The organism is Bacteroides sp. MSB163 (genome assembly GCF_036416795.1).
GTDB lineage: Bacteria > Bacteroidota > Bacteroidia > Bacteroidales > Bacteroidaceae > Bacteroides > Bacteroides maternus.
In genome coordinates this window covers 3,505,754-3,621,096 of sequence record NZ_CP143867.1, presented here as the reverse complement: position 1 = coordinate 3,621,096, position 115,343 = coordinate 3,505,754, and the positions used below count along the sequence as shown (strand labels likewise).

At 42.6% G+C, this 115,343-nt stretch carries 111 protein-coding genes, 1 tRNA gene and 1 pseudogene (2 of these 113 running past the window's edge); 59 read left to right on the top strand and 54 right to left on the bottom strand.

What is annotated here, in order from left to right; all coding sequences use genetic code 11:
- The 6 genes from VYM24_RS13405 to VYM24_RS13380 all read right to left on the bottom strand — a co-directional run.
- On the bottom strand, positions 1 to 12 hold the start of the coding sequence (locus VYM24_RS13405; RefSeq protein WP_195209899.1) for a FimB/Mfa2 family fimbrial subunit. 795 nt of this gene lie to the left of the window's left edge; the window shows 12 of its 807 coding nt (coding positions 1-12); its start codon is at positions 10 to 12; its stop codon lies off the left edge, out of view.
- 121 nt (positions 13 to 133) lie between these two features.
- Positions 134 to 1,267, bottom strand: coding sequence for a fimbrial protein (locus tag VYM24_RS13400; protein ID WP_330940241.1), 1,134 nt, complete (start codon positions 1,265 to 1,267; stop codon positions 134 to 136).
- A 39-nt stretch (positions 1,268 to 1,306) separates the two neighbouring features.
- Positions 1,307 to 2,824, bottom strand: a complete 1,518-nt coding sequence (locus tag VYM24_RS13395) for a DUF3868 domain-containing protein (RefSeq protein WP_289123844.1) — start codon at positions 2,822 to 2,824, stop codon at positions 1,307 to 1,309.
- A 75-nt stretch (positions 2,825 to 2,899) separates the two neighbouring features.
- Entirely contained in the window at positions 2,900 to 3,475 is a 576-nt protein-coding gene (locus VYM24_RS13390; protein ID WP_330940240.1) for a DUF3575 domain-containing protein, read from the bottom strand.
- Between the two features lie 19 nt (positions 3,476 to 3,494).
- Positions 3,495 to 3,857, bottom strand: coding sequence for a hypothetical protein (locus VYM24_RS13385; protein WP_330940239.1), 363 nt, complete (start codon positions 3,855 to 3,857; stop codon positions 3,495 to 3,497).
- Between the two features lie 440 nt (positions 3,858 to 4,297).
- Positions 4,298 to 5,257 (bottom strand): tyrosine-type recombinase/integrase, encoded by a 960-nt coding sequence (locus VYM24_RS13380; protein ID WP_330940238.1) that lies wholly within the window; start codon positions 5,255 to 5,257, stop codon positions 4,298 to 4,300.
- 380 nt (positions 5,258 to 5,637) lie between these two features.
- Between VYM24_RS13380 and VYM24_RS13375 the strand changes: the two genes are divergently transcribed.
- The 10 genes from VYM24_RS13375 (at position 5,638) to VYM24_RS13330 (ending at position 18,654) form a co-directional block, all read left to right on the top strand.
- Positions 5,638 to 6,090, top strand: a complete 453-nt coding sequence (locus VYM24_RS13375; protein ID WP_330940237.1) for a hypothetical protein — start codon at positions 5,638 to 5,640, stop codon at positions 6,088 to 6,090.
- 291 nt (positions 6,091 to 6,381) lie between these two features.
- The gene (locus VYM24_RS13370) at positions 6,382 to 7,905 is read left to right on the top strand and encodes a class I SAM-dependent DNA methyltransferase (RefSeq protein WP_330940236.1); all 1,524 of its coding nucleotides are present in this window, start codon (positions 6,382 to 6,384) and stop codon (positions 7,903 to 7,905) included.
- Positions 7,906 to 7,950: 45 nt separating this feature from the next.
- Complete coding sequence (xerA, locus tag VYM24_RS13365) at positions 7,951 to 8,943, top strand: site-specific tyrosine recombinase/integron integrase (protein ID WP_299089508.1); 993 nt, start codon at positions 7,951 to 7,953, stop codon at positions 8,941 to 8,943.
- A 53-nt stretch (positions 8,944 to 8,996) separates the two neighbouring features.
- Complete coding sequence (locus VYM24_RS13360) at positions 8,997 to 9,656, top strand: restriction endonuclease subunit S (RefSeq protein ID WP_320976719.1); 660 nt, start codon at positions 8,997 to 8,999, stop codon at positions 9,654 to 9,656.
- A gap of 5 nt (positions 9,657 to 9,661) precedes the next feature.
- Positions 9,662 to 11,053, top strand: a complete 1,392-nt coding sequence (gene rhuM / locus VYM24_RS13355; RefSeq protein WP_320976718.1) for a RhuM family protein — start codon at positions 9,662 to 9,664, stop codon at positions 11,051 to 11,053.
- Positions 11,054 to 11,085: 32 nt separating this feature from the next.
- Entirely contained in the window at positions 11,086 to 12,246 is a 1,161-nt protein-coding gene (locus tag VYM24_RS13350; RefSeq protein WP_330940235.1) for a restriction endonuclease subunit S, read from the top strand.
- A gap of 14 nt (positions 12,247 to 12,260) precedes the next feature.
- Positions 12,261 to 12,818 (top strand): restriction endonuclease subunit S, encoded by a 558-nt coding sequence (locus VYM24_RS13345; protein ID WP_330940234.1) that lies wholly within the window; start codon positions 12,261 to 12,263, stop codon positions 12,816 to 12,818.
- A 4-nt stretch (positions 12,819 to 12,822) separates the two neighbouring features.
- The gene (locus VYM24_RS13340) at positions 12,823 to 13,449 is read left to right on the top strand and encodes an abortive infection family protein (RefSeq protein WP_007665953.1); all 627 of its coding nucleotides are present in this window, start codon (positions 12,823 to 12,825) and stop codon (positions 13,447 to 13,449) included.
- A gap of 4 nt (positions 13,450 to 13,453) precedes the next feature.
- Entirely contained in the window at positions 13,454 to 15,523 is a 2,070-nt protein-coding gene (locus VYM24_RS13335; RefSeq protein WP_330940233.1) for a DUF262 and DUF1524 domain-containing protein, read from the top strand.
- Between the two features lie 2 nt (positions 15,524 to 15,525).
- Positions 15,526 to 18,654 (top strand): type I restriction endonuclease subunit R, encoded by a 3,129-nt coding sequence (locus tag VYM24_RS13330; protein ID WP_330940232.1) that lies wholly within the window; start codon positions 15,526 to 15,528, stop codon positions 18,652 to 18,654.
- A gap of 246 nt (positions 18,655 to 18,900) precedes the next feature.
- Here VYM24_RS13330 and VYM24_RS13325 read toward each other — a convergent pair whose 3' ends face one another.
- From VYM24_RS13325 to VYM24_RS13300, 6 genes are all read right to left on the bottom strand, one after another.
- Entirely contained in the window at positions 18,901 to 20,259 is a 1,359-nt protein-coding gene (locus VYM24_RS13325) for a transposase (protein WP_330940231.1), read from the bottom strand.
- 224 nt (positions 20,260 to 20,483) lie between these two features.
- A complete protein-coding gene (locus tag VYM24_RS13320) occupies positions 20,484 to 22,241 on the bottom strand; it encodes an SWIM zinc finger family protein (protein WP_299089767.1) in 1,758 nt (585 codons plus the stop codon).
- A 48-nt stretch (positions 22,242 to 22,289) separates the two neighbouring features.
- Positions 22,290 to 23,159 carry a hypothetical protein gene (locus tag VYM24_RS13315; protein ID WP_299089769.1) on the bottom strand — a complete coding sequence of 290 codons (870 nt, stop codon included), beginning with the start codon at positions 23,157 to 23,159 and terminating at the stop codon, positions 22,290 to 22,292.
- Positions 23,156 to 26,818, bottom strand: coding sequence for an ATP-binding protein (locus tag VYM24_RS13310; RefSeq protein WP_299089771.1), 3,663 nt, complete (start codon positions 26,816 to 26,818; stop codon positions 23,156 to 23,158). Before VYM24_RS13310 ends, VYM24_RS13315 begins: the two co-directional genes overlap by 4 nt.
- Positions 26,802 to 27,353 (bottom strand): condensin complex protein MksE, encoded by a 552-nt coding sequence (locus VYM24_RS13305; RefSeq protein ID WP_007665964.1) that lies wholly within the window; start codon positions 27,351 to 27,353, stop codon positions 26,802 to 26,804. Before VYM24_RS13305 ends, VYM24_RS13310 begins: the two co-directional genes overlap by 17 nt.
- Before the next feature lie 12 nt (positions 27,354 to 27,365).
- Positions 27,366 to 28,562: a hypothetical protein gene (locus tag VYM24_RS13300; protein ID WP_299089774.1), complete on the bottom strand. Its 1,197-nt coding sequence runs from the start codon at positions 28,560 to 28,562 to the stop codon at positions 27,366 to 27,368.
- 198 nt (positions 28,563 to 28,760) lie between these two features.
- Here VYM24_RS13300 and VYM24_RS13295 point away from each other — a divergent pair, with 198 nt between their 5' ends.
- Together VYM24_RS13295 and VYM24_RS13290 are read left to right on the top strand one after the other, a co-directional pair.
- Positions 28,761 to 29,453, top strand: coding sequence for a COG1361 family protein (locus VYM24_RS13295; RefSeq protein WP_330940230.1), 693 nt, complete (start codon positions 28,761 to 28,763; stop codon positions 29,451 to 29,453).
- A 27-nt stretch (positions 29,454 to 29,480) separates the two neighbouring features.
- On the top strand, positions 29,481 to 29,660 hold the full coding sequence (locus VYM24_RS13290) for a hypothetical protein (RefSeq protein WP_007665972.1): 180 nt from the start codon (positions 29,481 to 29,483) through the stop codon (positions 29,658 to 29,660).
- On the opposite strand, the gene VYM24_RS13285 is transcribed toward VYM24_RS13290, so the two are convergent.
- From VYM24_RS13285 to VYM24_RS13275, 3 genes are all read right to left on the bottom strand, one after another.
- Positions 29,653 to 30,510 carry an MBL fold metallo-hydrolase gene (locus VYM24_RS13285; RefSeq protein ID WP_138292022.1) on the bottom strand — a complete coding sequence of 286 codons (858 nt, stop codon included), beginning with the start codon at positions 30,508 to 30,510 and terminating at the stop codon, positions 29,653 to 29,655. The two genes, VYM24_RS13290 and VYM24_RS13285, sit on opposite strands and share 8 nt — an antisense overlap.
- A gap of 39 nt (positions 30,511 to 30,549) precedes the next feature.
- Positions 30,550 to 32,154, bottom strand: coding sequence for a sensor histidine kinase (locus VYM24_RS13280; protein ID WP_195209865.1), 1,605 nt, complete (start codon positions 32,152 to 32,154; stop codon positions 30,550 to 30,552).
- A 206-nt stretch (positions 32,155 to 32,360) separates the two neighbouring features.
- Complete coding sequence (locus VYM24_RS13275; protein ID WP_195209900.1) at positions 32,361 to 33,806, bottom strand: DEAD/DEAH box helicase; 1,446 nt, start codon at positions 33,804 to 33,806, stop codon at positions 32,361 to 32,363.
- Positions 33,807 to 33,879: 73 nt separating this feature from the next.
- Here VYM24_RS13275 and VYM24_RS13270 point away from each other — a divergent pair, with 73 nt between their 5' ends.
- From VYM24_RS13270 to VYM24_RS13250, 5 genes are all read left to right on the top strand, one after another.
- The gene (locus VYM24_RS13270) at positions 33,880 to 34,821 is read left to right on the top strand and encodes a VOC family protein (protein WP_330940229.1); all 942 of its coding nucleotides are present in this window, start codon (positions 33,880 to 33,882) and stop codon (positions 34,819 to 34,821) included.
- 229 nt (positions 34,822 to 35,050) lie between these two features.
- The gene (locus tag VYM24_RS13265) at positions 35,051 to 36,385 is read left to right on the top strand and encodes a sensor histidine kinase (RefSeq protein WP_299089783.1); all 1,335 of its coding nucleotides are present in this window, start codon (positions 35,051 to 35,053) and stop codon (positions 36,383 to 36,385) included.
- Between the two features lie 19 nt (positions 36,386 to 36,404).
- Entirely contained in the window at positions 36,405 to 36,821 is a 417-nt protein-coding gene (locus tag VYM24_RS13260) for a DUF3788 family protein (protein WP_330940228.1), read from the top strand.
- A gap of 62 nt (positions 36,822 to 36,883) precedes the next feature.
- Positions 36,884 to 38,509 (top strand): RluA family pseudouridine synthase, encoded by a 1,626-nt coding sequence (locus tag VYM24_RS13255; RefSeq protein WP_299089788.1) that lies wholly within the window; start codon positions 36,884 to 36,886, stop codon positions 38,507 to 38,509.
- Positions 38,510 to 39,604: 1,095 nt separating this feature from the next.
- On the top strand, positions 39,605 to 40,903 hold the full coding sequence (locus tag VYM24_RS13250; RefSeq protein WP_299089790.1) for a rhamnogalacturonidase: 1,299 nt from the start codon (positions 39,605 to 39,607) through the stop codon (positions 40,901 to 40,903).
- Between the two features lie 177 nt (positions 40,904 to 41,080).
- On the opposite strand, the gene nfo is transcribed toward VYM24_RS13250, so the two are convergent.
- Positions 41,081 to 41,917 carry a deoxyribonuclease IV gene (nfo, locus tag VYM24_RS13245; RefSeq protein WP_330940227.1) on the bottom strand — a complete coding sequence of 279 codons (837 nt, stop codon included), beginning with the start codon at positions 41,915 to 41,917 and terminating at the stop codon, positions 41,081 to 41,083.
- A gap of 69 nt (positions 41,918 to 41,986) precedes the next feature.
- Complete coding sequence (locus VYM24_RS13240) at positions 41,987 to 42,289, bottom strand: GNAT family N-acetyltransferase (RefSeq protein WP_330940226.1); 303 nt, start codon at positions 42,287 to 42,289, stop codon at positions 41,987 to 41,989.
- A gap of 101 nt (positions 42,290 to 42,390) precedes the next feature.
- Between VYM24_RS13240 and VYM24_RS13235 the strand changes: the two genes are divergently transcribed.
- Both VYM24_RS13235 and VYM24_RS13230 read left to right on the top strand, forming a co-directional pair.
- Positions 42,391 to 42,834, top strand: coding sequence for an HD domain-containing protein (locus VYM24_RS13235; RefSeq protein ID WP_009128806.1), 444 nt, complete (start codon positions 42,391 to 42,393; stop codon positions 42,832 to 42,834).
- Between the two features lie 43 nt (positions 42,835 to 42,877).
- Complete coding sequence (locus VYM24_RS13230) at positions 42,878 to 44,053, top strand: MFS transporter (RefSeq protein WP_330940225.1); 1,176 nt, start codon at positions 42,878 to 42,880, stop codon at positions 44,051 to 44,053.
- Here the strand turns inward: VYM24_RS13230 and VYM24_RS13225 are convergent.
- The 3 genes from VYM24_RS13225 to VYM24_RS13215 all read right to left on the bottom strand — a co-directional run bounded on the left by VYM24_RS13225 (position 44,043) and on the right by VYM24_RS13215 (position 46,417).
- Positions 44,043 to 44,360, bottom strand: a complete 318-nt coding sequence (locus VYM24_RS13225; RefSeq protein WP_330940224.1) for an MGMT family protein — start codon at positions 44,358 to 44,360, stop codon at positions 44,043 to 44,045. The two genes, VYM24_RS13230 and VYM24_RS13225, sit on opposite strands and share 11 nt — an antisense overlap.
- Positions 44,361 to 44,369: 9 nt before the next feature.
- Positions 44,370 to 46,130 carry an AAA family ATPase gene (locus tag VYM24_RS13220; protein WP_330940223.1) on the bottom strand — a complete coding sequence of 587 codons (1,761 nt, stop codon included), beginning with the start codon at positions 46,128 to 46,130 and terminating at the stop codon, positions 44,370 to 44,372.
- A gap of 98 nt (positions 46,131 to 46,228) precedes the next feature.
- Complete coding sequence (locus VYM24_RS13215) at positions 46,229 to 46,417, bottom strand: hypothetical protein (RefSeq protein ID WP_138292009.1); 189 nt, start codon at positions 46,415 to 46,417, stop codon at positions 46,229 to 46,231.
- 167 nt (positions 46,418 to 46,584) lie between these two features.
- Here VYM24_RS13215 and VYM24_RS13210 point away from each other — a divergent pair, with 167 nt between their 5' ends.
- Positions 46,585 to 47,277, top strand: coding sequence for a hypothetical protein (locus VYM24_RS13210; RefSeq protein WP_230372577.1), 693 nt, complete (start codon positions 46,585 to 46,587; stop codon positions 47,275 to 47,277).
- A 427-nt stretch (positions 47,278 to 47,704) separates the two neighbouring features.
- Here VYM24_RS13210 and VYM24_RS13205 read toward each other — a convergent pair whose 3' ends face one another.
- Together VYM24_RS13205 and VYM24_RS13200 are read right to left on the bottom strand one after the other, a co-directional pair.
- On the bottom strand, positions 47,705 to 49,375 hold the full coding sequence (locus VYM24_RS13205; protein ID WP_330940222.1) for a leucine-rich repeat domain-containing protein: 1,671 nt from the start codon (positions 49,373 to 49,375) through the stop codon (positions 47,705 to 47,707).
- Positions 49,376 to 49,382: 7 nt separating this feature from the next.
- Positions 49,383 to 49,595 carry a hypothetical protein gene (locus VYM24_RS13200; protein WP_299089810.1) on the bottom strand — a complete coding sequence of 71 codons (213 nt, stop codon included), beginning with the start codon at positions 49,593 to 49,595 and terminating at the stop codon, positions 49,383 to 49,385.
- Positions 49,596 to 49,885: 290 nt separating this feature from the next.
- On the opposite strand from VYM24_RS13200, the gene VYM24_RS13195 reads away from it, so the two are divergent.
- The 5 genes from VYM24_RS13195 (at position 49,886) to VYM24_RS13175 (ending at position 52,619) form a co-directional block, all read left to right on the top strand.
- The gene (locus tag VYM24_RS13195) at positions 49,886 to 50,338 is read left to right on the top strand and encodes a GNAT family N-acetyltransferase (RefSeq protein ID WP_138292005.1); all 453 of its coding nucleotides are present in this window, start codon (positions 49,886 to 49,888) and stop codon (positions 50,336 to 50,338) included.
- Between the two features lie 33 nt (positions 50,339 to 50,371).
- Positions 50,372 to 51,118, top strand: coding sequence for a GNAT family N-acetyltransferase (locus VYM24_RS13190; protein ID WP_195209873.1), 747 nt, complete (start codon positions 50,372 to 50,374; stop codon positions 51,116 to 51,118).
- Positions 51,119 to 51,156: 38 nt separating this feature from the next.
- Positions 51,157 to 51,429 (top strand): zinc ribbon domain-containing protein, encoded by a 273-nt coding sequence (locus VYM24_RS13185; protein ID WP_007666010.1) that lies wholly within the window; start codon positions 51,157 to 51,159, stop codon positions 51,427 to 51,429.
- A gap of 136 nt (positions 51,430 to 51,565) precedes the next feature.
- A complete protein-coding gene (locus tag VYM24_RS13180) occupies positions 51,566 to 52,288 on the top strand; it encodes a GrpB family protein (protein ID WP_288529676.1) in 723 nt (240 codons plus the stop codon).
- A 16-nt stretch (positions 52,289 to 52,304) separates the two neighbouring features.
- The gene (locus tag VYM24_RS13175; RefSeq protein ID WP_288529678.1) at positions 52,305 to 52,619 is read left to right on the top strand and encodes a nitrous oxide-stimulated promoter family protein; all 315 of its coding nucleotides are present in this window, start codon (positions 52,305 to 52,307) and stop codon (positions 52,617 to 52,619) included.
- Positions 52,620 to 52,802: 183 nt separating this feature from the next.
- Here VYM24_RS13175 and VYM24_RS13170 read toward each other — a convergent pair whose 3' ends face one another.
- Together VYM24_RS13170 and VYM24_RS13165 are read right to left on the bottom strand one after the other, a co-directional pair.
- Positions 52,803 to 53,267 carry a MaoC family dehydratase gene (locus tag VYM24_RS13170; RefSeq protein ID WP_007666016.1) on the bottom strand — a complete coding sequence of 155 codons (465 nt, stop codon included), beginning with the start codon at positions 53,265 to 53,267 and terminating at the stop codon, positions 52,803 to 52,805.
- A 26-nt stretch (positions 53,268 to 53,293) separates the two neighbouring features.
- On the bottom strand, positions 53,294 to 54,064 hold the full coding sequence (locus tag VYM24_RS13165; protein WP_288243044.1) for an SDR family oxidoreductase: 771 nt from the start codon (positions 54,062 to 54,064) through the stop codon (positions 53,294 to 53,296).
- Between the two features lie 191 nt (positions 54,065 to 54,255).
- Between VYM24_RS13165 and VYM24_RS13160 the strand changes: the two genes are divergently transcribed.
- The 6 genes and pseudogenes from VYM24_RS13160 (at position 54,256) to VYM24_RS13135 (ending at position 58,396) form a co-directional block, all read left to right on the top strand.
- Positions 54,256 to 55,113, top strand: a complete 858-nt coding sequence (locus VYM24_RS13160) for an ion transporter (RefSeq protein WP_299089829.1) — start codon at positions 54,256 to 54,258, stop codon at positions 55,111 to 55,113.
- Positions 55,114 to 55,168: 55 nt separating this feature from the next.
- Entirely contained in the window at positions 55,169 to 55,594 is a 426-nt protein-coding gene (locus VYM24_RS13155; RefSeq protein WP_138291999.1) for a secondary thiamine-phosphate synthase enzyme YjbQ, read from the top strand.
- A 9-nt stretch (positions 55,595 to 55,603) separates the two neighbouring features.
- Positions 55,604 to 55,756, top strand: a pseudogene (locus tag VYM24_RS13150) (GNAT family N-acetyltransferase); the annotation flags it as partial.
- A gap of 10 nt (positions 55,757 to 55,766) precedes the next feature.
- Positions 55,767 to 56,492: an SDR family NAD(P)-dependent oxidoreductase gene (locus VYM24_RS13145; RefSeq protein ID WP_130069768.1), complete on the top strand. Its 726-nt coding sequence runs from the start codon at positions 55,767 to 55,769 to the stop codon at positions 56,490 to 56,492.
- Between the two features lie 83 nt (positions 56,493 to 56,575).
- A complete protein-coding gene (locus VYM24_RS13140) occupies positions 56,576 to 57,556 on the top strand; it encodes a lytic transglycosylase domain-containing protein (protein ID WP_007666030.1) in 981 nt (326 codons plus the stop codon).
- Positions 57,557 to 57,727: 171 nt separating this feature from the next.
- The gene (locus tag VYM24_RS13135) at positions 57,728 to 58,396 is read left to right on the top strand and encodes an MgtC/SapB family protein (RefSeq protein WP_330940221.1); all 669 of its coding nucleotides are present in this window, start codon (positions 57,728 to 57,730) and stop codon (positions 58,394 to 58,396) included.
- Between the two features lie 5 nt (positions 58,397 to 58,401).
- Here the strand turns inward: VYM24_RS13135 and VYM24_RS13130 are convergent, their stop codons facing one another.
- From VYM24_RS13130 to VYM24_RS13120, 3 genes are all read right to left on the bottom strand, one after another.
- A complete protein-coding gene (locus VYM24_RS13130; protein ID WP_299089841.1) occupies positions 58,402 to 59,172 on the bottom strand; it encodes a TIGR03915 family putative DNA repair protein in 771 nt (256 codons plus the stop codon).
- 14 nt (positions 59,173 to 59,186) lie between these two features.
- The gene (locus tag VYM24_RS13125; RefSeq protein ID WP_330940220.1) at positions 59,187 to 60,452 is read right to left on the bottom strand and encodes a putative DNA modification/repair radical SAM protein; all 1,266 of its coding nucleotides are present in this window, start codon (positions 60,450 to 60,452) and stop codon (positions 59,187 to 59,189) included.
- Positions 60,453 to 60,621: 169 nt separating this feature from the next.
- Positions 60,622 to 60,795: a histone H1 gene (locus VYM24_RS13120; protein ID WP_007213067.1), complete on the bottom strand. Its 174-nt coding sequence runs from the start codon at positions 60,793 to 60,795 to the stop codon at positions 60,622 to 60,624.
- Positions 60,796 to 60,950: 155 nt separating this feature from the next.
- Between VYM24_RS13120 and VYM24_RS13115 the strand changes: the two genes are divergently transcribed.
- From VYM24_RS13115 to VYM24_RS13090, 6 genes are all read left to right on the top strand, one after another.
- Positions 60,951 to 61,592: an AlbA family DNA-binding domain-containing protein gene (locus tag VYM24_RS13115; protein ID WP_291553937.1), complete on the top strand. Its 642-nt coding sequence runs from the start codon at positions 60,951 to 60,953 to the stop codon at positions 61,590 to 61,592.
- A gap of 285 nt (positions 61,593 to 61,877) precedes the next feature.
- Positions 61,878 to 63,269: an alanine/glycine:cation symporter family protein gene (locus tag VYM24_RS13110; protein WP_330940219.1), complete on the top strand. Its 1,392-nt coding sequence runs from the start codon at positions 61,878 to 61,880 to the stop codon at positions 63,267 to 63,269.
- Between the two features lie 122 nt (positions 63,270 to 63,391).
- Positions 63,392 to 64,018: a hypothetical protein gene (locus VYM24_RS13105; RefSeq protein ID WP_291553939.1), complete on the top strand. Its 627-nt coding sequence runs from the start codon at positions 63,392 to 63,394 to the stop codon at positions 64,016 to 64,018.
- Between the two features lie 448 nt (positions 64,019 to 64,466).
- Entirely contained in the window at positions 64,467 to 66,560 is a 2,094-nt protein-coding gene (locus VYM24_RS13100; protein WP_299089844.1) for a KamA family radical SAM protein, read from the top strand.
- 108 nt (positions 66,561 to 66,668) lie between these two features.
- A complete protein-coding gene (locus VYM24_RS13095; protein ID WP_291553942.1) occupies positions 66,669 to 67,244 on the top strand; it encodes a uracil-DNA glycosylase family protein in 576 nt (191 codons plus the stop codon).
- Between the two features lie 75 nt (positions 67,245 to 67,319).
- Positions 67,320 to 67,392 (top strand) — tRNA-Trp (locus VYM24_RS13090).
- Positions 67,393 to 67,471: 79 nt separating this feature from the next.
- On the opposite strand, the gene VYM24_RS13085 is transcribed toward VYM24_RS13090, so the two are convergent.
- The 4 genes from VYM24_RS13085 to VYM24_RS13070 form a co-directional block, all read right to left on the bottom strand.
- Positions 67,472 to 68,920: a calcineurin-like phosphoesterase family protein gene (locus VYM24_RS13085; RefSeq protein ID WP_330940218.1), complete on the bottom strand. Its 1,449-nt coding sequence runs from the start codon at positions 68,918 to 68,920 to the stop codon at positions 67,472 to 67,474.
- A gap of 102 nt (positions 68,921 to 69,022) precedes the next feature.
- The gene (locus VYM24_RS13080) at positions 69,023 to 69,568 is read right to left on the bottom strand and encodes a 7-carboxy-7-deazaguanine synthase QueE (RefSeq protein WP_299089847.1); all 546 of its coding nucleotides are present in this window, start codon (positions 69,566 to 69,568) and stop codon (positions 69,023 to 69,025) included.
- A gap of 30 nt (positions 69,569 to 69,598) precedes the next feature.
- Positions 69,599 to 69,931 (bottom strand): 6-carboxytetrahydropterin synthase QueD, encoded by a 333-nt coding sequence (gene queD, locus VYM24_RS13075; RefSeq protein ID WP_007213057.1) that lies wholly within the window; start codon positions 69,929 to 69,931, stop codon positions 69,599 to 69,601.
- 115 nt (positions 69,932 to 70,046) lie between these two features.
- Complete coding sequence (locus tag VYM24_RS13070) at positions 70,047 to 70,904, bottom strand: phosphodiester glycosidase family protein (RefSeq protein WP_299089852.1); 858 nt, start codon at positions 70,902 to 70,904, stop codon at positions 70,047 to 70,049.
- Between the two features lie 109 nt (positions 70,905 to 71,013).
- Between VYM24_RS13070 and VYM24_RS13065 the strand changes: the two genes are divergently transcribed.
- On the top strand, positions 71,014 to 71,373 hold the full coding sequence (locus tag VYM24_RS13065) for a YbaN family protein (protein WP_007666073.1): 360 nt from the start codon (positions 71,014 to 71,016) through the stop codon (positions 71,371 to 71,373).
- A gap of 4 nt (positions 71,374 to 71,377) precedes the next feature.
- Here the strand turns inward: VYM24_RS13065 and VYM24_RS13060 are convergent, their stop codons facing one another.
- The 13 genes from VYM24_RS13060 to VYM24_RS13000 all read right to left on the bottom strand — a co-directional run bounded on the left by VYM24_RS13060 (position 71,378) and on the right by VYM24_RS13000 (position 79,842).
- Positions 71,378 to 71,962 (bottom strand): 5'-methylthioadenosine/S-adenosylhomocysteine nucleosidase family protein, encoded by a 585-nt coding sequence (locus VYM24_RS13060; protein WP_115502430.1) that lies wholly within the window; start codon positions 71,960 to 71,962, stop codon positions 71,378 to 71,380.
- Positions 71,963 to 72,012: 50 nt separating this feature from the next.
- Positions 72,013 to 72,606 carry a hypothetical protein gene (locus VYM24_RS13055; RefSeq protein WP_330940217.1) on the bottom strand — a complete coding sequence of 198 codons (594 nt, stop codon included), beginning with the start codon at positions 72,604 to 72,606 and terminating at the stop codon, positions 72,013 to 72,015.
- Complete coding sequence (locus tag VYM24_RS13050; protein WP_330940216.1) at positions 72,596 to 73,066, bottom strand: RNA polymerase sigma factor; 471 nt, start codon at positions 73,064 to 73,066, stop codon at positions 72,596 to 72,598. Before VYM24_RS13050 ends, VYM24_RS13055 begins: the two co-directional genes overlap by 11 nt.
- Positions 73,067 to 73,909 carry an alpha/beta fold hydrolase gene (locus VYM24_RS13045; RefSeq protein WP_291553958.1) on the bottom strand — a complete coding sequence of 281 codons (843 nt, stop codon included), beginning with the start codon at positions 73,907 to 73,909 and terminating at the stop codon, positions 73,067 to 73,069.
- 96 nt (positions 73,910 to 74,005) lie between these two features.
- Positions 74,006 to 74,500, bottom strand: a complete 495-nt coding sequence (locus tag VYM24_RS13040; RefSeq protein WP_291553961.1) for a GNAT family N-acetyltransferase — start codon at positions 74,498 to 74,500, stop codon at positions 74,006 to 74,008.
- A 142-nt stretch (positions 74,501 to 74,642) separates the two neighbouring features.
- Positions 74,643 to 75,488: a bifunctional helix-turn-helix domain-containing protein/methylated-DNA--[protein]-cysteine S-methyltransferase gene (locus VYM24_RS13035; RefSeq protein WP_330940215.1), complete on the bottom strand. Its 846-nt coding sequence runs from the start codon at positions 75,486 to 75,488 to the stop codon at positions 74,643 to 74,645.
- Positions 75,485 to 76,012, bottom strand: a complete 528-nt coding sequence (locus VYM24_RS13030; protein ID WP_291553965.1) for a methylated-DNA--[protein]-cysteine S-methyltransferase — start codon at positions 76,010 to 76,012, stop codon at positions 75,485 to 75,487. Before VYM24_RS13030 ends, VYM24_RS13035 begins: the two co-directional genes overlap by 4 nt.
- Before the next feature lie 359 nt (positions 76,013 to 76,371).
- On the bottom strand, positions 76,372 to 76,656 hold the full coding sequence (locus VYM24_RS13025; protein ID WP_291553967.1) for a winged helix-turn-helix domain-containing protein: 285 nt from the start codon (positions 76,654 to 76,656) through the stop codon (positions 76,372 to 76,374).
- 1 nt (position 76,657) lies between these two features.
- Complete coding sequence (locus VYM24_RS13020; protein ID WP_291553970.1) at positions 76,658 to 77,431, bottom strand: hypothetical protein; 774 nt, start codon at positions 77,429 to 77,431, stop codon at positions 76,658 to 76,660.
- On the bottom strand, positions 77,428 to 78,015 hold the full coding sequence (locus VYM24_RS13015; protein ID WP_330940214.1) for a hypothetical protein: 588 nt from the start codon (positions 78,013 to 78,015) through the stop codon (positions 77,428 to 77,430). The genes VYM24_RS13020 and VYM24_RS13015 overlap by 4 nt, the downstream gene beginning before the upstream one ends.
- Positions 78,016 to 78,188: 173 nt before the next feature.
- Positions 78,189 to 78,806, bottom strand: a complete 618-nt coding sequence (locus VYM24_RS13010) for a hypothetical protein (RefSeq protein WP_299089863.1) — start codon at positions 78,804 to 78,806, stop codon at positions 78,189 to 78,191.
- 20 nt (positions 78,807 to 78,826) lie between these two features.
- Positions 78,827 to 79,429, bottom strand: a complete 603-nt coding sequence (locus tag VYM24_RS13005) for a hypothetical protein (protein ID WP_330940213.1) — start codon at positions 79,427 to 79,429, stop codon at positions 78,827 to 78,829.
- Positions 79,430 to 79,458: 29 nt separating this feature from the next.
- Positions 79,459 to 79,842, bottom strand: a complete 384-nt coding sequence (locus VYM24_RS13000) for a DUF2141 domain-containing protein (RefSeq protein ID WP_330940212.1) — start codon at positions 79,840 to 79,842, stop codon at positions 79,459 to 79,461.
- Between the two features lie 720 nt (positions 79,843 to 80,562).
- On the opposite strand from VYM24_RS13000, the gene VYM24_RS12995 reads away from it, so the two are divergent.
- The 6 genes from VYM24_RS12995 to VYM24_RS12970 all read left to right on the top strand — a co-directional run bounded on the left by VYM24_RS12995 (position 80,563) and on the right by VYM24_RS12970 (position 84,710).
- Positions 80,563 to 80,856, top strand: coding sequence for a hypothetical protein (locus tag VYM24_RS12995; protein ID WP_291553986.1), 294 nt, complete (start codon positions 80,563 to 80,565; stop codon positions 80,854 to 80,856).
- An 8-nt stretch (positions 80,857 to 80,864) separates the two neighbouring features.
- Positions 80,865 to 81,155 (top strand): cell division protein ZapA, encoded by a 291-nt coding sequence (locus tag VYM24_RS12990; RefSeq protein WP_115502437.1) that lies wholly within the window; start codon positions 80,865 to 80,867, stop codon positions 81,153 to 81,155.
- A 139-nt stretch (positions 81,156 to 81,294) separates the two neighbouring features.
- The gene (gene rny, locus VYM24_RS12985) at positions 81,295 to 82,830 is read left to right on the top strand and encodes a ribonuclease Y (protein ID WP_294608181.1); all 1,536 of its coding nucleotides are present in this window, start codon (positions 81,295 to 81,297) and stop codon (positions 82,828 to 82,830) included.
- 132 nt (positions 82,831 to 82,962) lie between these two features.
- Entirely contained in the window at positions 82,963 to 83,724 is a 762-nt protein-coding gene (locus VYM24_RS12980; RefSeq protein ID WP_291553990.1) for a copper homeostasis protein CutC, read from the top strand.
- 15 nt (positions 83,725 to 83,739) lie between these two features.
- Positions 83,740 to 84,312, top strand: coding sequence for a hypothetical protein (locus VYM24_RS12975; protein ID WP_330940211.1), 573 nt, complete (start codon positions 83,740 to 83,742; stop codon positions 84,310 to 84,312).
- Positions 84,270 to 84,710, top strand: a complete 441-nt coding sequence (locus VYM24_RS12970) for a hypothetical protein (RefSeq protein ID WP_330940210.1) — start codon at positions 84,270 to 84,272, stop codon at positions 84,708 to 84,710. The genes VYM24_RS12975 and VYM24_RS12970 overlap by 43 nt, the downstream gene beginning before the upstream one ends.
- Positions 84,711 to 84,737: 27 nt before the next feature.
- On the opposite strand, the gene VYM24_RS12965 is transcribed toward VYM24_RS12970, so the two are convergent.
- From VYM24_RS12965 to VYM24_RS12950, 4 genes are all read right to left on the bottom strand, one after another.
- On the bottom strand, positions 84,738 to 87,401 hold the full coding sequence (locus tag VYM24_RS12965; protein ID WP_330940209.1) for a transglutaminase-like domain-containing protein: 2,664 nt from the start codon (positions 87,399 to 87,401) through the stop codon (positions 84,738 to 84,740).
- Positions 87,402 to 87,454: 53 nt separating this feature from the next.
- Entirely contained in the window at positions 87,455 to 87,868 is a 414-nt protein-coding gene (locus VYM24_RS12960) for a DUF2141 domain-containing protein (RefSeq protein ID WP_118295064.1), read from the bottom strand.
- 83 nt (positions 87,869 to 87,951) lie between these two features.
- A complete protein-coding gene (locus tag VYM24_RS12955) occupies positions 87,952 to 89,892 on the bottom strand; it encodes a TonB-dependent receptor plug domain-containing protein (RefSeq protein ID WP_330940208.1) in 1,941 nt (646 codons plus the stop codon).
- 149 nt (positions 89,893 to 90,041) lie between these two features.
- Entirely contained in the window at positions 90,042 to 90,986 is a 945-nt protein-coding gene (locus VYM24_RS12950; protein WP_299089882.1) for a LytTR family DNA-binding domain-containing protein, read from the bottom strand.
- Between the two features lie 286 nt (positions 90,987 to 91,272).
- Here VYM24_RS12950 and VYM24_RS12945 point away from each other — a divergent pair, with 286 nt between their 5' ends.
- Both VYM24_RS12945 and VYM24_RS12940 read left to right on the top strand, forming a co-directional pair.
- Positions 91,273 to 91,413 carry a hypothetical protein gene (locus VYM24_RS12945; protein ID WP_167549111.1) on the top strand — a complete coding sequence of 47 codons (141 nt, stop codon included), beginning with the start codon at positions 91,273 to 91,275 and terminating at the stop codon, positions 91,411 to 91,413.
- 141 nt (positions 91,414 to 91,554) lie between these two features.
- A complete protein-coding gene (locus VYM24_RS12940; protein ID WP_330941218.1) occupies positions 91,555 to 93,216 on the top strand; it encodes an IS1182 family transposase in 1,662 nt (553 codons plus the stop codon).
- 76 nt (positions 93,217 to 93,292) lie between these two features.
- Here the strand turns inward: VYM24_RS12940 and VYM24_RS12935 are convergent, their stop codons facing one another.
- The 3 genes from VYM24_RS12935 to dinB form a co-directional block, all read right to left on the bottom strand.
- Complete coding sequence (locus VYM24_RS12935) at positions 93,293 to 93,667, bottom strand: YccF domain-containing protein (protein ID WP_299089884.1); 375 nt, start codon at positions 93,665 to 93,667, stop codon at positions 93,293 to 93,295.
- Between the two features lie 42 nt (positions 93,668 to 93,709).
- Positions 93,710 to 95,638, bottom strand: a complete 1,929-nt coding sequence (locus VYM24_RS12930) for a heparinase II/III family protein (protein ID WP_330940207.1) — start codon at positions 95,636 to 95,638, stop codon at positions 93,710 to 93,712.
- A 130-nt stretch (positions 95,639 to 95,768) separates the two neighbouring features.
- Complete coding sequence (dinB, locus tag VYM24_RS12925) at positions 95,769 to 96,863, bottom strand: DNA polymerase IV (RefSeq protein WP_425286663.1); 1,095 nt, start codon at positions 96,861 to 96,863, stop codon at positions 95,769 to 95,771.
- 45 nt (positions 96,864 to 96,908) lie between these two features.
- On the opposite strand from dinB, the gene VYM24_RS12920 reads away from it, so the two are divergent.
- Positions 96,909 to 98,777, top strand: a complete 1,869-nt coding sequence (locus VYM24_RS12920; protein ID WP_195209888.1) for a recombinase family protein — start codon at positions 96,909 to 96,911, stop codon at positions 98,775 to 98,777.
- Between the two features lie 64 nt (positions 98,778 to 98,841).
- Entirely contained in the window at positions 98,842 to 99,213 is a 372-nt protein-coding gene (locus tag VYM24_RS12915; RefSeq protein WP_138298706.1) for a hypothetical protein, read from the top strand.
- A 47-nt stretch (positions 99,214 to 99,260) separates the two neighbouring features.
- On the opposite strand, the gene VYM24_RS12910 is transcribed toward VYM24_RS12915, so the two are convergent.
- Positions 99,261 to 99,917: a recombinase family protein gene (locus VYM24_RS12910; RefSeq protein ID WP_138298707.1), complete on the bottom strand. Its 657-nt coding sequence runs from the start codon at positions 99,915 to 99,917 to the stop codon at positions 99,261 to 99,263.
- 326 nt (positions 99,918 to 100,243) lie between these two features.
- Here VYM24_RS12910 and VYM24_RS12905 point away from each other — a divergent pair, with 326 nt between their 5' ends.
- Positions 100,244 to 100,996 carry a hypothetical protein gene (locus VYM24_RS12905; RefSeq protein WP_138298708.1) on the top strand — a complete coding sequence of 251 codons (753 nt, stop codon included), beginning with the start codon at positions 100,244 to 100,246 and terminating at the stop codon, positions 100,994 to 100,996.
- Between the two features lie 350 nt (positions 100,997 to 101,346).
- On the opposite strand, the gene VYM24_RS25410 is transcribed toward VYM24_RS12905, so the two are convergent.
- Positions 101,347 to 101,568, bottom strand: coding sequence for a helix-turn-helix domain-containing protein (locus VYM24_RS25410; protein WP_138298709.1), 222 nt, complete (start codon positions 101,566 to 101,568; stop codon positions 101,347 to 101,349).
- Positions 101,569 to 101,660: 92 nt separating this feature from the next.
- On the opposite strand from VYM24_RS25410, the gene VYM24_RS12900 reads away from it, so the two are divergent.
- Positions 101,661 to 101,966, top strand: a complete 306-nt coding sequence (locus VYM24_RS12900) for a hypothetical protein (protein ID WP_138298710.1) — start codon at positions 101,661 to 101,663, stop codon at positions 101,964 to 101,966.
- Between the two features lie 5 nt (positions 101,967 to 101,971).
- Positions 101,972 to 102,466, top strand: a complete 495-nt coding sequence (locus tag VYM24_RS12895) for a zinc ribbon domain-containing protein (protein WP_138298711.1) — start codon at positions 101,972 to 101,974, stop codon at positions 102,464 to 102,466.
- A 335-nt stretch (positions 102,467 to 102,801) separates the two neighbouring features.
- On the opposite strand, the gene VYM24_RS12890 is transcribed toward VYM24_RS12895, so the two are convergent.
- The gene (locus tag VYM24_RS12890; RefSeq protein WP_022209564.1) at positions 102,802 to 103,131 is read right to left on the bottom strand and encodes a PAS domain-containing protein; all 330 of its coding nucleotides are present in this window, start codon (positions 103,129 to 103,131) and stop codon (positions 102,802 to 102,804) included.
- 267 nt (positions 103,132 to 103,398) lie between these two features.
- On the opposite strand from VYM24_RS12890, the gene VYM24_RS12885 reads away from it, so the two are divergent.
- From VYM24_RS12885 to VYM24_RS12850, 8 genes are all read left to right on the top strand, one after another.
- Complete coding sequence (locus VYM24_RS12885; RefSeq protein WP_330940205.1) at positions 103,399 to 104,994, top strand: DUF6377 domain-containing protein; 1,596 nt, start codon at positions 103,399 to 103,401, stop codon at positions 104,992 to 104,994.
- A gap of 203 nt (positions 104,995 to 105,197) precedes the next feature.
- Positions 105,198 to 108,212 (top strand): SusC/RagA family TonB-linked outer membrane protein, encoded by a 3,015-nt coding sequence (locus tag VYM24_RS12880; RefSeq protein ID WP_299089891.1) that lies wholly within the window; start codon positions 105,198 to 105,200, stop codon positions 108,210 to 108,212.
- Positions 108,213 to 108,240: 28 nt separating this feature from the next.
- Complete coding sequence (locus VYM24_RS12875; RefSeq protein ID WP_330940204.1) at positions 108,241 to 109,971, top strand: RagB/SusD family nutrient uptake outer membrane protein; 1,731 nt, start codon at positions 108,241 to 108,243, stop codon at positions 109,969 to 109,971.
- A gap of 172 nt (positions 109,972 to 110,143) precedes the next feature.
- Complete coding sequence (locus VYM24_RS12870; protein WP_330940203.1) at positions 110,144 to 111,385, top strand: DUF5116 domain-containing protein; 1,242 nt, start codon at positions 110,144 to 110,146, stop codon at positions 111,383 to 111,385.
- Between the two features lie 18 nt (positions 111,386 to 111,403).
- The gene (locus tag VYM24_RS12865; RefSeq protein ID WP_330940202.1) at positions 111,404 to 112,804 is read left to right on the top strand and encodes an alpha-galactosidase; all 1,401 of its coding nucleotides are present in this window, start codon (positions 111,404 to 111,406) and stop codon (positions 112,802 to 112,804) included.
- 263 nt (positions 112,805 to 113,067) lie between these two features.
- Positions 113,068 to 113,274 (top strand): CBM35 domain-containing protein, encoded by a 207-nt coding sequence (locus tag VYM24_RS12860; protein ID WP_330940201.1) that lies wholly within the window; start codon positions 113,068 to 113,070, stop codon positions 113,272 to 113,274.
- A gap of 27 nt (positions 113,275 to 113,301) precedes the next feature.
- Entirely contained in the window at positions 113,302 to 113,493 is a 192-nt protein-coding gene (locus VYM24_RS12855) for a carbohydrate-binding protein (RefSeq protein ID WP_330940200.1), read from the top strand.
- Positions 113,490 to 115,343 carry the 5' portion of a glycoside hydrolase family 97 protein gene (locus VYM24_RS12850; protein WP_330940199.1) on the top strand. It continues 174 nt past the right edge of the window, so 1,854 of the gene's 2,028 nt are visible here — the first part of the coding sequence; the start codon lies at positions 113,490 to 113,492; its stop codon lies off the right edge, out of view. The genes VYM24_RS12855 and VYM24_RS12850 overlap by 4 nt, the downstream gene beginning before the upstream one ends.

Here is a 115,343-nt window from a genome sequence, read left to right as displayed (position 1 = left end):
ACAACCTTCCATATCCTCACGCACGCACGAGGTACAGCAGAGGAGAAAAAGAAGGAACAGAAAGACAGGGGAGATTCCGGATACTCGCATAGCTGCTACGGATTGGTTTATAATGTCAGTCTCGTATAAATTATCACTCGAAAGTTACATTTTGACTGATGGTGAGTGCCCAATCAGCAACAGTGACCGTGAGTTGCAGGGTGGCGGGGTCTATATCCGTGTTATCGTCGGGGGCGCCTTCACCCTTGATGACAGCGGTAAGCACGTAACGGGTATTAGCAGCTATACTGCCTTTGTCCGTACCCGCTCCTCCTGAAATGGTGGTGTTCGCCTGTTTCTTGTTAATAGTAATAGGATAATAACGGGCTATGGGAGCACTGGTAGAACCGCTCCCATCCGCATCAAACAATCCTTTAATGATAAGTTTAGTCGGCTTACTTGAGTCAACATTCGGAAATGTGTAGAAGTAGTACGGGGTAGTAAGCTCTGCATTGGCTGTATGGCCGGTCACCGCCTCGTACAGGTATTGGGTAACGACTGCACCCTCATGTCCCCCGTTAATGGGGGCACCGCCTGTCTTGTCCGCATTGACGGAACTGTCGACATTCTTCAGGTAAATCGCATCCACCTTGAACGTCGCGTCCTTGAACCGTCCCACCGGATCGAAAGCCGTCTTGACGCTGCTGATAGATACCCTCGCCACAAGACGGGACAGGGCTATGTTCGCCTCGGTTTCCGTTCCCGCCGTGAAATCCTTTCCGGTGGTACTTCCCAGCATCGGGAGGTTGTTGGCCTTTTGCGTATCCGTTGCCGCACCGGCTCCCGCAGCCTTGGTGGTTTCCGAAAGTAGCATCAGCTTGGCTTTGAAACCGGCAAGGTTGGTAACTCCCGCAAAAAGTCCTGTAGAGGCATTGGCCACCACGTAAATGGTCTGTCCGTTGCCGGGTTCGCAAAGCATCGTAATCTTCTTGCCGGTACCACCTGTTGCAGCCTTGATGTCATCGCCCGTGAATTCCCGCAGGGCATTGACAGGGTTGCCCGATGCTCCGGTGAATACAGCCACCGTCAGGCGGTTGATCTGGGATTCATCCGTGGTAGGCAAAGTCCCCGTAGCGCGGCTGTCAGCAGGGGTACCCACCAAGGTCAGTTCAAGTTTCGCAGTCTTTTCCTTCGGCTGAATTACATTCTCGTTTTCATCGCTGCCGCATGCGGACAGTGAAAGGGTGGCCGTTGCCAGCATCGCCCATAGGTAGTTACTCGTTTTCATATATTATACCGTTTATGGTTATTTTGTATTACCCATCTCTTAATTCTCTGCTTTTAATTTCTCCAACGCCTTAACCGCCTGTTCCACACCGGCCGCGGCGGCCATCGTAAGATATATCTCCGCCTTGTCACGGTTGCCTTCGAGCAGGCAGAGGATGCCCATATTGTTATAAGCTATCGGAAGGGTGGCGAAACGTTCCAGATACCCGCGCGCCCTAGACAGTTCCTTTTTACTCAAGGCAACCGCAGCGGCATTGATGTTGGCTTCCGGACTGTCCGGGAAAAGTCGGGCAGCAAGGTCAAGGACGTCATTGTATTCGGTGGAACCTGCCGGATAACTGCCGGCTATGGCAAAAAACTCATTCAGGCGCAGGGCGCGCTGATTTCCACTGCGCAGCAGCTGGAGGCTTTCGGCAGCATCCAGAGGCTTACGCGTGTATTCTATCCGGTAGTCCACGCGCATCACCGCCGGGAATATCTTCTCCGAGAGATACCTGTAAGGCTTGCCATCAGCAAGAGACATCAGCATACGTTCGCGACCTTTGGCGATCTCCACATTATCAATAAGGTCGAGGGTGGCATCTTTCAGCATCATATCGCTTCCCCGAACCAGGCTGGTAATCGAGTCCCAGTCTTCAGGAATCCAGTCCACTTCCAGCAGGGCTTTGCCCGACAGACGGTTTTCACGCAGGTATTCCTTCAGTTTAAGAGCACGTATCAGGGCGTTGGTCTCGTTCTTCTTCAGGTTACCCACGGGCGCGCCATAGCCCGTTACGCGGACTTTAGCCAGTTCCGTGCCCGTTTCCTGACGTACATCACGAAGAGCGTCACGAAGACGGTAGTAAATCTCGAAATTCTGCTTTTCCTCGGAGAGTTCGCCAAGTTGCTTACCATCTTCCCGGTCTTCCTCCCGTTCAAAGTACGGGATAGACCCTGTGATGCAGTGCAGCGTGTCCTTGTCCGGTGCGGGCCGGATGAAATTCACCAATGAAAGGAAACCGGCGTCGGTATCCGCATCCCACGGGGAGGTCCTCTGTTTCGGCAGGCGGAGGCCGTCCGCTATCTTATCCTCGTAAATATCCCCTTTCCGCCCGTGGCAGGCACATTCCTGAGAGCGAAGCAGGAGGACGGCCTGTTCCATCCACGGCTCGTAAGGGATAGAAACCTTATAGGTAAACGCGCGGGAGACCGCAGCGTCGTCACGGATTACAACTACCGGAATGGGCGACGTACGCGCCTTGCCGTTACGTTTGCCCGCGGACAATGCCTGTGTACGCTGATACACTTTCTGTTTCTCCGCACCGTTGATGAGGACGGAGGGAAGTTCCTGTTCGTATTCACCGCTTTTAAGCACGGGAGTCACGGTCAGGGATTCGTCAGAAGGCATTTGCAGGCTTTCGAAGTCTACGGAAAGTTCCACGTTCAGGTGTCCGTCAGCCAGCGAGAAATGCTGTCCGGTGACAAACAGTTCTCCCCGGTAGAACTCCTGCCCGGGGCAGAAGCTGCATATGGCGGACAGAAGTGCCAATGTAAGAGGAATACGGATTAAGTTTTTCATGCTCTATGTTCAATTACAAATTACTAATTATAAACCGCTTTCAATTTTCATCTTCCAGTTCTCAATTCCCAACTCTCAATTTATCAGGTATACCAGCGATACCGAGGCACGGGTCGGAGCCATGAAGTTTTTATGACCGCCACCGGTCTGCTCGCCGCAATGTAGGCAGCGGTAACGTTCATAGCTTGAGTGCAAGAATCCGACACCGAGGCTTGTCTCAATGCTCCAACGGGGTGAAAGGATGAAGTGGTAGCCGTATGATACGCCAAGCCCCAGAAAGTCACCCTCGTATCTTGAAGAGCGGATGCCCTTGAAGAGTCCAAGCGGGAGTTTCAGGCCGCCTACGTTATATACCCCGTACATCAGGTGCGCGCCGAAGAAGTGGCCGCCGAAGGGCTGGCACATCCAGTAACGAAGTTCAGGCTGTACGAACCAGTGTTTCCAGCGCTTGTCACCACCCGCCGGAAAAGGGTTGTAGTGAAAACCCGCTTCCAGCGTGAACCGCTCGGAGAGTTTGACCTCCACGGAAAGGTTGGGCGAGGAAAGCGCTCCGGTCAGCAGGTCGCTCTTCACGGCAAGGGTCTGGGAACGCAGGTCTGCAAGGCAGGACAGCAGCAGGAACAAGGGCAGTATGTAAGCGATGCTTTTCAAAGGATTCTCCGGATTACGTTTACAACTCAAACAGCTTGATTCCCTTTAGATATTCACGCGTGATATAGTTTACTATGCCGAGTTTCTGCGCGGCTTTACCGTAGCGCATGTGGAACTCTTCAGTAGTGGGATGGTTGCAGTTCAAATGCTCGCCAGTGGCTTCGAGGATGTCGAGAAGGGAGACATCGGAGGATTCACGCGCGGGACTGTACGACCGTATATTACGGGGTTCTCCCCGGTCGGACAATTTGATAAGTCCGGCTCTTAGAAGCTTCGACAGCAGGACATCCAGGTCTTGATCCGTAAGCCGGCAGGCGTCCGTACGGGCTGTGTCGCCTCCCGCATAGATGTCGTTGAGTACTGCAATGGCAGCTTGTGTCATGGGTGTTATCATGATATTTGTTGGGTTTTATCTATCATATACACCGGCATTACCTTGTAGGTAACGGATACACACAGATACGATAAGAAACAAGGCTCATAAAAGTCTTATACATACAAGAATTTATACGTACATACAGTTCATGGCGTACAATATCCTTTTCCCGTCTTCGAATTTAGGAAACGGGTAAGGGAATTTATATACGGATTTACACGGGTAGGTCGAGAAAACCCCTTTCCATCCCGTATGCTGAAAAAGAAACTTGTAGAACCTGTAGTATTTGTTTCCTAATATAAATCGTCGGTTAATTAATCCATGTAAACAGGCAAATAAAACATCTTTCTCTTGGGAGTTAGAAATATATTATCTACTTTTGCGCCATAATCACATCTCCGTTACCTACAAGGTAATTTATTCACATTACACTACATATCAACGAATTACCACTCATACACCGTATTAGATCGCCCCTTAAATATGTAATTCATTATAACCTTATTCGCCCGATCCATCCGGCTATTTCCGAACCCTTTCATATATCCTTCAGTGGTGGTTACGGAAGCGTGTCCCAACCCTTCGGAAATGACCTCGATGGGAATGTGGCAATACCTGCCTACCGTAGCCCATGTATGCCGTGCACTGTACGAACTCACCTTACACTGTACCTTTTTCCACAGGGCAAGCGCACGCAGTCTGCTGTTAAGCAGGCGCAATATCCGTTGGTAATCCCTGTAAGCGGCCATCCCCTCCAGGTTCCCGTCCAGGAAACAAAGCAGGTAGGGCGAAGTGTCGTCCCGGTTCCGGTAGCGTTCCAGCAATTGCATGGCACGGCCGTCCACACGGGCGGATAGCGGCATACCCGTCTTCCGGCGGCGCAAGGTCAGATAGCCATCCTTCAGATCGGACTTCCGCAAGTGGGCAAGATCCACAAAGGGCATGCCGTGGAAACGGAACATCAGTTCCAGGCACGCGCGTGCCCATGCCATGCCGGGGGAAGTGATGTCAGGATCCCTTTCCACCAGTAACTTCTGCATATCGTCCCGTTCCAGCACACGCCGGTGGTCCGCCTTGCGCCCGGTGAACACGTCACGGAACTGGTGGGGGATGAAAGCCGCCAGTTTACGGGCTACCACCCGGTTATAAACTGCCTGGAGCATACGCATATAGGTGGAGACGGTATTCCACGCCAGCCCCTTCCCGCCCTTATGGAGCAGGTAACCCTCATACGCCTTCAGCCACAAGGGCGTGATGCCGGACACGGGCAGCCCCTCGCCACCGAAAGCCATCACCGACCGCAGCACGCTGCCGCATACATGAGCGGTGCCGTACTGCCCGTTCATTTCAAGTTCAGTGACCACCGAACTCATAAATTTGTTTAAATAGACTGTTTTCATATTCATTCATTTTTTCGCACGTTGTCGCACGCGCATATACTACGTCACAAACAGGAGTCAAAGACAAATGTTTCGTTACAATACTATCTTTAACCACTGCATTCCTATTTTGCCTGAGATGTTAATTTGACAGATATTTGCACCAAAGGTCAGAGGCGGGTGCTTTGACCCGTAGAGGAACCATCCGTTCCTCTACGGGCAAGGCACCCTTCCTCGTAGAGAAACGACCCGCAGGTCGTAGAGCAACATCGACATATCGTAATCATGGGATTTTCCATCGTTTGCCGGAGTAACACATCTGCCTTCTTCCACTGCTCCGAGGGACGATCCCCGCCACAGGGACACAAACGTATGGAAATATTTTTCACTTCAAAACAATATACAAAATGATTACAGTTACCATTCAGATGAAGCCCTATCTCGCGGCTTACCTGCAAAGCGCATACGCGCACTGCACAGTGGAAGGTGCCATCCGTTTCACCAAAAATCAGAACCTTTACAGTTGCCTGCTACAGCTCACCACTCCCCGCCCAAAGGGTGTGTCGTGGCGGGACCGGGGGAATGTCACCCTCTCTCTGCCCTGCCCCAGCGTGGGGAAAGACCCAAGGACTTATAATTATCTGGGAGAGGAGGCCGTGAAGATTCTGGAACAGGAAATCAACTATGAAATGAGAATGGATTATTACCGCTTCCTGCGCAGGAACAAGTTTAAAAACGGGATGATGTTCACAAGGGGCACAGAGCTGTATCTGGAAGAGCACGGGATGACGGAACTTATACCGGAAGAAACGCTGCTGAAAAGCTATTTCCAATGGGTGAAGAAGGTGGAAAGAAAATAGAGCAGCAAGCCTTTGTTGTATAATACAGAATATGACAGATGCGAACATATTAAAAACATCTCCGAAAAGAAAAAATTCATTGCTGTGTTAGATCATAGGTTAAAGAAAAAAGGAGGAGAACAGAGTATTACATAGTGAGGATGCAATAAGATAAACTATATCTATTGAAAACAGATAAATTCTTTTTCTTCCTTCATATAGTAAATTCTTTTTCTTAACTTTGTAGCATTATGTACACAAGTAAGTTGTACAGAATAAATCTATCATAATAAAAAAGGAAACACATTAATTATGGCTAAAACTAATACAGCAGAAATAGGATTTGAGAAAGATATTTGGAAAGCGGCTGATTTATTAAGAGGTAATATGGATGCTTCAGAATATAAATCTGTAGTCTTAGGGCTTATCTTCCTCAAATATATATCTGATAGATTTGAAGCAAAATATCAAGCGCTCATTGATGAGGGAGATGGTTTTGAAGAAGATAAAGATGAATACACTTCAGAAAATATATTCTTTGTACCCCAAGAGGCACGTTGGTCTATGATTGCAAAAGCGGCTCATGCACCTGAGATTGGCACTGTAATTGATAATGCAATGCGATTAATTGAAAAAGAAAACACTCGCCTAAAAGGCATTCTTCCTAAAAATTTCGCACGGCCAGAGTTAGACAAACGTCGTTTAGGAGACGTCGTTGATTTATTCACCAACATTCAAATGAGGGAACATGGAGACACAAAGGACATACTCGGACGCGCTTATGAATACTGTCTTTCTAAATTTGCCGAAGCAGAAGGAAAACTTGCAGGTGAGTTTTACACGCCAGCTTGCATTGTTCGCACTTTGGTAGAAGTTCTTCAACCTTATAGTGGACGTGTTTATGACCCTGCCTGTGGTTCTGGTGGCATGTTCGTTCAATCAGCAAAGTTTATTGAACGCCATCAAGGTAACATCAACAATATTTCTGTATTTGGTCAAGACAGCAATCCTACTACATGGAAAATGGCTCAGATGAATTTAGCCATCCGCGGTATAGAAGCAGACCTTGGCAAATTTAATGCCGATACTTTCTTTGATGACCAACACCCAACTCTAAAAGCTGATTATATTTTAGCAAATCCACCATTCAACTTAAGCGATTGGGGAGTAGATAAACTACAAGACGATGTACGTTGGAAATTTGGCATTCCGCCAGCAGGTAATGCTAACTTTGCATGGCTACAACACATGATACATCATCTCTCTCCCAAAGGACGTATAGGTATGGTGCTTGCTAATGGTTCTCTGTCTTCACAGAGTGGAGGTGAAGGAAAAATTCGTGAGAATATTATAAAAGCCGATCTCGTAGAGGGCATTGTCGCATTACCTTCACAGCTTTTTTATACGACAGGAATTCCTGTTTCTTTATGGTTCTTAAATAGGGCTAAGAAACAAACAGGAAAAATCCTATTTGTAGATGCCCGTAACATGGGAACAATGGTTACGCGCAAACTTCGCGAACTTTCTGATTCAGAAGAAGGAGAAAAAGGAGATATTCAAAAAATAGCCGATACATTTCATGCCTTTAATGAGGGAACATTAGATAATGAGAAGGGGTTTTGTGCCATTGCCACACTTGAAGATGTAGTAAAACAGGATTATATCCTTACTCCGGGACGATATGTCGGAATTGCAGAAGTAGAAGATGACGGTGAACCTTTCCAAGAAAAAATGGAGCGGCTCACCTCTGAGTTATCTGACTTGTTTGCCCAATCTCATGACTTGGAAGAAGAAATTCGAAAACAATTAGGCAGTATAGGATTTACAATTAAATAAATAGTACTATATTTCTTCAATTATTTAATCTAATAATTGAAGAGTATGAAAGAGAAATTAATTCAAGAGATCAGCAATGCAATGACAGATGTTTTAAGTATAGAACAATTGGTTCAATTAAATGGTGTTCTGCTTCAAATAGTAAGTAAATATACCATTATGAAAGATGGTGAAAAGATGCACGAAGACACTGCAACCAACGACCGACTACTTGAAATCTTTTTGTCGGCTAAACAAGTTGAAGGATGCACAACTCCCACAATTAAATATTACAGTTCTACAATTAAACAACTCTTAAAAAAGATGCCAAAAAAGGTAGTAGATTACTCTACAGAAGATATCCGCGCCTATTTAGCAGTATTTCAGCGCAAGAATAAGTCAAGTAAAGTAACAATTGACAATATTCGACGTATCTTCTCCTCATTTTTTGCTTGGCTTGAAGAAGAAGATTATATTATCAAAAGTCCGATTCGTAGAATTCATAAAGTAAAAACCGGTACACAAGTCAAGGAAATATTGACCGATGAGAATATTGAACACCTTCGTGACAATTGCATTAAAATCCGTGATCTCGCTATGATTGATCTTTTAGCATCTACCGGTATGCGTGTTGGTGAATTAGTAAAGTTAGACCGTGAAGATATCAACTTCAATGAACGCGAATGTATTGTTTTTGGCAAGGGAAATAAAGAGCGAATAGTGTATTTTAATGCACGAGCCAAAATACATTTACAACAGTACCTTAGTACCAGAAAAGACCGGAACAAGGCACTATTTGTTTCTTTAGCCAAACCACACAACCGTCTACAGATATCAGGAGTTGAAACTCGATTACGCAAAATTGGGCGTCAAGCCAAGATTGTCCGTGTACATCCACACAAATTTCGACGTACATTAGCTACAATGGCAATTGACAAAGGAATGCCGGTAGAACAAGTGCAAAAATTACTCGGACACGTAAAAATAGATACAACTATGCATTATGCAATGGTTAGCCAAAATAATGTAAAACTATCACATCGCAAATATATCAATTAATGAATGTAAATCATATTACATATTATAGCAGGTGTCATTTACCACATAAAAACATGCCGATAAATGATAATTTAGAGCAGCAGGCACAGGCCTGGCTCAATGAACTACTTGACAGATATACAGATAGTACAACTGTATTAATTCACGAAATTGCAGAAATTAACCCTAAGCGAAATTTAAGTAAAGGTACATCTGCAAAGTGCATTGAAATGGCAAATATTCCAACTACAGGCAGTTTTCCTAATGGATGGATAGAAAAAGAATACAATGGTGGTATGAAGTTCTGTAATGGAGACACTTTGATAGCTCGGATTACTCCTTGCCTTGAAAATGGAAAGACTGCTTTCATCAATTTCCTTGATAAGAATGAAATCGCATATGGATCCACAGAGTATATAGTGATCTCAGCTAAAAGCAATTATTCTTCAGCATTCTTCTATTTTTTAGCTCGTAATCATGATTTTGTAGACTATGCTGTTAAAAATATGAACGGAAGTAGTGGACGTCAAAGGGTTTCAGGAGATACAATCGGCAAATACAGAATTCCTGTCATTCCACGTGAAAAGCTTGAATCATTCACTAACCATGCTGAAATTGCATTAAAAACAATTAAAAACAATTCCCTTCAAAATATGCGATTATCAATGATTCGTGACGTATTATTGCCAAAACTCATGTCTGGTGAATTAAAAGTTAATGATTTAAATAGTTAACACATATGGAAGAGAATAAGATACCTGAAATGCAACCCCAACTTGAGCTAATAAAAAAGTACAATCAAGATGGAAAGGAATATTGGACTTCGCGTGATTTATGTGGAGCTATGGGTTATACGACCTATTACAGATTTACTTCTGTAGTAAAAAAAGCTATCGCGATTGCTCAAGCAAAAGGAATGGATATAAACGACCATTTTCACCTTACTGTAGAAATGGTTAAACTTGGTTCCGGAGCATACAGAAATGTAGAAAATTTCCATTTGTCAAGAATGGCTTGTCTTATCATTGCTGAAAATGCAGACTCCAAGAAAGCATTAGTACAACAAGCGCGTATCTTTTTCAAAAATCAGACAAGTTTATTTGAGCTAACCTCCAATAATCTATCTTCCAATATCTTATTCTATAAAACAAGTCAGGGAGAAGTAAAAATAGAAGTGATATTCAATAATGAAACCTTCTGGATGTCTCAAAAGCGAATGGCTGCTCTTTTTGGCGTAGATGTAAAGACAATCAATTATCATTTAGGGCAAATATACGAGTCTGGAGAATTGCAAGAAGAAGCAACTATCCGAAAAATTCAGATAGTTCAGCAAGAAGGAGAAAGAGAAGTTGAACGTTCTCCTATGTTCTATAATCTTGATGCAATCATTGCTGTAGGGTACCGGGTAAATAGTTACCAAGCCACTCAATTCAGAATTTGGGCTACCGGAGTTCTAAAGGAATTTATCGTAAAAGGCTTTGCTATGGATGACGAACGCTTAAAACAAGGCCGCCATTTCGGAAAAGATTATTTCGATGATTTACTGCAACGTATCCGTGAAATCCGCACTTCCGAACGCAGGTATTACCAGAAAATAACAGATGTATATGCTGAATGTAGTGCAGATTACGATGCTAAATCAGAAATAACCAAACTGTTTTTCAAAATGGTACAAAATATGATGCATTGGGCAGTAACCCACCATACAGCAGCAGAATTAATCTACAATCGTGCTGATGCTGAAATGCCCCACATGGGGTTGACTACGTGGAAGAAAGCCCCTGATGGAAGAATACAAAAGTCAGATACAATAGTTGCCAAAAACTATCTGTCAGACAAAGAGGTATCACAGTTAGAACGTCTATCATCCGCTTTCCTTGATTTTGCAGAGTTAAGAGCAGAGCAACAGCTCATCACGACCATGTATGATTGGAAAAACAAATTAAGCAATTTCCTGGCAATAAGCGACTATGAGGTTCTAAAACATTCCGGCACAATATCTAATGAGGAAGCACAAACGAAAGCTTTCTGTGAATATGAGAAATTTAAACTCATACAAGATCGTGAATATTTGTCAGATTTTGACAAAGAACTAAAACGTCTAAAAGATAAAGGACTTTTTAATGACTAAAATTAATAATTTGAACCGCTAAATTCTCATTTATGGAAGAGATAAAAATAAAAAAGTTGGGAGATATCTTAAATTTTAGACGTGGGCATGATTTACCCAAATCTATAATGCAAGATGGTACGATACCTGTTGCTGGTTCTAATGGGATAATAGGGTATCACAACGAGGAAACTTCAATTCATCCTTGTATTACTATAGGTAGAAGTGGAAATGTGGGAACCCCATATATCTACGATAGATGTTGGGCTCATAATACAGTTTTATATGTAGATGACTTTAAAGGCAATGACCCTGAATACCTTTATTATCTTCTAAAAACGTTACCATTATCTTCATTTGGAGGAGGAAGTGCAGTTCCTACATTAAATCGGAACCATATACACCCAATCGAAATCAAATGTTTTGAAAATATTAAAACGCAAAGACAAATAGTTTCGTTACTCAAATCTCTCGACTCTAAAATCGAGCTTAATCGCCGGATAAATGATAATTTAGAGCAGCAGGCACAGGCGCTATTCAAGTCTTGGTTTGTGGATTTCGAGCCGTTCAAGGGCGGTAAATTCGTTGAATCAGAGCGTGGAATGATTCCCGATGGATGGCGTGTTGACCGTCTTGATTCTGTTTGTGATGTAATTGGAGGAGGAACACCATCAAAAGTGAATCTTGAGTATTATTGTAAAAATGGTATTGCTTGGATTACACCTAAAGACCTATCAAATACTCAGGCTAAGTTTACTTCTCATGGAGAAATCGATATTACAAAAATCGGTTACTCAAATAGTAGTGCAAAAATGATTCCTAAAGGAAGTGTCCTTTTCTCCTCAAGGGCTCCAATTGGCTATATCTCAATTGCCTCAAATGAACTTTGTACAAATCAAGGATTCAAGTCATTAGTACCACGAATTGCAGGCACTGGGTATTTATATCTTTATCTAAAAGAAAACACGGTTGTCATTGAAGCTCAAGCTACAGGATCAACATTCAAGGAAGCAAGTGGCAGCTTAATGAAGGCGCAACCTATTGTGATACCCAATAGTACAGCATTATTGTCTGAATTTGAGTCTATTGTCAGACCAGTGTTTGATTATCAAGAATCACTTGAATTTGAAAACCAGAATCTTGCAGCGTTAAGAAACTCGTTGTTGCCGCAACTGATGTCTGGAGAGTTAAAAGTAAATGAAATGAACCGCTAAATTCTCATTTATTTATGGAAGAGATAAAAACATATACATTAGAGGAACTAACAAAAGGTAGAGGTAATTATGGAATAGCAGCATCAGCTGTACCATATAATCCTTCTTTACGCACTTATTTGAGAATAACTGACATTAATGATGATGGAACACTTAATAAGTCTAGCATGATGTCTGTTGATGAGAAAAATGTAGATGCCTTTCTTTTAAAGCCTAATGATATTGTATTTGCAAGAACAGGGAATAGTATAGGGCGCTCCTATTTTTATGACGGTTCTGATGGTGAACTCGTATATGCAGGATTCCTTATAAAATTCTCTTTAGATGAAACAAAAGTAAATCCTCGTATTTTGAAGTATTACACCCATTCAAAGTTGTATTATGATTGGGTTCATTCTTTTGATACAGGTGGAACGCGAGGAAATATCAATGCTAAGACTTATGGAGCAATGCCGATTATGTTACCTTCACGAGGTGTTCAAGATAAAATCGTTAATATTCTTAAATCTCTTGATGACAAAATCGAGCTTAACCGCCGTATAAATGATAATTTAATCAAATCAGTAGCATAATACAATGCATTGGATTCGAGAACATATAAATAAAATTCCAAGCTTTAGCAGCTTTGAGAGCCATATTGCAACGATCGAAGTAAGTGTTGATTCGAATCCAGCACTATGTATTGAAACATGTAAAAGTTTAATCGAAGGTATCTGTAAAACCATTCTGACTAATCAAGATATCAACTATACTGAATATGATAAATTTAATACAACAGTAAAAAGAACAATTGAATGTTTAATAACTCAAGATGAACCTTATAAAGAAGAATTAATCGAGCTTGGGAGAAGGATAGCTTCAGTTTCTCAAAAACTGGCAGAAATTAGGAATAATTCTGGTTTTGCCTCGCACGGGCAAGATATTAAACATATCCCAATAAATTCTACTCTGTCACTTCTAGCATATAAAATAACAGACGTTATTGGAGGTTATATTATGCATTACTATATAAATTACGCATCAAAAAGAGACTCTCGTATTCATTACGAAGATTGCCAATCATTCAACGAGTTATTTGATGATGAAAATCCATTAGAATTGGGGGGAGTTCTTCTATCTGCTTCTGAAGCATTATACAAGCAAGATTATCAAGCATATAAAGAAATATATTTTAGTTTTTTAGATAACCTGGAAAAAAAATAATATTATGGATATTTCAAAAGGAAGTATATACGAATTATTAAATGGTAAATATCAATTTGTAGTACCAGTCTATCAGAGAAAATATAGTTGGCTAAAAGATGTACAGTGCGACAGATTATGGAAAGATATCGTCAATATGGAAAAACAGTCAAAGCGACACCATTTTGTCGGTTCTATTGTTACGATATCCGATGTAAATGTCCCGATGGGAATACACAGATACCAAATAATTGATGGGCAACAACGAGTCACTACATTAACAATTCTAATGATAGCCTTACGTGATCATTTAAGAGAGGCATCAAGTGAAGAAGTTGATGAAGATACTCTCACTTATTATCTTTTAAAAAATGATCATCAAAAAGGTTATGACCGTTACAAACTTCTTCTGAATGACAATGATCGTGAAGTACTTATTAAACTTATAGATGTATGTCCGATTAATGAAGATACGCAGTCTAATATCCTCAATAATTACATTTACTTCAAAGAGAAAATTGCAGGAAATGAACTAACGCCAGCTCAAATATACAATTCTATCGCAAAGCTTCAAATTGTGAATATTACATTGAAACGCGAAGAAGGTGACGATCCACAACTTATCTTTGAAAGTCTAAACTCAACAGGTATGGATTTATCAGAATCAGACCTCATACGTAACTATATCCTTATGGGTATGACTAACGATGAACAGAAAGATATATATGTAAATTATTGGCAGCCTATGGAAAATGCTTTCCCCATTGAAAAGCGTTCCGAATTAATGGATAAGTTCTTTCGTGATTATCTTACCATGAAATTAGCCTCTATTCCAAATAAAGAGCAAGTGTATGACAGTTTCAAATCTTATTGCATCAACACTGGCGTATCCAATAATACCAAAGAACTGGCAGAAGATTTATTTTTTTATGCACAATGTTATAATGAAATTTCTGCAAATACTTGTTCTGACCCAGAGTTACATGCTATCTTCATAGACATCCGCATAGTAAAAATGGAAGTTGCATATCCACTACTTCTTAAAGTGTATGGCGATTATAAGAATAATGTTATATCAAAAGCTGATTTTATTGCTATTCTGAGATTAACAGAGTCCTATGTTGTCCGACGTGCTGTTTGCGAAATACCAACAAGCTCATTGAATAAAACATTTGCTACAATGCGTAACAATATTAAAATCGATGATTATTTAAACTCAATTAAAGTTGCATTCCTTTCTTTGGAAACTTACAAACGTTTTCCAACCGATGAAGAATTTAAACGGAAACTCCAAATAAAAGATATATATACAATGAGAAGCATCAATTATATTCTTGTCAAACTGGAGAACTACAACAACAAAGAACCTATATCATTCACTGGATTCACCATTGAACACATAATGCCACAGAATGACAATCTAAAACCGGACTGGGTTAGTGCTTTAGGTGAAAATTGGAAAGAAGACCATAAGACTTACCTGCATCGCCTTGGAAATCTTACTCTCACTAAATATAATTCAGAAATGGGAGACCGCCCCTTCTCTGAAAAACTTTTAGTTCTAAAACAAAGTGCGACTCATACCTTAAATAAGTATGTAGTTGAACAAAATATTTGGAATATTGATACTATTGAAGAACGTACCAAACAACTTTGCGATTATTCTATTGATATATGGAAGTTTCCCGCAGTTTCACAGGAAATCATCTCTACTTATCTCAAACAATCAGAAGAGCCTACAACGAAATACAGTATAGATAACTATGATTTTTCTAATGTTTTCGTCAAGATGCTTTATACAAAACTTGATGAAGCCATCATGGCCTTAAATCCAAGTATAAAACGAGAGTTCAAGAAGTTATATATAGCATATAAATATAGAACGAATTTTGTCGACATCATTATCCAAAAAACAAGATTAAGATTAACTATAAATATGGATTTTGATGGAGTGAATGACCCATGTGGTATTTGCAGAAATGTTACAGACATAGGTCGTTGGGGAAATGGAGATGTCGAAATAAGCTTTGACTCTCTCAGTCTATTAAATCAAACTATAGATATCATAAAGCAATCACTGAATAAACAAATATAACTATGTCATTTACAGAAGATAACTACGAAAAAGCACTAATTACTCTTTATAAGAATTTAGGTTATCAATATCTATATGGTCCTGACATTGCGAGAGACTATTATACTGCTTTTTATGAAGAGCAATTAGTTAATAGCTTAGCAAAGATTAATCATACAAAGTCTCACTCTGCCATTGATGAAGCCATAATTAAATTAAAGAATATTGAGACTGGTAGTTTGGTGCAAAAGAACGAGCTTTTCATGGATTATCTTCAACACGGAATCGAGATATCTTATCACGACGGAGTTAAACAACATAACGATATAATTTATCTGATTGACTTCAACAATGTCTACCGTAATGACTTCCAAGTAATCAACCAGTGGACTTTCGTTGAGCATTCAGAGAAACGTGCTGATATTATTATTTTCGTTAATGGTCTACCGCTCACTATTATTGAATTGAAATCTCCGTCACGAGAGGAAACCGATGCTTCTGAGGCCTATCGCCAATTGCGCAATTACATGAAAGAAATACCCTCACTATTCATTTATAATGTTTTCTGCATTATGAGTGACATGGCATGTTCAAAAGCTGGCACAATCACAAGCAAAGAAGATCGTTATATGGAATGGAAAACCAAAGATGGAATATATAAAAGTGAAGAATTCATTGACTATGACGTATTTTTTGAAGGTATATTTATCAAAGAACGCTTCATTGATATTATCAAGAACTTCATTTGCTTCTCAAAAGATGAGTTAGGGGCTGCAAAGATACTGGCAGGCTATCATCAATATTTTGCTGTAAAAAAAGCTATTGAACGTACCCAAAAAGCCATACAAGGAAATGGAAAAATCGGTGTATTCTGGCATACGCAAGGTAGTGGAAAATCACTGTCAATGGTATTCTATGCCCACCTTTTACAGGAAGAACTGTTCCAACCTACCATTATAGTAATTACCGACCGCAATGATTTGGATGACCAACTTTATACTCAGTTCTCCAAATGCCGACAATTTCTTCGTCAAACGCCTGTACAAGCCAAAAGCCGGGAGGATTTAAAATCACTTTTATCCGGTCGCGAAGCTAATGGCATTATCTTTACTACAATGCAGAAATTTGAAGAATCGGAAGAAGCTCTCTCACTACGCAGAAATATCGTAGTCATGACTGACGAAGCCCATCGTAGTCAATATGGCTTTGAGGAAAAAGTAGATGAAAAGACTGGTAAGATTTCAATCGGAACAGCAAGAATTATCCATAATTCCCTGCCTAATGCTTCATTCATAGGATTTACCGGTACACCTATTTCCACTAAGGACCGTGATACTACCGAAGTATTCGGAGACTATATCGATATCTACGACATGACCCAAGCTGTAGCTGACGGTGCTACCTGTCCTGTATTCTATGAATCACGAGTGATCAATCTTAACCTTGATGAAGAAACGCTTAAGGCAATTGATGATGAATATGAATTACTTGCTTCAAAAGGAGCAACAGATGAACAGATTGAAAAAAGTAAAAAGAAAATGTCTCACCTTGAAGAAATACTCGGTGCGCCATCAACAATAGATTCCCTCTGCCAAGACATTTTGAAACATTACGAAGAAAATCGTCAGTTCGAACTAACTGGCAAAGCGATGATTGTCGCTTACTCCCGTCCAATCGCAATGAATATCTACCATAGATTGCTTGAACTGCGTCCGAATTGGGATGAAAAGATAAAAGTGGTTATGACGGGAAATAACAATGATCCGGAAGAATGGCATGACATTATTGGCAATAAACAATACAAAAAAGAACTTGCCAAGAAGTTCAAGGACAATGATGATCCTATGAAAATAGCTATTGTCGTAGATATGTGGCTCACTGGATTTGATGTTCCATCGTTAGCAACAATGTATGTTTACAAACCTATGAGAGGTCACAATCTTATGCAGGCAATAGCTCGTGTAAATCGTGTATTCAATGGTAAAGCCGGAGGGCTTGTGGTCGATTATATAGGTATTGCTAAAGCACTAAAAGAAGCGATGCGCGACTATACAGGCCGTGATCGAGATAATTTTGGTAATCCCAATATTAAAGAAACAGCATTTCTCAAATTTAAAGAGAAATTAGAAATCTGCCGTGATATATTTCATGGATATGATTATAGTGAATTCCAGAATGGAACAGACTACGACCGTGCACAACTCATTAAGGGTGGGGTAAACTTTATCATAGCGCCAGAAAGAAGCGAGAAGATGCAACATTTTCAAAAAGAAGCAATACTTTTACATAACTCTATTACTCTTTGTCGTAGCTTACTCAATGACAAACAGCGATTTGAGGCAGCATTTTTTGAAACAGTACGCACCTTATTATCAAGAATGACTAGTAAAGGTAAAGTGACAAAACAAGAAATTAATGCTCGCATCGGCGAGCTACTCAAACAAAGTGTTAAAAGTGACGGGGTAATAAATTTGTTCTCAGATGTAAAATCTGAATTCTCCTTATTTGATACAACTTTTCTGGATGAAATATCCAAAATGAAAGAAAAGAATATTGCCATTGAATTATTAAAGAAACTCTTAGCAGAAAAAGTAAAAATCTATCAGAAAACAAATCTGATTCAAGCTGAAAAGTTTTCTGATATGCTAAACCAATCATTATCAAATTATCTAAAAGGTTTACTGTCTAATGAAGAAGTTATTCAAGAGTTACTAAAACTTGCGACAGAAATTTCCCAATCAGAAATTGAAGGAAATGAATTGGGACTTACTGCCGAAGAAAAGTCTTTTTATGATGCTTTGACACAACCAAGAGCTGTACACGATTTCTACACCAATGAACAATTGATTGCAATGACTAAAGAATTAACAGAAGAGCTTCGTAAAAATCGTACTATTGATTGGCAAAAAAAAGAATCAGCAAGAGCAGGAATGAGAAAGATGATTAAACGGCTTCTGAAGAAGTATAAATATCCACCAGAAGAAGCGGCAAATGCTTTAGAAACTGTAATTCGCCAATGTGAGCAGTGGAGTGATAATTCATCGGAAGATTATTCGGCGAATAACAATGTCAGAATATATGATTTCCAAGAAAACTCATATTCTATTGCAGCTGAACCACAAGCTGAATATAATAAGTATCCAAAAGCATAAGCAGACTATAAAGATTTACTTAGGGATATTCAGTAAATGTCCCTCTTTCTTATAAATTAAGAGAACAGTTTTACTTTACGTGAGCTTTTCTCTTAATTTTTTTGTGTAAAGTCTCAAGTCTTCTATCTTTTTAATAGAATATTATTTACATATTCTTATTTTTTCTTCCCAACGGTACATTATGTATATGTCTTTTTAGGGGAAGTTAAAACCCTCTCCTCTTTTCTTCTTCTTCTTTTAGTCTGATTATGCAGCCGTTCTTTTTTTCTTTTCGACCTTTTCTATCATAGATACCGCATTGGCCGTATGTATTCCAAAGAAAATCCAAAGTATTTCCGTTTTCCTGTTTCTGGCTTTTATTCTGGCCAGTGAGTAATGTTGTTTCTGTGTTCCAAAACTTCCTTCCAGACGGGTAGCCCTCTCACGGCTGAGTTCCGACCGTAAGATTTTCCGAAGTGGCTCATCTTTGGCAGCTCTTCCCTTACGCTTAAAAGAAGTACTTATATGATATTTAGTACAAAATTTCCGGTTGGCATTATTAGCATAGATTGAATCCGCTGCAAGCGCCTTAACCCTGACCTTGGTCAGTTGTTGTTGCAAATGAATACAGTCTTTCAAACGTACTCCTTCGTTAAAAGCCTTAAAGGAGATATGCTCTATGAAGGAGATTCCATCTATCTGTATATTGTTGACCTTGGCTCCGAACTCAACGGATTTGGTTTCCTTGCCTCTGATAATGGGGCGAAGGTAATGCCGGTCGATACTCACGATACGGTTGGACACTTTTTTGCCTGCAAATAAATTCTTCCCTTGCTCAAGGACCGTCTGTATGACCGAGAAACGTCTTTGGTAATCAGAGGATAGTGTAAGCCTGTGCCTGTAGGATGAATGAAGATGCTCCAGCTGGTCCAGTAACTTTTCCAATAACTGAAGTAGCCTGCGTTTAATCATACGGGTCTGTGATTTCCTGCGTTTACGCAGTTTACTGTAAGCAAGGTAGGCACGGCTTACATCAAGATACTTGTTACGGGGACGTTGTATGTGCAATGTACGGCAATGTTTGCACAGATGGCGATGAAGCCATACAATACCTTCCCATAAGAGTTTGACATCAGTAGGAAAGCGCAAATGACTTTCATAACAGGTGGCATCGGTCATACAGACATGAAGGTTCTCAAGATAAGGTTTCCAATGCTCAGCCAGAATAAGCTGGAGGGACTCAATATCAAGGCGGTCCGCTAGTTCCTGACGAATCGCACTGACGATTTTAGGATTGGTCAGTGGATGAAGAGGATCAATCTGAACACCACAAAATAACTGGTAATGAATATTACCGTTTAAATGCTCAATCAGTTGTGCATCGGAAAAGTTGGTATAGGACTTCAGGACCATCAAGGCTATTTTACCTTCGGGAGAAAAATAACTTTTACGACCCAAAGCAGAGGACTTCAAATGCATTTGTCGGGCCAGTTCCGAGAAAGGAAACAGGGCATGGAGGCGACCTAATTCGCTCGTTGCAAAACTTTGACGATATTTTTTTAGCATATCGAACTCGGTAAAACCTAAACAAGGTTCGATTTCGGATATTTTTTGTATCTTTACCATGTGTTTTTAGTTTAGATTACCCCCGTTTTGGCCGTCAAACCGTTTTTTGGGGGGAATGCTTAAAGATACAAAAAAGGCAACTAACTCGCAATGAATTAGTTGCCTTAAATTTTATTATTTTACGAATATCCCTACTTAGGCATTAAGAAAGAATCGCACTATCAATAGACTTTGACAGAAATATTGAGGAACTTGGGGGAAAAGCCATCCCCCAAGCACCTCGTTCAGATAAACTCCCCCAACTCCTCCATCATCGCCGGACGACGTTTATACAAAACCCTGAATTCGTCCACCAATTGTTTCACAGCATCCTTCCCACCATTCAATTTCCGCATCCCCCGTAACACCCGAGCTATATACTCATAATGACTCCGTCCCAAATTTTTCTCCGCATAAACGCGAAGATCATCCGTAAACAGAGAAAGTATTTCAGAGGAATGGGTGGCATTCAGATGGGAAGCATACTGCACAAGAGCGTCCAAACGCCTGTATTCCACAGTAGATAAAAAGCTGAATAATTTATCATACTCTTTTTCTTCTATATAAATCTCCGCTTTAGTATTTCCACTACCCCAGTAACCAAAGAAGGTGGTTTCCTGCAACAATGTGCTCAAATACTCCTTCCAATCCGTGGAAGATATCAACGATTTAAGCTTATGGTAATAATCCAGACTTCCATTCGTATGAATAAATAATAATCGACACATCTCAATAACCTTGGTGATATCATGCACTTCTTCATAAATGGAAAGCAATTGTTCCCGCCACTCTCTTAATATACCATACTCGCCTGCCTTTTCAGCTATCACTATCCCCTCATTCAGCATACTGATAGCCTTCTCATAACATTTCCCATTCAGTAATTTTTCAGCTTCCCGTCTTCTTATTTCAGGTAAATACAAGAATTCAGAAAGCGTAGCTTCAGCCTCAACCGCCTTACCCAGCTCTTCCAATATTTCTACCTTCCGAAGTACTAATTTATAAAGTTCCCGGTGTTCTTTCCTCTCCTCTATAAGATGGTTTATACTTAACAAAGCCTCTTCCTTGGATTGTACCGAAAGCATAATCTGCTGCACCAGTTCATCCATGTCATAAAGTTCATATTCACGATATGTCGCCATTTTGGATATTTTGGTGGCTTCATTCAATATATTCTCCTTCAAGACCTGTGATGCACCCGAATGCTTAACTATTTCGAGCAATAAATCTCCGGCATCTTCACAACTGATTTCAAAATCAATGTCGCCATCATTATACAGAAAATCTTCTTCAATATAATTATTCCCTATAGAGCGAAGTATCTGGAGTGCAATTGTCGCCGCCTCTTCCAAATCCTGCCGTTGAAGCAACAGAGTTGCTTTAGCCAGATATCCATTTACTTTACCAGATACCTCATCCCAGTCAATCTCAGGCTCATAATACCTTCCTCGCTTGGAATCATTTTTATATGCAGAGTTAAAACACTTCTCAATCTCCATTTGATAGTCCACTGAGAGTTTGGCTACCGGTTTCTTCGGCAAAAACGTTTCAAGCAGCGCTGATTTAAAATCAGAATGTGAAGAAGCATATTTCAGAACAAAATCGGATAACTTATCCGGCTCTGCAAATAAAAGAATCTGCTCCACTTCTTCATCCATCACCATTTTAGCCGCATTCTTTTCCGGTATGCTTACTTGAGAATCAACTTCTTTAGCTGACAAGAAACGGGCTACTTTATTTCGACTGTCACGAATTGCCAGAAGCGTAGCCACCACATGTTTACAAATGTTTCCATCGTAAGGACAATCACACTCCCAAGCAATAATCTCATTCCCTTCCATCGATACAGTTACCTCATAATTCTCCGTACCGCAAACCGTTGCAATCCATTCTCCCGGAGATTCCTCTTCGATTTCTAACACAGCATCGGATTCATAATAGTCTTCACCACGCATCAAAATCTGAGGAAGAACATACTTTTCAAAATTAGATATTGTTATCATAAAATATTGATTCTAGTTATTGTTATTATCAAAATCAGCCATCTCTCGTTACCCGATTATATACCCTTCTTGCTCATACCCCTTCCCATATCTATGGATCATCTCAACAAGAGGTACCAATCGTTCATCCATAATATCCATAAATTTATACCGGGCATATTGCACGTCATAAAGCCTACGATTACCATTCTTCAGCCGTTCCTCTACATCTGCCGGGATAAAAAACTCAGAACGTTCTCTCAGAAAAGCGTAAAACTCTCTCTGAAAAATGTCAATCCCTGCCAGGTCAAAGTCACCAAAATGGATATAACGATTATGAATCATCTGCAACCAAGTGCGCAAGTCTGTTGATTGAGGGTAACGGGACACAAAAAGAACTGTCAAGTCAGCAAATAAATATTGCTGCTCACGAATCCGCTGAAAATTCTCTCCATTTTCCATTCCTACCACAACCACATCATCGGGAATTCGAAAGTGCTCATAATCTTCTATAAAAATAGAAGTACCCTGCACAGGCTCAATCACCAACGGCTCTTCACGCAAAGTTGCCTCTATCGGACTATAACTATTTACGAGAAACCCTTTAAACCCACGAGTTTTCCGAACTTTAGAATTGCCTGCCATAGCCACCTGCTCCGCACGCGACACCGCTTCCTGACGAGACATCATCTCAATCCACTCCTCCAAACTCCCGTTTATGGCATAGCGTTGGGCCAGAAAAGTGCGACATCCTTCCACATCACATATCCGATAACTGCCACGCCTCCCATAAGAACTTTGCACCAAAACACCTTCTTCCAATAGTTCTTCTGCCAGTGATGCAGGAAACGAGGAATACCCCACCGATTCACCGTTCAACATCCGCGCAACCTTACGCGCCGCAGCCACGGTCATAACATATTCTTTCCCATTTCTCATGCCTTACTATATTTTAACAAAGGCACCACCTGCGTATTAGAATGCCCATCTTTATTCAATAAATAAGTATATTTATAATCCTCCACATTATATGTAGTAGGCGAACTGTTCACCAACAGGATATTCCGACAATTGGCAAAGTCCAAAATTCCCTTCACGTTGTTGGGATGCAATTTACCTATCTCATCCATCATGCAATGTATCTTGAAGTCACCGAACTTACGGGACGCCTTTTCTTTGAACACGTTGATAAGCATAATATTTACCATAGCCTTCACCAGAATATCCGTTCCATCAGAACCCACATTGGCAATCTTTTCCACCCATCCCGTATCATTATCATTTTCCTTAACCCGAAACTCCAATTTAAAAGTATCCGACAAAGCCAATTGTTTTCTGCCCGGATCGTCCAATAAATGTTTCATGAACGACAACAGATAACGTACCGCTGTCGCATTGACATCTTCACGGGAAGCCTGCGAAAATAAATCCGCTTCTCCCATATTATGTTGGTTCTCATCACTGAATTTCTTTATCTCCAGTAACAACTGCATCAGTTTGTCACTGCTTGGCAAGGGACGGAGGGATATTTCCTTTATCACCCCGGCAAAGTTCCGCTCTATAAAATCATCGTTGATATCACCAATGGTTTTACGAATCTCACTCTCATTTCGGGTCAAGTCTCCCACCTCTTTCGATATACGCCGGATAATATCAGTGTATCGTCCACTGATATGCTTCTGATAATCAGAAATTTTATCATTATCTACAAACTCGCATAAGTTCGAAGCAAAGTCATAGTAATCCTGTTCGCCAATCAGTTCAGTACGGAAATGAAATGTATTCTTCGCAGAAAAATAACCTTTGAATTGCATCACGGCTTTCTTGAAATCTTCCGTCTTTCTGATAAAAGAGACTATGAGCGACTTAAGTTCCTTCACAAGAGTATCACAGTTTTTCCTGGTAGGCTTCTCTCCCACTTCCATCGCTCCGGCCGGACAAAAAGTTTCGTCATTCAAAAAGGCATCTGCTTCCGCTAATCCGCTTTCTAATATCTGCAATTCCAGCTTCAGCTTTTCCAAAACAGTATTTATTTCTTTCAGCCCGTTTTGTTGTTTCTCCCGTCGCAGTGCAAACCGCTCGTCCAAAGCCGAAAGTTTAGTCTCATATTCTTTCTTCCGGCTACGCATGACAGGTTCTTTATCAAAGAGTTCTTGCTTATCCTTTTCATAATAAGCCACCTGATTGCGATGCTCGCTGATATACCTCAATTCTTCCCTGATCTCTGCCAACCTCTCATCATATTTACGAATGGTTGCCACATCAGCTCCCTTGCCATTCAGTTCAGCATCCTGTGCCTGCCGGAGTTCTCTCTTCTGCTCTTCAATCAATTGCTTATGATGTTCAATCTCCTGCCGAACTTCGTCAACATAACGGTCCAGTTCAAGCTGAAGCTCTGTCTTGGCATCTTTATAGTTCTTCTGGCAAGCCTTCAACTGTTTCTCACGCTCAGACAGATATTTCTTTTTCTCTTCATCCGCCAGATAGAACCGATGAGCAATCTCATTCAGACCAGTCTGAAATTCTTCCATCCGTACTCTTTTCCACTCTTCTTCTTTCGTTTTCCAAGTGGCATGATCCGCTTGCAGATTCTTTAGCTTATAAGGAATTTGCCCTCGCTCAGCTTCCATCAGATGTTGTTGCTCGGCCATTTCCCTGATTTGTTTGGAGTACTTTTTCTCCAGGAAACTTATATTTTCATTCAATTCCTCGGCCAATCGTGTCAGTCGGTTGCAATGTTCTTGATAAACGATCTGCTTCGCTGCCCGCTCTTGTTTCATCTCTTCGGGAGTACGGATGCTTCGATCAATGGCCGACAAGTTCAATGAAACGCCGAATAAAGTCCCGGCATCATCCGTCAAACGGGGATTCAATTCATGATTGTACAACACCGACTCCTCATCCGCCACCTTGCCTATCGTTTCTTGCCAACCGGGATTATACTGTTCCAGCCAATCGCAAAAAGAACCTTTCCGCTTCTCTATCAATGCATCCAATGCGCGCAACTGTTCTTCAACATCCGCCTTTTCCCTACGCACTGCATCCATGCTTCTCTGAGCCGCCATCTCCAACTCTTTGCGTTTTAGCTCACATTCATTCCTCCGTTGACTGATGTCCATTTGCTGTCGGCGTATTTGCAAATCCAGCTCCTTATCCCTTCTGCACAATTCATCAATGCCAGCTTCACAATCTGAAATTTCTTTCTTATAGTGTTCTTCATGAAGCGTTTTCTGCTGCTTCAATTTCATCTGCATCTCCTCGCTACGCAGTTGTGCCAATCGTTGCTCCACCGTTTGCAGCTTTTCCTCAGACGCCGCCCGCACTTTATCCTCTTCAGCGCGAGATTGTGCCATAGCTTTCTCCTGACGTTCAGCAACAGATGATCTTTTTTCGAGAATCTGAGTCTGCTTATTATTTTCGAACAAACTCAAATCGGCATCCAGATTCTTAAACAACGAACTGTATTTGGACAACACATCCTGATAGGCTCGTGTCAGTTCTTCCTTCATGGTCGAGATGCGTGCCAATTCTCCGTTTTGCAATCCCTCCTGCGCCACCCGCTTTATGATTTCTTCTATGTTGATTTGCTCATAATGGAGTCGTTTTTCATGCGCCTGCTTCAACAACGTCTCAATGCCACCTTTGCCACTAACCAGAGTATCTCTTTCCTTATTATACTTCTCTCTCAATTCATCAATCAGCCGGATAGACCGTTCGCGCTCAACCTCCGTTTTATTTATCTTCTCTCTGATATGAGGGATTTCCTGCAACGCCTGTTTCTCAGCATAGTTCAACTCGGCACGTTCCTCATCTATCTGTTTGTGGGAATAAATCAGGTCACGATACGAATTTATCACCTTATCCGCTATCTTCCGCACGGGAATCTCGCCATTCTTGTTTTTGGTAAACCAAAGCATTACGTCATTATACTCCTGCTCAAACTCTTTTATCTGGCTTCGATAAAAACTCAAGTCAACAAAAACCTCTTCATCGGTCATGGAACGGATAATGGTATCTTTTATAAAATCGGCATCCAGCTTAGAGTTGAGGAAGACGTTCTGTATGGTACGAGGAATATTCTGGTACTTGGCGCTTTCCACGATGGCGAATTTCCGGTAAGGAGTCATGTCCTGCTTACGGTTGTTGCCGAAGATAATGTCACGATACATCTCGTAGACGGTGATTTGCGAGGTAATTTGGCGTTTCCCACCGATACGTTCGCGGATACGCCCCCACTCCGGATACACCTCATTATGTTCATTGATGAACCAATCCCTCTCAAACGAAGCATCTATAAAACGGAAAGCTACTCTCCCCTGCGATTTGGCAGCCACCACACAGTAGGCTCCATTCTCACGCATCACTTCATAGATGATGTAAGAATTGGAATATGGGAAGTAGAATGCATCAAAACTCTTCTTCTCCTTGGGGATGCCGAGCTTAAGTTTATCGGCATTGTAGAAAAACAACAAAGCACGGAGCAATGTACTCTTCCCCACTCCCTGCGTACCAATGAAATGTACATTGCCATCCAGTTTCACCTCTGCATAAGGAATATGGGCACTGTTTAGAAAAATAATCTTATTCAGGTATCTCATCTTGCACCTCCTCCGATATAGTGATACAGTCAATCAATTCTTCCATATAATGAAAAGCAGTCAACACTTTGTATGTCCCGTCCACTTCATTTTCTTTTTCTATAAATCCCATCTTTTCCAGTTCATTAATCAGTTTAGCCACTACTTCCTCATGCTTCTTTTTGTCGGAGAACAGTTTGGAAGCTTTCTCCTTCAACTCCATATCACAACCGATCTGAATTTCAATATCAGCCGCACGAAACAGGAATCCGGGACCGAAAGCCGAATGATAGGTTTTCAAGAAACTCATATAATCAATCCATTTCAAGGCAGCCTCCAATTTGCGCTCCAAATCCACTTTCGCCTCTTTGCGCGTAAAGTGATAGTAACCGTCTCCTCCTTCCAGATAAAGTCCGATTCCCTGATAGTATTCGTAATAATCGGGTAAATCTTCTTCAATAGCATCATAATAACGCTTCACCTGAGTGGAAATACTGTTCGAGGAAATAAACCCTCCTTTACTAAGTATATTGAAAATCTCTTCAGTATATTTCATATTCAAAAAGTTTTATTTGGCGTAAATCAAAGGATATTCCACATTACCCGAGCACTCATAGCTTTCCGTAAAATTGAGTTCATCAGCATATTGGGAAGCCAACTGACAAAAATAAATCAGTTTATCTCCGCGAGATACTTCCTTGCGAAAGCGATAGTTCATCACGAAACCAAACAGATGTATCCCAGAGGCCATAAAAGCGTTGTACACTTCCCGCAGGTTTATCGCGTCAATCTGTTGCGACTGATTATCCAGATACCCTTCGGGAATAGCTTCAGCCAGATTTTTCGGACTAAGCTTCCTGTTCTTTTGCTGTGCTGCCAACTTCCTGACGGCTTGGAAAGCCTCATCCGAAGTTCGCAGATAATCTATCGACAATTTTATGCGGTAGTTTGTCTGAGGTTCCATCCATAACGGATGACGTTGCGAAACCACTTGCCGGATAGTCGTGTTCTCTTCCAACAGGAACTGGTCTTTCAGATATTTCAGCTTCCTTATCTTCTCAAAGATACGGTTCTGATAATCTATCAAGTTCAGGTAATGGACAATCTGCCGGTGAATTTCAAGCAGATTATGATAAGAATCGTTCAATTGCAGCTTGACGTCGCTCACCACATTCCGCATTTGCACATCCATGGCTATGCGGAAAAAGACCGGTTGCTGGTTATCAATCAGCTCCTCACTTTTAGTTATCAACAAAGAGATGTTCTTAAGTTTTTCACTTAATCTCATCAACTTCGCTTTTTTTATTTGGTAGTTGGGTTCGTTCTTGTAAGTATTATCCATGTTCCTTTTCAGGTCCATTACATTGCGGACAGTGGTAAGAGCAATGTTTTTCAGGCAGCGTTTCACTTCGCGTTGATAATTATACTTGCGCTTTTCATTACTTTCTTTCAGGTAATAATCTATATTTTCATTGAGGCGGGTAAGATAGTCCTGTACAAAAGACACGTTGATTTCTTCATTCACTTCCAACACATCTTCAAAGAACTTCAGATAGAGATCTTCCATTTCAAGAAAGTCACCCGTGTCACGTATTACACCGTAGTCGATCAGATAACGGATACGCTCTTCTTTATACTCTGTCATCTCAAGCGCATAATCATAGCGAAACGAAAGCGACTTCCGCTTGGCAAACATTTCTTTCAGTAGTTCTTTCTCGCGTTCAAGACTCTTCACTAATTCTTCTATGGAACGAAAAGTACTCATAGTCCTTACATTTTATTTCCCGTAAAAATAGACTATATCCTTCAATCCCACAATATTCTAAAGAACTTTTGTTCAATAAAACCACCTTTTCCAGCCAAAGTGAACAATAAAAACAGAAGCCGCATTTCAGCAAACAAAATTTTATCCATACCTTTACAGAGTTCTAATGCGCATATACATACTAAATAGGATTTTGATATGAAGAAACTGGTTAGCATGCATTTTATAGGAATATTGGCATTAGCCATATTGTGTAGCGGATGTAGCACCAACCGCATGGCAGCGGGTGACCCGGGCGCCGTATTGGCCGGAGCCGCCATCGGAGGCAATGTAGGAGGCGCCATCGGCGGACTGATAGGCGAAAACAACCGAGGATGGAGAGGAGGTTACCGTGGCTCTGCCATCGGAACCATTGTGGGAACCATTGCTGGAGCCGCCATTGCCAATGCCGCCACCGCCCCCAAACAAACGGAAGAATACAACTACCGGGTAGAGAGAACCCAGCCCACCTATAATCCCCGACCGGAAGCGCGCCCCTCCGCCATCAACAACCTGAAGATACGCAATATACGTTTCATTGACGATAGCCGCGACCACGTAATCAATGCGGGTGAGAATTGCAAAGTCATCTTCGAAATTATGAACGAGGGAAACAGGACCGCTTTCAACGCGGTGCCGGTAGTGGCGGAAGTCACGGGCATGAAGCACATCTATATCTCGCCATCCGTCATGATAGAACAAATCGCTCCCCGCGAAGGCGTGAAATACACCGCCAACATCAGCGCCGGAGAACGGATAAAGACGGGAGAAGTCATCTTCCGCATTGCCGTAGCCGACGAAAACGGAGAGGAATATGACTGGCAAGAGTTTTCATTGCCCACCCAACGATGAACAATCTCTCATTAAAACAATAAAATCATGGCCGACAACTATTTAGAAAAGCAATACGAAGCATACGAAGCAAGAAAAGCCGCTTGGGAAAAAGAACGCAAATACGGGAAGAAGCCCTCCCCTGCCAAGCGCCCGAAAACGGAGGAAAAGTCAAAAGGGAGTGAAGAAACACCCCCTATCACGTCCCATCCAGAAAGTACTATTTAAATCCCGGAGGCGGCAAATGCATTCCCGCCATTGTCAATCCATTTTCCTTGGCATACCGGAGGAAGTGTTTACGTGACTTCACCGCCGCATCCTTATCCATATCGTAGGAGGCACAGATTTCGGGATGTTCCAATTGAAGAGCGGCTCCGTGAATCAAATCGGCTATCACCAATAGCTTGCCCGCCTGATAAACCGTATGGCCGGGAGTGTGCCCTTCCGCATTCATGGTAACCACATTCCCCGGCAAGGTTTCACCAAATTCAAACAGGTGCAAACGGTCCTTATAAGCGTTCATGGTCTTCACCACTTGCGCATTCCTATCGGAAGGCATCTTGAGCCAGGCATCATACTCCGCTTTCGATGCATACACCTCGGCATTAGGGAAGACAATGCTATCTCCCTTCATCATCCCTCCGATGTGGTCGCCGTGAAAGTGGGTGAGATACAGGTACTTGATGTCAGCCGGATTCATGCCCAAAGAGGCAAGCCCAGGCAATAAGCGGCTATCCGGAGCTCCCATTCCCGTATCAAACAAAATCCGGACACCATCCGTTTCTACCAGAAAAGTGCTCATGGACGAAGGTATCCCATCCGCCAACTTCAAGCTATCTATCAGTGCATCACTGGCATCGGCGAAAAGCGTCCTCTCCATAAGACGTTCTTTTGCATTATCCTGTATCCAAGTGACCTTCACTCCATCCAGTTGTAGGGTTTTCAAACCGTCACATGTCATAGTTATACTATCCATACTTGCTTCCTCATTAGTTTGTTTCTTTGCACCGCCGCCACAACCTACCAGCAACAATGCAACTGATGCAACAACCCAATATTTCCATGTTTTGTTTTTCATTGGCCTACTAATTTTTTAGTTCATGAATAATAGTTTTGATTATGCCGACTCGGCACAAGGATGCGTAAACCAGAAACGGCTACCGACGCCCACCTCAGACTCAAGCCCGATAGTGCCGCCAAGATGCTCGATAATACTCCGGCAGATGGACAATCCCAGACCGGTGCCTTTGGAAAAAGTATTAAGTTTCACAAAGCGGTCGAACACCTGCCCCACCGCATCCGGAGCGATGCCGATACCCGTATCTGTTACGGAGAATTCTATCTCATTGGTATCCTCCTTAAAGTGATACTCGAGAGTGATTTGCCCTTCGCTCGTAAACTTAAGGGCGTTATTGATAAAGTTGGTGACAACCTGCATCAAACGCTTCTTATCTGTATAAATACGATAATCGGGCAAATTAGAAGCCAGCAATACGGGCACGGGCTTATCTTCCTTGATTTCATAACCGCGAAGTATGTCTTCACAAAAGTCTTTGATGTTCAGATACCCCATATTAAAGTCAAGCGTCCCCGCCTCTATCTTCGACAAATCCAGAATATCGGATATCAATTGCAAGAGCAACTCTGTGTTCTCCTGCATGATTTCAATATACCCCTGACGTTCTTCTTTATCCTCCTCCTCAACGAGCATACTTGCAAAACCGACAATCGCATTCAACGGAGTACGGATTTCATGACTCATATTGGCCAGGAAAGCCGACTTCAGGCGGTCCAGATTCTCCGCCTTCTCCTTGGCTATCCTTAATTCTTCTTCTATCTTTTTCTGATGGTCGATGTCGACACTGGTGATGACGTGCGCCATCTGTCCGTCTATCCAGGGGAATGCAGCACTAAACACGCGAAACCAGCATTTGTCAAACGGGCGTTGATAGTCCCAGGAGTAAACCCTGGTGGGCTGACCGCTTTCATCAATCAGGTGTCTTTTAGGACAGAACTCACACTCGCCCGTTTTATCGGTGTAGAGGGCTTGCCAGCACTTCTTCCCTTCGAAATGCCTGATGCCGCCATACGGGGCGGCCATAGATGCATTGGCATATAGCATGTCATGAGAATCGAAAGAGTTCACATAAATATCCACTCCCATATTGTTCATAATGCTACCCAGCGTGTTGCTTGCCCGCACTTCTCTTTCCTTATATTCCCTGACCGCTATTTCCTTGGAGAGCGAGCCCAATATCAGATGAATCATCTGGAGCTCGTCTTCGGCGAAAGGTATCGAGACTTCTTCCCTATCCGCAAACCCGATAAATCCGATAATCTTGCCTTCGGAATCTTCAAATTGCCTGATTAACAAAGAATCCACTCCATAAAAATCCAAAATATCAATATCAGATAAAGAAATATTCTCACCCTTACTGGCATAGAAAGGTCTCTTTTTAGCCTCTATACGACCAGAATGTTGTGTAGTCATCTCTCCCATTTCAAAACGAGACCTCAGAATGTTGTCTTCATTTCCAATGGTTTCCTTCAAAAAGAAATAGCGGAAGCCATCCGTTTGATAAACAAACCCTTTCTTGAATCCATAGTAATTACAAATGTCTATCAACGACTTCGTGATTTTCCTTTCAATAGATTCATGGCCATTCAACCGTTCTAAAAACTGAAGTAGAAATACACTTAAACTTTCCTTGCTTTTGGTCATATAGTCTTTAGTTCCTTAAGTTTAGACTACTCGGAACGAATTATCGTTTTTTCCTCCAAGCATTCAAGCCGCTAATATACAAACTTTTAAAGACAATAGAGAATTTTCATCAAGTTTTTAAATATTAAATATTTTCCTTTTCACACAAAGCAAGATAAAGGGAAAACTATTTTATTTTACAAGTACATCAAAAGCATATACAACTTTCAATCATAGTTTTCGTAACGCGAACGCAACTTTGCCGGACTTTTGGGTGACGGCTCCGGCTTCCCTGAACCCGACTTCTTCTGCCCGGATTGCTGGACAGGTCGAGGTCTTTCGGGACGGTTATTATTCCGCTTGGGCTTTTCGGCAGATACCACCGCCTTTTGAGTGCTTCCGGTTGGTTCGACCGGTCTCTTTCTGTCCTCCCGCCTCCTATTGTTCTGAGATTTTCCTCCCTGAGTGCGGCCTTGCGATTTCGATGCAACGTTTTGGGTAGAAGAAGTAGTAGGAGAAGCGGCAGGCTCTCCCAAAGAAGGCAAATTGTGCTTTTGTTGCACCAGCTTTATACCCGTAAGTTTCTCTATCTCACGTAGCATGGGGGCTTCTTCGCTTGAGCAAAAAGCAATGGCACGTCCTTCGCAACCCGCACGTCCCGTACGTCCGATACGGTGCACGTAGGTCTCCGGAACGTCGGGCAAATCAAAATTGAGAACCAGGTCCAGACCTTTTATATCGATGCCCCGGGCAGCAATATCCGTAGCAATAATCACATTGGAACGCCCTTCCTTAAAGTTGCTCAACGCACGTTGGCGGGCATTCTGTGACTTGTCTCCATGTATGCTTTCGCAAGCAATGCCACGACGAGACAGGTAGCGGGCAATGTTATCCGCCCCATGCTTGGTACGGGAGAAAACCAGCACCTGATGACCTGCCTCTCCGAGCAACAATTGAGCCAACAATTCTTTCTTCTGAGGTTTCTCTACCCGGTAGACGGACTGGCTGATAATCTCCACAACACTGGATGCCGGAGTTACTTCCACACGCGCCGGATTGTGCAACAAACTCTTGGCAAGACGGTCGATACTATCGGGCATGGTGGCCGAGAAGAAAAGGGTTTGCTTCTTGGGCGGGAGCTTGGGCAAGAGGCGTTTGACGTCATGGATAAATCCCATGTCGAGCATACGGTCGGCCTCATCAAGAACAAAGTGGCGAACATCGTCGAGGCGGATAAAGCCTTGCGACATCAGGTCGAGCAAACGTCCGGGAGTAGCCGTCAGGATGTCCGTCCCGGCACGAAGTTCATCGGTTTGCGACTTTTGTTTCACTCCGCCGAAGATAACCGTGTGGCGCAAGGTCGTATAGCGTGTATAGTCCGCCAACGATTCATCAATCTGAATCGCCAACTCCCGGGTTGGAGTCAGGATAAGCGCACGGATGCTACGCGGGGCACCTTTGCGTTGGGGCACAGGGGCGGCAAGCAATTGCTCGATGATGGGTACGGCGAAAGCGGCGGTTTTGCCGGTTCCGGTTTGCGCCAGTCCCAACAAATCACGGCCGGTCAGGGCTTCGGGTATAGCTTGTTCTTGGATAAGTGTAGGGGTAGAATAGTTTTTTTCGAGGAGCGCACGGCACACCGGCTCCGAAATATTCATCTGTTTAAATGTCATCATTTCTTTTTATTACGGCACAAAGGTACGATTTTACAGGGAATTATCACTATATTTGCATGAAAAAGGAATCATGAGAGTACATCACATCGCCATCTGGACCTTCCGCCTGGAGGAATTAAGGAACTTCTATATCCGGTATTTTAGCGGAAAGAGCAACGAAAAATATATCAACCCCAAGAAAGGTTTCGAATCATACTTCATCTACTTTGATGAAGGTCCGTCATTAGAATTAATGAGCCGCACGGACGTGCAAAACACTCTGATAGAAGAAAACAGGTTAGGGCTCACCCACTTCGCCCTTGCCTTTCAAAGCAAAGAGGACGTACTCAAGACCACGGAACAACTCAGGGCAGACGGTTATACCATAGCCGGAGAACCGCGCACTTCAGGCGATGGCTATTTCGAAAGCGTCATACTTGATCCTGACGGCAACCGCGTAGAATGTGTCTATCGGAAAGAAGAAACTTCGGAAGAGCCCGACGCCCCAATTGAAACAGAACGGTTACTACTACGCCCCTTCGTGGAGAGCGATGCAGAGGCTCTCTTTGCCTGTTGCCGAAACCCCAACATAGGGAACAATGCGGGTTGGCAACCTCACGCAAGTCTGGAGGAATCACGCGAAGTACTTCGTTCCGTATTCTTATCCCAGAAAGGGGTATGGGCCATTACCCTGAAAGACAACGGGCAATTGATTGGCTCCATCGGCATCATCGCCGACCCCAGACGCGAAAACCCACAAGTACGTATGCTGGGATATTGGCTCGACGAGGCTCAATGGGGAAAAGGCTATATGACGGAGGCGGTAAAAGCGGTACTAAACTACGGTTTCGGCACGCTAAAACTAAGTCTTATCACCGCTAACTGTTACCCCCATAACGAGCGCTCTCAACAAGTTTTGAAACGCCAGGGCTTTGTGCATGAGGGTACGCTTCATCAGGCCGAAGTGACTTATGACGGACATGTATATGACCATCAATGCTATTACCTGACAAATCCGGAATATCAAGAATAAGTCTATAAAAGGGAAAATAAGATTTACATACATACAGTCTTTTTTTAAGACATCATAAATTCAGTGTTACGAAACAATTGAAGTTAATTCTCACATTTTTATCCATTTGTGTGGGATTTCAAAATAATCGTGTAACTTTGCGAATGGGATTTTCTTTAAGATCTCCACTGGTAACGGACATACGTACGTGTTTTTATGACAAATAATATAGCTCAAAAAAAATGACTCTATGAAAAAACGATATTGGGTACTCAAAAGGGTATCCGTCATTTTAATTCTCTTTGTTCTATTCACCAAAATGCATGCGCAAAAAGTGCCGACGAACAATATCCCGAAATTGGAAATCAGTGCGGAAAAACTTCTGATCGCTTCCGCCATTTGTTTTTTCATCCTATATCCGTTGTTCCTCTATTTCAGGGAGTCCAAACGGAAACGTGCCACCCAAAGAGAATTAATCAGGGAAAAGGAATTGCTATCATTATTACTCGAAAAAAGCGATATCTATACCTGGAAATATGTGGAATCCACAAATACTTTCTCATGTGATAAAGAGTTCTTTGAGCATCTGGACATGCCTTTCCGAACTTTCACTTTACAAGAAATGACAGAAGCCATACACCCGGAAGACCGGACAGACGTCCTGGCTACTTTCTACCGCATAAAAACCCAGCCGGACTCCAAAACACATACTCAATGCCGATATAACTTTAATGGTAAAGGTTACATCTGGTATGAACTACGCTATGCCAATCCTACGGAAACAATGTCAGAATCCGCCTCCATCATAGGTCTGATTACCAATATACAGCACTTCAAAGATAAAGAAGAAGAGTTAATGAAGGCCAAAGACCTGGCGATAGAAGCAGAGCTTAAACAATCATTCCTTGCCAATATGAGTCATGAAATACGCACACCGCTCAATGCAATCGTAGGTTTCTCCAACCTACTGGTCAGTGAAGACGACTTGTCCGATGACGAGAAGGCGGACTTTATAAATACCATCAATAGCAATTGTGAACTTCTTCTAAAACTCATAAACGACATATTGGAATTATCCCGTATCGAGTCTGGCAAAATGGCTTTCTCCTTTTCAACTTGCAATCTGAATAGTTGGATTGATAATATGTACATGACTCATTCCCTATTGATACCCAAGGAGATTGAATTCATAAAGGAAGTGCCTGATGCCACCTTCTTCATCCATACGGATGTGAACCGGTTAAGTCAAATTATTACCAACTTCCTGAATAATGCCGCCAAATTCACCCAATCAGGGTATATCAAATTGGGATATGAAATTGATTTCTCGGAATACAAAATCTCCATCTATGTGGAAGATAGCGGAAAAGGCATTCCGAAAGAAGAACAACAGATGATATTCGAACGTTTCTACAAGCAGGACGAATTTGTTCAAGGCACCGGTCTGGGGCTTTCCATAAGTATGGTTATAGCAGAGAAGCTGGGTGGAAGAATCTCCGTTAGCTCCGAGGCTGGAAAGGGAAGCCGGTTCACCTTCACCCTGCCCTATCATAATGAAAGTGAGGAGTTTTTCTCCGTCGGATAACAAATATAATCATAGAACTATGAACGCATTAATCTTAAAAGACAAAGAGGTGTTTCCCACCGATGAAGTACTGGAAAACGTATTGAAGAGCAGCTACCCGGCATTTGCCAGATTGCGCGATGAATTGACCGCCACCGATGTCCGCATCGAATGGAATTACTACAATGACGGAAAGGCCTGGATGGGTAAGATGCTATTCAAAAAGAAGAACCTGGGATGGTTACAAATATACGACGGCTATTGTACCACTTCCTGCTTCTTCATGGAAAGGCATCTCGAAGCGATAGACGGATTAGATATCACCGAAAGCATCAAAACAAACTTTTATCAGCAAAAGTCCAGTGGCAAGCTGACGCCAATGACGGTAAATATCCATACGGCGGAAGACATTGACGACACATTGAAGATGCTGGATTTCAAAAAGAAGCTGAAATAGGTGGTCAAAACGAACGGTGCCATGATACGCTTATTATAAGAAATGAGTATCTTTGCGCCATCATGTTGCACCGTTTCAAGACTTCCATAACAGATATTCCACTTCCGGAAAGGTTTACTTATCCTTTCTGCTACACTCCCCATCCATTATGCGTGATGGCGGCGGAAGAGGTGCAACACTATCTCAACCGGCAACATGAATGGAAAGAAGAACTAAGTCGGGGGAAGATGTTCGGAGTGCTGGTGGTGCAGACCGGAAATGGGGAAATTGGTTACCTGGCGGCGTTTTCGGGCATATTGGCGGGGAAGAACCAACACTCCTATTTCGTTCCGCCCGTATATGACTTGTTGCAACCGCAAGGCTTCTTCAAAGTCGAAGAGGAAAATATATCCGCCATCAACCGGCGCATCAAGCATTTGGAAGAGGACAAGGGATACACTTCTTTGTTGTCCGAACTCACCCGGACCCACCAACAAGCCCGAGAAGCACTGGACATAGCCAAACAACAATTAAAAGAAGCGAAAGAGAAAAGAGAATTGCGTAGAAAGGAAAACGGGTTCACAACCGAAGAAGAAGCCGCCCTGATACGCGAAAGCCAATTTCAAAAAGCGGAATACAAACGGCTGGAACGTTCCTGGAAAGAAAAGATAGCCGCTTTGCAAGTGGAAATCAATAACCGGGAAGAACAAATTCAAGAGTTGAAGGTGGAACGCAAAAGCCGTTCCGCCGCCCTGCAACAACAATTATTCGGGCAATTCAGAATGTTGAACTACCGGAAGGAGATGAAAACCTTGTGTGATATATTCAGCCAAACCGTGCACAAAACTCCTCCCGCCGGTGCCGGAGAATGTGCAGCCCCTAAATTGTTGCAACAAGCCTATCTGCATGGCTGGAAACCCATTGCTATGGCAGAGTTCTGGTGGGGCAACTCTCCCAAAGCCGAAATCCGCCATCATGGTTATTATTATCCCGCTTGTAAAGGTAAGTGCGAGCCTATCTTGCAACACATGCTTCAAGGGTTGGAAGTAGAAGAAAATCCTATGCTACAACTTCCGGAACAGGGCTACGGGAAATTAAAAATAGTCTATGAAGACGAATGGTTATTGGTAGTCAACAAGCCTTCCGGAATGCTCTCCGTGCCCGGTAAAGGTGAAAAGGAGTCCGTATATAGTCTGGCAAGGCAACTCTATCCGGAAGCCGACGGGCCGATGATTGTGCATCGGCTGGACATGGCTACATCGGGACTTTTAATCGTTGCCAAGAATAAAAAGGTGCATCAACACCTGCAAGCCCAGTTCAAGAATCATAACATCCGAAAGAAGTATATAGCCCTACTCGATGGCATCATTCCCCAAGACGAGGGAACCATCGAGCTTCCCATTTGCCCGGATCTGCTGGACCGCCCCCGTCAGGTGGTGAACATGGAGTATGGCAAACCCGCCATCACTCATTATCAGGTTCTTGAGCGGAGGGACAAATGCACACGCATAGCTTTTCATCCGCATACAGGGCGCACTCATCAGCTCCGTGTACATGCCGCACATCCGTCAGGTCTGCATTGTCCCATCATAGGTGACGAGCTTTACGGGAGAAAGGATAAACGCCTCTACCTGCATGCCGAGTCCATCGAATTTACCCATCCCGCCGACGGACGGATCATCCGTATCACGGAAAAAGCTGACTTCTGACTATTATTTCTTCCAGTCTACACATCTTCCTTCCGATTAATCATAAATATATTTTATCGTTTTTAAGATAAAAATCCAACTATTTGATTATCAATAGAGAAGAAGAGGGGTATAATGAAGATACGAGTGAATGGCAATGAAGTAACGACTGAAATAGGATGAGGTAACGACTGAATAGGGATAAGGTAACGAGTGTTTTCGCAATCAGTTATATTTGTAATAAAATTTACATAGCTATATAAAATAAATAGCTATAATTGGATTTCATTCATTTGTCTGAATTTACTACCAATTAAATAACAAAACGTAACTATTTGATTATGAGTATATACGACTGAGGTACCCTAAATATACGTCCCGGGTTAGGTATTTGCTTTTCGTAAAAAAATATTCCTTTGTCAGTTGGTTCATAACTTAATAGAAAAGAATAAAAGAGTGATAGGGCGATAAAGTAGCTGCGCTATATATCGCAGATATTTGTCAGAATTTATCAACAACAGCACAAACTTTTACAACTTTCTGATTATCAATATTATTAAACCACGCCCTATTCAGTATACGACTGAACCCTATTGAGTATACGACTGAATGGCATTCACTATACGACTGAATTAGGTTCAGTATACGACTATTTTAGGAACATACATCATTTGTAAACAATATACACCACTACCCTGTTTTTTAGTTCAAACTTGTGCAGAAATGAGGCAAATGATAATCAGTACTATCTCCATTCTCCTCCTCCCGGGAGGAGGAGTACCCGTAGGGGGAGGTGGTAGGTAAAACAACAAAGTACCTATAAATAAGAACATTAAGAAATTTCTTTTCTCACCTACCACCCCGCCCTTTGGGCACCCCTCCTCCCAGGAGGAGGGGAATTGAGATAGTCCGTTTGATTCATAGCCGCTCAGAAAGTAGTTAAAGATAAGAGTCTCTTTCCTCAAAACAACTGAGGGTCAAAAAGCCTATATAAACTGACAAATAGCTTAGGAATTGAGCCTTTTCACACCCATCATATCCGGATTATATTGATTATTTTTGCAAACGGATAAATCTATCCGATCAAGCACTATTAACCAACTAATGATTAAAACCATGAAATTCGTAACTTTAGCATGTAGTTTACTATTCTGTCTGTCCTCTTTCGCACAAGAGAATTTTCCTGACGGAACTCCTATTCCGGACTGGTTCAGACAAAACGAAATCGTAAACATTGAAACACTGGGTGGAAAGTACAAGATTACAGACTATAGCGTTGTGAATGACAGCACCCTGCTCCAAACAGAAAAGATACAGGCAGTCATCGACCAGGCTTCATCCAAAGGTGGTGGCGTGGTCATCATCCCGAAAGGTACTTACCTGAGCGGTGCGCTTTTCTTCAAACCGAAAACCCATCTTTATCTGGAAGAAGGGGCCGTACTGAAAGGTAGCGATGACATCAGCAATTTCCCCATTATCAATACCCGCATAGAAGGGCAATCACTGAAGTATTTCGCCGCACTGGTGAATGCTGACAAAGTCAACGGTTTCACCATCTCCGGTAAAGGCACAATCAACGGTAACGGTCTGCGCTACTGGAAATCTTTCTGGTTGCGCCGTTCTGTCATTCCTAAATGTACCAATATGGATGAGTTGCGCCCACGACTGGTGCACGTTTCCAATAGCGATGATGTACAGATTTCAGGAGTACGTCTCATCAATTCTCCGTTCTGGACAACGCATATCTACAAATGTAATAATGTGAAATTGCTGGATTTATATATCTTCTCTCCGGCCGCCCCGGTCAAGGCTCCCAGCTCGGATGCGATTGATATTGATGTATGTAGCAATGTATTGGTTAAGAATTGCTATCTCTCGGTTAACGATGATGCCATTGCTCTGAAAGGTGGAAAAGGTCCCTGGGCTGATAAGGATTCCAATAACGGAAGCAACACCAACATTATCATTGAAGATTGTACATATGGTTTCTGCCATAGTGCATTGACTTGTGGTAGCGAGTCTATTCATAACCGTAATATTATCCTCCGCCGTTGCACAATCAATCAAGCAAGCCGCTTGCTATGGTTGAAAATGCGTGCCGACACTCCTCAGAATTACGAGTATATTCTTGTTGAAGACATCAAAGGAAATGCCAAGAGCTTCCTCTACGTCAAGCCATGGACACAATTCTTTGACCTCAAGGACCGGAAGGATGTTCCGATGTCCTACTCAGACCATGTGACGATGCGCAATATTGATTTTGATTGTGATGTATTCTTCAACGTAAGTGCATCCGAACAATACAAATTGTCAAATTTCAAGTTCGAGAATCTGAATATCAAGGCGAAGAATGGAGATTGCGATAAGTCGGTGATCTCATCGTTTGAATGGGATAATGTGAAGGTGAATCAATAAATAGCTATAACGGCTTTTGATTACTTTTGATTATTAGTACTATCCGTCATGCTGAGCGTAGCCGAAGCATCTCTTCTCCTTATTTATACACAGGAAGGAGATGCTTCGGCTACGCTCAGCATGACGGATACTCCGAGTATAACAAAGAACTCAAAATAATTAAGTAATTGTAGACAATTATTCAAAGCTACGCAACAACTTTATTTCTTCCGCCCAAAGCGTTTCATCCGGTGTTTCCAGAATGACAGGCATGTTGTCGAAACGTTCGTCTTTCATAAAACGCTTGAAGAAATCAATTCCCAACATACCTTTCCCGATGCTATCATGGCGGTCTACATGGCTACCCAACGCTTTCTTCGTATCATTCAAGTGAATGCCCCGCAAATAATTGAAGCCAACTACCTCGTCGAACTCACGGAATACTTTATCATATTCCCCTACTATATCATAACCTGCCGAATAGGTGTGGCAAGTATCCAGGCATACCCCTACACGTGATTTATCTTCTACCCGGTCGATGATATGCTTCAATTGCCAAAACTCATTACCTACATTGCTACCCTGCCCTGCCGTATTTTCAATAACGGCCGTTACCCCTTTCGTTTTGCTCAATGTAATATTGATGGACTCGGCAACCTTATCCAGACATTCCTCCACCGAAATCTTATTAAGATGGCTTCCCGGATGGAAGTTCAGGAGTTGCAAACCTAATTGCTCACAACGTTGCATCTCATCCAGAAATGCGGCACGGCTTTTCTCCAATCCTTCTTCTTCCGGATGCCCCAGATTAATCAGATAGCTATCATGAGGCAGGATATAGCGGGCATCAAAAGAGAATTTCTCACAATTGCCCTTGAACTCGCGGATGCTTTCCTCCGTCAACGGTTTGGCTACCCATTGCCGTTGATTCTTTGTGAACAAGGCGAATGCATTCGCACCTATCTCATGGGCATTAACGGGAGCTATTTCCACTCCACCACTTGCACTCACGTGCGCTCCAATATATTTTTTCATATCTGTTCTTTATATGATGATTAAAAACGGAAGCAAGATAGAAAAAAATCCGAAGATGGCAAAATCAATTTAGAGTGCACACGTCCCTTCTCCGGCATAATCCTTTCCTGTTTTTCCATTATATTCGGGATGTCTTTCCAGCCAAACCACGGCATAAGAGCAGGTTGCCACCGGCGCCAATCCATTAGCCAAAGCATAGTCATAGGCCGCTTTTACCAAAGCAGAGGCAATGCCTCTCCCGCTGATTTCATCGGGAACAATCGTATGGCGCACATCCAGCGCACCATAAGTGACATGATACATCAGACGGGCAGTTTCCCCATCCACCGTTGTCTGAAAAACTTTTTTCTCGGGATAATGTTCTATATTCATAATCTGTTTCCTTTATTGGGTGAATAAATAAATAACAAGACTCTCTATATTAAATAACAGATTTCAGTAACTTTGTATCGAACACTTCTAAAAAAAATCTTATGGACAATCATCTTCTCTCTCACGCCATCGCCCTCGCCACCGAGGCTCATAAAGGACAAAAAGATAAATACGGACAGGAGTACCTGCACCACCCCATCCGCGTCATGAATATGGGACGTGACCTGAAAGAAAAGATTGTCGGCATTCTCCACGATGTAGTGGAAGACACGGAATGGACGTGCGAAGACCTGAAGAAAGAGGGTTTCCCGGATGAAATCATCGAAGCCGTGCGGTGCGTCACCAAGCTATCCGATGAAGAAGACTACGAGGAATACATCGGAAGATGCGCCACCAATCCCCTCGCGATTGCCGTTAAGATTCACGATCTGACGGATAATATGGACGTCCGTCGTATGCCCTGCATAGGGGAAAAAGAAATCAGTAGATTGAAGAAATATCTGAAAGCCTATCACCGCCTGATGCCTTTCTATATGAATCATTGATAATATATGCGTTCGTTTTTCATGAAATGGTTACCTTTGCGGCATGAAACAGGAACTAAAGGAAAATCAGGGAATACCGTCGTCCTTACTTTGGACACTCGCCATCATTTCAGGAGTAACGGTGGCTAATATATACTACAATCAACCCTTACTGAACCGTATCAGCCGCGATCTGAACATCAGCGAGTTCACCGCCAATCTGATAGCCATGTTCTCGCAGATAGGCTATGCGCTCGGATTGCTTTTCATCATTCCATTGGGCGACTTATACCGCCGGAGGAACATCATCCTTGTGAATATCTCCGTGCTGGTGGTCTCCCTGCTCACCATTGCCCTGGCTCCCAACATCCACCTGATACTTTTTGCCTCCCTGCTGACAGGTGCATGTTCCGTCATTCCGCAAGTGTTCATGCCCCTTGCGGCGCAATACTCCACCCCCGAAACCAAAGGGAAGAATGTGGGCATCATCCTTTCGGGATTGCTGACCGGTATTCTGGCTTCGCGCGTAGTGAGCGGCATCGTAGGCGAATACATGGGCTGGCGTTTCATCTACTTCGTTGCCGCCGGACTGATGATTGTCTGCCTCATCGTCATCATCAGGATACTTCCGGACCTCCCTTCCAACTTCCAGGGGACATACTTCGGCTTAATGAAATCCCTGTTCTCCTTAGTCAGGAAATACCCCCAGCTACGCATTTTTTCGCTACGTGCAGGTTTTTCATTCGGTTCCTTCCTCGCCATGTGGAGTTGTCTGGCTTTTAAGATGGAGCAAGCGCCTTTCTTTGCGGGAAACAATATCATAGGTATGTTGGGGCTTTGTGGCATAGCCGGAGCACTGACGGCATCGTCCATCGGCAAATACATACACATTCTCGGAGTGAAACGGCTTACTTACATAGGTTGTACGCTGATTATCAGTGCATGGATCACCCTGTATGTGGGGCAATACAGCTATGTAGGCATCATAGCCGGTATATTATTGATAGATATAGGGATGCAATGCATTCAGCTTAGCAACCAGACAAGTGCATTCGCCCTTTGTCCGCAAGCCTCCAACCGCATCAATACGATTTTTATGACTACTTACTTCATCGGAGGTTCCACGGGGACTTTCCTTGCCGGAACTTCGTGGCAATATTTCGGTTGGACGGGAGTGATAGGGACAGGTATTTTGTTGACGAGCTGCTCGTTGATTATCAACATCTTTGCTAAGAAATAGATTCTTTCAAGATTTCCCAGCCACATGCCTTGAGGTCAACGCATCCGTTCTTTCTGAAAACGACACCTTCCTTTTCCAATAGTTCGCGCTGTTCCGGCCAGAAAGGTGCCAGTCGTCCCTGGCTGTTTACCACCCGGTGGCAAGGGAGGTTCCGTTCTTCGGAAGCGTTGTGCATAGCCTGTCCCACCATGCGTGAGCACTGGGGGCGACCTACAAGATAAGCGATTTGCCCGTACGTCAGTACGCGCCCCGAAGGGATGGAGGCGACTACGCTATATACTTCATTTCGGAATGATACCTGATCCATAACGGCTGATTAAATAACTTCTTCGCACACCCGCATTTCCATACCTTTATATACAACCACAATCTTGTGCAACTGGGTGTTGCCGATGGCACGCTTCACCGTATCCGTATCGGCGTAGCGGTTGGCTTGGGCGATGGCTTCCTGACGGAGTTTTTCCACAAGGGTTTCGGGGTCTTTGTACTTGGCATATTTCAGCTCCACGATATAACTGTGCGTCATGTCGGAGTAGATGTCCAGCAACGGGCAGAGGAAGATGTCTACATAGCCCGCTTGCGTGTCCTGTTCGGAGACGGGGCGGTAGAAGCGGTTCTGCGCGGTCATGGCAAGGGTGAAGCCGTGAACAAAGAACTCGCCCTTCTGCTTGTCGCGTTGCGAGGCATACGTCTTCAGGCAGTCGGCAATGTAGCCGAAGTAGGCTTGCCAGTCGCCATCATAAGCGAGTTGGCTTGCCAGTTCACTCTTTTCATAGCTGCTGAAACTCAGGTCTGCATCGTTGTAAGTGTTTAAAAGATAGGTATAGAGTTGCTCCTGAACCACCAGATTGGGGATGGTCAGTTTGGTTTTTCCTCTATGCATTCCGCTGATGGTGAGCATACCGAAATAGTAGAGCAAGCTCACGAAGTTGTCGGGGTTGGTGATGCTGGAGGCGGGGAAGCCACTCTTCAGTTCACCGGTGATATAGCTCTGACTCACCAGCGTCTGAATGACGGAAGCATCGTGGGCAAACTCCTTGTCCTTGCGAATGAGCATGCGCAGTTTCTCGTAGTCGATGCGAATGTTATCTTCCACCATATTTTGTGGTGCCTTGCCACGCATTATATAATTTTTAACGAAGTAGAGCACCATGTTTGAATTATACATCGTGGTTTCACCGTAACACTCCTGTGCGAAGCAATAGTTGTCATACCACGGCTTCATGATTTCTATCAACTCGTCAACGGTGTGATTGAAGGGGCTGGTGGTTGAATAGTAGGTCAGCATTTCCCGCACTTCCTCTTCCGTGAATCCCATCATCTGGTTGAACTCCGGCGTGAGAGAATAGTTGGTTCCGATGTTGAATCCACTGGTGAGGTCGTCCATCGTCACGGGGCTTACACCGGTGATGAAGCAACGCTTGATGCTGGAGTAAGTTCCCGCTTTCACTTTGTTGAAGAAAGCACGCAAGTAACCTTCGCCATGCGTTTCGTTGGTATAGCGGTGCAGGCTTTCGGGGTCGGCGAGGATGGCGTTGGTGAAGTGGTCGTACTCGTCGATGAAGAGATACATTTTCTGTCCGGCACATTCGCAGGCCTGGTAAAGGTAATCCAACTGTTCCACGGCTCCGCTCACGGCACACAGACCTTCCAAAGTGCCTTGCGGCAGAAGGTCGGCATATATTTTACAGAAGTTCTCGAAAGTAATTCCACAATGCGCATCCAGTCCTTTGCGGTAATTGTTCAACTCGCCGGTGATGCCGGAGAAGTTGAGGTATAGCACCAGATAGCTGTTGCGGTCCGGTGTGGGATGCTGCCCGATGTAGAGGTCACCAAAGAGTGCCTCAAACTGGTCGCGGGTGTGCACGTCGTAGTAATGTTGCAGTAGGTTCAGCGTCAAGCTCTTGCCGAAGCGGCGGGGGCGGATGAAGAAGAAGAAGCGGTCCGCCTCCTCTATCATGGGGATGAAGCGGGTTTTATCCACATAATAATAATTGTCGAGGCGAATATCCGCAAAGTTCATCATGCCGTAAGGGAGACGTTTTCTGCCGGGTACTATGTATTTCATTGGGTCCATAATCTGTCCTCCTGCTATTTTAAAAAGTAATCCAATTTTCTATTTGAATATTCTCTATCCTATTAAGATGCTTCACATTTTCCGTGACCATAATACAATCAATAGTTTCTTTCATCCTTCCATTTACCGAGATGCTTTTCTATCATCTCATCAGTCCTGTTTTTGCGGGCATCTTTACCGGCAATAACAGAAGCGGTCAACCGGGTGGCTAATCGCAATTTTATATCATCATTCAGTGACTTTAGCATTTCCCAATAGGTTTCGGTCAGCTTTACTATATTGTCCATAACGCTCTGTTTTTTAATGTAACAAAGATACAGGTTTATCCCCAATATACAACAAACCCGATATAAAATAGTTATTCATGCCAATCAGTAGTTGAAATTCATATTAACCTGATTAATTGCAGTTTGTTTTGGTTACCTTTGCGGCCGCAATATCAATCACTAAAAAAATGATAACAAGAACAATGAATCCCTTCGCACTTAGAAGGGAGATGCAAAACGACATATTCGAGAACATAGTTCCTTACCTCAGAAGAAATTATGATTCAAAAATACGCAGGGCGATTATTAAAAGCCTTCATTTGCCGATGATATTTAATCCGATTCACTATTTCAGCAAGACAACAAATAATGATTGGTTTATATTCTATTATGCAATAACCAAAAAGTTGGCCGAGGATGCCGCGTGTATCGCTATATCCCAGGTGCAAACCGAAGAAGGAACTTATGTTTACGAATACATTATTGCCGGCGATCATAACATCTATATTTTCCCTCCTCATTTTTTCTCCCGCTATCATTCAAGGTTTTTAAAGGGTGCCGCGATTGGCAAACAAGAACTTATTAACCAATATATAAAGAATAATTATTTAGGCTTTATTCTTGCTTTAGGCTCAGGGCGGGATAAATGTGCACTAAGTTCTCAAGACGGATATGCAATCGGAGACGTTATTAGCTGGCAAGAACGTATTTTTATGTTCAAGACGTTTATCTCTAAAGATTTACTGAGAAAAGACCAAACGTTTGCGAAGTTATATGACCAACTTCAAGAGCAAAATCTGCTAAATTACATTGTAAGCTTAAAGAATCCCGATGATTTTTTATTGAAAGAATACAACCTTTATCTGAACGCAAAGTTATAAATGCAGAATGAAAAAGAGTCCGGTGACCGCTCCGAAGCTAAAAAATCTTTCGATCGCCTATAATTTGCAATCCGCCGGTATTGCATTTTGTCCTGACTTTATTGCATTTTGTCCCGATTACATTACAGTACACCCTTCTCAGACACTTCTGGGGTATGTGGAACAAAAAAAGCACGGACAAACCGTGCTTTTTCCCAAATGCCATAATTGTAAGTTTTTAAAGTGAATATATTGTTGCTCTATTATCTGTTCCGTCTCCTCCCACCACTATTACTCCGGGCAAGTGAAACTTCCCGGAGGAGGCTGAGCCTTGACTGTGCCGAAGTTGAACTTTGACGATGCCAATGTTGAACTTTGACCGCCTCAAAGCTTAACTTCGGGAAAAGGCTTATTCCGTGTCGGGAGAGGGAATGCCCCCCGATGTCAATCATTGAAAGCCGATGCTTTTCCAAATAATGTATTCGGAAGACCATCTGTTACCGTCGGAGATTGTGGGGACGGCACTGCCACCCGCTTGCTTGTCGGCGTTCAGCACGAGGGTACACTCGGCGGAATTAAATGCCTTTTCTCCGGAATGGGTTTTGTTCTGAAAAACAGTTTCGGTTATTGTTCTGCCGGCATCATCTATATAAACGAAATTACCGGCGGCGGTGGCTTCTATCCGGGTAAGAGAGCTGCATCCCGTAACGATATAATAGCCGAACCGGGTGCACTGCGGTATTTTGAGCGTTTGCAGACTCGTACATCCGTAGAAAGCCTCATCGTCTATCGCCGTCACATTATCCATCGCGAGTTCCGCCAATGAAGTACATTCATTAAACGCGTCGTTATCAATCCGGGTAATCTGCGAAAGATTCACCGCAGTCAGCGCAGCGCAGCGGACAAAAGCATACTCTCCGATTACCCGCACGTCATCGGGCAACTTCACCTCCTTCAAGGCGGTGCAATCCTTAAAGGCGCGGTCGGGCAGTGTTGCCTCTGTCCCCCAGCCCGTCACTCCGGTGAGGTCGCATTTCGTGATTTGTGTATTATCGGCAAATGTACCTTTCGTACCGCCCATTCCCGTCTTGGCAAGGTCGCCCTTGAGCTTGATTTCGGTGACGTCGGCATTGAGGATGGCTTGGATAGCGGCCTTTACTTCAACAGTAGAGGCATACTGGTCCACATCGATAGGTTCGGTGGGTACTACATCTTTCAGTGTTACTTCTGCCACGTATACGTTTCCCGCTTCTATCATGATAGTGGGCAGGGCGGCTATATACTTTTTCCCTTCGCTATCGGTGGCGGTTATCATCATCATCTCGGATATATAACAGGGCACGAGGGCAGTATAGAAAACATTATCCGATGAGGTAAGGGAGAGGTTTTCTATTTTCTCCATGGGTATTTCATTTGAATAGAAATTGTAGACGGGAGGAAGGGAGTACAGAAGCACGTCTGCCGCACGAGACACATTGCTCAGTTGCAGGCCAGTGATGGTTGTTCCGGCGGGTATTCCCTGTATGGTAAGTTTCAGCGCCGCCGTCAGGGGAAGGAAGCTGAAGCTGACGGTGGGTTCTCCCTGATAGGTGGCCTCGGCACAGATGGTGTGCTTTATGTTCTCCGGAGTTCCGTCGCTTGTGATGTCGGGGATGCGCAAACTTGCCATTTCCGGCCACCCGGAGGCTTCGTCAGCCGGAACTTTCGTGAGAGTAAAGTTCATGTCGGGCAAGCCGTGTTGGTAACAGGCGTACAGTTCATCGCCCGTTTCTGTTCCCGCAGGCAAATTCCCGGTGAATTCGGTGTTTTTGCCATCCGAGCTGAGTGAACTTGCTTTTTGTTCAAGGATGGATGACGTTTCTCTAGTCCTATTATAAAGGTATATCTTTTCGCCACTTGCCGCCCACTTCACTATGAGCTTTCCGTTGCCTTCCGCGTTGGTTTGGTCTTCGTATATCAGGCGAGTATCTACTCCCGTACCGGGCATGGCGGCGGTGACGGTTATCTGTTTTCCCGGGGCGTTGCCGTTATCGGGAGTTTCCATTGCCGGTTCGTCCTGGCTGCATCCTGCCGCCATTGTCAGGCAGAAGAGGATGGAAGGTATGATGATTTTCTTCATATAGCGCTTATTTTTCAATGGTGAGAATATCGTTGATAAGGTCTTCCAGGTCACTGCCGGATGCGGCGCGGCCATAGCCGGTGGAACGGGTGCGGCCGGTGCTACTGCCCCAAGGTCTTTGCGGCATGTCGCCCAGACTACTTGCCATAATTCCCTCGCTTTCCATCCGTATCACCTCGATGGCGGGGGCGGTGTACTTTTGTTTTTCTGTTGGTTTCATACTCGTCGTCTCCTGTCTTTTGTATAATGAATACTGAATTGTTTGCCACGAAATTACCGCACAGACGTATTCATGCCAAATAATATCAATTATCTTTCGTTCAATCGAACGAAAGATAATTTCTCATACGCTGAAAAGGTGGAAAATCAACGAAAGATAATTCAAATCATCGGCGATAATGTTATAAATGAGAATTTATCAGTTGACAGCCAATTAACACAAGAAAATTGTCCGTCTCGTTTCAATTGCCTATCTTTGGGGAATTTGAAAACAATTCAGTCAATACTGTCATGATTAACATCGTACCTATCTTAAAGAACAAGAAAGAATTCCTCGAACTTCTCCTTCTCGCAGACGAACAGGAATCCATGATTGACCTCTATCTGGAACGCGGAGAAATGTTCGCCCTCTACGACGGAGACTTAAAAGCCGCCTGTGTAATCACCGACGAAGGGAACGGAACCTACGAAATAAAGAACATTGCAACCTATCCGCATTATCAACGCAAAGGATATGGAACACGGTTAATAAAGTTTTTGCTGGAACACTACAAGGACCGTTATCAGACGATGTTAGTGGGCACGGGAGACAGTACCTATACCATACCGTTTTACGAACAGTGCGGCTTCACCTACTCCCACCGTATACCCGATTTCTTCATCAAGAACTACGACCATCCCATGTATGAGGACGGAAAACAATTGCGGGACATGGTTTATCTCAAAATCAGCAAGAATGGATAACAAAAATCTATATACCAATACCAAAAGAATAATATGGAATTTATCACATTGAGTCCGGATAACGTTATGAGCGAACATTTATGTTGCGCCATTTCTGATAAGAAGCATCAAACAGGTGTAAATGATAAGCGGAACTGGTTGGCAGAACGCGTCAAAGAAGGGCACGTCTTCCGCAAACTGGATGTACAAGGCAAGGTGTTTATCGAGTATGCCCCGCTGGAAAAGGCTTGGGTGCCTGTAACGGGGGATAACTATCTGTATATCTACTGCCTGTGGGTGGCAGGTAGCTACAAGGGAAAAGGATATGGAGAAGCTTTGTTGCAATCGTGCATTGACGATGCCAAGGCACAAGGAAAATCGGGTATCTGTGTGCTGTCTTCCAAAAAGAAGAAGCCTTTCTTGTCCGACAAGAAATTTATGCTGAAATATGGCTTCAAGGTAGTGGATGCCATTCATGACGAATACGAATTATTAGCCCTTTCCCTTGACAGCAGCCAACCGCAATTCACGACGGATGCACGGAAACAGATTATTGGAAACAAAGAACTGACTATATATTATGGTATGCAATGTCCGTACATCCCCAACTGCATCGAGCAGATTTATAATTATTGCGAGAATAATCAGATACCTTTGCGGTTGATAGAAGTCGATACACTGGAGAAAGCCAAGCAACTGCCTTGCATCTTCAATAATTGGGCGGTATTCTATAACGGAAAGTTCGAGACTGTGCATCTACTGAATGAAGGATTGCTAAAGAAATTGCTGCAATTGAAATAAGAATACATATTTATAAAACTCTAAAATCAAGAACAATTATGGAAATGAAATTTTGCCAGAGCTGCGGAATGCCGCTGACATCCAATGAAGTTTGCGGAACAAATGCTGACGGTAGCCTCAGCGCAGACTACTGTACTTACTGTTATCAGAATGGAAAGTTCACTCAGGACTGCACCATGGACGAAATGATAGAACACTGTGCTCAGTTTGTTGAGGAATTCAACAAAGACTCGGAACAGAAAGTGACTAAAGAAGAGGCAATTGCCATGATGAAGCAAGAGTTTCCGAAGCTGAAACGCTGGCAGAATTAATTGCCAACATCTTGCCAATGCGATGGCAAGAAAAGACAAAAGAATAACCTGCCGAAGCATAAAAAAAGCCCGTAATAATGTCCCCCTTTACCAGGAAAAGCGTACTTTTACAACACAAATAAAAACGAATCCCGTTATGAAACAATTGACAGAAATGTCCGATGAAGAGTTAGGAACATTGTTTCCCATCATCTTGACTGAGCATAAGAAAGACTGGGCTAAATTATACGATCAGGAAGAAAGAATACTTTACGATACTATTGGCAAAAACATCTACCGCATTGGCCATATAGGAAGTACTGCCGTCGAACAACTAATCGCAAAGCCAACCATAGATATATTATTAGAAATCAATGGTGAAACCAACACCAACGAATTAATCAAAAGTCTGGAGAGCATAGGTTATATTTATTCTCCACAGCCTCAAAAACCTGCCCCGCACATGATGTTCATGAAAGGATATACCCTACAGGGGTTTCAGGGACAGGCTTATCATATCCACGTAAGATATGTCGGACATTGGGATGAGCCTGTTTTCTGCCACTACCTCCAAACTCACCCGGATGTAGCTCATGATTACGGAGAACTCAAGAAGAAATTAAAAGAGAAGTACGAGCATGACAGAGAGGCATATACGGAAGGGAAAACAGAGTTCATCAGACACATCGTTCAATTGGCAAAAATGCTACCCAAAGAGAAGAAAAGTGTATCTGCTGAAAAAGAAAAATACGGAAATGCTTATCTGCCCTGGGAAGAAAAAGCTGATAACTACTTGACAACATTATACAATCAAGGAAAAACAATTGCAGAGCTATCTGATATTTTCGAACGGGAAAAGGGGCTATCCGCTCACGATTAAAACATTTGGAACTTATATGAAACACTCTCGCATCGAAAATGAAAAGCAAACCGTAGAACAGATGATTCGCCTCTACTGCCGGAAGAAAGAGGGGAACGGAACACTGTGCCCGCAATGCAGGGAATTGTTGGAGTATGCGCAGACACGGCTTTCACGTTGTCCGTTCGGAGACGGGAAATCAACTTGTCGGATTTGTACCGTGCATTGCTATAAGCCGGAAATGAGAGAACGGATGAGAGTAGTGATGAGATGGGCAGGACCGAGAATGTTGTTCTATCATCCGGTGGCGGCTATCCGGCATTTGTGGCAGGAATATATTAGGAAGAAATAAGAAGGAGTATCAATTCATATCTGTGCAGAAATGAGTTTTCACCACAGAGTAACACAGAGTCTCACGGAGTTCTATTCTTTTGATTTCAAATTGATTAAACTCTGTGATACCCAGTGCTACTCTGTGGTGAATTAATTCATAACCCTACAGATATAAGTTAATCCCAATGGAGAAAAGGATACCTCAATTGAAATAATACAAGAACACTGCAATCCCCTCAAGCGCTTTCTTAGGCTGATCCTTTATTTCAATTGTAAACTTAATCTCTGCTTTCGCCACACCACGCAGATTTGCCAGCGAATGTAACTTCGCCACCAGACGCACGCTTTGTCCCGACAACACCGCCTGCCCGAACTTCATCTGCTCCATACCGTAATTAACCATCATCTTCAGGTTGTTTACCTCAATAATCTGGTTCCACAAATGCGGAAGCATAGACAAAGTGAGATAACCGTGCGCAATGGTAGTCTTGAAGTGACTTTCTGTTTTTGCACGTTCCGTGTCTACATGTATCCATTGATGGTCCAACGTAGCATCTGCAAACATATTGATGCGCTCTTGCGAAAGTTCTACATAATCAGAAACGCCAATCTGCTGGCCTACCAGCTTTTCAAATTCCTCGTACGAGTTGATAATTACTTTTTCCATTATTCTCTTTTTATATTTAATAGTTTCTACGGTTGATAATCCCAACCATAATCATTATGATAAATCATTAGTTTACTCATGCCTCCGTCAATCGTAATGTTCTCCCCGTTGATAAAGGAGTTCCGTTCGTCACAAAGGAAAAGAACTGCACGGGCTATATCAGCCGGTTCTCCTACCCTTTGCGAGGGATGCTGCATGATGTCTCCTTCCGTATATGCCGGCACATAATCCTCTTCATGATAGCTTCCCGTATCAATCCAACCGGGAGCAATAGAATTCACACGGGCAACTCCCGAAAGACTGACCGCAAGCGCATGAGTCAGAGCCGTTATTCCACCTTTGGCTGCCGTATAACTTTCCGTATTAGCCTGCGACTGGAAAGCACGGGTAGAAGATATATTCACAATAGCACCTGCACCACTGAAATAGTCTTTAAACGACAAAGCCAGGAAATAAGGAGCCGCTACTCCCACACGTTGCACATACAGGAAGTCTTCATACGAACAGTTGCCCAATATTCCTCCATTTGTCAGGCAAGCATTATTTATCAGACAGTCAATCTGATCTTCTATGGATAAGACAAAGTCTACAAAATCCCGCAGCGTCTGTTCCTCGGCAATATCTCCGACAAAGCCTGTAACCGAAAGCCCTCTTTCCGACATCTTTCCTTCCGCCTGTTCCACCGCCTCGGGTGTCTTATCAATGAAATACACCGTATATCCCGATTCCGCAAACATCTCGACAATGCAACGACCGATACCGGCAGCTCCACCTGTTACTACACATACTTTATTCATACGCTCTTTATTTTAAGTATGATGAACAAAACCCCGATAACGAAGGTTATTATTCGATTCATGGTTGTTTACTTTTAAATCGTGAAAACAGGTAACAAATATACTCCATATTCCAGCAAGTTACAAAAAGTCAAGTACCCTTTTTCTCATTCGGAAAGGTTTTCCTACTTTTGTAACAAACATTGTGAAACATGAAACTGAAAGATAAATTCACAGAACTGATGCATAATCAGGCTTTGAAGCGAAAACTATATGTCATCATATTCGAAGCTGACACACCTGCCGGGAAGCTATTCGACGTTACCCTGATCTGGTGCATATTGCTTAGTGTGGGACTTGTTATCCTGGAAAGCCTGCAAGGATTACCGGTATGGCTGAAAACTCCATTCATTGTTATGGAGTATTTACTGACCGCCTTCTTTACTTTCGAATATATCACCCGGTTGTATTGTTCGCCCAACCCTTCCAAATACGCTTTCAGTGCTTTCGGAATCATCGACTTGCTGGCTACACTGCCGCTTTATCTCGCTTTCCTGTTTCCCGGAGCACGCTATCTGCTTATTATACGGGCATTCCGCCTGATACGGATATTCCGCGTTTTCAAGTTATTCAATTTCTGGATGGAAGGGCAAATGCTACTGACAGCACTACGAGACAGTAGCAAGAAAATCGCAGTTTTCTTTATGTTTGTGGTGATTCTGGTGATATCTATCGGAACAGTGATGTACATGATTGAAGGAGGAAAACCCAATACACAGTTCAGCAATATTCCCAACAGTATTTATTGGGCCTGCGTCACCCTTACCACCGTAGGTTACGGAGATATAACTCCTGTCACCGCCTTGGGGAAATTCCTTTCGGGTTGTGTCATGCTGATAGGTTACACTATTATTGCAGTACCCACCGGCATAGTTTCCGTATCGCTGATGAAAAGACATGAAAAGAATGTAGCAAGAGAGTGCCCCAACTGTCACAGGCGAGGACACGAAGAAAGTGCACAGTTCTGTAAGTATTGCGGATCATCACTTGATAAAGCCCCTAAAGAATAGAAAGACTTTCATACTAAATCATATCGGTAAATAATAACGCATAGAAATATATAAAATGGAACAATTTTTTGTTACTCAAAGAGAATTTACCCTACGTCCCCGTACACGTGGCTTTCACCTGATAACGGATGAAATAATACGTAACCTGCCGCGTCTGCCGCAAGCCGGACTTTTACATCTGTTCATCAAGCATACCTCTGCCGGACTTAGCATCAATGAAAATGCTGATCCGGATGTCCAGACGGACATGGAAGCCATCTTCAACCACCTGGTGAAAGAACGGGAACCCTACTATATGCATACCTGTGAAGGAGATGACGACATGCCCGCCCATGCTAAATCGACTCTGACAGGTAATAGTCTCAGCATACCTATCACTGATGGTAGACTGAATATGGGTATCTGGCAAGGTATATACCTCTGTGAATTCCGCAATCATGGCGGTGGAAGAAAAATAGTAGCAACCGTCATCGGACAATAAAATATATGAAAACAAAGTTTCCGCAAAGTGGATGTCAACGAACAAAACGAACAGGCTTTCCGCTTCTACCGTAACAGAGGCTTTGAAGTAATAAGCCGGGATGAAACAGATGCACAAGGCAAGCCCTTTCCCATCCTGCACATGCAATTAACAAACTACTAATACAGTAATTATGAAACGAGCCATTATTATAGGAGCCACCTCCGGCATAGGAGAAGAAGTTGCCAAACTGCTAATTCAGCAAGGTTGGCACATCGGTATTGCCGGAAGACGGGAAGAAGCATTGGAGAAACTGCAAGCCACCGCCCCCGGGCAAATCGAAATCCAACGTCTGGACGTAACAGATCCAGATGCCCCTACCCTACTGGAGACACTTATCCGGAAGTTAGGTGGCATGGATTTGTTCTTCCTCAGCTCCGGCATAGGAAGTCAGAACCCAGACCTGAAACCGGAAATAGAACTAAATACCGCCCGTACCAACGTAGAAGGATTCACCCGCATGGTGACCGCCGCCTTCAATCACTTCAAAAACGAAGGAGGTGGGCATATCGCTGTCATCAGCTCCATTGCAGGCACCAAAGGATTGGGCATCGCCCCGGCCTATTCCGCAACGAAATGCTTCCAGAATACTTACATCGAAGCCTTGGCACAACTCTCCCGGATGCAACACTTGAATATCCATTTCACAGACATACGCCCGGGTTTCGTCGCTACCGACTTACTGAAAAGTGGCAAGTTCCCCATGCTTATGCAAGCCAATCAGGTAGCGAAGAGTATCGTCCATGCCTTGAACCGGAAAAAACGGGTCATTGTGATTGACGGTAGATACCGTGTAGTTGTCTTTTTCTGGCGAATGATCCCCCGGTGGTTATGGGAAAGATTGCCTATAAAGAACTAAGATTCGTTGTAAAGACACCATAGTTCTTGCCTCATTCCCGTAAATATTGTATATTCGACCTCGAACCAAACAAACTTTTGAAAATGAAAAAAAACTCAATACATATCCTAATAGTTACCTCAGTTGCTCTATGCGCCGGTGCCGCACTTCCATTTCTGTTTGGGCACAGCACGATAGATCCTGAACAGCAATCCGTTAAATCCGAAGTTCCCTATTGTGTCACCTCCCCTTCCGTACCGGATAAAATCACCTTTGCCGGACAGGAAATTGACCTGACACGCTACGATCATCGTGAACGCATGGACCGTGAACAAATGTCGTTCACCTATATGCACTCCACCACCATGCTCACCATCAAGCGTGCGAACCGCTTCTTTCCCATCATAGAACCCATATTGAAGGAAAACGGTGTACCCGACGATTTCAAATACCTCGCCGTAATAGAGAGTAACCTCAACACCCTTGCCCGTAGTCCGGCAGGAGCAGCCGGAATGTGGCAGTTCATGCAAACTACCGGACGCGAATTCGGCCTTGAAGTAAACCCCAATATCGACGAACGTTATCACGTGGAAAAAGCCACCCGTGCCGCATGCCAGTATCTGAAAGATGCCTACCAAAGATATGGTAACTGGCTTTGCGTAGCCGCTGCTTACAATGGTGGACAAGGCCGCATCTCCTCTGAACTGAAAAAACAGCTCGTAGATCAAGCCGTAGACCTTTGGCTTGTAGAAGAAACTTCCCGTTACATGTTCCGTCTGCTTGCCGCTAAAGCCGTCATCAGTAATCCGCAGCGCTATGGCTTTTTACTGAAACGGGAACATCTTTACCCTGTCATTCCCTATACAGAGATCAATGTAACAACAAGTATCGACAATCTGGCACAATTTGCCAAGAGTAAAGGTATTACCTACGCCCAACTGAAGGATGCCAACCCATGGCTGCGCGATAGTTCTTTACAAAACAAAAGCGGACGTACATACGTTCTTAAAATACCGACACAGGCGGGAATGCACTATGATCCGAAGAAGACTGTGCCGCATAATAGGGCATGGGTTATAAATTAAGTACTTTTCTTTTGTCTTGAGACAAAAGAAAAGATACCAAAAGAAAAACTCAAGGCTGCACTTCCGGAGCTACTCCGACACTGCCATTGCCTCTTTCTTTTTGGTATCTTTTTCTTTCGGGGCAAGCCGAAAGAAAAAGTACAGTAACTTAAAACACAGAAAGGAGCCAATATGACATTAGATTTCGATTTCGTACTCAGACTATTAGTAGCCGGCATCTTAGGTGCCATCATCGGCCTGGACAGAGAATACCGTGCCAAAGAAGCAGGATACCGTACTCACTTTTTAGTATCATTGGGCAGTGCCCTCATCATGATTGTTTCCCAATATGGCTTTCAGGACATTATCAAAGAAAACAGCGTCTCGCTGGACCCGAGTCGTGTAGCGGCCCAGGTAGTCAGCGGTATCGGTTTTATCGGTGCCGGTACCATCATATTACAAAAGCAAATAGTCAGAGGATTGACTACTGCTGCCGGAATATGGGCTACAGCAGGCATCGGTCTGGCGGTTGGAGCCGGAATGTATGTAATAAGTATAGCCGCTACCCTGCTCACTCTGGCAGGATTGGAACTGCTCAGCATCCTGTTCAAAAGTGTAGGGATGAAAAGCTCCATGATAACATTCTCTACCGGAAATAAGGATATCCTTAAGGAAGTATCCGATCGCTTTAACTCCCGAAATTATATGTTAGTCTCCTACAAAATGGAAAGATTAGGTTTCGGAGATACAGAAAGGTATATAGTGACTATGATTATCAAATCCAAGCGGAGTAATGACGAAGGACACATGCTGTCACTTATGCAGGAATGGCCGGATGTGACAGTAGAACAAATCGAATGATCTTGTTACTGCTTCTCTGTCATGTGTTTCCAGTAACGTATAGGCATATCTTGTTTATGCTTCCGCGGATTTAGCCGTTCTTTGATACAGATGGCTTTAAAGTACGTCTTCCATAGTTGCTGAAAGAGTTTTTCGTCCTCGTCCATCAGGCTTTCATCCAGCATACCTGTGACCAGATGGCCCTCGCGTGAACCTTCTTCAAAAGTAACCTGACGTACTTCTTTCAAATCATAATAGAAGCCATACGCCCGTTTTATGTCATATATCAGCCAAGGTTGATCGGCAAAACGATCCTTAAAATGATCGATAGCCAGTGGTAGAGCATTCTTTTCCGGTTCTACCGCAGCAAAGAAGGTGCCGTCGGCAGCTTTCTGAAAACGAATAAACTGGAGCATACGAAGACGTTCCCAATCCACCCGCTTCCACATACGCGAGAATTCCAGCACATCCGGATCGGCAAAATTGGTTTCAATGGAACGGGGAGCATCAATTGCCTTACGAATATAGCGGAACAAAAGTATCGGAGTTTCCTGTTCCTCCGCCAGCCAACATTGGGCAAGGCAAGACAGAGCACCGGAAGAAAGTTTCTTCTGCAAACCACGCCATACTCGCTTCGCCTTTTCTTCTTCAGTGATTACCGTGAAAACTTCATCATGAAATAAAGGCAATGGCTCTCCTTCCGGAAACAATGCATCAGGAAAAACACGACGGGAATAAGCTTCAAAAACAGAAGTCAGTAAGCCCTCGAAAGTACTATCAAAAACAAATATATTCATGGAAAAAAACTCTCTTAGTCACGGAAATCAAGCAACAACTGCCTTTCGTCCACTTTCTTCTTGTTCGGCTTCGTAATCAGCAAACTGCGCACTGCTTGCGGAGTCATTTCATTCACTGTCTTCATAGGGAGTTCATGGCAAGTAATAAAGTACTGCGCTTTTTTCATCACCACTCCTATCTTCTTTAACTCATAGAAACCTAACTTAGAAAAACGACGGGATGCCACGATCAATCTTGCCGACTTCACTCCTACCCCCGGAATGCGCAATAACATCTCATAATCCGCCCGATTGATATCTACCGGAAACTGCTCCGGATGGCGTAAGGCCCACGACAGTTTAGGATCAATCTCCAAGTCCAGGTCAGGATATGCATCATCCACAATCTCTTCCACCTTAAACTGATAAAAGCGCATGAGCCAATCTGCCTGATACAGGCGATTTTCACGTACCAGCGGTGGCTGCTTCAGGGCGGGCAAACGCGTATCATACGTATTCACAGAGATATAACCAGAATAATAAACACGCCTCATTGTAGGTCCTTTGTAAAGAGCTGATGAAAGAAAAAGAATATCTTTGTCCGTTTCCGCTGTAGCCCCTACAATCATTTGTGTGCTCTGTCCGGCAGGAGCAAAACGTGGTGCATGACGGTGTTTTTTCCGTTCCTCCGAACTTTCCAGTACGCCTTGCTGAATATAGCGCATCGGTGCATATACACTCTTATGGTCTTTTTCCGGGGCAAGAAGTTTCAGATTCTCCTCTTTCGGTATTTCTACATTGACGCTGAGGCGGTCGGCATACAGCCCCGCTTCATTCACCAGTTCACGACTGGCTCCGGGAATACTTTTCAAATGGATATAGCCATTGAAACGATGCACTGTGCGCAAGTCTTTTGCCACGCGCACCAAGCGTTCCATGGTATAATCCGGACTCCGCACCACACCACTGCTCAGGAATAATCCTTCTATATAATTGCGGCGATAGAACTCCATCGTCAGATCTACCAACTCACTGACAGAAAGCGTAGCACGCGGCAAATCATTAGAGCGACGATTGATGCAATATGCACAGTCGTAAATGCAATAGTTCGTCAACATCACCTTCAGCAGTGAAATGCAACGTCCGTCCTCAGCAAAACTATGGCAAATGCCCCAACCACCGACAGTATTACCCAACATACCGGATTTGTTGGAACGCACGGTACCGCTAGACGAGCATGAGACGTCATATTTGGCCGACTCCGCCAGTATTTTCAGTTTATTGAGGACGTTTTCATTCATATCCACTACACAACTTATAATTGGGCCAAAATTAGCAATTCGAAGAGAAGGAAACAAATAATGGGAAGTTAAATAATGAATAACTATTCAGAGTATCTTCATACCTGTAAAACCAAAAAAGACCGCTCTCATTGAGACGGTCTTTCAATTCTTTCAGTAAGCGTGCTTATTATTTAGCAGCTTCCAAAGATGCTTTGCGGAATGCTTTCATTGATTTTTCGATTTCCAAAGAAGCCTTACGTGCACGAGTACCGGCAGCTTTGTTACCATTTTCAATCTGAGCTTTTGCATCTTTCTCGAATGCTGCATACAATTCAGCAACTTTTTCAACTAATTCTTTCATAATCCTTTTCTTATTAATATTACTTCGTTAATAATGTCTGGCAAAAATACACTCTTTCTTGAAATAAATGCAGAAAAACAATATTTTTTTTGAAATAATCCGCAAAAATAGCACAAAAAGGCGTCCTCTGGCGTTTTTTATCTACTTTTGCAGGTATGAAACCCCTTACAGATACGGAATACATACACATGCTCATAGCCGAAGGCGAACACCAAAGGCAGGACTTTAAATTTGAGATTTCCGATGCCCGTAAGATCGCGAAAACGCTCTCCGCCTTTGCCAATACGGACGGCGGGCGGTTGCTGATCGGAGTTAAAGATAACGGAAAGATCGCCGGAGTTCGCTCTGACGAGGAACAATATATGATAGAGGCGGCAGCGCAAATGTACTGTCAGCCGGAAGTGAATTATACCATGCGGACCTTTCAGGCGGAAGGACGCAGCGTGCTGGTAGTGCAGATTGAGGAAAGTCTGCAAAAACCCGTATATGCCAAGGATGAAACAGGAAAACCGCTGGCTTATCTGCGCATCAAGGACGAGAATATACTTGCCACACCGGTGCATCTGCGTGTATGGCAGCAATGTGGCAGTCCGCGGGGAGAGCTGATAACTTATACAGAGCGCGAACAGTTGTTGCTTGACTTGTTGGAAGAAAATAACAGTCTATCGCTGAACAGGTATTGCAGGCTGGCACGCCTTTCCCGACGTGCAGCGGAACATTTACTTGCCAAGTTCATCCGATTTGATATTGTAGAACCAGTATTTGAAGGTCATAAGTTTCACTTCAGGCTAAAGTAAATGATTATTCCTCAATCCTGACTTTTATTTCTTGGGGATGAGTAGAAAGTTATTTACAGAAAAGAGGAGCCGGACACAGTCGTTACCTTAGGGTATCTCTGTCGTTACTTGAGGGTGCCTCTGTCGTTACCTTAGGGTACCTCAGTCGTTACTTGAGACAGCCTCAATATAGCACACTCACAATCAATCAGTTATAAGCGTATCTTTTGTAATCCTTAGAATCATAAATTCAGACAGAAGAACCGACTGTTTATCATTAAACAAGTAAATATAAAACAATATAGCATGAATATAATCAATTCAATCAACGATATTCTCTGGACCTATATCCTTATCGCTCTGCTTTTGGGATGTGCCCTTTGGTTCACGCTGAAAACCCGCTTCGTACAGTTCCGCATGATAGGTGAAATGGTACGTTTACTGAGTGACTCAGCAGGAACAAACGGCAAGCCAGGTGAAAAGCATATCTCTTCATTTCAGGCATTTGCCATCTCCATTGCCAGCCGCGTAGGTACGGGCAATCTGGCGGGTGTAGCCACCGCCATCGCTGTAGGCGGACCGGGAGCAGTGTTCTGGATGTGGGTCATTGCCCTGTTTGGTGCTGCCAGTTCATTCGTAGAGTCCACATTGGCACAATTATATAAGGTGAGAGGCAAAGACTCTTTCATTGGCGGTCCCGCCTATTATATGCGGAAAGGATTGAAACAACCGTGGATGGGTACTGTATTTGCCGTACTCATTACGATAACTTTCGGCTTCGCCTTCAACTCCGTGCAAAGCAATACACTGTGCGCAGCTTTTGAACATGCGTTCGGTTTCGACCACGCCATTGTAGGAGGGGTTATTACCATAGCCACGCTGCTTATTATCTTTGGTGGTGTACAGCGCATTGCTAAAGTAAGCAGTATCATTGTCCCCATTATGGCATTGGGATATATTGCTTTGGCACTGATTATTGTAGCTATCAATATCACCGAACTTCCTGCCGTTATCAAACTCATCGTCAGCCATGCCTTCGGCTGGCAACAGGTATTGGGTGGTGGTGTAGGTATTGCATTGATGCAAGGCATCAAGCGGGGATTGTTCAGCAATGAAGCAGGTATGGGTTCCGCTCCCAATGTGGCAGCCACCGCACACGTCACACATCCCGTAAAGCAGGGGCTGATACAAACCTTGGGCGTTTTCACCGATACATTAATTATATGTACCTGCACCGCGTTCATTATACTTTTCAGTGGTGCGCCACTGGACGGCTCTACCAACGGGGTACAACTTACGCAACAGGCACTAACGAATGAGATAGGTTCAGCAGGAAGCATTTTTGTTGCTATTGCTTTGTTCTTCTTCGCCTTCAGCAGCATTCTGAGTAATTATTATTATGGAGAAGCCAATGTACGTTATCTTACCCGTAAGAAATGGATATTGAACTTTTACCGTATTCTGGTAGGTGGCATGGTGCTATTTGGCGCGCTCGCCGCACTGGATGTGGCCTGGAGTCTGGCAGATGTCACCATGGGATTGATGGCGCTCTGTAACCTGATTGCCATCAGCCTGCTCGGTAAATACGCTTTCAAACTGCTGGAAGACTACCATGCACAGAAACGGGCGGGTATCAAAGACCCTGTTTTCACAAAAGACCGTCTCAAAGAGGTAGAAAATGACATAGAGTGCTGGTAAGAGATTTATGATTTATAAATTATGATTTTATACAATTGTTGGTGTAAATCAACTTATTTCGTACTTTTGCAACCGCAATTGCCCCGGCAATTATAAATTATAAATCATAAATCATAAATAAGATGGGTATATTTGCCAAACTATTTAAAAAGAATTCCGAGGGTACTTCCTCCAAAAACGTGGAAGATTTCGTGTCACTGACACGCGTTTATTTCCAGTCCGTGATTGCCGCTAATCTAGGCATTACGAACATTCGTTTCGTACCGGATGTAGCCAACTTCAAACGCCTGTTCAAAATACCGACTCAGGGCGGACGACTGGGACAAGCCGAAAAGACTGCTTCACGCAAAATGCTGATGCAGGACTATGGACTGAGTGAAAACTTCTTCAAGGAAATCGATGCCTCCGTAAAAAAACATTGCCGCACGCAGAATGATGTGCAGACATACTTGTTTATGTATCAAGGCTTCTCACAAGACCTGATGATGTTGATGGGCAACTTGATGCAGTGGAAGTTCCGCGTTCCCTCAGTTTTTAAAGGTGCACTGCGCAGTATGACCGAAAAGACCGTACATGACGTCTGCACCAAGACCGTATGGAAAAAGGACGATGTACATAAGACGGCTATGGCAGTCCGCCAGTATAAAGAGCGTCTGGGGTATTCAGAGCAGTGGATGACAGAATACGTGTACAACGTTGTGCTACTGGCTAAAAAAGAACCGAAAAACAAAGCCACGGAAGAGAAATAAGCTTGAAACATCTATCAGGTAAAAACTGTTATCAAAAGAAAAAGTTTTCTAAAGAAATAATCAATAGAAAGGGCGAGAAATGATATACTCGCCTTTTTTTGTTATTTTTATGCAACTTTTTTGCTCGAAGGAGCAACAACACTTTATGCAAAGAGATTGTTGTAAGATATAGCGGGCTTTGCCCGCTAAGCTACAGGCTACAAGCTATCAGTGCACAAACTATTGCACTGGCTAAGTTAAAAAAACTCTGATAAGTTGATAGTTCAAAACCTATTGGTTCAAGTAATCTGATTATTCAGAAGATCCGGTAATTCAAATAGCTTGATTTAGGCTCGATAAATCAGGCAGCCTTTCAGGCTATTAGAGTTTCTGTATCAACAGAACTCTCCAGCTGCAGCTCGTAACTTGTAGCTAACATTCAGTATTAATCATAAAAAAACAACCGCTTATGAAACAAAAGAAAATGCTTGCACTCACTTTATCCCAGTTGAAGCAACTTTATCGAAATGAACTTCCCGAAATTGTACGCATCGCCGAACAGAGCGACGGTACGGAAAGCTTCAAGCAAGGCATTTCGGAATTCATTACCAATCAGGCTGATACGGAGAGTGAAGTTATCAGGCAAATTCGACTTCTGATTGAATATGACGGCAGGGAAGTCCATGAACTTTCTACCGATGAACAAATGATTGTTTCTACCCTGTCACTTCTGTACGCGTTTCTTACCGGAAACCTGGAAGAAGATGTGGAAACAGATGTGTTCCTGGATATTTTCCAGCAATTCAAACGCTTACAGCATCCTGCTGCCCCACTCCCCACACCCCAACGCGTTAAAGCGTGGACCGAGCGCTGGCCCAGCGGACTGGACGAAGACGTACAAAAAATCCATGCCAAAAATAAAGAGCGTATTCAGCACGCATTGATACAGAAGATAGAGCACCGTACCGCTGTTTCCCGCTACCACTTTGAAGAGGGCATCAGTTACGAAGAGAAATACCGTCTCGTCAGCGAATGGTGGAACGATTTCCGTTTCCATCTGGCCATGGCTGCCAAAAGCCCTACGGAACTGAATCGCTTTCTGGGCAATTCACTTTCTGCTGAAACCATGTATCTGTTATCTCGTGCCCGCAAGAAAGGAATGCCTTTCTTCGTTACGCCTTACTATCTGCACTTGTTAAATCCCGGCAGCACAGGATACAACGATGAATCTCTGCGCAGCTACATCCTCTACTCCCCGCAACTGGTGGAAACTTACGGGCAAATCCGCGCTTGGGAACGTGAAGACATAGTAGAAGTTGGAAAACCCAATGCGGCCGGCTGGCTCCTGCCCGACGGGCACAATATCCACCGTCGTTATCCAGAAGTAGCCATCCTCATTCCCGACACTATGGGACGCGCTTGTGGCGGGCTTTGTGCTTCCTGCCAGCGCATGTATGACTTCCAGAGCAAACGACTCAATTTTGAGTTTGACTCCCTGCGTCCTAAAGAAACATGGGAGAAGAAATTACGCCGTCTGATGACTTACTTCGAGGAAGATACCCAATTGCGTGACATCCTCATCACAGGTGGAGATGCCCTCATGAGTCAGAACAAGACGCTAAACACAATTCTGGAAGCCGTTTACCGTATGGCTGCCCGTAAACGGAAAGCCAATCAGGAACGTCCGGAAGGAGAAAAGTATGCCGAATTACAGCGTATTCGTCTCGGATCGCGTTTGCCAGCTTATCTGCCAATGCGTATCAACAATGAATTGGTAGAAATTCTGCGAACTTTCAAGGAGAAAGCATCCGTCATCGGTATCCGTCAGTTCATCATTCAAACGCATTTCCAAACTCCACTGGAGGTTACTCCCGAGGCAAAGGAAGGTATTCGCAAATTATTATCGGCAGGCTGGCTGATTACCAACCAACTTGTGTATAACGTAGCTGCCTCACGTCGGGGACATACCACTCGCCTACGCCAGGTACTTAATGAACTGGGAGTTGTCTGTTACTATACATTCTCCGTAAAAGGTTTCGAAGAAAACAACGCAGTCTTTACACCAAACAGCCGTTCCATGCAGGAACAGCAAGAAGAAAAGCGTTTCGGCAAACTAAATAAAGAAGATGCCTTCAACCTGTCTGCATCGCTCGAAACCGCACTTGATCCTGCATCCTGTATCCGCCACTTCCTGAAGATACATCATCTTCCGTTTCTTGCCACAGACCGCAGCGTGTTAAACCTGCCCGCCATTGGCAAGAGCATGACGTTCAATCTGGTGGGAATGACCGAAGACGGAAAGCGCATCCTTCGTTTCGACCACGACGGAACACGTCGCCACAGCCCGATAATCAATCAACTCGGACAAGTATATATCGTAGAGAATAAGTCCATAGCCGCGTACCTGCGACAACTGCGTGCCATGGGAGAAGATGTGGAAGACTACGCAAGTATCTGGAATTATACGGAAGGCAAAACCGAATCACGGTTCAGCCTGTACGAATATCCGAACTTCCCTTTCCGCATCACAGAAAAGATGAGTAATCTGGAAATAGCAGAGTAACTTCCGGAAATAATCTATACTTTTGCATAAGAAAATCACAGAGTCGTCTGAGAAGTCTGAATCATATTCCGGGCTTTTCAGACATTTTTTATCCTAAAAATAGTAAATATGGAAATCGAACGGCACCCTTTAGAACCCTTTCTTCCTGCTAACGCCCGTTTGTTGATGCTGGGAAGTTTTCCACCTCAAAAGAAAAGGTGGTCGATGGAGTTTTATTATCCGAACTGGAACAATGATATGTGGCGGATTGTAGGACTCTTGTTCTTCAATGATAAGAACCATTTTCTGAACGAAGCGGCAAAAGCTTTCGACAAAGATCGCATTATCCCTTTCCTGCAAAAAAAAGGCATTGCCCTATTTGATACAGCTACCGCCATACGACGGTTGCAGGACAATGCATCCGACAAATTTCTGGAAGTTGTAGAACCTACGGATATTGAGGACATGCTCCGTCGCTTACCGGAATGTAAAGCCATAGTTACTACAGGTGAGAAAGCAACGGAAACTTTATGCGAACAGTTCTCTCTTGAAAAGCCGAAAGTGGGAGATTTTACAGAGTTTGTTTTTGATGACAGGCCTATGCGGCTCTATCGGATGCCCTCTTCTTCGCGCGCTTATCCGCTTGCTTTAGAAAAAAAAGCAGCAGCCTACCGCATTATGTATCAGGACTTACAGATGTTATAAGATGAGAGAGCGTTAAAAAAATCGCTCATCCCTCTTGCATATTTGAAAGTTTACATTACCTTTGCAGCCGCAAACACGGGAGTAGCTCAGTTGGTAGAGCACTGGTCTCCAAAACCAGGTGTCGGGAGTTCGAGCCTCTCCTCCCGTGCAAGATGAAAATAGCTGCAAGTTTTTATTTGTAGTTATTTTTGTTTATAAACCCGTCATAAACAAGTAGTCAAAACCTGTCATTTCAAATCTACAGTTTGAGTAAAGTTCTGACCGAAACGATTCGTTGCTACGATCTTCACTGATTTAGCCTTATCCGTAGGACGTACCCGGAATAAGTGCGATGTATGATACCTTGTAGCCTTTCCTTCTTTCATTGTAATATAATCTTGATCCTCATCGTCAAAAGCCTCCATTACGCCCGGTTTCTCAACACCGTCTTCATAGTAGGATAACTTCCATGCCGGATCATAATCCCAAACATTAACCACCAGATATTTAGGTTGGCTCTGAAACTCCCCCGGCTTATATACACGAAACTGATAATCGAATGGACGACCGGTAGCCTTATACTGCCAGGAGATGTCATCACCGATCACATTTACCACCAGATAACCATTGGGAGCACCGCAACGATTTACATGTCCTGCCCACCAAGCACCACAAGCAGCACCAATATTATGTTCATAGATAACAGGAGTCACAATGCGGTTTTCATAAAAATGAGTATGACCGACAAAGATATGCGTCTTATAATCTCTTAGTATCTCAAAAAGTTGTTCGGCATTACGGGCATTTGCTCCTCCCCTACCCGTACTGTTAGCCGTAGGAGCATGAAGATTCAACAGTACGGTAGTACCAGGCTTCACATAGCTCAGATCCTTTTTCAACCATTCCAATTGTTCAGGGGTAAACTGCTCCGTATATTTCTTCTTACCTTTATAATCTATGTCTTTCATCGAAATAATATGCACTTTCCCTACATTAAGAGAATAATCCGTCGGTCCAAAATGCTCACCAAATACTGATTCCCCGTATTCTTCCTTATTCGTAGCGAGGCTCAGTGCCGTATATTGCTGATTAAAGTCGTGATTACCAATCACATGATACATGGTTAAGTCCAAATCAGAGATAACCTTCTTATACGAATCATACAAAGGCATAACATCCCAGACGATATCTCCCAGAACCATTCCGTAAACTTCCTGCGAAGACAATTGCTTCAATGTTTCCTTCAAATCAACCACAGTTTCCGAAGCAAAGCGATCCAACTGTTCCTCATTTCTTGCCTGCGGATCAGAGATAGCTATAAAGGTAAAATACTGAACCGGCTGTTCTCTCTTCACCAAGCTGAAATCACAACGATTCTTTTTCTTTTTTGCATCAATCCGGGCATAATAGCCAAGAGGCAATGCATTCTCTACATTAGTTTTGTAGTCCGCCGGAACAGAAAGATAAACGAATTTAGACTGTGCGGGATCAGATACCAACTGATAACGCCCTTTATCATCAGTCTGCGTAAAATTAACGCCATCTGTCACAACAACACCTGTAACAGGTTGTTTCTGCGTATCTGTCACCACACCACTTACGACAATCTCTTTTTTAACGGGTTGGTCTGCTGCATACCCTCCTGCTGCAAATAAATTCAGCAAAAGTAGCAAGGATAAAAAACGAATTGATTTCATGTTTCTTCTCTTTTTAGAATTTTAATTTCACGGCAAAGTAAACCCTAAAAAGCAAAAGAAAGATGTCATTCACGTTACATTCCTATAACACGACCCGATTCATTAACGAATGTCAATCAGTTTATGTGTTTGCAGACTTAACCGCCATTTAGGATGTTGCATGACGCACGCCACTGTTTCCGCAGTATTGTTACATGAACAGGGTTGCAGAAAGAAATATTCAGCCGGAAGCAACTCGTAGACTCCAATATCCTGACCTTCGTAAACTACCTTCACCTCATCCATACGGGTAACCCCCAACTTCATCCCTTGCTTGGGAGAACAAGTCACCCAATCAATATTTTGGGGCAATGGGTTCGTTCCATTCGTTTCGATACAGACATACTTTCCCGCCTGGTGCAAACGGTCGATAAAAGCCTCATCAATCCAGAGAGAAGGTTCTCCACCCGTCAGGATAACCGTAACAGCCGGATACTTTCCTACTTCGGCAATAATTTCATCATCGGACATCAGTACACCTTCTTCATGCCGTGTATCGCAAAAAGAGCATTTCAGATTACAACCGGAAAAGCGGATAAAGACAGCAGGCGTGCCGGTGTGATAGCCTTCACCTTGCAAGCTATAAAAAATCTCATTAATCTTTCTCATAAAAAATATTTGTGCCGGCTTTCAGTAGGGTTATTCTTTCTCATAAGTGGCTACATTGGATTCAGATTCTTGCACCTCGACTTTGAAGCAAGTAGGTATCTGCTCACATATCCAGCGGGCTATATTCTCTGCGGTAGGATTGAATGGAAGAACTTCATTCAAATTACGATGATCTAACTTTCCTTTCACCGTTTCTTTGATGTGACTGAAATCAACTACCATTCCATCGGCATTGAGTTCCCGGGAACGGCAGTAGACTGTGATAATCCAATTGTGACCATGCAGATCCTCACATTTGCTGCGATAGGAAAGTTTCAGGCTATGAGCAGCTGATATTTCCATGCGTTTGATAACTGTATACATATTCTTGTTAATACGCTAATTAAGAAAATACTTCGTCTGTTGTCGCACCTAATGTCACCTCGGCACGGCACAAAAGTACAAAAATTCTAAGGATTACAGTTTAAATCTTCCGCTTTTATTCGTAAACACAAAGTGAATTGGCAACCTTACGCTCCCCTTTATTATCATAAAGTTTATTGTCAGTAAGCTTGTTTACAATTCCATTATCCGGTGCAGAAGCACTCCAAAGTGTAGTAGAGCCACCACCATCCAGATTCAAAGCTTTCTTTGCACCCAATACACGGAGAAGATGTGTCAACTCAGGGATATTGATACCTTCCGCCCTACCTTCGAAACGGCCCGCAACCGCAATCAGAAACACAGTTCCATCCTTCATCAGAGCCACGGCACTCCGTGGATGTTTAGTCTGAACGAATGACCGGTTACAAGCAGACAAATCACAAGCTTTTCCATCCAGCAGCATCAACGGACCGGAAACAAGAATACTCCCTTCTTTCTGTTCGCAGTTTTTCTCATACTGTTTCTTCCAAGATATAATGTCCAGTTTCCCTTTATCTATTTTCACGGCACCATTGGATACAGTGCTGAGTACACCAGTCGCAGTAGTATCCACCACCACCCCGTCTTTCCTCAAATAGCAGATAGAAGTTCCTTGCTTGATATTAAAATAAGAACCGTTAATAGCTGCCACTGCACCGGAACGACGGGCAGCATTACTGGTTTCTTCTTTAGGAGAATGAATTAAAATGTCAAACCGATGTTGCTCCGGTTTGATTTCAAGAATAGTGACATGCTGCGGAACACCATACAAAGAAACGAACTCCGCTTCGCGACAAAGTACACCTTTTCCCATAGAAGTTACATTCCAATGAGCAGTAACAAGTGCCAAAGAATCTGCAGTGGTCTGTGCCACCACAACAAATACATTACACAGTATCAGCAATAGCGTGAAAACGGACTTTCTCAAATACATGTTTTGATTTTATTGAAAATTCTTCGCAAACATAAGCATTTAAAGCGAATGTCAGACAACAAAGCAAACAGAACTTTCTCCGTAAACAAAAAAAGAGTACTTTTGCAACATGAAAACCCTTTATATAGCACTTGGTACACTCTCTTTAGCACTTGGTATCCTCGGCATTTTTCTGCCGTTGCTACCCACTACTCCATTTCTGCTACTCACGGCTGCACTCTACTTTAAAAGTTCACCTCGCCTGTATAACTGGTTATTAAATCATAAGCATCTCGGCCCTTATATCCGCAACTTTCGTGAAAACAAAGCCATCCCTCTACGTGCAAAGATAATTTCCATCTCGCTGATGTGGATCACCATGCTCTACTGCGTGTTTTTTATCATACCGTATATATGGGTAAAAGTAATACTCCTGATTATTGCAGCAGGAGTAACCTATCATATCCTTTCGTTTAAGACGCTGAAGTAGATGCTTATTTTACCGCTCCACCTATCTGTTCAAAGAATTCCCCCAACCCCTTACGAGCATCAGCCAGTTTATCCTCCCAATGCTTCACGGAGTTCTGTCCTATGATATCCGTCACATACTTCACAGCAATAAAAGGCACATTCTTGGCACGGCAAACAAAGGCTTGCGCAAAAGCTTCCATATCGACCACATCGCCTTTCACATCCGAAAGTTCCGTCAGAAAAGTATCACCTGTATTACAAATGCCTTCTCCTGCCCAATGCATACAGTATCCCTTCTCTGCCAGCAAAGTAGAAGAATCAATCTCATATTCCAAGCCCATATCGGCTAATTTCTGCATATCACGGTCTATAAAATGACGGCACACCAGAATATCTCCTACCTGGCAATCAATGCTTCCTGCCGTACCTACGTTGATCACCAAGTCCGGCTTAGCCTGATTGAGCACTTCAGAAACATAATATGCTGACTTCACTTTGCCTACTCCTGTACGAATATAGCCGATGTGAACTTCTTCCTCTCCTATCAATCCGGGAAACTTTAACTCCGTAAACTCACCCTGTACGGCGTAAGTAACTAAAATTTTCATACTGCATCTTTTTATTTTGAGCGAGTAAATGTACAACTTTTTTTTAGAAACTAAAATTCATCCACTTGCGACTTAATCTTTTCGATCTGTCTGATCAAGCAATCCATCTTCCGCCTATTCTTTTTAATCATTACAGGACGCAAAACAAACCAATTAAGGGCAATCCATAAAAACAAAACAGAATACGCTATCAGTCTGAACATAAAAGATGAATTAAGAGTATATTCATACATATAAAGAAAGATACCGGAGGATAGCAAAATGAAATATAAACTCATTACCTTAGTCTGCATGAAAGTTTCTTTCCCTTTCAGCATAAGCAAATTATTCAGATAATCGATATTCGACTGTTTCTCGTCCAATGACCTATACAAAGAAGTTATCTTCCGATTGACCACCACCACAATACACATCGGCAGGATTCCCACAATGATTCCAATCTTAGTACTCAAGAATTGCGGTTTGAAATAGATCCAGATAAATATCATAAAAAGGATAGTCAACACTAAGATAACATCAAGAAATATCCCCTTTTTAAGACCGTTTTTTCTGAAACGACTGATCTTATTCAATATTTCAGATTGATCGGCAGCCGGAACAGTCTGCCTGTTCCACAATTCTTTTATATCAATATTACTCTCCATATTCTTTGAATTTTCTTGTTAACCGGACTTTTATACGATGAATTCTTACACGGACATTACTCTCCGACAATCCAATGATTTGCGCTATATCTGCTTGCCTGACATCTTCCAGTTCCAGCGAAATGATAATGCGGTCTATCTCCGAAAGTTCTGCAATAAACTTGTATAGTAACTGAATCTGCGGCTCAATATCCGTCTTTTCATCTTCAAATAAATCGGCAGGAAACTGCGTAGATAAGATTTGCTTCTTCCGTTCCAGCTGACGCAGGCAGTTATTGGTTGCAATACGAAATATCCAAGTATCAATATTGGCTTCATTCCTGAAGGTGGGCAGATATTGCCAGACTTTAATAAAAGTTTCCTGAGCCATGTCCTGAGCTAAGCTGTAATCATTTACATACCCCATGCATAAGCGGAATATTTTATTCCAGTACCCTCTATATATATCTTCAAATACCACTTAACGCTCTTTTATAAATTCACAAATTTGATGGATGAACCATTCCTTATCATCAAACATCACAAAATGCAAGCCTTTATCTGCATATCTGATTTGTGCTACTGACAAATTCTTATATTGATTCTTAATGACCGTATCTATATGTTTGAAATAAGGTTCCAAAAGTATAAGAGAAGGGACAACTATATTCTTTATACATTCTCTTAAATCTGTATTCGAGAAATCACAGAATAGTTTAGCATACGTCTTTCTGTCAGATGCCAATCCCCAGTTTACGATTTCGGCAAATCTCAATGAATCAGTGGTAAGCGTTGCCGCACTCATTCTTTGCATCTGTGCAAATTGCTCCTCATCCATAGCTGTAATCCTGTCAATTAAATCTGTGCAATCATTATCAGGAGCAGATTTAAAATCAGGAACTGTCAAAGCCATCAGACAAGGCAAGGCATCTACAATCACAATCTTTCCTGTAAGCTCCGGGAATTCAGCCGCAATTGCAAGTACCAAACCACCTCCCATACTATGCCCCACGAGAATAGGTTTCTCTATCCGCTCCTCTTTGATAAACTTTGCAATCTGCATTTTCCATCTTTCGAATGATGGACACTCTTCAGGTGCAACGCCCGAAAAGCCCGCCATTGTCAGCACATAGCAGGTATAGCTGTCTTTCAGTACGCTGACTGTTTCCGCCCAGACATCCCCCGAGCATGCAAAACCGGGTATAAATATAACGGTTTGTTTTCCTGTTCCCGATTTTACTACCGAAAAAGGATAATCCTGTGCAAAAATCAAAAGAGAAGTTCCCAATAACATCAGGGGCAAAAGTAATCTTTTCATCGCCATATATTCTAAAGTTTTTCCTTTAGATACGGGTCACTCCGAAATGTTACAAGAAAAAGAGAATAGTATCGGAAAACTTCAATCTGATTTTTGTCTATTCTATAAGTTTTTCGGACATATCACCTGTTTGGCCATCCAGAAATTAGTAAGAGAAAGCTGATTAGCCTTGCGCTTTTGCTCTTCCTCCACTATATAACCTTTTTTTTCAAAGAAAGGGCGGGCTGTTAAACTCACTTCAGATGTAATCCGCATAATTCCATTTGTAATTGCATACTGTTCTATTTCATTCAAAAGCATTGTAGCAATGCCTTCACCCTGAAAATCCTTGTGAACAAACATAGAGTGTAAATAACCCTGGGGAGTGATAGATGAAAAACCTACGATTTTCGACTGTTGATTAACAGCTACAATAAAGTAATGGGTCTTTATCATATCTTCTATATTAGAAAGATCATCCCCACATGATGCCCAGTCTTCAACTTCCGCCTGTGAGTAATCGCGCCTATTTATCGCGAGGACGGTATTCTGAAATAAATTTTTCAACTCAACAGTATCCGACTGCAAAGCTACTCTGATTATAAAGTCCGTTTTCATGTTACTTCAAATTTATTGTTCTACATGTATCTTTCATTCTCAGGAAATCGACAATTGAATTATAGGAAATATTATTCTTTAGAATACCTGAGCATTTAGCAAACATGCGAATTTCCGTGAGCACCCCATTTTATAGTATTTTTCATTCAGTCTTTGATATACTTTCTCTTTTAACAGCCTCCCAACCGATGATAGCTGTTTTACGAACTTCTCCCCAATGGTAGTTTCCCAATTCCCCCGAAGAGCGAATGACACGATGGCATGGAATAAGGAATGCAACGGGATTTTCCCCCACAGCCGTGCCGACAGCCCTACAAGCACGAGGACTGTCTATCTGTGAAGCAATGTCCCCGTAGGTAATCAAAACTCCTGCCGGAATTTTCAATAACGCTTCCCAGACTTTCAACTGAAAATCTGTGCCTTTCAGATGCAGTTTGATTTCTTTCAGCCTGCTCCAGTCCTGCGTGAAAATAAACAAAGCGTTCTGTTGGATTCCGTCCACGGTCTGTGTGTATCGTGCCCGGGGAAACCGCTTTTGCAGGGAGCTAAAAGCGGTCGCATGATCGTCTGCGAACTCCATGCAACAGATACCTTTTTCAGTCGACGCAATCAATATTTCACCGAACGGACTTTCTGCGAAACTGTAATTGATCGAGAGGTTCTCGCCGCCATTCTTGTATTCGCCCGGCGTCATTCCCTCAATATTGACAAACAGATCGTACAATCGCCCTGTCCCCGAAAGGCCTGTTTCCATCGCTGCATCGAACAACGAGGCATGGGTTTCGTCCAATATTTTTTTTGCATATTCGATACTGGTATATTGCAGAAACTTTTTAGGACTGACACCTACCCATTCGGTAAATATCCGCTGAAAACGTGATCCACTCAATGCCACTTCATCAAGCCCAGGTTGCCGTTTGAAATTGGCACGAATATATTCTATTGCCTGTGCAATACGTGTATAATCGAGTGTCTCCTGTCCGTTCATAGTGCCAGTCGGGGTTGGGATTCCAATTCAAGCAAGAACTTTTTAGCCGGAAGTCCTCCGCCGTAACCTGTCAACGAATGGTCGCTGCCTATTATTCGATGACAGGGTGCAAATATCGACATGGAATTTGCGCCGTTGGCATTGGCAACTGCGCGTACAGCTTTGGGCATACCGATCCGCTGCGCCATTTCACCGTAGGAAATTGTCTTGCCGAAAGGTATCTTCAGCAATTCATTCCACACCGTTTTTTGAAAGTCCGTGCCCACGAACAGCAGCGGCACATCGAATTCCCTGCGTTTTCCGGCAAAGAACTCGTCGAGTTGCCTCACTGCTTTCTCTATTACTTCCGACGTACCCACCTCGAACTCAGCACGCAATATCCGTTTCAACCGCCGATCTACATGGTCGCGATGTTTCTCCACCTGCCAGTCGCATAGGCAGAGCTTATCATCAAACGAACCAAGTAACAACACACCGCACGGCGATTCGTAACGCTTTATCTTGATAGTATTTTTCTCTTTCATAACTTTCATATAAATTTTGCACGTTCTATAACCTCTTTTTACGGCATCCCCTCGGCGGTGGGCGTTACCTCAAAAATAACCACTACTTTCTTTTTCGGCAATTGAGTCCTTATGCACATTGGCAATAACGGACTGCGGGAGCTCTTCGGTTCTTTTGTTCATATTCTGCGGAAATAAATCGGTCGTTCCGGCCATAAACATAGCCAACAATATGATAATTAGTTTTTTGTTTATAATGCAATATATGCTTTTTGTTTCGACGATGCAAAGTTACGACAACCCTTTTTCTTTATCGACCCGAAAATTGCTATTTTTGATTTAATAAATTATTTGCTCAAATTTGCTTTTCAGCTATGTGTTTATTTTATAATATACGTTTTGAGCGCTTCCACATACTCCTCAAAAGCGTCTACTCCCTGTGGCGTAATCTTACAGATAGTGCAAGGCATCTTTCCCTTGAACGTCTTCGTCACCTCCACATACCCCGCTTTACTGAGTTTATCAATCTGCACGCTGAGGTTGCCTGCCGTTGCTCCCGTCTGTTGCCGGATAAAGACAAAGTCTGCCTCTTCAACACCAATAAGCAACGACATCACCGCCAGGCGCAATTCGGAATGCAGTAAGGGGTTCAGTTCTTTAAACATATCATTCGTTTTTCTTTCGTTTACTACTCAACAAAGCAAATAGAGACATGCCCAACAGAGGCAGATGATACAGTCCCAGGTAAAATCCGGTATCAGTGGCAAAATTACCCATATTGTAACATCCTATAATAACGCCTACCATCGCTGTCACCCGCAACACAACCCTGCTTACACTCCGCTTACTTAATATTAGCAAAGTGAGAAAGACAGGTGTCATAGGGCAGAACCCCAGCACTGCGCCACTATCCAACAGATAGTGCAGCCGGAAATCGGGCAAAGCTGTACGTAGATCCATCGGCCACCACAGACAGAATAGAGCAACAGGGATTGTCCAACCCGTCTTCCAGGTTACATAATCAAAAGAGAATACAGTATTGCCCTTCCACGCAGCCCAAAACCAGATAAATGCCACAAATCCCATCATCACCACATTGACCGTCACCATACTGAAACCATACAGTTCCGTCACAGCCATATTCTGTATCACGGCATACAGCAGATAAAAACACCCTGCAATCGCCATAAAATACCTACTGAACTTACCTTTCCAGACAATAACGGCCAACAGAGCCAATATCATTACTATCTGAAAATAAACAGTATAAGGATACATATCCATAATAAAGGCATGTCCCAGTGTATAAAATATCAAATCTCCCGTAGCCTCAAGCTTAAAGTCTTTCGTCGCCATCGGCATCAAAAGGAACTGCAAAAGTACAAGTAACAAAAAGAACTTCCAAGAGGTCAGGAAATTCTCGAAACGACTTTTTGTCATGTGCCGCCTCCTTTCTTCACTTTATAGTTTAGGAAATGTCCCGGAATAACCATCATAAAAATAAAAGCCAAGGCAAAAAGCAATATCTGGTCGAATCCGTGTATAAAGAGGCAACCTAATGACGACAGAGCTCCCAAAGTTCCTCCTATAGTCACTACCTTCATGTTTACAATCAGGCCGGTCAACGCCGTACCCATTCCCATTATCAGCAATATGATGAACAAGACAGGCAAACTCCAGTAGAAGATGGCGACCCAGGTTATCAGGAACCCACCCAGCCCGAATACGGTCCAGACGTACCCCAATATCCGGTCGATATAGGTTCGTACCATCTTCTGCTTCTTCCGGTTTATCCACAAGGTAGCAGGAAAAGAAACCGCAGGCAGCAGAAACCACATCCATTGCCAGTTGTAATTACCGGTTTCTTTCAGGAGAAACCAAACCACCAGAGATATCACCGTACACGAATATCCCCATATTAGAAAAGGCATTCCGGCATTTTCAGCCATCTTATACTTTGCGTTCTGTATCATGTGAGTGATGAGTTCCAAACTCTCTTTCTCAGTCATATTTTTATTATCCATTACCAACTATTTTATTTATCCGAAATCATATATACACACAAACATTCATTCCATGTCTACTTTAGAAGTCAATAATCTGTAAGATCGAGCACCTTCACCAGCAAGAAAGCCAGCAACACCATGTTTCCAATGAGAAGACAGCCAAGAAGTGAGTTCATCGTAGTTCCTCCTAATTATTTATTTGAAACAGAGTTTTCTTTCTTTGCGGCAATATTCAGCATGTGTCCCGGAATTATCATTGCAAAGACAGCAGCCACAGCGAAGCATAGTAAAGAAGTATAGGTAGGGGCATCTTCTACCATTGCCGCAAGCATCATATACAAGCCTATTGCCAATCCGATTAACGAGAAAAGATAAAAAGCTTTGTAACGGACAATAATACCTGTAATAATACTGCCCAATGACATGATTAATGTTCCTAACGGCAAGATAAATTCAAACTGTTTCATACAGGTAGATCCTATTGCCACAGCCATACAAAGCCCACCCATTATACGCCATATTTCAGTCAGCACTTTATCCGAATAAGCTTTAGCCCGTTTCTGCGATTTATGTTCTAAATATATTCCCAAAGGAATTCCAATAACAGGTATTCCCCAAAAGCCCCACATCCAAGAAGGATCTTTTGTAAAATATATGCCCGCACACACAACCAAAGTCGCTATAGTCCCGATATATCCCCACAACAGAAACATATTTCCACTACCCGCATCCAGATTACGACGGGTATTCTGTATCATTTGAGAGATGAGTTCTAAACTCTCTTGCTCGGTTATCTTTCTATCTTCCATAACTTATTGATTTAATGCAATTATTCTTTTGTGTGTTTTCTATTCAATCGATGTCCGGGAATAATCAACATAATAATAAAACAAACAGCAAAAGCAGGATACATAAAGTTGAGTTCAGGCGGATTAAACAAAATATGCGATATCATAACTACTGATATGGTCAATGAACAACCAGCAGCATTTCTCATCCATGAATCATTTATTATACTTCCTGTAATACTGACTCCCAATGAGCACAGCATCAAAATTATAGGCAACAACAATAACATGAAATTAAAATAGAGAGCAGCTATTATAGAAATACCAATTCCATATTGTCCTATATTGCTCCAAATAGCGAGTAAAACCTTATCCGTATAAGTCAAAACCGGTTTATCTTCCTTTTTCTTCAGCCAGCGCATCACCGGAAAACCAATAACAGGTATAGCCAACCAGCCCCAATTCCAAAGCGGGTTACCAGTTATCAGAATCAAGATATAAACCACAATCGCAGTTATCGCACAAAGATACCCCCACAACAAGAGTATATTCACATTCCCCAACCGAAGGTTTTTCTTACTATTCTGTATCATCTGCGTGATAAGCTCCAAACTCTCTTTTTCAGTCATTTTTTTGTCTTTCATAATAGTGTCTTTCTCTTTAATACCTAAAATTATTTTTTTGCCTTATTTTGTAAGGCTCTCACATCTTTCAACTCTACATCAATCGTTTTTGCTTCAGCTGTCATGTCCAAATCTACAATTGCACAATTCTCCGTCGGCACTCCGTCTTCCCGGTCCAGTTGATAATTGCCGTTTTCATCGTGATACACATACAATTTGCATTTTCCTTCAGGCATCTCTTTTAATACAAGTGTTGCCGTATCACCCGTAACATCTACCATTGCATATTGCCCTTTATCGGCAGCAATCATCACCTTTCCTTTTGCCGAACGGATGTTCTTCACTTTCACCGTCAAGTCGCTCTGTGCTGATACAGAAACCGCACATACGCTCACAACCGACAATACAATCCATTTAAAACCAATTGTTTTCATAACTGTACTCCATTTAAAATTCTACAATAATCATACACTTCGGGCTCGAACTCCACTGCAAATATAAGTAGTTTATTTTATAAACCAAATTATTTTATAAATTAATTTATAGAAAGCAGTAAGAAAGCTTTCGAGAACGTACAAATACTCAGGAGTTAACTTATAAGTGCTCAGGAATGAGATAAATGATTAAGCAATACCATCTGTCATCCTGAGCTTGTCGAAGGATCTCTTCTCCTATTTGTGCAGCTTTGTATTAAGAGAGTAGATCCTTCGACAAGCTCAGGATGACAGATACTCAGTAAACCATCACCTAATAGAGACGAATAATTCGACTATTACAACCAACTAATTCTTACCTTACAAGAAACTAATCGCAGCACTGCGATGAACTAATATTTTTCTTGCATCTTATTATTAGTACAGTATCTATTATTATTTCTTACAATATCTGTTGTAAGAAAGAAATATAACTGTTGTAGAAAACTTTTATAACTGTTGTATGAATAATAAGATGCAAGAAAAATATTAGTTCATCGCAGTGCCGGGATTAGTTTCTTGTAAGAATAGGAATAGTTTTAGGCATCCGCCAAACAAACCCTTTTCAGTCCGCATAAGTGCCGTTTTCATGTTATTTCGATGCTCAGGCAACATTTTTCCCTGAAAAGTTTTTGTAATCTCCAAGTTAATTGTATTTTTGTGTACAATTTTGGTATAGTAATGACTGACGAAGAAAAGAAGCGATTAAGTACCTTTGAAGCGAGACTGCGTCATTTAGTCTTTTTACATGACGAATTGAGGCGCGAAAATGCTGAACTAAAGCAACTTCTGAAAACTAAACAAGAAGAATGCGAGCAAGTACATGCTGAATATAAAGCTTTGGAAGACGACTATACAAACCTAAAAACAGCAATGACAATCAGCCTTAACGGCAGCGACGTAAAAGAGACGAAACTGCGATTGTCCAAATTAGTGCGTGAAGTCGATAAATGCATCGCTTTGTTGAATGAATAACAAGATGTATGAACGATAAGATAAAGATAAACCTACAGATGGCAGGCTCCACCTATCCCCTCACCATACCGCGTGAAGAGGAAGAAATGGTAAGAGAAGCCGCCAAACAGGTGGATATACGGCTCAATGCGTATCGAGAACATTACCAGAATGTAACTCCTGAGAAGATTATAGCCATGGTGGCCTATCAATTTGCCTTGGAGAACCTGAAAATGAAAAACCGAAACGATACTCGGCCGTATGCCGACAAGATAGAAGAACTGACAGAGGTGTTGGAAACATACTTTAAAGGACTGTAAACGTCCGGAAGCCTTTTCCTGAAACACCAGAGCCAGCAAAAGAATTAGAAAACCCGCGCACTGTGTAAAAGTGACCTCCAGAGAACGGAGGCGACTTTTCGACAGTGCGTTTTTTATTTATATTTTAAAACAAATTGAAATGACAGTAACAATACTAGTATCCATTGCCTGTTTCATTATCGGTGGATTTCTGTCGTACATGTTCTTCAAGCATGGTTTGAAGTCCAAATATGACAATATCCTGAAAGAAGCCGAGGCTGAAGCGGAAGTGATTAAAAAGAATAAGTTGCTCGAAGTAAAGGAGAAGTTCCTGAACAAAAAAGCAGACTTGGAGAAAGAAGTGGCAATCCGCAACCAAAAAATTCAGCAAGCGGAAAACAAGTTGAAACAACGAGAATTGGTGCTGAACCAACGCCAGGAAGAGATACAGCGCAAGAAGGCGGAAGCCGAAGCGGTGAAGGAAAACCTGGAAGCCCAATTAGTGATTATTGATAAGAAGAAAGAAGAACTGGACAAACTGCAACAGCAGGAAATTGAGAAACTGGAAACCATTTCCGGACTCTCTGCCGAAGAAGCTAAAGAGCGTATGGTAGAATCTCTAAAAGAGGAAGCCAAAACGCAGGCACAGTCCTTCATCAACGACATCATGGACGATGCTAAGTTGACTGCAAGCAAAGAAGCCAAACGCATCGTGATACAGTCTATCCAGCGTGTGGCTACGGAAACTGCCATCGAAAACTCAGTTACCGTATTCCATATAGAATCGGATGAAATCAAAGGACGCATCATTGGTCGCGAAGGCCGCAATATCCGTGCGCTGGAAGCAGCTACAGGTGTTGAAATCGTTGTGGATGATACTCCGGAAGCAATCGTTTTGTCAGCTTTCGACCCGGTTCGCCGCGAGATTGCCCGTCTGGCTTTGCACCAGTTGGTAACTGACGGACGTATCCACCCCGCACGTATCGAAGAAGTTGTGTCCAAAGTGCGCAAACAAGTGGAAGAAGAAATCATCGAAACCGGTAAACGTACTACGATTGACCTCGGTATCCACGGTTTGCACCCCGAACTGATTCGTATTATCGGTAAGATGAAATATCGCTCCTCTTATGGTCAGAACTTGTTGCAACATGCTCGCGAAACGGCCAATCTCTGTGCTGTGATGGCATCGGAACTGGGACTAAACCCGAAGAAAGCAAAACGTGCCGGATTGCTGCATGATATCGGTAAAGTGCCCGATGAGGAACCGGAATTGCCTCATGCACTCTATGGTATGAAGTTGGCTGAGAAATTCAAGGAAAAACCGGATATCTGCAACGCTATCGGCGCTCACCACGATGAAGTGGAGATGACGAGCCTTCTGGCACCTATCGTACAGGTATGTGATGCCATCTCAGGCGCACGTCCAGGGGCACGCCGCGAAATTGTTGAGGCTTACATCAAGCGTCTGAATGATCTGGAACAGTTGGCAATGGCCTATCCGGGTGTGACAAAGACGTATGCTATCCAGGCAGGTCGTGAGTTGCGCGTAATCGTTGGTGCCGATAAGATTGACGACAAGCAGACTGAAAACCTTTCCGGTGAAATCGCGAAGAAGATACAGGATGAGATGACGTATCCGGGACAAGTGAAGATCACGGTAATCCGTGAGACACGCGCAGTAAGTTATGCGAAATAAATTGTAAAGATTGAAATTAGTGATAAAGAGGTGGGGAAACAAAAAATCCCTGCCTCTTTTTGTTTTCTTTGTTATTCACGAAACTGTTTCTTATTTTTGCATCCACAAACCAAGTAATCCTGATTGTCAATTATGGAGCCATATCAATTTGAAGTTTGTGCCAACTCCGTAGAGAGTTGCCTTGCCGCACAGGCAGGGGGAGCAAACCGGGTGGAGCTATGCGCCGGAATACCAGAAGGGGGTACTACCCCATCTTACGGAGATATCGTCATTGCCCGGGAAGCCTTAACAAAGACTCTTTTGCACGTCATCATCCGTCCCCGTGGCGGAGATTTTCTGTACTCCCCCATTGAGCAACGCATTATGCTGAAGGATATCGACAACGCCCGCCGATTGGGAGCAGACGGAGTTGTATTCGGTTGTCTTACCGCTAAAGGAGATGTAGACCTTTCCTTAATGAGGCAGCTGATCGAAGTATCACAAGGTATGTCCGTTACGTTCCATCGTGCTTTCGATGTATGCCGCAATCCGCAGGAAGCGCTGGAGCAAATCATAGAGTTAGGTTGTAACCGTATTCTTACTTCCGGTGCACAGGCCACGGCCGAACAGGGCATCCCTTTATTAAAGAAATTGCAGCAGCAGGCAGACGGGCGTATTATCCTACTGGCAGGTTGCGGAGTAAATGAAAATAATATCGCTCACATCGCCACGGAAACCGGTATCCGGGAGTTTCACTTCTCAGCAAGAGAGACTATCGAAAGCAAGATGCTGCACCGAAACGGAACAGTTTCGATGGGGGGTACTGTGAACATAGAAGAGTATCGTCGCCCCATCACTACCGCAGAACGCGTAAAAAAAACAATAAAGGCGTTGACCGGTCCAATTAAGAATTAATTTAAAACAATCAATATGAAGGCATTAAGTGTAATCACTTTATTAACTCTCCTCAGCATTTCATGTGCGCATGAAGCTAAAAACCAAAGCTCCCCAAACTCTACTTCCGACACCATTACGCCTGCTTTCCTGAAACAGGAAGAAGCCGCACTCCTACTTCAGAAAGAAGATGAGCATATCCGCAGATGGAGCTCATTTGACTTGGCTTCACACACTGTTGGTATCGAAGGCGGAAAACAGGGATATTTGCAGTTTGCCGGTGCACAGACCCGTAATTGGAATGACGAGGAAACGGCTCTGCTTATGAAATCATCTCAATTCATCAATCAGATTATCCGTGAAAAAGAACTGAAGCTTCCCTTCCCGGAAAAAGTCAGATTGATAAAGTCAACGATAAAAGAAGAAGGTGGCGCAGGAGGATATACCCGAGATACTACATCGTACTTATCGACAGGTTGCTGGAACATCCCGAATATGCGACCAAATTGCTGGCACATGAAGCATTCCACGTCCTTACCCGAAACAATCCGGATTTCCGTAAGAAGATGTACAGTGTCATCGGTTTTAATATTCTTCCAAAGGAAATAGAATTTCCCGAAGAGTTGAAAGAGCGGTTCATCTCCAATCCGGACGTTATCCGCCACGACAGTTATGCTACTTTTACCATCAACAGTGAAAAGAAAGATTGCTGCATGATTATCTATGCTACAAAGCCTTATGAAGGAGGGAACTTTTTCCAATATCTTAATATCGGCCTTGTGCCTATTGATAAGAACTCAGGAAAAGCAATGGAGGAAAATGGAAAAGCAATCATTCATTCTGTGGAAGAAGCCAGTGATTTCTATGATAAGATGGGACGCAATACAGGCTATATCATCGATCCGGAAGAGGCGCTGGCGGATAACTTCAGCTTTCTCTTGACAAACCAGGTGGAAAACTTATCTTCACCCGAACTGATACAAAAAATGGAAGAGGCTTGCAAATAAGTCTCTCCCACTCTACTGTCGCTTTTCTTATAGTCCTTTCACCGTTTTCACCAACTGCTCACCCAAGCCGATGGTATAACCCTGTGAAACAAATACCACGCGATTGAAAGTATCGGCAATGATAAATATGGGCAATGTATCTTTGCGTTTCAGCTTCATATTCTTCACAATCTGCTGGGCTATGTCTTCTGTGTCGATTCCATAAATCACAGTATTAGGTAAACCGGGGAAGTCAGCAGCACGATATTTGCCGGCCTGTTCCTGATTCGGGAAGAGTAATACAAGTTTTCTACTCCATTTCTCCAGATCGGCTTTCAAAGCAGAGATATCCCGTAAGGCATGGTTTGTAGGTTCCTGATTCACTCCAAGAATACCGACAACGAAGTATCCACGGCCACAGGCTTGAAGCAGACTTTGCTTGTTGCCGCCTTCCAATGTTGTGAACAAGCTCTCCGAATTGAAGTTTCCAATAACCTGTACTTCATCTTTATTTTCACGCATCACCAGTTTCGTTTCTGTACGTCCACCTGCTTTCACATTCAATGATGTCATTTGCGCCAATACACCACCACTTGCCAGGCGGGTACCGGTTACCAGAATATAATCTCCGGCATCCAGAAACGTTCCCTCCTTCAGCAAACTGCTCCATGTAACGCCGCCACCCATGTCTGTGTCACCCTCATCATAAGATAACAACTGCAAATTACCTTGCGGAGTTACTTTGGAAATAGTGAAATGAGAATAATATTTCGGATTATCCAGTGACTGAATCGGTGTATATTTAGCTGCAAGCCTGCCCTTCTGCGCAGGTGCCTGTCCGACTGCTTCAAAGTTCACATCTATGGCTCCGTCGTCAGTTATCAGCTGTACCTTACCCGTCACCTCATCAATGCGTGCAGGAACTCCCATGCTGCGTGCCATGGCCACGAAGAAGATATCGCGACTGTGGGCATCGGCCAAACGTGCTTTCCACACACCTTCGGGAGATACAGGAGGTGCCCCCAGATTACATTCCTTGTTCACCTGAATGTTCTTTGCCACCCATGCAACCATCTTCATAGGCTCTGCCACATAAGCCTCAACATCTTCTTTCGAAATCACCTTACCAAAGAAAGTTTTATACGGAGTCAACATTTCATTGCTTACGCGCGGGTTGCGCACATATTTACGGAAATATCCGGCATTCGTCGTACGCACACGAGACTGCATGTGATCTATCAACACATCCAAACGAACATCACGAAGATCTTTTGCCGAAATCTGCTGCAAAAGGTCTATTCCTCCTTTCCTGGAGTTATCAGAACGCAAACGAGTCATGAACTCACGAATTACTCTGTAATTTCCACGGGCGGCAACCAGAATCTTGGCTACTGCATCCCGATCCAACTTATAATCTCTCGCAAAGTTGCGTGCCGCCTCTTCCGAGATGAACTTACCGACATAAGCATTACGAATAGAGTCTTCTATCGCCAGTCTGCGGTCATTTTCCGCCCGCTGTTCCGGCGTCACTTCGGGCAAGTTGGCACTTTCTGTGGGAGGCACAATATCAACATCTACCGTAAAGCTGTCACCCGCTTGCTTATCAAGGGTTACGGTCAGTTCCGCTTGCTTGCCAAAGGAAAGTTTGGAGAAGCCGAAACGGCCATCTTTGGAGGCCCAGACAAGCATATCCCCTTTTCCTGCAGTCAGTCCGCACAGACCACTATCGTCAGTATGTTTCGTTGCTACGGTATAGAATTCCGCATAATTGTAGAGTTTGAACTCCACGCAGGCGTCAGGAACCGGATTTCCCGCTTCATCTTTCACCATAACCTTGGCTTGCGCTGTAGGCGCATAATTATCAATCACATTGATTTCCGTATACGTGGGGTTAACGGACATTACTTCTTCTTTTCCTTCATAACGTCCGAAAACCTTTGTATGCATCAACATTCCGCGACTGGCAGGTGCATTGAACCAACCAAGATCCAGTACCGGTTCCGGTTCGCAAGCACCCAGAAAATGCCATTTACCATCTGCCCAGGCTTCCACCCATGCATGGTTATCGTCCGTATGTGCCCATCGTGGTGTATAAACCTGCCGTGCCGGAATACCTACCGAGCGAAGTGCCGCCACCAGCAAGGTAGATTCTTCGCCACAACGCCCGTAAGCAGTATTCACTGTTGCCAGTGGTGAACTGGTACGGGCATCGGAAGGCATATAGACGGCTTTCTCATGACACCAATGGTTCACTTCCAGGATGGCATCGTATAAAGAAAGGGACTTCACACGATTTTTCAACTCCTTATAAAACACTACCCGCGCACTATCCAGTTGTTCGTTGTTCACCCGCACCGGAAGTACAAAATGTCGGAACAAATCTTCGGGAATGATCTTTCCCCAAGGCATTTCCTCTGCGGCACGCTGGGATGCGCGGATATTCATTAAGTGAAATTCACCAGGATAATCAGTAATATCCGCCAGTGGCATATAGGCATAAAAGAATTCCAAGGCTTCCTGCTCATAAGTGCTCAGCGAAGCATCATCCAGTATCGTAAATAGTTCTCCCTGCGGCATCAGAGCCTTCTTTTGCTGAAAGTCCTGCTCCACGCGCGAACGATACGAGGCATCGGTCATGAAATGGGATTCTCCACAGGCAGCAAGCAGACAAAGTAGCCAGCATATTCCGAAAAGTTGTGTAGCTCGTCTCATAATACTTACATTAATTAAGGTGTGAGCTACAAAGTTAAAGAATTATCTGAAGTTTATTTCAGATGTACCACTAAAGTTGTATCCTCAGAGAAGGTAAAACTGCATTTTTCGTAAGAAGGGGGGCCCATAACACCTTCAGCATCATTGCTGAAACCAAACTTCTCCACAGGGATACCGAAAGCACCGGTATCCAATTTACCATTTCCATTTTCATCCTGATACATGGAGAAGGCATAAGTTCCTGCCGGAAGCCCTTTACAGGGGATAGACACAACTTTATCCTTCACCTCTACTGCAAAACCGGCAAGCGGCTTCTTCATGAATGTCTCTTGAGAGTTGTAGATGGCGACATAGAGTTTACCAGCCACATTTTCAATACCACGTACTTCCAGAGTAAGATTTTGTGCAGACAGACTTTGAGTTGCAAAAGCCAAAACACATACGAAACTAATAATCATTGCTTTCATTTGAATTGTTTTTAAAGAGTTTATAAATAGATACGCGGACGACACGGATTAGGCGGACGAACACGGACCTTTTTTTAATTAAATTAGAAATTAGAAACATCATAAGCCGCCTTCTTCCCAAGTGTGATAAACACCCCGATATAGAAGAAATGATCGTTTGAAGCCAGAATAGCTTTATTATTCACCCGCCCAAACTCATTTTTCCGACAAAGGATATTGGTAGCAGAAGCATGGATAATCACTTTCTTACTGGGCAGGAATGTCAGTCCGAGATCAAGACTGTTATAAGGCTTCACATGATCATTCATCAAGCCCGGTAAATCCGGATTATGATAGGGACGCCCACTGCTGAAACGGTTCGTCAGACCGACTATCGTGCCGATTCGCGGAATGGAATACTTCAGCACTACGGATGCATTGTGCCGAGTGGCATATTGCGGAGTAGTCAGTTCCGTATATTCCTGAAACTTCCGCTTGGCAATATTATATGTATAGGAAAGTTGGTATTCCAGATTCTTCAACAGAACACGGTCATTAAAGAATAAGTCGAAACCTTTACTGTAACCATGACCACCGGAAGTCAGCATTTCCGCTGCATCTACCGTTCCCTTTTCCACCAATGCCAGACGGTCATATTTCTTATAATAAAGTTCAGCTTTGTAGAAACGCCCATCACCCTCATACTGTGCACCCACATTATACTGAATGCATGATTCCGATTTCAACTTGTTCTCCTGAGCCAGCAATCTGCTAACCGGCAACTGTGTATATCGTCCCGCCGTAGCAGAGAGTACTACATCTCCCAAATAGTAATTAACAGCCAGACGGGGTGAGAAATTCACCTTTTCATTCAATGAAGTATATTCTGTGCGGACAGAAAGTTCCGCCTTCAGTTGCTCCACCGGATAGTAAGTCGCCGAAAGAAAGCCCGCACTGATCGTCGGATTGATTTCATGATGGCTATCTATTCCCTCCACCTCTTTCATCTGATATTGATAACGATTCTCATACCGGCGGATAAAACTCTCCACTCCCATATCCAGACGAAAAGCCGGAGAAATACGCTTGAACACTTTTACCTTTGCATGAAGTTCCTGTTGTAGTTCCATCCAATGATCTGTCGAAAGTGATACATTACCTATCTTCTGTTCAAAGAAAGAGAATGCTACACCTGCAAACCAGTTCCATCCACCGGAAGTACGCTTACGGAAAGTTGTATTGAGATAGAAATTATTCTCATTCAAATCGAACAGTCTACGTTCAGCACCTTCATAATTGGAAAAGTCAGTATGATCATAGCCGCCATAAATCTTGAAAAGCGTAGCATCATCGGGATGATAGCGAAATTGTGCCGATCCGGTCATCATCCGGTAGGGATCTTCAAAATCCGTACGTCCTGAATAGATATGATCATAGACACATAAGTCCTGATAATCCAAGTTCACCGAAAGCGAACCTTTATCGAAAGCCCGTGTACCTCCTCCACCGAAGCCTACCGTAGAGGCATTGATGCCTAACTTATTGATAGGGCTCTTATCCTTTGTCTCCAATGGTAACACAGCCGAGAGTGCATCCCCGTATTCCAACGGAGCCCCACCCGATTCCAAATTAACACCACTGAACATAAAAGTGGAATAACGCCCGCGTGCCGGTGAGTTTATACCTGTAGCCGTATAAGGATTCAAGACGTGCATTCCGTCAATGTATGTCTGTGTTTCATCACTACTTCCGCCTCGCACCAGCAGCCGGCCACTTTCTCCTTGTACCTGCGTGCCCGGCAGTGTTTGCAATGCCTGATACAAATCACCGTTTGCACCTCCCACGGTCACCAGTTCCACCGGACTCATATCACTCCAACGACTGTTGGCAACAGGCGTTCTTTTACCTTTCACTACCACTTCCTTCAAATCTACACTATCATTGTATAGTTGCAAGAAAACGGTATCCGTCACAGCTGTCTGCGCCTCCAAGTGCTGCACCATCAGCAATACACTTACACTAAAAAGTAGAATCAATCTTTTCATTTTATCTATGTTCTTTACGATTTCCGTCAGCAAACATAGACTAAGAATTTCAGGCAAAAAAATATCCGGGACAGACTGCCCGGATATGTGACAAACAGCATTCCGCCTGTGACGAATGGTTGTATTTTTCCTTATTCTGTGACGAATGACTACCCTTCCGCATCCCTTTCTATCAGCGTTTTTATCTCTTTTGCATAGCCTCTGGAAACCGGAACTTCTTCTGTACATCCTTCCAGTCGCAAGCGATATCCCTGTGAGTTTCCATCTACTTTTACCACAGTGTGTATGTTCACCAGAAAGGCCCGATGACAACGGACAATGAACGAACAGGCAGCAACCGCTTCTTCTGCCTGCTTCATAGTAGCCCGCACCAACTTTTGCTGCATCTTATCCGCACTACTGTAAGCTACTCTTATATAATTCCCTTCTGCTTCTACATAAAATAAGGTATGGGCATCCACTTCCAGCATTTCTTTCGTTCCACCGGAGAAAACCAACTGCATAGGAGTTTCTTCTGCTGCTATTTCTTCTGCTACCCTACCCTCTCCTATCTGTTCCTCATTCCTTGTCCGAATCTTCTCCTTCTGGGTATTCTCTCTTTTCGCAAGAGCGTAGTTGATCTCCGTTGCCTCCTTCAGATTACGTACCAGCTGCAAATTACGATTCCACATCAAAAAGAAGACAATAGGGAAAGGAGCAAGAATCGCCACCCAAGTCAAACTTATCAGAAATCCTTTCCAGCTCAGTATGAATGAGCCAAATACCCAAGCCGTATAGAAACAGTTACCTATCGCAATCAGCAAACAAGCTCCCAAGGTCCCTAACAATTCTCGACCTAATGTCCAGTTCTTCTCACTATGATAACGGGGAAACAAAGCAGGAAACAAATACGTAGAGATACTCAGTGCCAATGAAGAAACCACTCCATAACCTAACACTACCCAGAATTTATAGCCTCCCATCATAGAAATGCCAAAAGGCTGCAACACAAAAAGGATCAGAAACACTATAAGTGAAGGTATTATCACGCTTTTCCATCTCTTCACCAATGATGGATAAGGGCTTCGTAAAAGTGTCAACAGTTTATTTATCATTATGACTTCCTGTTTGTAAGGGTTGATTATGTGCAAGATGCTGCAAAGGTATACAAATTATTAATAGATCGTACAAAGATCATTTATTCCATTTTTAGTCATACTTTTGTAATATGCGCATAGCAAAACCAGGGATTTCTAAAGAAAAACGAATAGAAAGTGCATTATATTATGTTTTAAAACATATTTCTCGTGAACAATTCGTATCTTTGCAGCGTTAATAAGAGAAAAGAAAAGATGTAAAACCCGCTTTCCGAAACGCGGAAAGCACAAAAAGATGACAATTATGAAAAAGAATGCAAATGAAATTTTTATGTTACAGTACCGTATTAAACGCTACCAGGCAATGGGAAACGGTGCAATGTGCCAGACTTTGAATGGCAAACTTCAGAAACTGCTTGCAAAGCAAGCTAACATTACCATGTAAACAACACCTTTAAATAAAATGAATGGAGGTTGTGTCAAAATGCTGGCACAACCTTTTTTATGCGCAAAGCCCGGACTTTCCCAAGCCCAGGCTTTGTTATTACCCAAAGTTTATGTAACTTTAGGCATCATTTTTTTCGTTATGGCAAAGTTACATTTTCGTCCTTACATTCCCAACCAAACCGTTCTTTTTCCACAAAGAATTGATGAAAACATAGCTGCGGACGACCCTGTCCGCATAGTCAATGCAGTTGTTGATAATCTCAATCTTGATAATTTCAAGAAGCTTTATAAAGAAACGGGGCGCTCAGCTTATCATCCTAAAATGATGCTTAAGGTAATTATCTACGCTTACATGAATAATATCTATTCCTGTCGTAAAATAGAGAAGCTTCTTTTGCGTGACATTCATTATATCTGGCTTGCCGGTCATGAGCATCCGGATTTCATAACCATCAACCGTTTCCGTAACCGTGTAAAGGAGGAGATTAACAACGTTTTCACGCAGTTGGTTCTTGTCCTTGCCGATAAGGGTTTCATCAGTCTTGACGTGGAGTATATCGACGGTACCAAGATTGAGTCCAAGGCCAACAAATATACTTTTGTCTGGCGCAAGACAGTCGAAAAGAACCGTACAAGGTTGCTGAATAAGGTTCGCATCCTTCTGGAGCAGGTGGATGAAGCCATTGTACAGGAGAACTCTGTGAAAGACACATCCGTTGAGTTGACTCCCTCCATGCTCTCTAATATAGTGGATGAACTCAAAGAAGTGCTGGAACACCAGCCTGTAACACAGGACAAGGAACAAAAGAAAGCTCTGCGTGAAAAGAAGAAACAGGTCAGGGAACTTGAAGGGTATCGTGACAAGCTGATGGAATACGACAATCACCTTGAAGTCCTTGGAGAACGTAATTCCTATTCCAAGACCGATCCTGATGCTACATTCATGCGTATGAAAGAAGACGCCATGAAGAACGGGCAGACCAAGCCCGGGTATAATTTACAAACAGGTACTGAAAACCAATTCATCATAGACTTCCGGCTGTTTCCCAACCCCACCGATACGCTGACCCTGATCCCTTTCTTCCACTCCTTCCAGCACCGCTATAACCGCTTACCGGGTATCGGTGTGGCAGACTCCGGTTACGGCTCGGAAGAAAATTACCGGTTCATGCAGGAAAACGGGATAGAGGCCTTTGTCAAGTACAACTACTTCCATAAAGAGCAGCGTCCCCGTTATACTCCCAACACGTTCCATGCGGAAAGTCTCCATTACAATGCGGGGGAGGATTATTACGTTTGTCCGATGGGGCAACACATGAACCGCATAGGAACCAGACATGACAAAACAGCGAGCGGATACATCACCGAAAGTGCCCGGTACAAAGCACAAAGATGCGAAGGTTGTCCTTTGCATGGAAGTTGTTTTAAAGCACGGGGGAACCGTATTATAGAAGTCAACCACCGGTTAAACCAATACAAACGGCAGGCACGGGAAAGGTTAGTCTCAGAAGAAGGAGTCAGGTATAGGGGCAGGCGGTGTATAGAACCGGAAGCTGTTTTCGGACAAATGAAATACAACATGGCATACAAGAGGTTCCGGCATGTGGGAGAAGACAAGGTGACAATGGACTTTGCCTTCTTTGCCATAGCTTTTAATATCAAAAAGATGTGTGCAAAACTGAGAAAAACAGGAAAGGAGCTCATTACACTTACTAAATCTATATTTATTGGACTATTTATAACCCGATACAACGGGAATATAGCAACTTGTTACCAAATGAATGAGAAAAAAGCGGCGTAGACAAAAGAAAAGATAACAGGACTATAAATTATAGAAAAAGGTTGTGCCAACGTTTTGACACAACCTCTTTCTTTTATCAGTCGCTTACAATGTCTTTTCCAAAAGGCGTCAAAGCCAATCCTGCCAGTTTGAAATGCTGTAGTCCGAAGGGGATACCAATAATGGTGATGCACAGCAGCACACCGAATGCCAAATGAGAAAGGCAAATCCAGATACCTCCCAGAAATATCCACAACACATTCATCAGTATATACAGGCAACCAGCCGAACGTTCGCCACTCCGCACCGTTTTACCGAAAGGCCATAATGCAAGTGAAGCCATTTTCAGAGTTTGCATACCGAACGGAATACCGATAATGGTAATCATCATCAATAAACTGGCTACAAGGTATTCTATAGCGGTAAAAATACCTCCGAACACCAGCCATAATAAATTCATAAAACATCCCATAATTTTGCGTTTCTTGGATTCTAATACGCAAATATAGTTTTTTTATTTAATAACAAACTTATACTTACCCGTTAATTGCGCATCTTTATCTTTCAGGGCAATACGGTAAATCTCCGGCCCCCAAACATTGGAAAGACGTGTATCAGGCAAATTGATCGTTTCAACGGTTGCTATGAATTCACCGGGATATTCCAAAGTTACTTTCTGTCCCTGTACATCTATCGTCACCTTTCCGGGCACGGAAATATCCACCTTTCCCCAAGTAAGGAAATTCACCTGATTAGGTTCTCTCGCTGATTTCAAGGAGAAGTTATCGGTAATCGTCAGTTGCTTATCGCCTAATGAATAGGAACGTGTCCAGTTATTTACCTCGGCTTCTTTCGGATAAGCAGTCGCAATGTTCGCTGAGAAGAAACGTTTCTTCGGTTGGCAGACAACATCCGTAGCCTTATAATTCTGACCGAAACTCTGGGGTACTCCGTTTATCATCGGCAGGTTATGGTAATTACTTTGCATGGTCCAGATGGTATAACGTTCGTTACTGAATGTCTGGCGTGTATAAGTCCCTACCCCCGCATCAATCAGTACAGGTATCGTATTGACATACAATGAAAATGTGCCTACATCATTATGATTATGACTTTCATTATTGAATCCGCCCTTCGTAGCCAGAAACCAGCCGGACTTATTGGTCAGATAGCAGAATTCCGTTTCAGGATACCAGGTACAAGCAGGTATGGTATGGGCAGCAGTCGTCCTTTCCAGTTCTCCATTCCATAATATGGACTGCAAGGAGCGGAAAGTGTCATTGCCCAAAGGCACAGAAGGACGCTTACCATCCAACAGATAAGCTGCAAACTGCATCATTTCCTCACTGCCGACCGCACGACCATAACGGTAAATCAACGGTGCATCGCCTCCACCCTTGGCAGAAGCATCCGCAAAGTTCACTACCCAACCGTTTCCTACATACGTACGACTGATATATTCTCCCATCCGGCGAATCATCGGTTCCTTGAAAAGAGATACTTTTCCGGCTGTTCCATCCGAAAGTATCTGGAGATAATCATACATTTTCCCGGCTGCATGTCCCCAATAAGAAGGACCTTCTTCACAAGCACCATCGGCCTTCACAAAATTGATGAACTTGTCTACCGACTGCATGCTGCGCCAAACAGCCTTTGCCAGGCGATCACGGTCATTCTCTAATAAAAGATAGCATTGCAATACATTGGAGTTACACCATGGATTCCAGTTATTGATAATCATTCCCGGTTTCCATTGGAAAGCCATCCACCATTCCCGGTCATTGTTCATATAAGGATCGAGAATACGTTCCTGCAAAGTATGACGCAAGCGCTGAGAAATTACAGGATCTATTTTATCGAAAGAATCATGGAAGAAGTAATATACCCACGACAACATGGAACCGAAGTTTCCCGAACCCAGATCAATCACCTGTTCGCGATAATCGGGCAAAGAGCGTTTGGTGCTCTGGCGTACCAGATGGGCAGAAAGTACCCAGGAAGTCATCTCGCAACTATAAAATGCTCCATTTATCAGTTGGTCGATAAACCGTCCTTTTCCTTCGGCAAGTTCGGCAAGCATCAGGACGTTGATTGCTTTCCGGTTGGCCTCATAGGGATTTTGCATAATATTTCGTTCACCGCTGCGTTCATATTCCAGGTAATCGGTAGCACGGATTACTTTCCATTCGTAATTAAGCATTTTCTCTCCGGCACGAATCAGGTTTTCTTTATTGGTACCCAGCAATTCGTCCCAGCCGGCACGATCGGTATAAGCAGGATAAGGTACCCACTTCTGATTCATCACTAATACCTCTTTCAGTTGCTCTTCACTACCGGCAGCTTTTTGCAAAAGATTTCGTTCTGTATATGCATGTGCGGAAATACCTGCTACAACAAGCAGGCAGAAAGAAAGGAAAATACGGAAAAGCGTGTTCTTCTTCATGATATTTAAAAGTTAGATTATCTGTTATATGATGAGGCAAAAGTACACAAGTTCCGCCAAAACAGTGTACCTGATTATCCGTAGTTGGGTACAAAATCATCCATTTGTATATCGGTTTAATAAACCAAGTTCATTTCCAATCACTAAACTCAAAACTCAACTGTTCCCAAACGCCCTTCTCCTCTGTCTCTTCCCGCGGATTAGAAACAGAGAGACCTATCAGGCGGATAGGATGGTGTTCATAATCCACTTCTTTCAGTAATTGTTTGGCCAAGGGAAGAATCACATCAAGAGTAATTAATTCTTTGGACTGCGTAATACTACGGGTTATCTGGTTGAAATCATGAAATTTGATTTTCAGCGTCAGTGTGTTTCCTTTAAAATCCTTATGTTCCAGACGACCTACCAGTTCCACCGCAGTATGATATAGCTCGATGATAACCGATGAACGTTGCGAGATATCTTTCTCCAATGTATGTTCACAGCCGATAGATTTACGAATACGCACCGACTCCACCGGACGAAGATCAATACCTCTTGCACAATCATAATACGATGAACCGACTTTTCCGAACTCACGCAGTAATATGGCCTGTGAACAGGCTCGCAACTGTTCTCCATTGTGAATCCCCAATGAATGCATCTTCTTTGCCGTCACCGGGCCTACGCCCCAGAAACTCTCGATGGGAAGATGAGCTATAAAATCCAGTGCCTGGTCAGGGTGGATGGTACACAGCCCATCCGGCTTGCGATAGTCCGAAGCAATCTTTGCCAGGAACTTATTATAAGATATACCGGCGGATGCTACAAGATTAAGTTCTTTCCGTATCTTTTGTTTGATTTCCTTGGCAATATCCACCGCCAATGGAATGCCGGGTTTATTCTCCGTCACATCAAGGAAAGCCTCATCCAACGAAAGCGGCTCAATAATATCCGTATATTCATGAAAAATTTCATGTATCTGGCGGGAAACATCCTTATACACCTCCATCCGTCCGGGCACAAAGATAAGTTGCGGACAAAGCCGCTTTGCTTTCGTGGATGGCATGGCCGAACGAACTCCAAAGCGACGCGCCTCATAACTGGCAGCTGCCACTACACCACGTTCTTCGGCATAACCCACTGCAATAGGTTTTCCGCGCAACTCTGGATTATCACGCTGTTCTACAGATGCGTAAAACGCATCCATATCTATATGTATTATCTTTTTCAAATAACCTTTTATATTTTTTGCTATATTTGCAGATGTAATTATAAACACAAAGATAATATGAAAGCTGCAATTTACATCAGAATAAGTACTAAAAAACAAAATACAGATAGGCAATATGAGGAACTAAAATCTTATGCTAATAGTATGGGATATACAATTGTAGAAAGTTATGAAGACCAAATATCAGGCTTTAAAGATGAAGAAGAACGCCATGATTTAAATAGATTAAAAGAAGATGCAAAAACAGAAAAATTTGATATAATACTATTTTCCGAGTTATCACGATTATCACGAAAGACTACAAATATATTGGAGCTTATTTCATATTTCAGAGATGATTGCAAAAAGAGTTTATATTTTCAAAAACAAAATCTCAATGTCACAACAGATAAAAGTGATTTAGGTTCTGAATTGCAACTAAATATTTTAGCAACTATAGGAAGTTATGAAATAGAATTATCAACAGAAAGACAAATGGGCGGAAAAATACAAAAGGTAAAAAAACAATGTTGGACACATGGAAGCCGCCCATACGGATATAATATAGATGAAAATAAATATCTTCATATTAATGAAGAAGAAGCTACTGTTATAAGAGAAATATATGCTTATTATTTAAACAATATGACTTCTGTACAAATAGCACATTTATTAAATTCACGCAATATATATGCACCTGCAACAAAGAATAAGAAACAAAATTTATGGCATCCAAATTCAGTTTGTCAGATATTACGTGCAAAAAGAAATATAGGTATATTTGAGGCAACATATCATGAGCCTGACCCTAAGAATAAAGATAAAATAAGAAAAAGGAAAAATAGAAAGATAGTTGAAGAAATTAAATATACTAATAAAGCATTAGCTATAGTTAGTGATGATATTTTTTATAGTGCTAATGAAAAGATAGATAAAAATATAAAGAATAAAGATACAGCAAAAAAAAATATATCATTATTAAAAGGTTTACTTACTTGCGGGCATTGTGGAAGTAATTTCTTTTATAAGAAATCAGGAAGAGACAAAGATTTTTCTTATGTATGTTACGGCTCACGATATTCATTTTCAATTGGAAAAAAGAAATGTATCAATCCAATAACAATTAATGCACCAAAAATGGACGGATTGATTATATATATGGCAAAATCTCGATTATTAATGAGAAGACTTATAGAAAATAGTGATATTAATATTAAATCAAAAGAAGAGCAATTGCAGAAAAATGAAGAAATAATATTATTGCAAAATCTATCAATAAAGAAAATTAATGAGGAATTTAATCAATACATAAAAAAAGCTATTAAATATGGTATTGATGATAATATAACCGAAAAAGAACATCAACGTATAAAAAAACAAATAAGGCAAATTGAAGGAAATATAGAACGTATCAAAAAAGAGAATTATTCATTAAATAAGCAGATTAAAATATTATCAAAGGATAAATGTATAACTGATGAAATGTATAATGGGATGCAGCTAAATGAAATGAAAGAACTATTTGAAGAATATATTGAAAAAATAGTATTATATAATACTACGCAATGGGTAATAGTAAATGTATGCTATTTTGATGGAAGTAATGAGTTTTCATTTTTGAGAAAAAGTGCAAGAGCTAATGAATTACTTCATTATAATACAATTATACAAAGTGTTATAAGTGAAAAGCAATATATAATGTTACTAAGAGATTATTATGATACACTTGAAATAGGAAATAGATATTATTATTATCCATATTATAGCAATATAAATAATGATGTTATCTATGATAAAGAAAGAGAAGTATTTATCAAATTTGGAACAAAAAAAGGAAAAGAAACAACAGAATATACTATTTCTGAATTTATAAAATTCATTTATCCCAAAACCATGAAAGAAGTTACTGCCTATGAATATTATTACCCAAATCAAAAAAATGAATAACATATATACATATATAAAATAATTTACTATATTTGCATCATTACTAACTAAATACTATCATATTATGGCAAATTATCAATTAAAGCGCTATCGAAACAGTGAATATTACGAAAAGTTCTTATCAGAGAATAATTATAATCGTATAGAGTTTGAAAAGAAAGATGAAAAAGAGCAAGCAACTGAGCTTAGAAAATTCTTCAAAGTGAAAGAATGGAAGTTGAAACGAGAAGAAAAAACTTTTGATGCTTTAAATGTACTTATTATCAAAATAACCAACAGCTCTAAATGTGGTGATAGTGAAAAGATAGAGCTTATTAAAAAAGCTAATGAATTGAAGAAGAAAAAAGATAAACTATTCAAACTAAGTGAGGATATTAAGAGATTGAAGAATGAAATTGAAGACACTGAGAAAAGAATAAAATCTATAATTGAATAATATACTTATAATGGTTACAATAACGAAGGTATTACTATAGTAATACCTTATTTTTTATATCTTTTAATTAACCTACTAACCGCAATAGGAGTAAACAAGCAATTTTTAGACGTTCTAAAATCATTTTGATTTAGATATGATGCGATGTATTGTAATGTCATATTTCGCTCAATTAACGAACTAATAACAGTGTATGCACGCTTATTATTCGTATTATTATCTGCTTTACGTTTTAATGCCTCAGCTGATTTTATGCGCATATCATTTGATATAGTTGCATTAGGAGCACCCAATTTAATACCTTTATCCTTTTTTGCTTTTAATGCAGCTTTTGTACGAGAGCTTATTGTTTCTCTTTCTGATTGTGCAATAGTTGCAAATATTCCTAATGTTAGTGTACTTAATTCAGGTATATCACAGCAATAAAATTTTATATTCGCATCTTTAAGTGCAAAGATAAAAGATACATTACGACTTAATCTATCCAACTTAGCAATTACTAATGTTGCATTATTAACTTTGCAGTAATCAATTGCTTTGCTCAGTTCAATACGGTTATTGCATTTTCCACTTTCCTTTTCTTCATAGGTGTTAATTAACTTACCACCTACACTATTAATATAATTAAGTACAGTATTTCTTTGAGCAACTAATCCCAAATTTTGACGTTTCGTTGATACCCTATAATATGCTACAAATTTCATATATAATACCTTTATTAATGACTATACAAATATAGTATATCATTTATCAAATACCAAACGAACGTATGCAAATTGATAAATATCTAGCTTTAAATAACATTTGATATACTGAGATAATCTATAAGATTGTTTTGTGTTAATGATTATAAATTTAATTGCATATTGATATTTTTTTTAATTTAAGTGTCAAAAAAGTGGTAAGTTTAATGCGTAGGTCGTATATTTGCCATAGTGACAAGAAAATGTATGAAAGGTAGCATTATCAGTTCATACCTTTATACTCTTTAATTGAATCGAACTGATATAACAACTAAATAATAATTGAAATGACTAATATAGATGATAAATTTACACCATGCCCAACAAATCTTATATATCTATTAGATAATGATTGTTTGAAATTGTTTTTGATATTAAGCCAAAAAGAAACCTATTATAAAAATAAAGGAAAGTTAGAAAATGGATATTTTCAATTTGCAATGGATGATATATCTAAATATTTGCAATTGAAAAATAAAAACGATATAAGATGTGTTATTGAAGCGTTGTATTCTAATAAATTGATAGATGTTATATGTACCAAAGTAAAAGGGAGACATATTCCTAATCAATATAAAATTAATTGGGATAAAGTGAATGAATATAATAAATTATCATTGTATGATATTATAGAATTTAAACAATATATCTCCAAATTAGAAAGAGGAAGTAAAACCACTTATGATAAAAAGAATATTGAACAGAATGTAATACAAGATGTGATACAAAATGTATCTACAAATATAGATAATATAGACAATACAGACAATAATACAAATATACTTAAAGATAAAGATAATATAAAGAATGAAATAGATAATATATTTGATATTGAGAGTTATATTAATACTTATTCTGTACCAAAGGATATAAAGTCTTTTGCAAATAATTTAAATAAGAGGGCTATTTCATTTTTGGATAAATATAACTTCAACGAAGAACTAATAGATTATGGAAGAAAATGTATTAATAATAAAATGGAATATCTAAATGAATTTATTGATAGATTTATTATATTAGAACGTGAAAGAGATATATAATCATTCCAACTGTATGTATTTGATTGAAGCCTCAACTATACTTTACGTTGAGGCTTATTTTTCATTGACTGACTTATATGTTCCTTATGTTCTTTACTTAGCTTTCTTCCAATTAGTGATTGCTTTATATGCTTTATGTGTGTTGCAGTCTTCTTTTTACCTCGCAACTTCAAACTAATCTTCTTCTTTGTTATTTCGTTCATATATTCATATATCTTACTATGATAAGTAGTAGATAGGTTCAATATTTACTCCAAAAAATATATAGAAAATTTTTATACATAACCGTATTATAGTAGATAGGTTCATTCTATATTTTATTTAATTTGAGTGGCGGGTTACATTGAATATTATAATCCAATATCATCAAAAAAATGTTGCATTGTAATATTGAAGTATTTACATAAAGTATATAATGTGCTAACTGTTACATTACTTTTTCCACTTTCAATCCTTCCAATATGTATATTAGTATCATTGTACACATCTTCTTGCGTTAAATTATTCATTTCACGCAATTTCTTCAACTCTAAAGCTACTTTACTTATTAATATTTCATTTTTTTCAATCATTTAGCAAAATAGCTGATGTTTTTTTTATCCCACAATGACATATATGTCATTAATTTATTATATTTGCACCATAATCTCAAAATATATCTAATATGGAAGAAAAAAAATGTCCTGAATGCGGAAAAAAAGTTGGAGAAGTTAATACTTGTCCTGAATGTGGTTGCCCATTAAATGTAAATAGTAGTGATACTTCAACAAAGAATGAAGAAGAGCCTCTATTAATAGAATGTCAAGCATGTAAAAAGATGATTTCACGTGATGCAGCTAACTGCCCTAATTGTGGACACCAAACAGAACAGGGATTGAAAAATGAATGGAACAATAACATGGAAGTTGTTCTTAAGGGAATTTTTATACTAATTGGTACAATAATACTATACTTCTTATTTATAAAATAATTAATATGGCACTTATTAAATGTTCAAATTGTAATGCAGATGTGTCTGATAAGGCAATAACTTGTCCTAAATGCAATAAACCAATGAATAATCAAAGACGTGCAGCAATGAAAGGAATACTCCTTTCTATTATGATTTTTGCATTATGCGGTGGCGTATGGATATATGAAAACTATTTCGAATTCGGTAGTGTTGATAGTGCATCTAAAAATGTAAAATATAAAACATTTGTATGTACATCTTCTGATGATGGAGACCATAAAGTAACCTTTTATGATAATACATTTACGTATTATATTAAGCCAAGTTATTCTAATGAATGGATTAAAATTACCAATGGAAGTTATGAAATTAAAGAATTTAGTTCAGAAAAAAAAGATAAAATAGGTATATTTGTTCGGGCTGATAAAGTTTCTAATTTATCATTTTTGATGATAGATTTAAGTGATATGCGCTTCTATTGGGCTGATATGTATATTGGAAAAGCAGAAATAGAATAATATAGTAATTTATAAAGCCAAGTATATAAGTTATATACTTGGCTTTTACTATTTACTAAAAATCAATATACCAAACAACTTCATTTCTACTATTACTACTTAATTAAGCATTATCATTATTATAACAATGATTTAATATCCAATCAATTACAATATATTTTTATCATAATAGTGGACGGAGGTCTCTATTTACTATACTTGCACTTTTAGGCTACATATAACACACTGATTTTAAGACATGTATATAAAAGGCTACTTGATATTGATAATTTGTATGATTTTTCGTTCAGTGCCTTCGCAACACATCATGCATAATCACCTTTCCATTTTACGATTCATTTCCTCACATAGTGGGGCATCTCTCCGGGTATCTCCATGGAAATCTCTACCAGGCCTCCCACCACACCATCCTGTTTCCATGCCGTCTGATAAATCATTTTCCTGACTCCGTTCTTCTCAATGGTATAAGCATTGACACCTCCCGTTTCAAGCAGTTCGCGTATCTTGTCCTGCGATTGCGGGTTATGACAATCAAATAGATTCTTGCCTATCAGATTGCCATGTTTGGCAAACGTGCAGCATGCTTTCTCATTCATATAAAGGATGACTCCTTCTGTGTCACATACGGTTACGGCACAGTTCATTTCATTAGCCCATTCGTACATAGTTATTGTTATAAAGTTACGGTTCATGCCTTTTACTTTTATGACCCAAAGATAATGTTTTTCCCAATGACACTCTTATTGCCTATCAACAAAATCTTTGAAAGACTGAAATCACTCGATTCTCTGATATTATATTGGACTTTACAGATATGCTCTTAATTAATATCAATTCCTATAAATAAGTTAACGACTATTTTTTCTTACTCACAGGTAATATTTAAAATAAATCTCTAAATTTGCGGTACTTTCTTAACCCGCATACATATTATGAAATACCTATTCAGCCTTTTGCTCCTATGCCAGATTATTGGACTGTCCGCCAAAGAACGTGTGGATTCTATACTTTCTGTCCTCGATAGCGAGATAGAACATCGTGAAATCTACTACCAGCAAAAAGAAAAGAAGTTAGAAGACATAAAACGGCAATTCCGATACGTCAAGGATCAACAGGAGAGATACAATCTCTGCAATCGGTTATTCAATGAATATATCACTTATCAATACGATTCAGCTTACTCCTACGCCATACAAACAGAGGAAATATCACATCGCCTGACCGATAAGAACCTATCTATTCAGGCAGATTGCAACCTGTTCTACTGTTACCTTTCCACTGGTTTATTCAAAGAAGCATACGACATGATGCGTTCCATTCATGTTGTAAATGCCCCGGACTCCATTAAGTCGGAATACTATCAGCTCTGTATGAGATTGTATTCCGATATGAGCAGTTACAATGAAGGTACCCCTTTCAATGCTGATTACAACAAGAAAATAACCCTCTACTGTGACTCTGCCCTATTGTATACTCCCGACCACACTTTCTACCACCAGAAGATAGAAGCCTTCAAATTCAGTGTAGGTGACAATGAGAAGAAAATACAGATGTACAAGCAAATGCTGAATGATTACGACGTTTGTCCGCATGAAAAAGCAATCATCTACTCCATGCTGGGACGTATGTACATAGGGATGGGAGATTTTGAACACGCCATTTACTACATGGCGCTATCAGCTATACAGGATATACGCTCGGCTACACGGGAAACGACGGCAAAGAAGGAACTGGCAAGCTATCTGTACGGAAAAGGAGACGTTCTGCGTGCCAGCAAATACATTCAGATTGCATTGGAAGAAACGAACTTCTACAATGCCCGACACCGTAAGATGGAAATAAACACTATACTCCCCATCATTGAAAAGCAACGCCTGACAATGATAGAAGAGCGGAAAAGGGAAGTGACCATCTCATTGGTCGTAATGAGCCTGCTGGCCGTTTCGCTTTTAGTCACCCTGTCCATCATTTATAAACAGATGAAAAAGCTGAGAACGGCCAAACAATCCATTCAGCAGCAATTCAATGAAATATCAGAAGTGAATAGAAAACTGCAAGAGTCCAACGAGATTAAGGACCAATATATCTTCCAATCTCTTTATGGTAAATCCGATTATTTGGACAAAGTAGAGAATCTGCTGAAAAAACAGGATCGTAAATTGAAAGCACGCCAATTCAATGATCTGCAAATCACGCATAAGGAGTTCGATATAAAGTCTGAACGGGAGAATATGTTCTCATCCTTCGACCAGACCTTCCTGAAGCTCTTCCCGAATTTCCTGACGGAATACAATAAATTCTTCCGCCCGGAAGACCAGGTGATTCTGGATGAGGCAGGCAACTTGCCACCAGAGTTGCGCATCTTTGCCCTGATTCGTTTGGGAGTAACCGAGAACGAGCGGATTGCTAAGTTCCTCAACCTATCTATTAATACTATATATGTATATAAAGCACGAGTAAAAGGAAAGACAATTGTGCCGAAAGAAGAGTTCGAAGAATACATTATGCAAATAAAGAAAGGAATTTAGCCACGCAATATCTCTAAAAAGTCTTTAAAACCGACCTTAATTTTCCGTTGAAAGGAGGAATGCATTGATTTGAATATCAACGTATTCCTCCTTTTATCATTCTATATCCCGTCTTCATTGCTTTTTTCTCCCGCCCATCCGAAATACATTTGTCCCAAAGAAAAAATTCATTGAACCTATTAACTCATTTAAATCATTGTACCATGAAAAAGAAAACTAAGATTTATCCTTGGAAAATGTACTTTCATGTACTCCTTGGAATGTTCTTCCTACTCCCTGCATTACTGAATGCCCAAAACACAACCATCAAAGTATCGGGAATAGTGACAGACACCAACAATGAGCCTCTTATCGGCGTATCCGTTGCAGAAAAAGGAACCACCAACGGAGCCATAACTGATGTCGACGGTAAATATTCGCTGACCGTCCGCCCCACAAGTACCCTACGCTTCTCCTTCATCAGCTACAAAACGCAGGAAGTGAAAGTAGACGGGCGTAAGACTATCAATATTCGTATGGAAGACGATGTGCAAGCTCTGAACGAAGTAGTCGTTATCGGATACGGAACGCTGGATAAAAAAGAACTTACTTCTGCCGTATCACACATCTCCAGCAAGGATTTTCTCCATATCAGCAGTCTGGACCCTTCCATGATGATACAGGGAAAAGTGGCCGGTGTATCCGTAACCAACACAGCCGCCGCCGACCCTAACAACCAGGCAAGTATCCAGATTCGCGGTATTTCCTCACGTGCTGCCGGATTGGGTCCGCTGATCGTAATCGACGGCATTCCCGGTGGCAACCTGACGAATATCAATCCCAACGATATCGCCTCCATGGATATTCTAAAAGACGGTGCAGCCTCCGCCATCTACGGTACACGGGGTAGCAACGGCGTAATCGTCATCACCACCAAGAAAGGATCACGCGACGGTAAATTCCATGCCACCTATAATGGTATGCTGACCGCCAGTATTCCTCTGCATGAACTCGACCAACTGACTGCCGAAGAGTTCCGCGAATACCGTGTTCCCAACAATCCGACCAGTGACCTGGGTGGAGCTACCAACTGGATTGACGAGATTACCCGCACCGGTTTCACCCATCAGCACACTGTCACACTGTCCGGCGGTACCAGCCAGAGTAATTACCGCGTCAGTGTGGATTACCGCAATGCGACCGGTATCGATATACGTTCCAGTCGCGAAGAGTATGGTGCACGCGCCTCTATCAACCATACCACTAAAAACGGACTGTTAGATTTCTCCATAAATATCGCACCGCGTATCGCTTACCGTGAAAATTCCTCCTGGGATGCATTCAAGATAGCTATGGACGCCAACCCCACTACCCCACTGTTTGATCCGGAAAACCCGAATCTTTACTCTGACTTCACCGGACAGGAAGCCTTATGGAATCCTGTAGAAGAGCTGAAGCTGGAACAAAATGGTGGTGAAACCAAACTATTGGATTGGGATGCCACCGTGAAACTGAACTTGCTTCCCCTACTCGCCAAAGACGGTCATTCCATTCATTCCCTCAGCACGCAACTGACTTTTGCCGACCAGCAATCGGATAATTTCGACTACTGGTTCCGTCCTTCCACAAGCCGCCTGGCAATGAAGAACGACTATAAAGGAGAAGCCAGCCGCACCTACAGCAAGTACCGCCAGCATAGTCTTGAATGGTTGGGCAACTACGCTATGGAATTGAAAGGACACCGTGCCCGCGCCATGGTAGGCTACTCGTATCAATACTTCCAGAATTCAGGTCTGAATGCCGCCAATAAAGATTTCTCTTCCGACGGACTTCTGTACAACAACCTCGGTTCCGGTGAATGGGCCAAGGAAGAAGGACGCAACGAAATGGGCACCAACAAAAGCGACTCCAAACTGATTGCTTTCTTCGGCCGCCTGAGCTATGACTACAAAAACCGCTACCTGATGACCGCTTCTTTGAGATACGAAGGTTCTTCCCGCTTCGGAGATGACAATAAATGGGGTTACTTCCCCGCCGTATCTGCCGGCTGGCGTATCAGTGAAGAGGCTTTCATGAAAGACATCACATGGATTGACGACCTGAAAATACGTGGTGACTACGGTGTAACCGGCAATCAGGATTTCGGCAATTACCTGTCCTTGTCTACCATGAGTAGTTTCGGCAGTTACTACTACAACGGCCAGTACTTCACCGTATGGGGTGCAGGCAAGAATCCTAATCCGGGGCTGAAATGGGAAAAAGGTAAAAACTGGAACATCGGCGTGGACTTCAGTCTGTTTAAAGGAATATTGAGCGGTTCGGTCAATTACTACAACCGTAAACAACAAGATTTGCTGGGCGACTACAATGTACCCGTTCCTCCCTACTTGTTCTCTACCACTTTTGTCAATGTAGGTACCATGCGCAACACCGGTATCGAAGTCGACCTGAATATCCAGGCGGTGAAGATGAAAGATTTCAGCTATACCGTCAATCTGGTAGGCGCCACCAATGAGAACAAGTTCCTCAAATTCTCCAACAACGAGTTCACCGGACAAAATTATTACGACCTGGCGAATATGGAAAGTCCAAATCAACCGGGCAAGTTGCAACGCATAGAAGAAGGACAACGCCTGGGTAATTATTACACCTGGAAGTATGCCGGTATTGATGCCGATGGCGACTGGGTAGTATGGAACAAAGACAATACGGAGATGATTAAAATATCCGATGCCAAAGAAGAAGACAAACGGGTAACCGGTAACGGACTTCCCAAATTCACAGCCTCCATGACCAATACCTTAACGTATAAGAACTGGGGATTAACCATCTTCCTTCGCGGTGCTTTCGGCTTCGACCTCTTCAATGTACACGACTTCTACTGGGGCATTCCCAGTATGCAAAGCAATGTACTGAAAAAGGCATATACCAAGAATGCGGCCATTAAGAAAGGTAAGAATGTGCTGACCGACTATTTCATAGAACGCGGCGACTATGTGAAGCTCGATATGGTAACCCTGAGCTACACTTTCCCGATCAACAACAAGTGGCTGGACAGTGCCCGCCTCTACGTCACCGGAAAGAATCTTGCTACCATTACAGGTTTCAACGGTGTAGATCCTTCGACTTACCAGACCAACGGATTGACTCCGGGTGTGAACCTGAACGGTACGGAAGGTACCCGCCGGTACTATCCCTCCACTACACAGGTCATGTTCGGTGTTCAATTAGACTTCTAAATGTATAACCTTAAAAAACAATAGAAATATGAAACTCAAGAATATATTAACCGGTTCGCTGGCAGGAGTATTGCTCCTCGGCTCCCTCAGCGCATGCACCGACCTTACGGAAACGGTATACGACCAAATCATGTCTACCAACTATTACAATACAAAGGATGATATTATCAAAGCCACATTCCGCCCCTTCGAACATGGATTCTACAGCATCGGGCCACGCCAGGTGTTGCAGGAGTGCTGTGCCGATCAACTGGGTACCTGGGCACGCGATGGCTGGTGGTATGACAATGCCAAATGGCAGTACCTGCACTACCACACCTGGGCTGCCGACAATGAATCCATCAAAAGTGAATGGGAAAACTGTTTCACCGGAATCATGCAGGCCAATTCCGTCATAGATGACCTGCAAAAGCTGGACCCTGCCAAATTCAACATGTCACAGTCGGAGATGGATAACTTCATCGCACAGAACAAGGCTTTACGTGCATGGTTCTACATCCGTCTGTTGGATGCTTTCCGCAATGTACCGTTAGCTGTCAGCCTGGACCAAAGCAAGAATTCCGTCGGACAAGTGACGCCGCAGGAACTGTTCAACTTTATCGAAACGGAACTGAAAACATCTATCGAAGCACTACCAGCCAAGAACGGTAATGCCGGCAACGGGATAGCACAAGGGCAATGGACCAAAGCCGGTGCAGCCGCATTGTTAGTGCGCCTCTATCTGAACGCGGAGAAATGGATCGGAACTTCTAAATATACGGAATGCGCCACATACGCCCAAAACATTCTGGACGGTGACTATGGCTTCTACGAACTGGGAAAGACCTGGGACGAAGTATTCGACTGGACAAACGACCGATGCAACGAAACCATCTTTGCTTTCCCGTCGTCCTACGGGCGTAGTTACTGGCACTATACGGGCGATACATACTGGTGGGCCGTCCCTGTCAATGCACGTTTCTACTTCGGCGCTTTCAAGCAAGGAGACTTCAATACCAAATATGCCTTGCAACCCAGTCTCGACCTGAATAATAATGAATATAACTTCAAACTCGGCAAGTTTGTCAGCAAATTCAAGAAATATCCGAAAGATTATCGCCTGACCATGTACCGGAATCTGGGCAACAGTACCCGTGAAGGTATGTTCCTTTATGGCTACCTGCCCTATATTGCCGATGACGGTACCCAAAAGAAAGTGACTTCTCCCGTAGGAGGATATGAAATCTACATCCGCGACCAGGTAGGAGTATTTCACGAACTCGCTCCGGATCAACTTCCCGCCGACCGCACTTCAAACATGAATACCGGCGACCATAACTCCGGATGGCATTTTGTGAAGTATCCCATCTACAGCGACGAAGACGCAGGGAAGCGCGAAGCCGATTACAATGAAATTCGTCTGGCGGAAATCTACTACTCATTGGCGGAATGTAAGTTCAAAGCAAACGATGTGGACGGAGCTGCCCAATTGCTGAATGCCGTGCGTAAACGTAACTATCCGCAAGATACATGGGCAGAATACCTGTACAAGCCCGAAGGTGCAGTAACCCTGACGCAAGATGAGCTTTACGATGAATGGGGACGTGAATTCCTTGCCGAAGGACGCCGCCGCACCGATCTTATCCGCTGGGGATTGTACTGTACGGAAGAATGGTGGGACAAGAAACCCGATGCAGATTCACACTGGGATATCTTCCCTATCCCACGGGATATGATGGGAGCCGACCACACGCTTGAGCAGAACCCGGGTTACAATTAGAATGAGCATACCTCAGTATATGACTCGACATATCATCAATACGGATGATGAATACCATCAATACGGATGATGATATAATAACCCATAGGAACAGCATAGTTTAGTTACGCTGTTTCCCGTGCAAAGTCTATCACCGAAGTTATTTAATCACATAACAAATAATAAGATTATCATGAAGAAAGTAATAAATAAACTCATTTTCATCTTCCTCCTCCTCCCCCTACTGATCGGATGTGAGAAAGATAAAGAAATCGTTGTAGTGGAACCCGTAGAGAACTACAGGCAATTGTACGGGCTCGGCACCATCTTCAGTTGGGACTCCAATGCTCCCACCGAACTGAAGCTGACTGAACCAAATACATTCACCATAGATAAAGTTATCAAATACTCCGAAGAGAACAAGCAATTCAAGTTCATCCTTGAAAAAGGCGATTGGGACAAAGTACGTTACCTGGTACCCACCTCGACAGATGACGGCACCGCCGTAAAAGTCATCACTCCCGGAGAATACGACATGCTGATGTGTTCCGAAATGACAGGCGACCTGCGCGACCACTTTTGGGGAATACCCGAAGGAAGCGACGGTACCTACCGGATTACAGTGAACGTAAAGAAGCTGAAACTAACCCTCGAAAAAATCAGTGACGAAACCGAAGAACCGGAACCGGAGATAAAGACGATTTATGGTTTGGGAAGTGCTTTCGGATGGGATTCGGGCAGCGCAACCGGATTAGTACCCGACCCACTGTATGCCAATGTATATAAGGCAGAAGTAAACCTGGTTTATAGTGAAGAAAACAAGCAATTCAAGTTCATCCTCGAAAAGGGAGACTGGGATAAAGTCAATTATCTGGTACCCGAAAGCGTGGATTACAACGGAAATGTCAAGATTGTGACACCCGGCGAATACCCCATGTTTAAATGTTCAGAAATGGAAGGAAACCTGCGCGACCATTTTTGGGGAATACCCGAAGGAGCGGACGGGAAGTATATACTAACCGTAAACACCGAAACCATGATTCTGAAAGTTGAAAAGGTTGTAAAAACCATCTACGGCTTGGGTACCGCTTTCGGCTGGGATTCGGGTAATCCGACCGGACTTATACCTTCCCCGGATGAAGAGGATACCTATACGGCGGAAGTCGACTTGAATTACAGTGACGAAAACAAGCAGTTCAAATTCTGCCTTGAAAAGGGAGACTGGGATAAAGTCAATTATCTGGTGCCCGAAAGCGTGGATTACAACGAAAATGTCAAGATTGTGACACCCGGCGAATACCCCATGTTTAAATGTTCAGAAATGGAAGGCAACCTGCGCGACCATTTTTGGGGAATATCCGAAGGAAGCGACGGAAAGTACAAACTGACAGTCAATACGAAGACCCTGAAACTCAAAGTTGAAAAAATCAATTAACCTCAAAACATGATTGCCATGAACTATACAAAATGGATACTCGGACTCGCAACCATCTTCTTGTCATTTTGTCCTCACTCCTCCGTAGCCCGTGACAGTCCCTTCACCCGTCACGGCACGGGACCCAGATACTGGATTGCCTACGAAGAGTGTTTTGTAACCAACGTTCCTCTCAGTGAGGAACGCTGGAAAGCAAATATCGACTGGATGGAGAAGACTTTCAAGCCCTACGGTTACGACATGATCTGCAACGACGGATGGATAGAAGCTGCACAAACCGTCAATGAGAACGGCTATATCACCAAGTACAACAGTGACTGGAAAAACGGTTTCAGCTACTGGGCCCGATACCTGCAAGAACGGGACATGAAGATGGGAGTCTATTACAACCCCATGTGGCTGACCCGTGCCGCCTATGAACAGAACCTGCCTGTAAAAGGAACTTCTTACCATACCCGAGACATTGTGGGATACAAATCGTTCAACGATCCTCTGTATTGGGTGGATGTGGATAAACCGGGATCCAAAGAATGGATTCAGAATTATGTCCGCTATTTCAAGGAAATGGGCGTCACCTATCTTCGCATAGATTTCCTGGAAAACTATGAAACCAACTACGGCACCCGCCGCTACGAACAAGCATTGGCATGGATTGCCGAAGCCGCCGGAGATGATCTTTTCCTCAGTCTTGTGATGCCTCACTGTTATAATCATGCCAAGACCGAATTGAAGTACGGGGATATGATACGCATTGATGATGATTGCTTCGACGGTGACTGGGACTTTGTCAGCAATCGCCGCCGCGGACAGCAGAAAGACCACTGGCCGCAATTCGGCAATGCTTTCGACGGATTCATTGGTTTTGCCGATGTCGGTGCACGAGGGCAAATGATACTGGACGGTGACTTTATGCGTATGAATAAACTGGCAAATGACAACGAACGCCGTTTCCTTTTCTCGCTGATGATTATGGGAGGTTCCGCACTTGCCATTGCCGACCAGTATGATACGATTGGAGATCACGCCTGGGTTTACCAGAATCCGGAAATGAACGAATTGAACAGTCTCGGCTTTGCCGCCAAACCATTGAGTTACGACTTTCGGGATGCTGCGAACAGTTCCCGCTGGATCGGCCAGTTGCCTAACGGAGATTGGGTGGTAGGATTATTCAACCGGGAAAGTACTCCACAGACACGCAGCATTGACTTCCATCATGAACTGGGCATTGAAGACGGGCAAGCCGTCAATGTGAGGGATTTATGGGAACGCAAAGACCTGGGAGGCATGTCGGGAACATACACCGTAGAATTGCGACCCCACGAATGTAAAGTAATCCGTATTCAACACAATACCCTGAAAATAGAAGCAGAAACAGCTTCCGTAAGGGGTGGAGCAAAAGCGGAAAAATGTAGTAAATGATAATTTAGCGGGTGAAAGAATTGGTACGCGGACGACGCGGATGAGGCGGACGAATGCGGACTTTAATCTTTTAGACGCGGATGACACGGATGACGCGGATTTTTAAAGCTGCGCTATACATACCGGCATATCACACCGAAGGAAAAAAGAATCCGCGTCATCCGTGTCATCCGTGTCTGAAAGATTACTTGCACGCCGAAGGAGAACCTTGCTCCAGCGCTACGCTGGTAAATTATCATTTACAGAATAAATCTCCATCAATAATGAAACTATATAATCTATTACTGATAGCCTCCTGTCTCCTGTTATCCTGCAAGGAATCCGACTCCGGGCAGGATAACGATGGCAACCAAGAGAACACTTACAGTGGTGCCGGCTACGTCACAGGACTTGAAAACTCCGGCGCCAATGTACTCTTTGCAGTGGAAGTTCCCCAAGCGGGGGACTATCCGCTGGAAATCAGATATTGAAATACAGGAACAACAGACGCAGCGGCTTTGATTATCGTCAATGATGTAGCGATAGAGAAATTGTTGCAACTTCCTGTACAGGCTGACAAAACAGCCTGGCAAACCGCGGAGACAGAAATATCCCTACAAAACGGCATTAATTATATAATCATTCAGAACAGTACGTCCAAAGGCGGATACTTTGAACTGGACTATATAAAAATAAGAAAGAAATCATGAAAAGACTTCCTTATTATTCCCTGATATGGGTAAGCTTTATCGTTTTCCTCTGCACAGGTTGCCATCCGGCATCGCAACTCTCTGTAAGTTCTCCCGATGGTAATCTCTGCCTGCATGTAAAAACAGAAAACGGAAAACTCTATTATGAACTCTCACGAAATGGAAAGCCTATACTCGATAAGTCACGCCTCGGGTTTATCCTGAAAGAAGATACACTTGCTGACCATCTGGAAATAACAGAAGCTCTTCATCATTCATTCGGTGGGACATGGGAACAAATCTGGGGAGAAGACCGGATTGTGGAAAACAACTATCATGAGATGACCATCCATGTACAGGAAACATCCGCACACAAACGAAAATTCAATGTTGTGTTCCGGCTGTTCAATGACGGGTTCGGCTTCCGCTACGAATTTCCGGAACAGGAAGCATTAAAAGACTTTGTGATCATGGATGAACTTACAGAGTTTGCATTGACCGATGATCATAAAGCCTGGTCCATACCTTACGAAGCACATTTTTATGAAGCACTCTACGAGGCAGCTCCTGTCAGTAAACTCGGTTGGGTAAGCACACCGCTCACTATGGAAACCAATGACGGACTTTTCCTGAGTATCCATGAAGCCAATCTGACAGATTATGCAGCCATGAATCTTATCCCTAAAGAAGGTAGTACGACCCTGAAAGCCAATCTCACTCCATGGTCTACGGGAGAAAAGGTTTTTATGAAAGCTCCCGGTGTCACTCCCTGGCGCACGATGATTGTTGCTGAAAGCGCAGGTGATTTACTCCTGTCACGCCTTATGCTGAATCTGAACGAGCCTTGCCGCATTCAGGATACATCCTGGATACAACCCGGAAGATACATTGGAATCTGGTGGACTTACCACATGCATAAACACACCTGGCACACAGGCCCACGCCACGGCGCTACCACTGCCAATGCACTGCGGCATATAGACTTTGCCGCCCGACACGGTTTTCAGGGAGTACTTATTGAAGGTTGGAACAAAGGTTGGGATACTTATCATTTCAACTTTACCGAACCGTATCCTGACTTTGACCTGAAACAGATCACCGACTATGCCGCTTCCAAAGGCGTGACGCTTATCGGCCATCATGAAACGGACGGCTGGGTATCTGATTATGAAAACCAAATAGAAGCAGCCTTCAATTTATATAAAGATCACGGCGTGCAAATAATCAAAACAGGCTATGTAGGCAAACTACTGGATGGCAAAGAGCGACACAGCAGCCAGTTCGGTATACGCCACTACCGGAAAGTTATTGAACTGGCAGCCGACAAGCATATTATGATTGACAATCACGAACCCGTGATGCCCACCGGACTGCAACGTACCTTCCCCAATCTGATGACACAAGAAGGTGTACGAGGGCAGGAATGGGATGCCTGGGACAAAGATGGCGGCAATCCTCCCGTACACACTACCACCATTCCCTTCACCCGTGGGCTGGCAGGTCCCATGGATTTCACCCCCGGCACTTTCCGCTTCGAAAATCCGGTGTTGCCTCAGACGCGTGTACAAACAACGCTTGCCAAACAATTGGCTTTATCCGTTGTGTTATACAGTCCCCTGCAAATGGCCTCCGATGAAATAGAAAACTACGAACGGAACCCTGAACCGTTTTCATTCATCACCGCCTGCCCTACTACTTGGGAACAAACCATAATACCCGAAGCAAAAATAGGCGAATATGTGACGATTGCCCGTAAAGAACGTGGAAGCAGCGGACGTTGGTTCATAGGAAGCATTACTAATGAACAACCTCGGGAGATACAACTCCCCCTCTCCTTTCTGGATAAAGGAAAACGATATAAGGCTGTTATC

Bases quoted from the DNA above. Each gene is read 5' to 3' on its own strand.
- VYM24_RS13400 (WP_330940241.1), bottom strand. From the start codon at position 1,267: ATGAAAACGAGTAACTACCTATGGGCGATGCTGGCAACGGCCACCCTT.
- VYM24_RS13395 (WP_289123844.1), bottom strand. From the start codon at position 2,824: ATGAAAAACTTAATCCGTATTCCTCTTACATTGGCACTTCTGTCCGCC.
- VYM24_RS13385 (WP_330940239.1), bottom strand. From the start codon at position 3,857: ATGACACAAGCTGCCATTGCAGTACTCAACGACATCTATGCGGGAGGC.
- VYM24_RS13380 (WP_330940238.1), bottom strand. From the start codon at position 5,257: ATGAATATGAAAACAGTCTATTTAAACAAATTTATGAGTTCGGTGGTC.
- VYM24_RS13375 (WP_330940237.1), top strand. From the start codon at position 5,638: ATGATTACAGTTACCATTCAGATGAAGCCCTATCTCGCGGCTTACCTG.
- VYM24_RS13370 (WP_330940236.1), top strand. From the start codon at position 6,382: ATGGCTAAAACTAATACAGCAGAAATAGGATTTGAGAAAGATATTTGG.
- xerA (WP_299089508.1), top strand. From the start codon at position 7,951: ATGAAAGAGAAATTAATTCAAGAGATCAGCAATGCAATGACAGATGTT.
- VYM24_RS13360 (WP_320976719.1), top strand. From the start codon at position 8,997: ATGCCGATAAATGATAATTTAGAGCAGCAGGCACAGGCCTGGCTCAAT.
- rhuM (WP_320976718.1), top strand. From the start codon at position 9,662: ATGGAAGAGAATAAGATACCTGAAATGCAACCCCAACTTGAGCTAATA.
- VYM24_RS13350 (WP_330940235.1), top strand. From the start codon at position 11,086: ATGGAAGAGATAAAAATAAAAAAGTTGGGAGATATCTTAAATTTTAGA.
- VYM24_RS13345 (WP_330940234.1), top strand. From the start codon at position 12,261: ATGGAAGAGATAAAAACATATACATTAGAGGAACTAACAAAAGGTAGA.
- VYM24_RS13340 (WP_007665953.1), top strand. From the start codon at position 12,823: ATGCATTGGATTCGAGAACATATAAATAAAATTCCAAGCTTTAGCAGC.
- VYM24_RS13335 (WP_330940233.1), top strand. From the start codon at position 13,454: ATGGATATTTCAAAAGGAAGTATATACGAATTATTAAATGGTAAATAT.
- VYM24_RS13330 (WP_330940232.1), top strand. From the start codon at position 15,526: ATGTCATTTACAGAAGATAACTACGAAAAAGCACTAATTACTCTTTAT.
- VYM24_RS13325 (WP_330940231.1), bottom strand. From the start codon at position 20,259: ATGGTAAAGATACAAAAAATATCCGAAATCGAACCTTGTTTAGGTTTT.
- VYM24_RS13320 (WP_299089767.1), bottom strand. From the start codon at position 22,241: ATGATAACAATATCTAATTTTGAAAAGTATGTTCTTCCTCAGATTTTG.
- VYM24_RS13315 (WP_299089769.1), bottom strand. From the start codon at position 23,159: ATGAGAAATGGGAAAGAATATGTTATGACCGTGGCTGCGGCGCGTAAG.
- VYM24_RS13310 (WP_299089771.1), bottom strand. From the start codon at position 26,818: ATGAGATACCTGAATAAGATTATTTTTCTAAACAGTGCCCATATTCCT.
- VYM24_RS13305 (WP_007665964.1), bottom strand. From the start codon at position 27,353: ATGAAATATACTGAAGAGATTTTCAATATACTTAGTAAAGGAGGGTTT.
- VYM24_RS13300 (WP_299089774.1), bottom strand. From the start codon at position 28,562: ATGAGTACTTTTCGTTCCATAGAAGAATTAGTGAAGAGTCTTGAACGC.
- VYM24_RS13295 (WP_330940230.1), top strand. From the start codon at position 28,761: ATGAAGAAACTGGTTAGCATGCATTTTATAGGAATATTGGCATTAGCC.
- VYM24_RS13290 (WP_007665972.1), top strand. From the start codon at position 29,481: ATGGCCGACAACTATTTAGAAAAGCAATACGAAGCATACGAAGCAAGA.
- VYM24_RS13285 (WP_138292022.1), bottom strand. From the start codon at position 30,510: ATGAAAAACAAAACATGGAAATATTGGGTTGTTGCATCAGTTGCATTG.
- VYM24_RS13280 (WP_195209865.1), bottom strand. From the start codon at position 32,154: ATGACCAAAAGCAAGGAAAGTTTAAGTGTATTTCTACTTCAGTTTTTA.
- VYM24_RS13275 (WP_195209900.1), bottom strand. From the start codon at position 33,806: ATGACATTTAAACAGATGAATATTTCGGAGCCGGTGTGCCGTGCGCTC.
- VYM24_RS13270 (WP_330940229.1), top strand. From the start codon at position 33,880: ATGAGAGTACATCACATCGCCATCTGGACCTTCCGCCTGGAGGAATTA.
- VYM24_RS13265 (WP_299089783.1), top strand. From the start codon at position 35,051: ATGAAAAAACGATATTGGGTACTCAAAAGGGTATCCGTCATTTTAATT.
- VYM24_RS13260 (WP_330940228.1), top strand. From the start codon at position 36,405: ATGAACGCATTAATCTTAAAAGACAAAGAGGTGTTTCCCACCGATGAA.
- VYM24_RS13255 (WP_299089788.1), top strand. From the start codon at position 36,884: ATGTTGCACCGTTTCAAGACTTCCATAACAGATATTCCACTTCCGGAA.
- VYM24_RS13250 (WP_299089790.1), top strand. From the start codon at position 39,605: ATGAAATTCGTAACTTTAGCATGTAGTTTACTATTCTGTCTGTCCTCT.
- nfo (WP_330940227.1), bottom strand. From the start codon at position 41,917: ATGAAAAAATATATTGGAGCGCACGTGAGTGCAAGTGGTGGAGTGGAA.
- VYM24_RS13240 (WP_330940226.1), bottom strand. From the start codon at position 42,289: ATGAATATAGAACATTATCCCGAGAAAAAAGTTTTTCAGACAACGGTG.
- VYM24_RS13235 (WP_009128806.1), top strand. From the start codon at position 42,391: ATGGACAATCATCTTCTCTCTCACGCCATCGCCCTCGCCACCGAGGCT.
- VYM24_RS13230 (WP_330940225.1), top strand. From the start codon at position 42,878: ATGAAACAGGAACTAAAGGAAAATCAGGGAATACCGTCGTCCTTACTT.
- VYM24_RS13225 (WP_330940224.1), bottom strand. From the start codon at position 44,360: ATGGATCAGGTATCATTCCGAAATGAAGTATATAGCGTAGTCGCCTCC.
- VYM24_RS13220 (WP_330940223.1), bottom strand. From the start codon at position 46,130: ATGGACCCAATGAAATACATAGTACCCGGCAGAAAACGTCTCCCTTAC.
- VYM24_RS13215 (WP_138292009.1), bottom strand. From the start codon at position 46,417: ATGGACAATATAGTAAAGCTGACCGAAACCTATTGGGAAATGCTAAAG.
- VYM24_RS13210 (WP_230372577.1), top strand. From the start codon at position 46,585: ATGATAACAAGAACAATGAATCCCTTCGCACTTAGAAGGGAGATGCAA.
- VYM24_RS13205 (WP_330940222.1), bottom strand. From the start codon at position 49,375: ATGAAGAAAATCATCATACCTTCCATCCTCTTCTGCCTGACAATGGCG.
- VYM24_RS13200 (WP_299089810.1), bottom strand. From the start codon at position 49,595: ATGAAACCAACAGAAAAACAAAAGTACACCGCCCCCGCCATCGAGGTG.
- VYM24_RS13195 (WP_138292005.1), top strand. From the start codon at position 49,886: ATGATTAACATCGTACCTATCTTAAAGAACAAGAAAGAATTCCTCGAA.
- VYM24_RS13190 (WP_195209873.1), top strand. From the start codon at position 50,372: ATGGAATTTATCACATTGAGTCCGGATAACGTTATGAGCGAACATTTA.
- VYM24_RS13185 (WP_007666010.1), top strand. From the start codon at position 51,157: ATGGAAATGAAATTTTGCCAGAGCTGCGGAATGCCGCTGACATCCAAT.
- VYM24_RS13180 (WP_288529676.1), top strand. From the start codon at position 51,566: ATGAAACAATTGACAGAAATGTCCGATGAAGAGTTAGGAACATTGTTT.
- VYM24_RS13175 (WP_288529678.1), top strand. From the start codon at position 52,305: ATGAAACACTCTCGCATCGAAAATGAAAAGCAAACCGTAGAACAGATG.
- VYM24_RS13170 (WP_007666016.1), bottom strand. From the start codon at position 53,267: ATGGAAAAAGTAATTATCAACTCGTACGAGGAATTTGAAAAGCTGGTA.
- VYM24_RS13165 (WP_288243044.1), bottom strand. From the start codon at position 54,064: ATGAATAAAGTATGTGTAGTAACAGGTGGAGCTGCCGGTATCGGTCGT.
- VYM24_RS13160 (WP_299089829.1), top strand. From the start codon at position 54,256: ATGAAACTGAAAGATAAATTCACAGAACTGATGCATAATCAGGCTTTG.
- VYM24_RS13155 (WP_138291999.1), top strand. From the start codon at position 55,169: ATGGAACAATTTTTTGTTACTCAAAGAGAATTTACCCTACGTCCCCGT.
- VYM24_RS13145 (WP_130069768.1), top strand. From the start codon at position 55,767: ATGAAACGAGCCATTATTATAGGAGCCACCTCCGGCATAGGAGAAGAA.
- VYM24_RS13140 (WP_007666030.1), top strand. From the start codon at position 56,576: ATGAAAAAAAACTCAATACATATCCTAATAGTTACCTCAGTTGCTCTA.
- VYM24_RS13135 (WP_330940221.1), top strand. From the start codon at position 57,728: ATGACATTAGATTTCGATTTCGTACTCAGACTATTAGTAGCCGGCATC.
- VYM24_RS13130 (WP_299089841.1), bottom strand. From the start codon at position 59,172: ATGAATATATTTGTTTTTGATAGTACTTTCGAGGGCTTACTGACTTCT.
- VYM24_RS13125 (WP_330940220.1), bottom strand. From the start codon at position 60,452: ATGAATGAAAACGTCCTCAATAAACTGAAAATACTGGCGGAGTCGGCC.
- VYM24_RS13120 (WP_007213067.1), bottom strand. From the start codon at position 60,795: ATGAAAGAATTAGTTGAAAAAGTTGCTGAATTGTATGCAGCATTCGAG.
- VYM24_RS13115 (WP_291553937.1), top strand. From the start codon at position 60,951: ATGAAACCCCTTACAGATACGGAATACATACACATGCTCATAGCCGAA.
- VYM24_RS13110 (WP_330940219.1), top strand. From the start codon at position 61,878: ATGAATATAATCAATTCAATCAACGATATTCTCTGGACCTATATCCTT.
- VYM24_RS13105 (WP_291553939.1), top strand. From the start codon at position 63,392: ATGGGTATATTTGCCAAACTATTTAAAAAGAATTCCGAGGGTACTTCC.
- VYM24_RS13100 (WP_299089844.1), top strand. From the start codon at position 64,467: ATGAAACAAAAGAAAATGCTTGCACTCACTTTATCCCAGTTGAAGCAA.
- VYM24_RS13095 (WP_291553942.1), top strand. From the start codon at position 66,669: ATGGAAATCGAACGGCACCCTTTAGAACCCTTTCTTCCTGCTAACGCC.
- VYM24_RS13085 (WP_330940218.1), bottom strand. From the start codon at position 68,920: ATGAAATCAATTCGTTTTTTATCCTTGCTACTTTTGCTGAATTTATTT.
- VYM24_RS13080 (WP_299089847.1), bottom strand. From the start codon at position 69,568: ATGAGAAAGATTAATGAGATTTTTTATAGCTTGCAAGGTGAAGGCTAT.
- queD (WP_007213057.1), bottom strand. From the start codon at position 69,931: ATGTATACAGTTATCAAACGCATGGAAATATCAGCTGCTCATAGCCTG.
- VYM24_RS13070 (WP_299089852.1), bottom strand. From the start codon at position 70,904: ATGTATTTGAGAAAGTCCGTTTTCACGCTATTGCTGATACTGTGTAAT.
- VYM24_RS13065 (WP_007666073.1), top strand. From the start codon at position 71,014: ATGAAAACCCTTTATATAGCACTTGGTACACTCTCTTTAGCACTTGGT.
- VYM24_RS13060 (WP_115502430.1), bottom strand. From the start codon at position 71,962: ATGAAAATTTTAGTTACTTACGCCGTACAGGGTGAGTTTACGGAGTTA.
- VYM24_RS13055 (WP_330940217.1), bottom strand. From the start codon at position 72,606: ATGGAGAGTAATATTGATATAAAAGAATTGTGGAACAGGCAGACTGTT.
- VYM24_RS13045 (WP_291553958.1), bottom strand. From the start codon at position 73,909: ATGGCGATGAAAAGATTACTTTTGCCCCTGATGTTATTGGGAACTTCT.
- VYM24_RS13040 (WP_291553961.1), bottom strand. From the start codon at position 74,500: ATGAAAACGGACTTTATAATCAGAGTAGCTTTGCAGTCGGATACTGTT.
- VYM24_RS13035 (WP_330940215.1), bottom strand. From the start codon at position 75,488: ATGAACGGACAGGAGACACTCGATTATACACGTATTGCACAGGCAATA.
- VYM24_RS13030 (WP_291553965.1), bottom strand. From the start codon at position 76,012: ATGAAAGAGAAAAATACTATCAAGATAAAGCGTTACGAATCGCCGTGC.
- VYM24_RS13025 (WP_291553967.1), bottom strand. From the start codon at position 76,656: ATGTTTAAAGAACTGAACCCCTTACTGCATTCCGAATTGCGCCTGGCG.
- VYM24_RS13020 (WP_291553970.1), bottom strand. From the start codon at position 77,431: ATGACAAAAAGTCGTTTCGAGAATTTCCTGACCTCTTGGAAGTTCTTT.
- VYM24_RS13015 (WP_330940214.1), bottom strand. From the start codon at position 78,015: ATGGATAATAAAAATATGACTGAGAAAGAGAGTTTGGAACTCATCACT.
- VYM24_RS13010 (WP_299089863.1), bottom strand. From the start codon at position 78,806: ATGGAAGATAGAAAGATAACCGAGCAAGAGAGTTTAGAACTCATCTCT.
- VYM24_RS13005 (WP_330940213.1), bottom strand. From the start codon at position 79,429: ATGAAAGACAAAAAAATGACTGAAAAAGAGAGTTTGGAGCTTATCACG.
- VYM24_RS13000 (WP_330940212.1), bottom strand. From the start codon at position 79,842: ATGAAAACAATTGGTTTTAAATGGATTGTATTGTCGGTTGTGAGCGTA.
- VYM24_RS12995 (WP_291553986.1), top strand. From the start codon at position 80,563: ATGACTGACGAAGAAAAGAAGCGATTAAGTACCTTTGAAGCGAGACTG.
- VYM24_RS12990 (WP_115502437.1), top strand. From the start codon at position 80,865: ATGAACGATAAGATAAAGATAAACCTACAGATGGCAGGCTCCACCTAT.
- rny (WP_294608181.1), top strand. From the start codon at position 81,295: ATGACAGTAACAATACTAGTATCCATTGCCTGTTTCATTATCGGTGGA.
- VYM24_RS12980 (WP_291553990.1), top strand. From the start codon at position 82,963: ATGGAGCCATATCAATTTGAAGTTTGTGCCAACTCCGTAGAGAGTTGC.
- VYM24_RS12975 (WP_330940211.1), top strand. From the start codon at position 83,740: ATGAAGGCATTAAGTGTAATCACTTTATTAACTCTCCTCAGCATTTCA.
- VYM24_RS12970 (WP_330940210.1), top strand. From the start codon at position 84,270: ATGTACAGTGTCATCGGTTTTAATATTCTTCCAAAGGAAATAGAATTT.
- VYM24_RS12965 (WP_330940209.1), bottom strand. From the start codon at position 87,401: ATGAGACGAGCTACACAACTTTTCGGAATATGCTGGCTACTTTGTCTG.
- VYM24_RS12960 (WP_118295064.1), bottom strand. From the start codon at position 87,868: ATGAAAGCAATGATTATTAGTTTCGTATGTGTTTTGGCTTTTGCAACT.
- VYM24_RS12955 (WP_330940208.1), bottom strand. From the start codon at position 89,892: ATGAAAAGATTGATTCTACTTTTTAGTGTAAGTGTATTGCTGATGGTG.
- VYM24_RS12950 (WP_299089882.1), bottom strand. From the start codon at position 90,986: ATGATAAATAAACTGTTGACACTTTTACGAAGCCCTTATCCATCATTG.
- VYM24_RS12945 (WP_167549111.1), top strand. From the start codon at position 91,273: ATGAAAAAGAATGCAAATGAAATTTTTATGTTACAGTACCGTATTAAA.
- VYM24_RS12940 (WP_330941218.1), top strand. From the start codon at position 91,555: ATGGCAAAGTTACATTTTCGTCCTTACATTCCCAACCAAACCGTTCTT.
- VYM24_RS12935 (WP_299089884.1), bottom strand. From the start codon at position 93,667: ATGGGATGTTTTATGAATTTATTATGGCTGGTGTTCGGAGGTATTTTT.
- VYM24_RS12930 (WP_330940207.1), bottom strand. From the start codon at position 95,638: ATGAAGAAGAACACGCTTTTCCGTATTTTCCTTTCTTTCTGCCTGCTT.
- VYM24_RS12920 (WP_195209888.1), top strand. From the start codon at position 96,909: ATGAAAGCTGCAATTTACATCAGAATAAGTACTAAAAAACAAAATACA.
- VYM24_RS12915 (WP_138298706.1), top strand. From the start codon at position 98,842: ATGGCAAATTATCAATTAAAGCGCTATCGAAACAGTGAATATTACGAA.
- VYM24_RS12910 (WP_138298707.1), bottom strand. From the start codon at position 99,917: ATGAAATTTGTAGCATATTATAGGGTATCAACGAAACGTCAAAATTTG.
- VYM24_RS12905 (WP_138298708.1), top strand. From the start codon at position 100,244: ATGACTAATATAGATGATAAATTTACACCATGCCCAACAAATCTTATA.
- VYM24_RS25410 (WP_138298709.1), bottom strand. From the start codon at position 101,568: ATGATTGAAAAAAATGAAATATTAATAAGTAAAGTAGCTTTAGAGTTG.
- VYM24_RS12900 (WP_138298710.1), top strand. From the start codon at position 101,661: ATGGAAGAAAAAAAATGTCCTGAATGCGGAAAAAAAGTTGGAGAAGTT.
- VYM24_RS12895 (WP_138298711.1), top strand. From the start codon at position 101,972: ATGGCACTTATTAAATGTTCAAATTGTAATGCAGATGTGTCTGATAAG.
- VYM24_RS12890 (WP_022209564.1), bottom strand. From the start codon at position 103,131: ATGTACGAATGGGCTAATGAAATGAACTGTGCCGTAACCGTATGTGAC.
- VYM24_RS12885 (WP_330940205.1), top strand. From the start codon at position 103,399: ATGAAATACCTATTCAGCCTTTTGCTCCTATGCCAGATTATTGGACTG.
- VYM24_RS12880 (WP_299089891.1), top strand. From the start codon at position 105,198: ATGAAAAAGAAAACTAAGATTTATCCTTGGAAAATGTACTTTCATGTA.
- VYM24_RS12875 (WP_330940204.1), top strand. From the start codon at position 108,241: ATGAAACTCAAGAATATATTAACCGGTTCGCTGGCAGGAGTATTGCTC.
- VYM24_RS12870 (WP_330940203.1), top strand. From the start codon at position 110,144: ATGAAGAAAGTAATAAATAAACTCATTTTCATCTTCCTCCTCCTCCCC.
- VYM24_RS12865 (WP_330940202.1), top strand. From the start codon at position 111,404: ATGAACTATACAAAATGGATACTCGGACTCGCAACCATCTTCTTGTCA.
- VYM24_RS12860 (WP_330940201.1), top strand. From the start codon at position 113,068: ATGAAACTATATAATCTATTACTGATAGCCTCCTGTCTCCTGTTATCC.